We start from the raw sequence: 115,343 nt of genomic DNA on the forward strand, positions 1-115,343 counted from the left end.
GCGTTCGTCCTGAGCCAGGATCAAACTCTCCAAAAAGTGTTTGCTTGCACACGGATGTGCTGACATCAGCGTTGCAACAGGATGTTGCGAACGTAGCCGATGTTCCTTAGCTATAAATAAAACATGTTAAAAATTAACGTTGGCGTTTATTTTGTTCAGTTTTCAAAGATCAATTTCAATCATTGCCATCAACGACAGCTTCAACATCATACCTCTTATTCTGTATGAATGTCAACACATTTCAAAAAATAAATTATGAAAAGCTTAGCTATTTTCAACTATTTACTCATTTCGAGTTGGTAGTGCTTAATAGCAGATTCACAATATACCATATTCTAAAAATTAAAGTCAATAACATTATCAAAAAACATTTATCAGTTATTATCATACCCAAGTATGCTAGGCTTATTCTTTACATAGTTATAATGATTTACAACGAACGAAAAAATATAATATATATTAAAATCCAAATTCAGTTATGTACTGTTTTCATGATTAAACCTGAGTAAATAAAAAACGAGATGCCTTGTCAATTTCAGGACAGCTCGTTTCTCCATTAAATATTTTTCAGTTCTTCACCAATTGATTTCTCACCTGACACTAACCATATCAATCACAATTCATTTCATTTTGAACCATCTAGTATTTTTTGCAGGCCAGCTATTGCTTGCTTTTGTCCAAACAGCGTGTACGGACCAGCTGATGCCATAACACCGCCTGCTTCCGTGACGAGTAATTGTCCAGCCGCTACATCATAAAACGCTGGACTCATGTAAAGCGCTGCATCAAAACGGCCTGCTGCAATGTAGGCTAATGTGACGGCCGCAGTCCCAATAATCCGCACTCTGTACACATCATTCACAATTTTAGAAAGCAGTTCCAGACGCTGCGTGTTCGCTTCTTTATTCCCGTCTTTTGCAAAATCGCTATGGGAAATGATTGATTCTGCAAGACTGACTTCACGCACATGAATTTGCTCGCCATCTTTAAAGGCACCGCTGCCTTTTGACGCCCAGTAGACTTCATTCAACCCCGGGAATGAAAGGACCCCTACAACTGGATCATTTTTATATGTTAGTGCAATCGATACACCATATAAAGGAACACCCATGCTGTAATTAATCGTGCCGTCAATTGGGTCAATCACCCATTCAAAATCACTATCGCCGTCAATCACTCCTGCTTCTTCACTAAAGATGCGATGATCAGGATAGACTGCTTGAATGCGTTCAATGATCAGTGCTTCCACTTTCAAATCCATCTCTGTCACGAAATCTTTCGCAGCCTTCAATGTCTGCCCGCCTGCTTTACCTTGCTGGGGTAAAATAAACTGGCCCGCTTCTTTTCCAAGCTCAATCGCAAATGCTAAATAATCTTTATACATATAATCGCTCCCATATCTATGTATTCTCTTCTATCATACCTTCAATCTGCACAATGCGGCCACATACATCTAGTATTCGTCCATCATGCATTACCATCATTCCTGCTTTATACAGCCCGCAGAAAAGAATTTCTACAGGCTATTGTCTATTTCGATTAGTTAGCCGCCTATATAAGACATGCCAATCTTTTTTCGACTCTTCGCCGTCTGCTCTGTCCGTTCATCTGAGTAACGATCATGTCGGCTTTCCCATACATCCCTAATGGCGGAGTCGAGTTCGTCATTCGTAGCACCGGACCGGATAAGTGCCCGCAAGTCATGACCATCTGACGCAAACAAACACGTATAAAATTTGCCGTCTGATGAAAGCCGTGCACGCGTGCATGAGGAACAAAACGATTCAGATACTGATGTAATAAACCCTACTTCTGCCTGGCTGTCTTCATATTTATATCGGCCCGCAACCTCTCCAAAGTAGTCTGCTTCTACTGGCACGAGCCGTTCATTTTCCTGCAGCTGTTCTAATATTTCTCGTTTTGTGACAACTTGACGGAAGCTCCAGCCGTTATCATTGCCGACATCCATAAACTCAATAAACCGGAGCGTAATATTACGCCCTTTAAAATAAGCCGCCATTTGTCCAACTTCGTGATCATTCACGCCTTTTTGTACGACCATATTCACTTTTACCTGAAAGCCAAGTGCCTTCACATAGTCGATATTCTTAAGAATCGGCTCCGGCCCGATGCCACGTCCGTTCATTTCCCTGAACGTCTCTTCCGACAACGAATCAAGGCTTACATTCAATCGCTTTAAACCTGCTTCCAATAAGGCTTTGCCATGCTGTTTTAGCAGCAGTCCATTCGTCGTCAGCCCAATGTCTTCCAGTCCGTCAATCGCACACAACATCCGAATAAGCTCCGGCAAGTCTCTTCGCAGGAGCGGTTCGCCACCGGTTAGACGAATTTTCTTCACACCAAATGCTACGAATTGTTTCGCTAATCGCGTCATTTCTTCATACGATAACAGCTCACTTTTAGGCATAAAGACGTAATCATCGCCAAAGACTTCTTTTGGCATACAGTACGTGCACCGGAAATTACATCGATCGGTGACCGAAATACGCAAATCACGCAGCGGCCGCTTTAACTGATCCGTTACTCGGGTATTCGTCATAGCAATCCATCCCTTTTATTTGTCATTATCCGTTGCCAAAAACCTATAAAGTGAAACTTCATTCTATCTCTAGTCCACATTCACAGAGGTATTTACGATCAGACAACTTCAAGTCTTTTTTGATCGTTCCACACGTTGAACATGTTTTCGATCATGGCTAAAAGCGGTCCACCTGTATCAAGTCAATTCCATATTTTTCACATTGGTATTTCATTTGGCAGATGAACTCATACAATTTTTGATTTGGACATCGGATGATACAAAGATTTCAATGTCCAAGTTATTGGATGAGGCTATTGAAGATTTACTGGCTAAACGAAAATTTGCTAATTAATAGTAGATTTTTATAGATTATTTTTAACTGTTTTCATCCTCCGCTGACGGGTGGAATAAAAGCGACATGGTCACCCGGTTTCACGGATTCGGTTTCAAGTACATACTCTTCGTTCACAGCCACTTGTACAGCTGAAAAATCAAATGCCCGGTATGTATCCGCTGCCCACTTCACAATATCTTCTACTGTTCCGTCTGTCCATTGAATGTCTTCTGATGCTTTTCCAGCTACTTCTTTTAACCCTGCAAAATAATGAAGGTGAATCATCGTCATTCACTCCCTGGTTTATATGATTGGTCACCTATCCACTCTTCGCCATCTTCCCACATTTCTTTTTTCCAGATAGGGACGACTTTTTTGATTTGTTCTATCGCATATTCATTCGCTTCATAGGCCGCTTTCCGGTGTGGCGATGATACAGCAATCACGACAGCAATATCTGAAATGGAGAGCGCTCCGATACGATGGACAATTGCAACACGGGAGCCTGGCCACTTTTGTTTAATTTCCACGCCAATTTCCGCCAATTTCTTCTCCGCCATCGGTACATACGCTTCATATTCTAAATACATGGTCCGTTTGCCATTCGTCCATTCACGTACTGTACCTGCAAATAATGTGACGGCTCCCGCTTCTGAATGTGTCACATACTCCATATAACGCGCCGGTTCAAGCGGTTCGTTCGTGACTTCAAAAGGCTTCATTAATTGAGCATCCATGATTCCACCCCTTCTTCTTTTCCAATGAGCAAGACATCGACTTCATCGCCTTTTTGAAAGCCCCTCGTTCCACCTGGCAGCACAATAAAGGCATTGCCCCGAGCAATCGATGTCACGGAGTTTGATTTATTAAATCCCGCTGGTTCGATAAAAGAGCCTTTCGGTGTCGATTCATAGATCGCTCGGATAAAACGGTTAAACGGATTCGCTTTTGCAAAATCGGCTGTTAACACCGCTTTTGTATAAGGCAAATATGGCTTATCATTGCCCATCATCGATATTAGGGCCGGTCTTGTAAATAGTTCAAAACCAACAAAGCAAGCGGATGGGTTTCCAGATAAACCAAATAAGAAAGTATCATTCACATGCGCGACTGTTGTTACGCTTCCTGGGCGCATCATTACTTTGTTAAATAATACTTCTGCGCCAAGCCGCTTATATACGGATGGCAAATAATCAAAATCGCCGACCGATACACCGCCTGTCGTAATGACCGCGTCACATTCATGGATGGCTTCTTTCACCATATTAAAACAAGCATCCTCATCATCTGGCAGCGTGCCAAGCAATCGGCAGTCTATCCCCATTCGTTTCAACTGGGCTGCAATCATCGGCCCATTTGAATTGCGAATTTTACCTGGTTCTAGCGGTTCATTTACCTCAAGCAATTCTGTTCCGGTCGCTAAAAGCCCGACAATTGGCCGCGTTGCCACCTGCACGTTTGTATAGCCAAATGTCGCGAGCACGGCAATGACCCCAGGCTGAATAAATGCGCCTGCCTCTACGATGACTTCTCCTTCTTTTGCATCTTCGCCTTTTGGCGACACATTTTCCATTGGCGCAAACGGTTTACGAATGGTAAACGTTTGCCCATCAATCACAGTCTGTTCGAGCATGACGATCGCGTCCGCCCCTGCTGGCAGCGGCGCCCCCGTCATAATTCGGACTGCTTCTCGTTCGCCTAACGTATGTGATGATATCGTACCTGCACCTATGTGATCCATCACGGTAAATGTAATTCGTGATTCACCGGACGCACCTTTTGTATCCACCGAGCGCACTGCAAATCCGTCGTAAGGAGAACGATCAAACGGAGGAACGGGGTGGCTCGCTATAACCGGTTCGGCTAAAATGCGGCCATACGCTTCTTCAAGCGGCACCGACTCGCTTTTGACATGTGCCGCTCGTTTCATCACTCTGTCTACTGCTTCTTTTACTGGAATTGGCTTCCGTTTTTCGACCACGATAAACGCCTCTCTTTCTTTTTATCATGATATACTACTTTCATAACGCACTGAGAAAGGATGAAACTTATGTCTGAATTGACTCATTTTAACGAACAAGGACGGGCGAAAATGGTCGACGTATCCGATAAATCAGAAACCGTCCGAACAGCTATCGCGCACTCGTCTATCGAAGTAAATAAAATCATTTACGATCAGATCGCTTCTGGGCAAAATAAAAAAGGGGATGTATTTGCAGTCGCACAGGTTGCTGGTATTATGGCGGCCAAACAAACCTCATCCATTATCCCCATGTGCCATCCAATCCCTCTCACCGGCGTCAACATAACGTTTGAATGGGACATTAATGTCCAAAACAGCCATTATGTCGTACTTATTTATGCCGAAGCAAAAACAAAAGGCGTCACAGGCGTTGAAATGGAGGCGTTAACGGCTGCAACTGCCGCAGCCTTGACGATCTATGATATGTGCAAAGCAGCTGGAAAAGAAATGGTCATCGGTCCAACATTCTTACTTAGAAAAACCGGGGGGAAAAATGGTGATTATGAACGCGCACGCGATTAAACGCTGCGCTTTCTTTCATCTGCATACGTGACCACACATAAGAATACGGATGAAACAGAAACCGTTTTATTATTTTCTCACTTCATGAAGCAAATGTGCCGCTTCTGGCAAAATCAGCCGCTTCATTGCCAAATCTACAGCCCCCCGTGATCCTGGAAGCGCAAACAAAAGTTTATTTCCACCTGCTGTTCCGGCCGTTGCCCTCGATAGCATCGCCTTTGTCCCAATATCTTCGGTGAAGCTCAAATAGCGAAAGAATTCCCCAAATCCCGGCATTTCTTTTTCAAAAAACGATTGGACCGTTTCAATCGTCACATCACGCGTGGCAATGCCCGTTCCACCTGTCACAATAATAAGATCCGTTTCTTTGTCGTGAAGCCATTTTTGTATTATCTGCGCAATCGCTGTCTGCTCATCCGGCACGATGGCATAATCGATTATTGCATGTCCAGCCTTTTTAAGCAGTTCCTTTATATGAATACCGCTTTTATCTGTTTCTTCTGTTCTCGTATCGCTTACAGTTAACACTGCAGCATATACAAGTAAATCATTCGAAAAGTCTACTGACATGGCCTGATCCCCCATTTTTTCAACTGAATAATTGATTGTACAGCTTCATTGCCTTGTTTACATCCTGCATATCGTGAAAAAAGAGCCGGCCGTTTGCGAATAAGACAATCCGGCTGTCTTCGTACATCATTTGCAAAAAATAGGGTGTCCGTTTACGTGTTAAATCAAGTTGTTGAGCAATTCGTTCACCGTCATCAAGCGTCAATTGCCGGCCTGCAGCAGGCGTCAGTTGAATAGTATCACGACCGCATAAAACAGCTGCTTTCGTTTCTTGCGATTGATTCAATGATGGATATGTTCGCTCTTTGCCGCATGATGGGCAGTCTGGCCGCTTCATTTTACGGAGGCCAAATTGATTTTGCTCATTCATCCACGCATCAATCCGAAGCAGCTCTTTTCGCAACGCATCGCGGTTCCCCGTCAGCCATTTCATTACTTCAGCACATTGATAAGAAGCTGCAATCTGTACAGCAGGCGCAATCACCCCCACCGTATCACACGTTTCCCCAGATGACGGGAGAACCGGGAGAAGACAACGAAAGCAAGCCCCATCATCCGGAACAAATGGCATGATTACACTTGAACCACCGATACATGCCGCATACACCCAAGGAATGCCGTATTTCAAACTCGCATCATTGATGGCAAGTCTCGTTTCAAAATTGTCTGTTCCATCTACTAGAATATCACTTGTTGCCGCTAGTTTTTCAATGAGTGCGGCGTCCGCGTGATCCATCCACACTTCAACCTTCACATCGCTGTTTACTTCCGCAAGCCGCTTCTTCGCCGCAACGACTTTCGGAATCATATCACACGCATCTTTCTCAGTATAAAGCGACTGCCTATGCAAATTAGACATTTCCACATAATCCCGGTCAATAATGAGCAACGTTCCGACACCTGCACGTGCAAGCAAGTCAGCAGCAGCAGAACCGAGTGCACCACAACCAATAATTGCCACGGTTGAGCCGGCAATACTCGTTTGTCCTCTTGCACCAATCGGCCGAAATAATTGTTGCTTTTTATACCGGTTTTCCATCTCTATCCCTGCTTTCTTATCTTCACAGATCGTTGAATTGCCGCTGCAATATTCAATTTCTGGGCGCTTCTCTTTAGCAGCATCCTCCGCTCCCTCTTTTTAAAACAATCAGATGACTATTCCTCTAATTTTAACATGTTTATTTTTTTCAACAACTTCTTATTCTAACTAGCTAGCGAAGACAAATGGATGCCCTTTTATTGTTTTAATACGTTGTCTTTTTCGTTGAAGCAGCCCAGCTGTCAAATGGAGCTTTCCGATAATCAAGTGGCAGCTTTTTCATCTCGATAGATCTTTCATGAATGGGCAAGGTCAATTCTTCATAAATAAATTGGTCATCAAATCCTATTGCAGCAGCTTCTTCTTTCGTACAAGCATAATAAACTGCATCCGGCCGTGCCCAGTAAATGGCACCGATACACATCGGACACGGTTCGCAGCTTGTATAAATCTCACAACCTGTCAATTGAAAGGACTCTAGATGCTGGCATGCTTCACGAATGGCCTGTACCTCTGCATGGGCTGTTGGATCATTTGAAGCGGTTACCTCATTACAGCCTCTTCCAATGACTTCTCCGTCTTTGATGACGATGGCACCAAAAGGGCCGCCATGTCCAGTATCAACATTTTCTTTCGCCAGCTGAATCGCCTTTTCCATAAACATTTCCTGCCTATTCATTTATCCATCGCTCCCTTAAACATTTATTGAATGGTTATCTCTTGTGAATCGTCTGTTGAATGAATCCTTCGCCCTCCATTACATCATTCCCTTTGTATACTTATCTTAAATCTTTTTGACTTTCTTGTGATCTTTTTCAATTAAAAACTGCCTTAACAATTCTACTTGTAAGGCAGTTTCTTCATTTTTTATTATATCCGTTCTCTCCATACGGTTGTAACTTTTCCAGCCACTTCTCTTCTAGCTTCTCAAGTTCCCTCTTTTCATCAAAAAAGCCGGTTTCTTTCTTTTTTAACACTTCAAGCACGTCAAATTCAAATGAATCTTTTCCAAACTCATTCCATTCCATTTGCAGCTCTTTATGTGTACTTGAACCGGCTTCAAGTTCAAACTTACGCCCATTCACTGTTTTTAAATTCCGTGTGCTTGCAATGAATATCTTACCGTTCACTATATTTTTAATTTGATAAATCCCTGCTTCTATTTTTGCTGCTTTATATTGCTGCTTCAATTCTTTTTTGCGGTCCATTATTCTTTCCTCCATTACTCATTCATCCAGTAGGCGCTGCCGTCTGGTTTTCTTTTTAAAAATCCATATTCGATTAAATACCGTCTCACTTTCACGTAATCATCAAAAATCGCAGAGATGATTTCGTTCACTTCTTTTTCGTTATACGTCTGCCCTACAGAAAACTTTTTGGAAATTTTCCTCATGACAATGAGGCGCTGTTTTTCTTTTGGTGGAAACGCAAGCAGTACACCATCCGGCATAAATTTCGCAATCGTCTTTGCCTGCTCCTCTTCTGTTACATCATAGCGGTTGTCAATCATCTTCGCTTTTTGATGCGGCGGCACGAGTGACGGTGCGTGGGCATCTTTTTCTTTTAGCAGCTCCATCAATACCAAAAACATTTTAGCCTGACGTTCTTTTTCTTTCAGCACAAAACGGTGATTCCGGATCGTTGACGCACTACCAATTCCCATCTCTTCCTGCACTTCTTTATCATTTTTCCCTTCATAAAAAAGGCGCATCAGCTTATTTTGATGATCCGTTAAGCCAGTCAGCTTTTTATCCATGTCTATGATGTAATCAAATACCGATTCATGCGACTTCCCTATGTGAAGCTGCATATATCGCTCCGCTTCATATAAGGTTTCTTCCTCAGGATAAATAACACCCTTTTCAACTTTCGTTCCGCAAAGCAGGCAAAGAAAGTGCTGTTTTTCTTCTACATAGCCCCGCTTTAATTCATCTAACGGCACACTCCAAAAACGTTCTGAAATATCCATAATATAAACACAACCTTTAAAAGTTTCGATATTTATAGATACATTATATTTTCGTTTGTTTAATGTCAATATTTAATTAAAGATGCCCTACTTCATGTTGTTTGGGATTTACTCAGTTGTCTCAAAAAAAGTCTCCTGATTTCTCAGAAGACGGGGTCTGCAACTATAAAGTGAGAATTCATTCAGTGGGGGTTTTTCTTCATCCCCCACTGAATAAACAGGAACTCAGGTAAAGGGCGCCGCGTCCTGCAGCAATACGTGAGTGACCGGCTTCAGCCGGCCCGAACCAATCGGGCTTTTACGGGCAGTTGATCCCCCGCTTATCCTTCTTTTCTTTTCGATGTCTTGAAGCGAGGGTCTTACTGCCTGTTAATGCGGGATAAATGGGGGGAGCGGATCAGTGAATGTCGACCAGTCCATGTTCATTTCTTCATCCGTTAATAAACAGTGATCAAGTGAGGTTTCAACGATTTTGCGATCCATATCGAGGCCAATCATAACGATTTCAGTGATGCGGTCGCCATATGTGTCGTCCCACCGATCCAATAATTCCGGTTCTTCCTCCAACGTTTGCGCGCGCAGGCCTTCTGGTTGTGCCGCGATCCACTCACCTGCACCTTGAATCATTAATGATGGGCCTGCCTGCGAAATCATGCCAGTCATGTCATTGCGTGTCGACAGCCAGAAAAATCCTTTCGCACGAACCACTTCAACCGGCCACTCTTCCAGCCACGCCATCCATCTTTCCGCATGAAATGGGCGATTACGACGATATACAAAAGAAGTAATGCCGTATTCATCTGTTTCTGGAACATGTTCCTCGTTCAGTTCTTTTATCCAGCCAGCCCCCTCGCTTGCTTTATCAAAATCAAACATATGTGTATCTAGTACATGTTTAAGTGGCACGTTGCTAAATGAGCTTCTTATGATGTGTGCATCCGGATTTAACTTACGCAGTACTGCATGCAATTCAATGATATCCTCCTGCTCAAGCAAATCCGTTTTATTTAATAAAATGACGTTCGCAAATTCAATTTGATCAATCAACAAATCAACAACTTCACGTGTGTCTGTTTCATCGGTGGCCTCTAGCCGGTCCAGCAATGTTTCACCTGAAGCAAAATCTTGCCAGAAACGATTGCCATCGACGACTGTAACCATCGTATCGAGACGGCAATACTCAGACAAATTAATACCAAGTTCCTCATCGACATACGTAAATGTTTGTGCCACTGGGATCGGCTCGGCAATACCAGTTGATTCGATCACGATATAGTCAATATCTCCTTTTTTAGCAAGTTTTTCGACTTCTTTCATTAAATCATCCCGAAGCGTACAGCAAATACATCCATTTTGCATCTCGACCAGTTTTTCTTCGGTCCGTGAAAAGCCGCCTTTTTTCACAAGAGCTGCGTCAATATTAATTTCACTCATATCATTGACAATGACAGCGATTCGTCTACTTTCTTCATTCGATAAAATGTGATTTAATAGCGTAGTCTTCCCTGATCCTAAATATCCACTTAAAACGGTTACCGGTATTTGTTTCATTATTTACTCTCCTTTATATGAAAATCATTATCATTACGATTAAATACAACTGACCATTCATTCTGATACAAATAAAGTGAAACTTCATTCAGTGGGGGTTTTCTTCATCCCCCGCTTATCCTCCTTTTCTTTTCGACGGCTTGAAGCGGGGGTCTTACTGCCCGTTAATGCGGGATAAATGGCACTGTTCCACGTGAAAGCCGGCTCTCCATCCAAAATATGCAACTCTCCATTTTTCTAGAGACACATGAGTTTATAGAAAAGCTCTGTCGTAATCGAGCATTTATGACACGCCTCTTTTATAAGTTCACGCCGCTCTTTATAATCATTCATCCATCGGAAGCTCACTAAGTTTTGTAGCCCAAGCCAGCCAGGAGGATCGCTCTCAAACGGGGGAATGCGAAATGGATGGCGTTTAATCACTGTGTGTGCTGCTGTAATGCGGCCTTCAATAATGATCCATTCGTACACATTAACACCTTTACACTATAAAACGTAATGATTACGTTTTATAGTGTAAACTAGTTTCTTTACTTAATCAAGATTAAATATTCTGTATAATAAGAGTACTTGAATACAAATAGAAATTACTATTGGAGGATAACGGATGGGTACTTTATATTCGATTGGCGAAGTGTTAATTGATTTTATTCCGCTTCAAAAAGGACAGGCATTGAAAGATGTCGTGTCGTTTGAGCGTGCTCCCGGCGGTGCGCCAGCAAATGTAGCGGCTGCCATTGCTAAACTCGGCGGCCGCTCTAAGATGATCACGAAGCTCGGGGCGGATGCATTTGGCGATTTTTTATTAGAAAAACTAGAAGAAACCGGTGTGGATACAAGTCATATCATTCGAACGAACGAAGCAAATACGGGGCTCGCGTTCGTTTCGCTCCGTGAAGACGGCGAACGTGACTTTTCATTTTACCGGAAACCGTCTGCAGACTTGCTTTTAACAGCTGATGAAGTCGATAATTCGATCTTTGAAACAGGCGATATTTTGCATTTTTGCTCGGTTGATTTAGTTGACAGCCCGATGAAGCAGGCCCATGTAAAAGCGATTCAATCCGCAAAAGAAAGCGGAGCCTTAATCAGCTTCGATCCGAACGTGCGCCTTCCACTCTGGGACAGCTCAGATGCATGCCGCGAAACCATTCTTGAGTTTATTCCTAAAGCACATATCGTGAAAATTTCGGATGAAGAGCTTACTTTTATAACAGGAATAGAGAACGAAGATAAAGCAATTGCGTCCCTGTTTTTCGGTGATGTACAGACAGTTATTTATACGAAAGGGGCTGCCGGTGCAACGCTCTATGTACAGGATATAACGATTGATTCCAACGGTTATTCGGTTGATGTACAGGACACTACTGGGGCTGGTGATGCTTTTATTGGAGCTTTGCTGTATCGTTTAATGGAGGCCGACACGAGTCAGCAAACATTACAACATGTGCTTATATGTGATGGACAATCCATTCTATCATTCGCTAACGCGGCCGGAGCGATCACAACAACCGGTAAAGGGGCCATTTCTTCATTACCTTCTAAAAAACAAATTGATGACATAATCAAAATCCGTTAAGCTGCGTCGCTTAACGGATTTCTGCTCGTTCATTAACTTTTCTTCATACTTATGTACAAGGAGCTTTACATTGACTGTATAAACAATTAAAAATAGCTGGCTTTTTTGTTACAGCTGAATTGTATATTGCCACACACCTTCCACCTTTGTTTTCGAAACACGCCCCTGGTTTTCCAAATAATCAAGATGACCAATCACTTCCGACATTACAAGAGAAAAATGATCGTAATAAACGTTTTTATAATAACTTTCCGCGATTTCAGCTGCTGTAGCGAAACCTTTCCCAATAGCTGAAACAAACTTTTCCGCTTTTTTATCAATGCGTCTTAACCGATTTTGAATCAATGATTTCCCGTTTTCAATTAACATTCCGTGTCCTGGGAAAACGATATTCATGTTAAATTTCAGACATTTCTCCAGCGATTCCCTATGCTGAACAAGTGTCATTATCCGATTGCCTGAAGAATCAGGTTCAACGATTGCATTGCTCGATATGTGGCCAATCAGCAAATCGCCTCCGAACAGCCATCCCCTTTTCTCATCATAAAGCGCTATTTGATCCGGTGCATGACCAGGCATTTTGATGATACGTAATGAAAGGCTTGTCAAAAAGCCTTCCTCGATCGGCGTTAAACAGGTTTTCAACGCATTGTCTTTGTTTTTTTCAATGGCCTCTCTAACAAAGCGAGCCTGTTTTTCACCAGCTTCTCCGCATCCCATCTCCTTATAAAGTTTTTCAAAGAAATCTGCCCTCTTCTCCAAAAACACTGAATCCCGTTTTAAACGCAGAACAGCTTCTTCGTGAACAAAAACAGGTATTTGATTGTGTAAGACAATTCGATCGACAAGCCCTACATGATCAATGTGATGATGCGTCAATATAATACCCGTTAAATCACTAAGTGAAAGATCATTTACTTCGAGCGTATGTAGGAGTACATTCCAGCATGCTTCATCATTCATACCGGCATCAATCAAATAAAGCGTTTCTCTTTCCTTAAGCAAATAAAAATTCACGCTTTTCAAACTAGAAGAATTCGAGACGATCACAGGAAAAACAGTTCGTCCCTCTTGTTCTATTTTCATCATGATCCATCCTTTCATTTTTTCTTGACACGGACACACCATTTGATGCATATGATGCCACCAATATGATAAGTCTAATTATTATTCTCCATATAATTAACGAATGACGCCATATCCTTTATAATAAGAAGGATCAACTAAAAAGGATGGTGAGCAGCTATCGAGGCGCTGCAGATTGTAAATGAATTAAAAACGAAGATAGATGAAAAAACAATTGATTTATTCTTTCCTTTATGGAAGCACACCTATACCAAAACAGGCGGCACGGCAGATGTTTTTATTAAGCCAAAACATATACAAGACATTCAAGTTGTTATCGAATATGCACAGTCGAAGCACATTCCACTTACTGTTTTAGGAAACGGTTCAAATGTGCTCGTGCGGGATAAAGGGCTGCGCGGGATCGTGATTGCACTGGAACATTTTAATACAATTTCTATAGAAGGAAACCAAATAATTGCCGGCAGCGGTGCAAAAATTATTGATGTATCACGTATGGCATTAGAACATCATCTGACTGGCCTCGAGTTTGCCTGTGGAATTCCGGGGTCTGTTGGAGGAGCTCTTGTTATGAATGCCGGTGCATATGGCGGCGAGACATCGACGGTTTTAAAAAAAGCGACGGTTGTTTCTTATTCAGGTGAACTCATTAATCTAGAAGAAAAAGACTTTCAATTCGGATACCGTAAAAGTGTCTTTACCGAGAAAGACTACATTATTGTCGAAGCTGTGTTTGAACTGCAGCCTGGTGAGTATGCAAAAATTAAAGAAGAGATGGATACATTTACAGCACTTCGTGAAGCTAAGCAGCCGCTTGAATATCCTTCGTGCGGAAGTGTCTTTAAACGGCCACCCGGTTATTTTGCCGGCAAATTAATTCAAGACAGTGGCCTACAAGGGACGCGTATCGGCGGTGCCGAAATTTCAACGAAACATGCTGGATTCATTGTGAATGTGGACGGTGCTTCCTCAACCGATTATTTGAAATTAATTCAATATGCACAAGAAAAAGTACGAGAAAAATTTGGTGTAGAGCTTGAAACAGAAGTGAAAATTATCGGCGAAGATTAAAACGATTCCGTTTCAAAAGTATACACCTTTTGAAACGGTTTTTTCTATTTCCAAGTAAAGTGAAAGAGAGTCGTCTTTATTTTGATCCCCGTTAAACGATTCAATTTTTTTCTCACTGTATTAGACATTGATCACTAGCTTCTAATTGAAGAAGATATTCTTTTAAATCCATGCCCCCCCGGTAACCAGTTATCGATCCATTCTTTCCTATGACACGGTGACATGGCACAGTGATTAGCACCGGATTGGCACCAATTGCCGTTCCAACCGCTCGAACCGCTGTAGGTTTTTGAATAAGTTCAGCAATGTCGGAATACGAGTACGTTTTCCCATAAGGAATCTGCTGTAACGCTTCCCAAATTTCTTCTTGAAACGGCGTCCCTTTTACATCTAGCGGTAGAGAAAACGATTGCCGCATCCCTTTAAAATATTGGCGCAGCTCATCTATATATGGCTTTAAAGCTTCTTCATTTTCTACAAGTGACGCTTGCGGAAAATATTTTTGTATACAGACTTCAAGTTCTTCATACAACTGTCCTGGTGAGCCAACATAGCAAAGGCCCTTTTCCGTTTTGGCTACGTATAATTGCCACCGGCCGTATTCTACAATGGACCACTCGATTACTCTTTCTTTTTTATTCATCATGAGTTCTCCTTGTTCACGTTTTGGTCGTATGTTTTTCGATAGCCTGACGGCGTGTTTTCAAGTTTCTTTTTAAACAATATAATAAAAGTGATTGCCGTATGAAAATGAGGTGACGGTCACACAATGTTTTTAAAATCATCCCTTTTCTCCGTAGGCATGCCCGTATGATAACCAAAGCAAAAACCTCCGATGATTTCTCACCGGAGTTTCTATTTATGACTGCGTAACCACCCAGTTATCATTTGACCAGCTGCCTTCTGCCGGGCGGTCGGTGACGATGAAATCCACCTGCTGCAAAGGCGCGATGCAGTGCGTGGCCCGCGTGTTCATTTTTGAATAGTCTGCGAGTACATAACTTGTTTCCGCCTGCTCCATATACATCTGGCCAAGCACAGCTTTGTCGCTGTCGTAGCAGGAAAGACCAAATTCCGGATGAACCCCGTCAACCGCAATAAACGCTTTGTTGGCATGAAGTTCCCGTACTACTTTCGTCGTCAAGCTGCCGGCCGTCCGCCAGTGATCTTTTTGTACGAGCCCACCAAGGAAAATGATGTTACCTTGAAAATCTGTCTTCATTAGCTGATTAGTAAGCGGAAACGAGGTAGTCATCACAGTGATTTCTTTAAACCGATTCAACCCTTCTGCCATTTGCAAAGTCGTTGTTCCTTCGTCTATAAATACAACATCACCCTCTAAAATAAACGAGACAGCCTGTTCAGCGATAAGCCGCTTTTCCATCCGGTTTTTCGTTTCTCGGTTTAACATCGGCGGTTCCTCTTTCTCACTAAGCCGCACTGCACCGCCGTATACTTTTTTCAGCTTCTGTTCTTTTTCTAGCTCATCCAAATAGCGGCGGACCGTTTCCGTCGACACGACAAATTCTTTCGCAAGATCCGAAACTCGTACACTTCCATATTCCACGACATACTCCATAATCTTTACTTTCCGTTCTTCCGCCAGCATCGGCGCCCACCTGCCTTTATACATATGATTTTTCAGGCAAGACAGCTTTCTTTTCGATATGAACATGAATACCGCGTTTTTCAAGTAATGGGAAAAACAATTCTGGATGAGCGCCAAATGCCTCTTCCGGCGTCAGTACACCCGTTTTCTCCACATCTCCTACCGCTATACGTTCCGCCGCCACTGCAAACGGAATCGCCACATTACGCGTATACGCACGTAGCCCTTCCCATCCCTGTACAGAACCATCGCTTTTGGGGTGCGTATGCGTCAATTCATAACAAACTGCTTCGCCATCTTTTTCCCCAACCACTTCTACATGAAGCGCATAGCCATACAGTTCAGTTGACTTACCTTCTTCTGACTGAAGCAAATATGCACTGATAATATCCATTATACCCTCTTCCGCACCACCGACACTTACTTTTTCATTTCTCAAAATGCCATATTCATATAGCGCACGCACGAGACGCATGTTTTGCTCAGGCCATGTGCCGCGTGTTTCAATTAACTGGACGCCTTTGCCTTTCAATGCTTTAGCAAGCGTTACCGTTTCAGAATGCGGAATAATATACTGGACCGTATGACCATACGGCTCCGACAACTGAATATCACGCGGACGAGCAAACGGCTTCACCTGAACAAATTCACCGTTTTCAAACACGACACGCCCTGGCAGTTCCGGATCATATTCATACGTCGTCGTTTCCGCAATGGATTTGGAAAAGGCAATCGGCCGGAACGACCCGTGGCTCACCCTGACAGACTGCACCAAATCCAGACGGTTCGCTGCATACATCGCCATCATTTGTGTCAGACCCGGCGTCATTCCGAAGCCCGGCAGCATTGTTTTTCCATTTGCTTTAAACGTCTCTTCATAGGCAAACTCTTCCCCGAATCCATTCAAATTAATCCCATGGCAGCCCGCCGCTGCAATCAATTTCGTTGTTTGGCCGTTCAATTGAATTGTCGTCCCGTCCAGCACAATATCAAACCCGGTCATCTTGGCTATCGTATCTGCTTCATCAAACACATTTACTCTCACAAACGACACCCGCGGATCATTCAGCCACTCTACTACGCTTAAACCCTCTTCTTCATTATAATCGCCAATTACAATTTCTTCGAATACAGAATGCTCTACTAAATCAAGCACAGCTTCTCTGCTAATTCTGCCTGCTCCACCTAAACAAAATATTTTCATACAAGTAAGCCTCCTCTTTCTGTCATATACATTTTGATTGATTCAAGCAAACGATGAATATCTGAAACATGTATATCACCAATGATCCCGATCCGGAATGCTTGAAGGTCCGTTAATTTCCCTGGATAAATAACAAATCCATCCGCTTTTAACACCTTATAAAAATCGTCAAATGAAAACGTCTCGTCCGGATACAAAAACGATACAATAAATGGTGATTGAATCGATTTTGAGACGGCCGTTTTAAAACTAAGTGCTTCCATGCCAGAAATGAGTGTTTCTTGATTTTGACGGTAACGCGCTTCTCGTACTTGAATCCCACCTTCTTCTATAAGTTCATCAAGTGCCTGTGAAAAGGCATGAACCGCATGTGTGGGGGAAGTAAACCGCCATTTCCCGCCGTCATTTTCCATCGTTTCGAACTGATCATACACATCCAGTGAAAGTGACGGCGCACATCCTTTTCGCGATTTTAACAGCGCACGGTTTGCCAGTACAAAACCGAAACCAGGTACACCTTGCAGGCATTTATTTGAACTGGAAACGAGAACATCCATGTTCCAATCACCCATTGACATGTCCATGCCACCAAAGCTCGACATCGCATCGACCATCGTCGTTTTGCCAAATTGTTTCGCAATCCTGCAAATGTCTTGAGCGGGATTCAAAAGCCCCGAAGTCGTTTCCGAATGAACGAACATCACGTGTGTAATTGATGAATCAGCCCGCAGCTTTTCTTCAAATGAAGCAACTTCAAGCGCCTTTGTATCATCTACTGTCACCGTGCTGTACGGAATATGCAAACGTTCGGCAATTTCCACTATCCGCCGGCCATACGCCCCGTTTACGCCAATGAGTACATGATCTTCTTTCGATATAAACGTACCGATCGCCGCTTCTACTGAAAATGTACCGCTGCCCTGCATCAAAACAGCGGTATACTGATCCCCACCGCCAGCCAATTCCACAAGCCGGCTGCGTATGCCGCTCGTCAGCTTTTTGTATTCTTCTTCCCACGTACACCAGTCACCCATCATTGCTGTTTTAACAGTATCTGTTGTTGTCAGTGGACCTGGAGTTAAAAGGAGAGAACGGACCATGATGATTCCTCCTTTTCCGAAAGAATACGATCAAGTTCGCGAATAAACGCTGGTAGCTCGCTAATGGATAACAGCACCGTATGTGCACCTGCCGCCATTAGTTTTTCACGCACATCGGCTTCACGAATAGCGCGCTCGTCTTCTGTCAAATGTGATACTTCCTCTATTGATAAGCCAAGTTCACTTGAGCCGTATATCAGCCCAACTGTCCATGCACCTGCATTCCGGCCTTCTTCCATATCAACTGTCGTGTCGCCCACTTTCACAACTCGGTTCATCGGATACACACCAAGCTTCATCGCCGCATAATACATCATCCATGGATATGGACGACCTGCATCCACATCATCCGCTGTTACAGTCACATCCGGGACATAGCATTTTTCCGCCGCACCCGCACGTACAATGTCAATCATCTCCCGCGTATAGCCTGTTGTCGTCCCAATGACTAATCCCATTTCTCGCAATGTCTCGACCGCTTCTACCGCACCTGGCACTGGATCCGTATATTCGTCCAGACTTTCAAACAGACACGCTTCAAACCGTTCGTTCAGCTCACAAACATCCTTTTCTGTCAGCTCTCCTTGCCACTGTTTTCGAATTGACGGCATCTCAAGCATCGTCCGGATATGATCGATTTTCGCCATGCCCATCGGCTCGCGTGTTTCATCCATCGTGACCTGAATCCCTTTTTCTTCAAATATTTTCACAAAACTTTCAACCGGCGCCATGCATCCGTAATCTACTGTCGTTCCCGCCCAATCAAGAAATATACCTTGAATTTTTTTCATCACGCAATCTCTCCTTTTCGTTTTGTTCTTTTTGCCGCTATACGCAGCAGCTGTTCATATAGAAAACGCACGACAACATTCACAAGGACAATTAAAAGCCCCATCGCGGCTGCTGCCTCGATATTTCCTGCATCATCCAAGCTGACAATCGAAACCGCCGCTGTTTTCGTATCCGGCGTGTACAAGAAAATAACCGCCGAGATCGTGACCATCGAATTGACGAAAAAATACATCGCCATTTCCAAAAGCGCCGGGGCACACGATGGTAGTATGTAATGAAAAAACGTGTCAATCCGCGTCAGCCCCAGTGTTTTCGCGACCTGCTCACATTCCGCATCGAGCTTCTTCAAAGCCGTCCGCGCCGTCATATAAGTAACAGAGAAAAAATGAAGAACCGTCGATACAATCACGATCACCATCGTTCCATACAATCCGTGCAGCATATTTGGCACTACCAGTCCGAAGAATGACCATTCGGGGCGACTGAAAAATAGCACGTAGCTAATCCCGATCACAAGACCCGGCACCGCCATCGGAAGAAGGCTCATAAAATGGCCTATTTTCGCGAGTGCAGCCGGCAGTGCCCCATTTTGAAGCCAGTACGCAAACAAAAAGGCAAAAAGAGTACCGAACACCGCCGTACCAGTCGCTGCAATCAAACTATTTAAAAAGACTGTAAACCCGTCTCCTGTGTAACTATTAAATGTAAAATTCTCAAGTGAAAAACCGAATGTATAAGGCCAGACAGGGGTCACAGACGCCACAATCATCATCAAAAATAAAACCGCAACAACGAGTGCCACACCATATGCAAATGAACCGAACAACAGATCACGGCCCCGATGTACCCCAATCTCAAGCGCTTTTGCTTTTGCATTTAATGAAAACGACGGCTTTCGTGAAGCAGCTTGGTCAACCACAAATGCGATCAGTGCCGGTGTCATTAGTAAAATTCCCGCTACTGCGCCGAGCGCAAAATTTTGCTGTCCGACGACCTGCTTGTACACATCGGTCGCCAGCACATTATACTGTCCTCCAACAAGTTTCGGTGCACCGTAATCAGTGAAGCTAAGCGTGAATGCTACCATCCCGGCACTCACAAACGCGAGCCGAATACTGGGAACCGTAATGCCAAACAACCGGCCCGCTGAACTGATACCCATCGTTTTAGCGGCATCATACAATCCTTGATCCGATTGACGAAGCGCAACGTACATAAGCAAAACGACTTGTGGGAAAGTATAGATAATCTCGGCCATCACAATGCCAACCGGGCCATACAAATCAATGTCAACGCCCGGAAAGAGACCAAACAAACCTGTCGTCACAATCCCCTGCCGCCCAAATAAATAAATGAGCGCAATCCCGTGCATCATCGTCGGGGCAAAAAGAGGCAGCATTGCAAATCCAAGCAAAATGCGCTTCCCTTTCACATTCGTACGCGAAATAGCAAATGCATACATAAAACCAAGCGATAGTGCAAAAACCGTTGTCCAAAGAGCAATGTTCAGCGAATGCTGAAAACTTGTTAATAGAGTCGGATTGGACAAATAGCTAATTGCCTGACCAAACCCGGACCATCTGCCTTCTTCATCTTTGGCCACTTCGAGAAACAATGTCGAAATGGGCATAAAAAGCAGACAGCCAAATGATAAAAAAATAATCGTTAATTGAAGCGGACGCCATAATGAAACACTTTGCTCCAATATTTTCACACTAGAAAGTGGCGTCATGCCATCACCATTTCTTTTGAGAGCTGCGCTTCATGGTCATGCACAGATAAATAGACCCTTTGATCTGGACAAATGTTTCGGCTGTCCACCACATTTGCCGGCAAATCCACAATGAGCTTTTCATTAAAAAACGGCGATGTTCGATCTATGACACTCACTTTTAGGCGATAAAATGCGCCTTTAAACATCATGCTGTTCACATACGTCTCCATGCCAGATTGAGCGGAAGCAACAGAGAAATGCTCAGGACGAATCACCCATGTTTTCCCTAATTGTGCAATCTGATTCGACGTTCCGATAAAAGATGCGACGAACGAATCAGCAGGATGTCGATACACATTTTGTGGTGTATCGTACTGGGCAATGCGTCCATTGTTCATCACCGCAACCCGGTCCGCCATGGTGAGCGCTTCATCTTGATCATGCGTGACCATAATCGTTGTCATGCCAAATTCGTGATGAATACGGCGAATTTCCTGTTGCAGCTGATGGCGCACATTCGCATCAAGCGCCGACAGCGGTTCATCGAGAAGAAGAAAATCCGGTTCGATTACAAGTGCACGTGCCAGTGCTACCCGCTGCTGCTGGCCACCTGACAATTGCTGTGGTGCCCGGTCTGCAAGTGCTTCAAGTCCGACAATTTTCAGCATATGCATCGCTTTATCTGTACGCGTCTTTTTTGACAGCTTCTTAGGCTTGAGAGCAAACTCAATGTTTTTACGCACAGTCATGTTTGGAAACAGCGCATATGACTGAAACACCATGCCAATGTTTCGTGAAGAGGCAGACGAAGCTGTAATATCAAATCCATCAACGTTCATTCTTCCTGATGTCGGCTGATCAAGCCCCGCAATGATCCGGAGCAGCGTTGATTTCCCGCATCCGCTCGGTCCAAGCAAACTGACAAACTCTCCTTTTTCAATGTCGAGATGAATTTCTTCAAGCGCGGTCGTCTGGCCGAATGTTTTCATTACCGATTTAATTTGAAGTGATTTTGCCATCATGATCTCTCCTTTATTCTTTCGGTTCAGCTTTCGTTCCATATTTTGATTCCCATTCTGTTAAAATCGCGTCCCGGTTTTCTGCCGCCCAGTACAAGTCATTTTCCTTATACATCTTTTCTTCTATGTTTTTCGGGAATGATGCCGGCAGTTCAAATTCCTTGTCCATCGTCGTAAATCCATTTGCGCTAAAATACTTCTTCATCACATCTTCTTCGATAGCCCAGTCTAGAAAAGCTTTCGCCGCTTCTTCATTACCAGCATCCTTTTTATTGATTAACGCATTAGCTTCCACTTCCCAACCAAGTCCTTCTTCCGGCAAAATTACTTCAACCGGCGCGCCGTCTTCTTTCATTTGAGCCGCTGTGTAAACAAGTGAAATACCGATCGGATATTCACCTGCCGCCGCCATTTTTGCCGGTTTTGATCCAGAATGCGTGTACGCACCAATATTTCTATGAAGCTTGTCCATGTAAGACCAGCCTGCTTTTTCGCCCATCATCTGCAGCCATGCATTGACTGTTAAGTAGCCGGTTCCGCTTGACGCCGGGTGAGGCATTACAATGAGTCCTTTATATTCTGGTTTCAGTAAATCTTCATATGTTTTTGGCACCGGCACATTCAGCTTTTTTAATTCTTCTGTATTCACTGCAATCCCCGTCATAAACGCCGTGTTTCCTGTCCATTTAAGCGGTTCATTTTTATCTTTAAAAGCCGCTTTAATGTTTTCCGCACCTGCTGGCGTGTATTCTTTTAGCATGTCTTTCTGATCAAGTGCAAGCAAACTCGACGCCGCAAGACCCCATACAACATCTGCACTCGTATTTTCTCCTTCAGCGAGCATCTTGGCTGTCATAATCCCAGTTGAATCACGGACAATCTTTACATCCACCTCTGGATACTTCTCTTCAAAAGAAGCCATATAATCAGGGATCAGTTCTTCTTCCACCGCTGTATACACGGTTAAGTCACCCGATACCCCGCTTTGCGCATCCATCGGGACACTTTTTTCACCTGAACAAGCTGATACGAATAATAAACTAGAAAGCACGGAAAACCACATGCGTTTTTTCATTTTTCAAGCTCCTTTTATATTGTTTTGATTGTGATTTCATTGTATCTTGTGATTGTTAATGAAATATTAACAAATAGTTAAGTTATTGTTGTGGTTTTGTATTGTTTTATGTGTCTTTAAAACTATTTACTTATTTTTATAAAGTGAAACTTCATTCAGTAGGGGTTTTCTTCATCCCCCACTGAATAAACAGGAACCCAGGTAAAAGGCGCCGCGTCCTGCGGCAATACGTGAGTGACCGGCTTCAGCCGGCCCGAACCAATCGGGCTTTTACGGGCAGTTGATCCCCCGCTTATCCTTCTTTTCTTTTCAAAGTCTTGAAGTGGGGGCCTTACTGCCCGTTAATGCGGGATAAAACAAGTGGCGATTTTCCTTCTTTCTTTGTACGTAACAAATGAAAGGAGGGGCAGTCACAAAAGCAATGTTTTATGACTGCCCCTTCGTTTTTTGATTCAGTTCCATCAAAAATAGCGTATCCTATGAGTGACAAAACATGTTGCTCATAGGGTACGCTAACAAAGGTGTTGCGAAAAGACATCGCGTGCTTAACTGTAAGTGAAACTTCATTCAATAGGGTTTTACTGCCTTTAATGCATGCTAAAAAACCACCTCAATTAAAGAGATGGTTCATCACATCTTTTAGCGATTGATTCGCTAGCTCGCTTTCCACCGCCTGCTGCGCACAATCGAAAGACAAAGTTATATTAGCAACGCTGATTATACGCTTGCGACTCTTGATGAAGATGAACACTCTAAACATACAAATGATCGTTTTTCAGTAATTTCCAAATAATCAAAAAAGGACTCGCCACTTTTCTTGGCGAGTCCTTTTTTAATTCGTCACTTCAATCATAATTGCATCACCTTGTCCGCTACCGGAGCAAATTGCTGCAATCCCGACGCCTCCACCGCGGCGGCGTAGTTCGTATGCTAACGTTAAAACAATGCGCGCACCACTTGCCCCGATTGGATGGCCAAACGCAACGGCACCGCCATTCACATTCACCTTTTCGGGATCAATACCTGCAATTTTATTGCTGGCAAGCACGACAGCCGCGAATGCTTCGTTGATTTCAAACAAATCAATATCATCGACCGACTTACCTGTTTTCTTTAATAGCTCATTAATAACGAGTCCCGGGGTTTGGGGAAATTTTTCTGCTTCAACCGCCATTTCCGCATGACCGATAATGGTCGCAAGCACATTTTTCCCTTCTTTTTCAGCTCGCTCATCACTCATTAACACGAGTGCCGCTGCTCCGTCATTAATACCCGGGGCATTACCAGCTGTGATAGTGCCATCTTTGCCAAATGCCGGACGTAATTTTTCAAGCACGTCTTTCGTTGTCTCTTTGCGCGGTGATTCATCTGTATCAACCACAATGGGAGCGCCTTTTCGCTGTGGTACTTGTACTGCGACGATCTCTTCTGCCATTGTTCCGCTTTCAATTGCTGCAACCGCTCGCTCATGACTGCGTATCGCCCACTTATCCTGCTCTTCACGTGCTAACCCAAATTTATCTGCCGCATTATCTCCATATGTCCCCATATGAACGCCGGTGAAACTGCATGACAATCCGTCATGAATCATTAAATCGACCATTGGCGTGTCGCCCATTCGTGTGCCCCATCTTGCTTTAAATACCGCATATGGCACGTTCGACATAGATTCCATGCCACCTGCTAAAATTACTTCTTCATCCCCCGCACGAATGATTTGATCAGCTATCGTCACGCTGCGAAGTCCGGATGCACATACTTTATTTACCGTTTCTGTTTTAACACACCATGGAATGCCTGCTTCACGTGCTGCTTGCCGTGATGGAATTTGCCCCTGTCCTGCTTGAAGAACGTTTCCAAAAATGATTTCATCCAGTTCGTCCGGCTTCACTCCCGCACGCTTCATTGCTTCTTTCATAGCCATGCCACCAAGCTGTGAGGCGGTTAATGTGGCTAATGCACCGCCGAATTTACCAATCGGTGTCCGTGCGCCTTCTATAATAACTGTTTTAACCATTTCCTTCACCTCCACATGTTCTAATGAAATAGCAAAGTCCACTTCAATTATTACAATGGGTGCTGCATTTTATTTTCCATAATTTTTCATTGTATCTTGCAGCTGGGCAATCCGCTTCATGCCATCTTCTCGCGCTTTTTTATTTTCTTCTTCAATCGCTCTCGTTTCATCGAGCCCTTTTACAATTGTATTCCAGCTTTCTTCAATTGTTTCAATTTTGATGCTCGGTCCACCGGCAAGTCGGGCGATCTCCGTACTTTGGTTCGCAATGTTTTGCGAATTTCGCAGCAGCATTTCATTTGTACGTTTGTCTAATTCGCTCATAGAATCCGCTACAAGCTTTTGACGCTTCGCTGCGACTGCTTGAATGATCCCATTTTTAAAAATCGGAATCGTCGTAATGAAAGCAGAGTTGATTTTCCCAATCAATTTCGTATTCCCACGCTGCAATAGACGAATTTGCGGCGCTGTCTGCAGAGCGACCATTCTAGCCATTTCAAGGTCATACACTCGTTCTTCCAGCGATTGAACAGCGTTGTTCAGCGTATCAAGTTCCATTTGTGCCAGCTGATCACCGGCTGCCGACCGCTTTTCTAAACTAGGCAGATGACTTTTCAATTCCTCCACTTTCATTTGCCCGGCTACCACATATTTTTCAAGCGCCATGTAATACTGATAGTTTTGCTGATACATTTCATCCATATTGTTTGTCGAACGGACCATTTCATCTTTGTACTTAGAGATTTCAATATGAATTTTTTCAATATCGCGCCCGAGTGTCTGATATTTACCAAATATTTTTTCAATCATTTTTTCGCCGCGATTAAATAGTTTACCTAAAAATCCTTTCGGCTCTGCAAAATCATTTTTGTCGAATTGGTCCATTGTTTTTCCAAGTTGCTTTAATAAAGTCCCTGAATCTGTCACGCTTGTTGAACGCATCGATGCCAAAATTCGATCGGAGAATTGAGATATTTCTACAGCTGGTTCTTTTCCGAATTCAAGCAGTCCTGTTTGATTTCGTACATCAATAGAGCTTGCTAAGTCCAGTACTTCCGGTTCGTTACGAAGTTGAAGGCGCATGTCTTCTGCTTTATTTTCTGTTAATACTTCTAGTTCATTTTCTCTCATATCCTGCATCTCACTCATTTCCTCCCATTTAAAAATTTAGAAATGAAGCCGCTTAAAATGGAGCTTTCTTTTTTATAGTGATCAAAAGGCATATCAAATACCATATCTTCAAGCAAATGATGATCAAAGTATTTCTTGTTGATAAATAATTCCAGATCATTCAAGCCTGGCGGGTTATACAAAATAAGATCAAGACCGAATTCATTTAATAATAAGAGTATAGCAGCATCTGCTCTGGACAACTGACCGTTTTTTTCATTATTATATAAAATCAACTTCGGTACTTCCTGAGAGTAATCAAATGTCTGCAATAATTGAAGGATTTCTTCCGGCATCGACATCGAATGTGTAAATAAAAATAGCTGAACATCTTCGTCTGTTTCTCCTGGTAATTTCTCCATTTTTGGATCTTCACACACCCGAGAGATCGCCGATGCAATACTTTTTTGCAATCCATCATGCAGATGATCATACTGCCACCAGTTGCTTTTTACTATTTTTTCCGGATCAAGACGGTTTCTTTCACCAAGCGCGTGCTGATAATGAAATCGATTGTTCGCCTTTTTTTCTTTCATATAAGGAAATTGTTTGATCGTTAACGTACTTTTTTGGGTGCGCAGCCGCTGCATATTTTCCCAATATTCTTTTCGATTTTTGGAAACACCTGACACTTTAGCGAACAGTGCAGGAATTTTCACTTCTCCATCTCGTACAGAAAACCCCGGGCGAATAAATGAAGGCTCTTTTGCTAACAAAAAAATTTCATCGTAAGTCGTTTTTAATGTGACAGAAACCGGTAAGTGCTCTCGAAATTGCCACGGTTTATAAAATGAAGACCCTTCATGGTTTAACACTTGTTCAATTTCCTTCGATGCTCGATACGCAACGGTTCCTTGCTGCTTCGGCTCCTCTTTTGGAAAAGGCTGCATCTTCATCTTTGAAGGATACTGTATGACGACCGTATGTTTATTTTCTGGATCAATGTCTTTGAAATCGTCCTTTCCTTCTGGATGAATAAGTACAACGTCCATTCCTAAAAGAAGTAAATAATAAAGAAAATAGACTTGGCTTTTGCTCGCATCCCCGTACCAGACAACATGGGGGATATCTTGTTCCAGATCCAGATCCTTCATCCAGTGATCCAAATGGTTCCACGTCCATTTAATCAAATCAAGAAACACTCGTCTAAATTCAGGATGGCCAAATGCCCCTGAATGATTGGATTGAAACAGCTGCAATACGTCTATGAGCGCCGAACGAACAAGCCGGTTAAATTCAGGATCTTTCGCGTATTTAGGAAGCAGACGCTCTCCGTCTAAAAAAGCGACAAAACGGTTCACTGAAAGACTTGGTTCGTTTTGGATAATATGATAGATGCGCTGGACAGATTGAAACCGGTCGGGCGTCATCGATTTATCAAGTGTTTCAGACAATATATACACATGCGGCGGCTGGCTGATGGAATAAAGCGTACTCATATAAGCTGTTTCATCAAAGCCAGCACCGAGTATACGTGCAGCTATCTGACTGTATTGCATGTCATCTGTTTCTTTTTTATATCGGGGCCGATCTATAATCGAACGGCTGAGTTCATCGTTCCAATTGGTTTCTTCAATTGGCATGATGATCCATTTTCTCTTCAACTGCACTCTCCCCTTTAATCATCTTTATAAAAATAAGGAGTTTGAGCTGGTGTGATGAACGGGATTTAAGGTTAGATTACAGTCTTTTTGACAGCATCGTTTCAATAATTTCTTCTGCTGCGATCAAGCCTTCTGTTTGCGTCAATGGCAGATGAGCGTTCCTTACGGCTGCTTCACCGTGTTTTGGAATTAAACCAAATACCGCTTTTTCGACCAAACAGACATCCAGGTTAGAATCCCCTGCTGTAAATACCGTTTTCTTTCCCTCTTTTTCTGAAAGATAGTTTACTGCGTCCCATTTGTTCACAAAGCCTGGAATAAAATATACTTTTCTTCCTTGTAGGGAAAAGAACCAGCCCCGCTCCGCTGCCCACTCCGAATATTCATTCATCAGTTCTGCTGGAGCAAGTTCAGGTTTAATAAGTAAATAGATAAAAAAGTGGTCCACTACTCGAATGGAATCCAGCCAAACAGGATCTGCCGTTTTTTCTATTTTTCTCTTTACATCTTCTAAAGACGTATGGCTATCATTAATTTTTGTTTGAACGAACTCTTCCCAATAACGATCTACTTTCCCATCTTTCAACACGACACCGCCATTACATGTAATCGCATATGCGGGCCGAATCTCTTCTTGGAAAAGTGAAATTCGGCTATACTGTTCGACTGTTCTCGTCGTCACTGGAATAAACATCATTTGCTCTGACAGTTCTTTCAAAAGCTGAATCGCCTTTTCTGTCATATAAGAGATCTCTTTCCCATTATATACTTCAACATTCCGAACAGACAGTTCTGTTTGTTTCGGATCGAAAAACTTACTGGAATAAATGAGTGTGCGATCTAAGTCGCTTGCAAAAATCATCGGTCTTGCTCCAATGGCTTGATTAATCCGCAGCATGTATACGTCATTTCTGTAAATTCCTCCACCGGGACACCTCGTTCTTTTGTTAATTGAAAAATATGTTTCAAGCGTGAATCTTGCCGATCTTTCACAAGTATTTTCCATGGCATACGACGCAACAGAACTCGTGTCGTTTCTCCTACGCCCGGCTTAATCAAATTAATATCGTCTAGTCCATATTTAGTTTGAATCATGTTAATGGATTTGAGTCCTTCCCAAGTTGGAGAGCGATCGCTTGTTTTAAGCGTTTTTACTGCCTCTTGAACGAGAGGTGCAGCTGTTTCAAATTCATCTGTAATAACATCAATATAATGAACCGACACATCTTCATCTTGCAGTTCTTTATATACTTTTGCCCCGTGGAAATCTGTTTCGTTCATCCACTGGTCATTTAATACCGTCCGGCTGACAAGCCCCGAAACGGTTGAATTTAAACATGCATTTGGAATAAGAAAGTCTTCTCTCGTGCCATATAAAGAAGAGCAATAACCAGGATCAGCCAGTACAGCTAGTTCAGCATCCAATTTGATTCCGTGTGTTTTTTCAAATTTACAAGTGGATTGCGATAATTCTTTCGTAATAGCACCTTTACCTGTCCATCCATCAATAAACACAAGCCGTTTACCTGGATGACGATGAAGCATATAAAGCAATGCATTTTCATCTATACCACGTCCGCGAATAATCGATACACTGTAATGAGGTGGCGAAAAGCCAAACGTTTTTTTGATATATCGCTTCATCAAAATGCCAATCGGCGTCCCCGCTCTAGCAAGAGAAACGAGAACAATATCTCGCCCTTTTTTTTCGATAATAAGTTCAGAAACCGATCCAACCGCCACCGCCACTTTTTGTTTATATGTATGAAGTGAATCATGAAATAACGTCAAATAGTCTTTTGTCGGTTCGTATTCAACAGGAAGCATCTCCGAATAATGCACACCTTGTTGAATGGCCTGTTCCCGCTCATCTGTCTTTTTTTCAAGGCGTGCGTCTGATAAATCTTTTAATAAAAAGACAACATCTTCTGATGAATAACTTCCTGTGACCATTTGCATGTCTTGTTTAATCATCAAAAATCTCCCTTCAAATGAAATCAACCACGTGAATATGCGGCACATGATAAAACTGACGCAAGAGCGACTGCCTTCTTTCTTTACTTGCCGTCCGCTCAAAAAACAGAAAGACTTCATCATATTGCGAATCTAAAATGTTATACGCATATTGAACAATGCCTGGATCATCCGGACTTTCAAATACGAGCCTGTTTTTAATCGGATATCTATCGTTATTTAACGGAAAGATCGGGCTTCTTGTTGTCGAATGATACGATATGCCTTCTCCCATATAAACGGAAGCTTTCATCGGTAAGTGCATAAACTCCCCTGTTCCAAGACAGAGCGTTTTCTTTCCTGCTCTTTTCGTTTTTAAATACTGACCGACTTGATGGCAATAGTCTTCAATAGACTGTCTATGTTTTGAAGACAATCCAAACCTTCCTGTTAATGCTGAATACGGTGTATCATTTTTCTTGCCGTTTGAATCAACAGATGAATATGGATAATGCGCAATAGGTGACGGAATGTCGCGAAGATGAATCGAATGATCGTTTATTTTCCTAAGTGGTATTTGTTCATCAGCGTCAACCTGTTCTTCCAAATCAGGTGTGCCTTTTACTTCAACCGTACCGGATAATAAGGAATACGTTTTAATCTGAATTCCCCACATGTCCTCAAAATCCTTTAAGCGCTGCCGATTCTCTTTCGTCCGCCAATCGAGAAGAGATAGCACCGTGTATTCTTTGCGCGGATATTTTTTTTGAATCGAAGATATAATGTTCAAAGCCGTTTTCCCTGTTGTGATTTCATCATCCACCAGACAAATGGGCTTGTCATGATCGAACAATTCTTCAGGCGCATAACAAAGCTGGTCTGTTGCATGCGAATGCTCTTCTTCAAAATAGAGAGTCACTTCTTGATCTACAATCCGCTCTCGCGTGGAATGTATGTAAGTCGCATTCATAAAGCAATCAAATACACCGTGACCAAGCGCTGTCGCTGTTTCCGCAAATCCAATGAACACAACCGGTTCGTTCAGTGCAAAGCTTAGCTCTTTTACAACTGAATAAGCGGCTTCTACATGTTCCTTTGATCCATCTTTCAACGCTTCAATAAGCAGCTCTTTTTCAGGTAGGGTTTGACCCGTTTCTTCTTCATAATAAATCGATGCGAGCAGCGCGGAGGAAATAAACGGGATGCACGGATGAAGAGGAATATGCTTTCCCAGCACTTTGCTGACGAATAAAAAAGATCGCTTTTTATTCATTCTTGCCGCCATTTCATATAGTGATCCTACTGGGATATGATATGGATTTGCTTCTATTCGTATATCTACTTCCAAGGAGCCATTAATGTTATATGTATACTGGTTCGGATAATAAATCGATGAATGTGTGGTTTTCATGCAGCACCCCGTATATATCTGATTTTACTAACGTTTTTTGTGCCCATTTTAAATGCGGCTTGATTTCATTCATTTTATTTTGAAACTCACTTTTAAATACGCCCTTTTCACCATTTGCTTGCCCTACAATACTTAACGCGTCCACATATTCTTCTTTCGTTACGACATGCAATGCTTGTACAGGTAAAAGATGAGTTGGGTGAATAATGGTTTTCCCGACTAATCCATTTGCTTTATCAAGCAGTGTTTCTTGAATTAACCCGTCGAAGTTTTTACGAATTAATTCTTTTCTCAGTAGAATCCCTTCCGAACCGAGCTGTTTGAAAAATGGCGTCTGACGTAGCTGAGGCTTCAAAATTCGGCTATTTGCCGAAAAATGCTCCCATACAGGACCTGATATAACAAACCCATTTGGTTCCCGGCCGAATATATTCACGATATCAGTAATGAGTTCATTTACGAGCGAAATTTCATATACGGTCGTCTGACTATCTCTTCTAATCCCGTACAATCCACATAAATCCGTAGCACCAATTCGAATGTTTAATATAAGGTCTTTATAACGATCAGCCATTTCTTTTAACCGAAGCAATTCTTCGACACGCTTTTCCTTATAAAGGACTTCCGGTGACTCTAAAATAGGCATCCCATACAAAATAGTTCCTGACTCATCAATAATGGACTGCAGCGTAGAAAGAAAACCTTCTGCGTTTGCTGAAGAAAACTTCGGAAAGACGAAACCCGTCAACAATGATAATGATCGTTGCAGACGAATCGCCAATTGAGCCATTTGATGTGCACTTCTTACCCGAATAAAAATAAGCGGCATTTTTTCATCTGTTAGACGTCCTTCATCGAAAGCTTCAAATATGTTTTTTATATGTGAAATGAGCTGATCCTCTGCCCTTCCTACTTCCAAATCTCCAACAGCATCTTCCAGACAAATAACCACAGTCGAAAGCTCTTTAAATTTATTACTAATAATTAATTCGGCAATATCAGCTCTTGTTGCCGGCATATATAAAACAGGTCCAAGGCTATAAGCTAGCATATGTTTCGGTGAATGCTTATAAATCATTTTTGGTTTTTGATAAAAAAATCCTTCTAATTGAAAGGACGGTAAATGATGAAAATACTTCAAACCGGGCACCTTCTTACATCAACTTTGTTATTTTTTTAAAAAGAAAGCAGGTGACGTCCTCCTTCTTTCTTTTTATCGATGACTTCTTATTCAGTCCGTTTACGTTAGATCAATGAACAGAAGCGTATGTATCTATAATACTTGATTACAATCTATTTCTCCTCTTAGCAAAAAAACCAATAAAAGGTTTAAAACCTTTTATTGGCCCATTAAATTACACTTCTAAACCGTAATTTTGGCAAAGCGACATGAGTCCCCCGGAGAAACCGCTGCCTACTGCACTGAATTTCCAATCGTTCCCGTGCTTATACAATTCACAAAACACAACAGCTGTTTCAATTGAAAAATCTTCCCCTAAATCGAAGCGAAGTAATTCCTGTCCTGTTGCTTCATCCGCAAGTCGAACGAATGCATTCGACACTTGCCCAAAGTTTTGGCTGCGCAGTTCCGCATCATGAATGGTAACGGCAATACCAATTCGCTGTACATAAGAAGGAATTGTAGAAAAGTCGACAACGAGCTGCTCATCATCCCCATCACCTTCACCCGTCCGGTTATCCCCTGTATGCACAACAGCTCCACTCGGGTGCCCGAGGTTGTTATAAAAAATAAAATCATGATCATTTTGGCAACGGTTGGTTGCGTCAACAAGAAATGCCGACGCATCAAGGTCAAATGCCTGACCTCCTGAGTATTTATTCGTATCCCAGCCGAGACCAATGACGGCTTTAACGAGACCTGGGTTCGTTTTCGTTAAATCAATTTTTTGGCCTTTCGACAATATAATCGACACAGTGAAATCACTCCCAAATGTATGGTATTGCGTGATTAAGCTTGCAAGCCGTAATCGTTAACAAGTGATGCTAGTCCACCTTGATATCCGCTTCCAATAGCACTGAATTTCCATTCGCCATTATGTCTGTACAACTCACCTACAACGACTGCTGTTTCAATTGAGAAATCTTCTCCAAGATCATAACGGATCAGTTCTTCATTGCTATCGTCACTTACGATACGCACAAAGCTATTCGATACTTGTCCAAAGTTCTGGCTCCGCTCTTCCGCTTCATGAATCGTGATCGTGAACGCAATTTTTTCAATCGATTGCGGCACGTCAGAAAGATTGATTTTCACTTGCTCGTCATCTCCATCGCCTTCGCCTGTCAAGTTGTCACCTTTGTGAATAACAGAACCATTGCCGCCTTCAAGATTATTAAAGAAAACAAAGTCTTTTTCACTTTCACATTTACCGGCTGCATTTAAAAGAAAGACAGATGAATCAAGGTCAAACGATTTACCGCCATCATATTTATTCGTATCCCAGCCAAGACCGACTGTAATTTTTGATAAACCCGGATTACCTTTCGTTAAATCCACTTTTTGTCCTTTGCTCAATGAAATTGCCATGTAAAAAACCCTTCTTTCTGATTATTTATTTTGATTTAAGCAAATTTTTGAACGATTTCACTCAATCCCGCGTCTTGTGTCCCAGTGCCTACCGCTGCAAATTTCCAATCCGTACCGTTACGATAAATTTCAGCAACAAGCAAGCTTGTTGAACCTGAATAATCTTCTGATAAACTGAATTTAAGCAGTTCTTCTTTACTAGCAGAGTTCACAACACGAATAAAGGCGTTTTTAACCATGCCAAAATCCTGTTTACGTGCTTTGCAATCATAAATATTTACAACGAACACAAGTTTATTAACAGAAGCCGGGATTTTTTTTAAATCAATTAAGATTTGTTCATCATCCCCATCACCATCACCTGTTAAGTTATCACCTGTATGTACAATGCTTCCACAGCTACTTTTTAAATTACCAAAGTAAACGAGATTTTCTTTACCAGCAAATTTGTCATTTTGAAGCATAATAACTGAAGCGTCAATATCAAAGTTTGAACCGCCGCCGCCGCTAAACATACCTCGTAAACCGCCCGCTTTTTTCTGTACCGGATCCCAGCCAAGACCAACCATGATTTTTTCCAGTCCTGGATTTCCTTTTGTCAAATCAATTCTTTGCCCTTTCTGAAGGACAATAGCCAAATCAATCACTCCTTAACAATTAGTAAATGAAATATCTCCATTATTATTTGGATGACTCTTTCCATCTTCTACAAGCCTTATCATACTACATACATCTTATGAATTACAAAAAAAAAGCCATGCAATACATTAAAAATCATTGGTATTGCGGACTAGCCTCCATACAAAAAAACCACGACCTATTTTCGACTGTCGTAGTCTTATTATTCTATTACACAAAGAAGTGATTTATTCCACTGTATAAACATCTATTGCTAGTTACATCAATTGATTGCCTCTCCATCCATAATGATAGCAATAAAAAAGTCAGGCTTTCTCTTTTTTGAGAAGCCTGACTTTTGTTTAGTACAATCGATTTTTAATCCAAAATCCTTGTGTCGCTGAAGCAAGTTCATTTTCAAAATAGTGCATAATCTGTTCCATTGCCTCTTCTTCTGTATCGAATCGATTAAACTTCATGCGTTCTTGGGCAAATTGTTCACGATTTAAGTAATAAATATGATCCGTTTCAAATACATATTTTTGATCAACATCTTTTTTCAAGCGAAACTTAATCTTCTTTTTCCCAACCATTATTTCCCATTGTCCACATATTTCAAATACGTCTTTCACATAACTAATTTCATTCAATGCATTTATCATCATTTCAATCTCCCTTTGCTGTCCATTTGTTTAAAATATATTACTTTATTCATTCTATTCTGTAAATAAAAAGAAGAAAAAAATTACTTATATTAAACTTAAGTAAAGAGGATATTCCTTATGAAAAATGATAAATTGCTAGTCATATATTAAGTGGCGGGCGATTTATCATTTTGTTGACAATAATGAAGTGCTTCTGCAAATCGCGCTATTCCCTCATTTATAACGCTCGTTTCTTCTCTTCCAAATGTAAAACGAATATAGCCTTTTTGCGAACCAAAGACACTGCCTGGCACGAATGAAACACCACGTTTCATTGATTCTTCCAGAAGCTGATTTTCGTTGACTGATTTTTTAGGTCGACACCATATATGGATGCCGCCTTCTGGAATGAAATAATCTATTTCTTCTTTTAAATAGCGATCAAAACTTTTGACAATCTCATCTCGTCTTTCCTTTAATCCTTGACGAATCTTATAAACATGCTCATCAAATGACGATGATTTCAAAAATTCATTCGCAGCCCATTGCGGAAAAATACTGTGGCCAAAATCAACCTGTTGTTTTGCGTCAGCAAGACGCTCAATGACGCTTTTCGGCCCGATTATCCAGCCAATCCGCAGTCCCGAAGCAACAATTTTTGATAACGAACTAATATAAAGCACATTTTCATTTTCATCCATCTCTTTCAGCGTGTTACTCACTTTTCCATTAAAAGAGGTTAATGAATACGGATCATCTTCAATGATCGGAATACCAAGTTCGGTTGAGATTTCAAGAATTTTTTTCCGGCGTGCCATACTCATTTTTGCGCCCGTCGGATTTTGGTAGTCCGGATTTAAAAAGAGCATGCGGATTCGATGCTTTTTGTGGAATGCAATAACATCGTCCGGATTAATGCCATACTGGTCCATAGGCAACAATAACGTATTTAATCCAGCAGATTGAAAAACCGGCAATGAATAGCAATATGACGGATCTTCAATTGCAATCGTATCACCTGATTTAAGCAAGCATTGAATAATGAGGTGAAGTGCCTGCTGTGCCCCAGATGTAATTAAGATCGATGACTTTGACGTGTGAATGTTTTTATATGTTTTCACATGCTCTGCAATCGTTTCCCTTAGCGACATATTTCCTTGTTGATGGTCGTAGCCGAGGTGACCGAGAAACGGGATGTCCGCCATCATCGTTTTAAATTGCTCACTTGGCAACAGACTAGGGGATAATTCCCCACTCGATAAGTTAATCAGATGCCGATTCTGATTTTCAGTACGAATGCGTTGGACGAGCGGCAAATTCGGCAAAAAAGAGCCGTCTTCCATGTACCGGCCCCAGTTTGGAATACGCTTATGTGACACTCCCCAAATATCAGTACTAATGCGGGTACCGCTCCCTTTTTTTCGCTCAACAATGCCGAGCGACTGCAGTTCATCATACGCCGCAACGACTGTACTCCGGTTTACACCGATCTCTTTCGCCAGAAGACGTTCTGAAGGCAATACACTTTCCGGTGAAAACAGACCCGTGGAAATGCCTTGTTCAATATAATCGGCAATTTGCTTATACACTGCTTTTTTCGCAGTCCGATCCGGTCTCCATTCCATATGATCACCTTCTTTTATCAATTACCGACAGAAGACTCTCATCTCAAGGAATGTGCAGGGCTAAGCCCGCTGAATAGGTAGGAGATGAATGTCGGTAGGCGTAAATTTAAAATGTTAAATAACCCGAACAAACGTACTACAATAAACTTGTAAGTGGATACACTGGTGTTCGCAGGAATCCCCCACTTCAAACGTTAGCTAAGTGGTGGGTAGTTCAAGAAGTAGCCGTAACGATAAACCAAATTGTCCCAACTGTAAATACGACAAACATGATCAAATAAATAATCGATAAATTAACCGTATTACGCTTCGTTGATTCCTCATATTTCGCCTCTTCCCGTCTCGTTACCAAAAATGTACCGATTAGTGAGGCGGCTAAAATTATGATTATTATGGCAATGGCCATACTCATTTTTCATCTTCCTCTCCTTTATTATGATCCGTCCTGTTCATCTTTTTCGAACAAGCCGGTTACTGACAAAAGCAAGTACAGCCAGTGTAACAAGTGTACTGCCATCCACTTAACGGCCATACCCTCATCCTTTATCATAGAAAAGATCGTCAAAAAGGGACCATCCAGTTTCATGATATTTTCCTCATCCAATTTACAAATCCTTTTCCTTATCATAGCAGGAAAGGTTCCTCAATTTATTACAAATTTCCGAACGGTGCTCCATGAAGACAGTGATTATGGTCAGTTCCATCAGTTTGTATGTAATCTTTCTATTAATCTTCTGTAAATATCTAGTGAAGCGGTTGTATCGCATCAGAAACAAATGTTAAAATCAATGACGATATCAATCCTTGCTATAAAGTATTATCCTATTGTTGAAATGCTTAAAAAATGGAAACAAATAAATGAATATGAGGGCAATTATGAAAAAGATAGATTTCAAGTCATTAATAGAAATTTTGATTATATCGATAAAACTTGGTTTGACTTCATTCGGGGGACCTATCGCACATCTAGGTTATTTTCATGCAGAGTATGTACGAAAACGCAAATGGATGGATGAAAAAAGCTATGCTGATTTAGTGGCCCTTTGTCAGTTTTTACCTGGACCTGCTAGCAGTCAAGTTGGGATTGGAATTGGGATTATACGCGGGGGCATCATTGGTGGAATAATAGCATTTATCGGTTTTACCATGCCGTCGGTCATCGCACTTATTATCTTTGCTCTCGTCTTGCAAAGGCTTGACATTGGAGATGCCGGATGGATTCACGGGTTAAAAATTGTCGCGGTTGCGATCGTCGCTCACGCCATTCTTGGCATGGCGCAAAAATTAACACCTGACCTTCAACGAAAAGCGATTGCGCTCGCTGCACTCACGATTACATTGCTTTGGCAGACGGTATTTACACAGGTTCTTGTCATTATTTTAGCCGGTTTCTTCGGGTTTCTTCTATATAAGAAGTACGTGCCAGACAAACCTGCCTCCTTCTCATTTCCGGTATCACGCCGATTTGGCACCTTTTGTCTCGCTCTCTTTTTCGGACTGCTTGTTGCACTGCCGGTTTTGCGTGAATTAACATCAGTGAGCTGGATCGCGATGTTTGATAGCTTTTACCGTGCCGGTGCACTCGTCTTTGGCGGAGGCCACGTCGTTTTGCCGCTTCTCGAGCGCGAATTTGTGCCAACAGGCTGGTTGCATGCAGATGAATTTTTAGCCGGTTACGGAGCAGCGCAGGCTGTGCCAGGTCCATTGTTTACATTTGCAGCTTACATCGGTGCAGTTATAAATGGCTGGCAAGGCGGCTTGCTGGCAACATTTGCAATTTTTTTGCCGGCATTTTTACTCATCGTCGGAACTCTTCCCTTCTGGGACTCGCTTCGTCACAATCCGAAAATCCAAGGAGCTCTTATAGGTGTCAATGCAGCTGTTGTCGGTATTTTAATTTCAGCATTTTACACACCTATATGGACAAGCTCCATTTTGGAACCGGTTGACTTCGTTTTTGCTGCGATCTTGTTCAGTATGCTCGCTTACTGGAAACGGCCGCCATGGATGGTCGTTGTAACAGGAGCTGTTGGTGGCATGCTTATTTTCTCCGTATATTAAATAGTAAACAGCTCAGGGAACAGATCAAATCTGTTCCCTCTTTTCATTTGTTTCCCTTTCTTTTATGGTAAAAATCAAGAAAAGGGCGTACGAACATCATCATTATCAATATATAAAAAATCACCAGTTCTCCTATATGCATGACATAAAAAGGATTCGTTGCCGTTCGGAGTGACGCTCTCATATTAAGACCCAGCACCTTATCTATACCTAGTATACAAAGAAGTAAACAAATCAATATGAACATGGAAATAGAAATATTTTTCATTTATATCACGCTCCATACCCTATAGTATTTTCTTTCCCTTCCATTAATATGTATAGGTTCGGAAGCACTCGGACAGAATGTCTTAAAAAAGAAAGAAAGAAAGGTAATGCCATACTATGCTTTCATTCTTCAAGCGAAAGAAAAACAGAGTGAACCAGCAGCAGCCAAAAGAATATGTATTTGCCAGTCAGTCTTCTGTTTTGATGGACCATTCTCTCTCCAAAAATTTGGAGGATATCAAACGAATAACAGGAAACAGCCCGGATATTGTGATTCGAAAAGTCAAAATTGGCCATCACGCAACACATGAAGCAGCTGTTCTTTTTGTGAAAGGACTCGTGGACAGCCAAACCGTGAACGATTTATTAATTGAGTCGATTATGAAAAACAGCCACTTGCATAAAAAACTCCATCTTCAAGACATTGTAGATGTGATTACAAATGAAGTCATTCCTCTCGGTCAAGTTCAATCGATGCGTAACCAGGAGGAAGTCGTCAATTCCTTGATGGCGGGCAATACAATCATTTTGATCGAAGGAATAAACGAAGCGCTGACAGCCGGTACACAAGGAGGAGAAAAACGCTCCATTCAAGAGCCGACTACGCATGTTTCCATCACTGGTTCAAAAGAAGGATTTACTGAATCCAACGAAACAAACATCGCTATGGTTCGCCGGCTGATTAAAAGCCCTGATTTATGGATGGAATCAATGACCATCGGGAAAAGGACGAAAACGGACGTTTCGATTATGTACTTAAAAGGCATAGCGAAAGATGATATTGTCCATGAAGTACGGACACGATTAAAAAAAATTAACGTGGACGGCATTCTTGATTCGGGCTATATCGAACAATTAATTGAAGATGAGACAATAACAATCTTTCCGACGACCGAACATACGGAAAGGCCCGATATGATCGCAGGCAATCTTCTTGAAGGAAGAATAGCCATTTTTGTTAATGGCACACCGTTTGTGATTATTGTTCCCGCTATTTTCGTTGGATTTTTCCAGACAGTTGAGGATTACAGTATCCGTTTTGATATAGCCAATGCTTTCCGGTTTTTACGCGTCATTGCTTTCCTTATTTCTCTTATCGGACCCGCCCTTTATGTAGCAGCAACGACTTTTCATCAAGAAATGATCCCATCCACACTAGTCTTTATTGTTGCGGCACAAAGGGAATCAGTGCCTTTCCCTGCCGTCGTTGAAGCCCTTATTATGGAAATAACCTTTGAAATTTTACGTGAAGCAGGGGTTCGCATGCCAAAAGCGATCGGTTCAACGGTTTCGATCGTTGGGGCTCTCGTCATCGGACAAGCAGCCGTGCAAGCAGGAATTGTATCGCCGGCCATGGTCATTATTGTCTCCATTACCGCCATAGCAAGTTTTGCCACGCCGGCTTATTCCATGGCCATTTCAGCACGTTTAATACGATTTGTCTTTATCATCTGTGCAGCAACATTTGGATTTTATGGCTTACTTCTTGCTTTACTTATGATGATTGTTCATCTATGCAGCTTGCGTTCATTTGGGGTTCCCTATATGACCCCGTTTGCTCCATTCTTTCCATCTCATTTTAAAGAGACGTTTTTTCGAAGACCGTTATGGGCGATGAAAGAAAGACCGCAGCTCATCGCTGGTGAAAATGTCATTCGTCAAGGCGAAAACCAGAAACCAGAGCCTCCCGCAGCTCGTGAAATGATCATGAAAGACAAGGAAAAAGGAGACGAACATGAATCGTAAATGGTTTTTTCTTTTGTTACTGACGATAAACGCTTTTTTACTTTCCGGATGCTGGAGTAAAAGAGAATTAACCGATCTTTCCATTGTTTCCGCTTATGCTCTTGATCTAAATGAAGAGGGGCAATATGTAGCAACTGTACAAATCGTGAATCCAGGAAGCGTAGCCGGCGGACTTCAGGGCGGAGGCGGACAATCCCTTGCACCCATTATTGTGTACTCGGTCACAGGGGACAACTTGAGTGATATGGACGCCCGTATCACGAAAACACTCTCCCGAACGCCTTATTACGCACATACAAACTTAATCATCATCAGCGATGAGCTGGCTAAAGAAAAAGGGCTCCTGCCCATCTTAGATGAGCTTGAACGCGACAGTGAATTTCGGACTTCAACGACGACTATCATCATCGCAAAGGATACAAAAGCGCAAAATTTAATCCGAACATTAACGGACATGGAGAAATTACCTTCTTTACAACTGAATAAAACGTTGGAGACGGCAGAAAAAAACCTAGGCGAAAACGTAACTCGCCATGTTCATGATGTCGTGAACGACATCCTCTCCACTGGGAAAGAACCAGTCATTACCGGTTTCACGCTGAATGGAGATCCCGAACAGGGAAAAAAGATGGAAAGTCTCCAATTAGCCGAACTTGAAGTATTTCCTCAAGCGGATGGATTAGCCGTTTTTAAAAATGGAAAGCTGATCAACTGGATACATGGGGAAACCGCACGAGGAACACTGTGGGTACGAAATGAAATCAAAATGACAATTACAAGCATTAATTGGAAAAAAGAAAAAAAAGCCATTGCCTATAAAGTCATGCGTCAAAAAACGAAGGTTTCGGCGACGATCACAAACGGGATACCTAAAATATCGATCTCAACGCGGGCAGAAGGAGACATTGCGGAAGTAAAAGTTCCGATCAACCTTACAGACGTGCACGTCATTGAAAACATCGAAAAAGAACTGGAAAAAGACATCAAGAACGAAATCGAAAAAGCCGTTCGACACGCGCAAAAAGATAAATCGGACATTTTTGGGTTTGGTGAAGTGGTGCACCGTACGGATCCAAAAGTGTGGAAGAAGATAGAAAAAGAGTGGGATAACAGCACGTTTGCTGAATTAGAAGTCGACGTAAAAGTGGATGCTCTTATACGCCGGACAGGATTAAGAAACAACTCTCTTCATACAACTTTAAAAAAGGAAGGAGAGTGATCACTCTATGGAAAAAGCGAAAATTAGTGCGTATCAGCTATTCACACTCCTCCTTTTATTTGAACTTGGCAGTGCCTTAGTATATACGCTTGCCAATGGAGCAAAACAAGACGCTTGGATGGCCGTTCTCATGGCAATGGTCGGCGGTTTTTGTTTATTTTTTATTCATTACCGCCTTTACTGCTACTATCCGAATCTTCCGCCGATGGAATATATGCAAATGTTACTAGGACCCGTTTTAGGTAAAATAATCGCTTTCTTGTTTATCCTCTATTTTATGTATGTAGCCGCAACCATATTGCGCGGTTTTGGGGAAATGCTTGTCATCAGCGCTTACCCGGCAACACCTATATTTTTCATCAATGCTCTGTTCATTTTGGTGATTATTTATACGGTTTATAAAGGGATTGAAGTCCTCTCCCGAACGAGTGAAGTGTTATTTTTTGTCGTATCCCTGCTAGCTGTTAGCATCTTTCTGTTAATTATCCTTTCAGGGAATATAAATATGGATAACTTAAAACCGGTATTCGAAGAAGGGGTTTCGCCGATTATCAAAACCGTTTTCACAGACACATTGTATTTCCCATTTGGACAAATGATTATATTTACGATGATTTTGCCTTATGTCAATGAACGTAAAAAAGTAAAACGTACCGGATTATTAGCAATCGGAATGAGCGGCTTCGTACTGGCTCTTATTACAGCCATGAACATAAGTGTTCTTGGAATTGATCGTACTACCCGTTCACCATTTCCTTTTCTAACGACGATCCAAATGATTGAATTAGCCGGGTTTTTAGAGCGTTTAGATGTTTACTTTATCCTTTTGGTTACCCTCACCGCTTTTGTTAAACTAAGTGTATTTTTCTATGTGACGGTGTTGTCAGTGTCTCATTTATTTCATGTAAAACATCCTTCCCATCTTGCTTATCCACTGGGAATGGTCGTTTTATTTCTGTCCATGGCTGTCGCAAGCAATTGGACAGAATATAATCAAGAATGGTTTAAAGTTGAATATGTGTATATCGACCCCTTATTCCAAGTCATCCTTCCGATTTTTCTTCTCATCGTTGCTTTTTTTAAAAACAGAAAGAAAGCAGTATAGAAAGAAGAGACCATTTCTTTAGCATGGCTATAAATCATCCCACTTTATAATCATTATAAACAGATATTGACTTTCATATATGAAGTGTTATTATGATATTATCAACTAAACGATAAAAAAGAGATATCCAGGCGAAGATGGGATATCTCTTTTATCTCAAAAGGAGAAGATGAGCATGAGCATGAAAAAAATCTGTCCGCATTGCCATACACAATTGAAAAAATTAAAGCACAGTACCATTTGTGGATGCGGAGTTAAACTGACGACTGTTGCACAAGCAAAAAAATAGCTGTTATTCCTTACTCATGAAAATCGTTCTGGAAAATCAGTAATGATCGCTTCCACAGGAACACCACTTTTCTTTACACGATTCCACTCTTTCATATCGTTAATCGTATAAAGCCGAAGCAGCATCCCACTGTCTATTGCCTCTCTTCCATATTCACTAAGCGCAAACGATACTTGCGTATGCAGCGCGGTCAAACCTAGCTTTTTCGCAGCCCTTACGGTTTCACGCGGAACGCGCCAAACAAGACCTGCCACTGCAATGTACGGATCAAGTTCAATCACACGGCCAACACTGTCCTGATTAAAGGATGAAATAATCACTCTTCCTCTCATATTATATAAGTCAATCAACTCAAGAACTTTTTGCTCGATACCGTAATATGGCACTTTATTCGTTTTTAATTCAATATTAATTTGCAGAGTATTTCCCGTTGCCCATGTCAAAAATTCATCCAGCGTTAGGATTTTTTCGCCTGCAAATTTGGGATGGAACCAGCTTCCTGCATCAAGTTCCGCCACCTGTGCATATGTCATTCGCTCAATGGCCCCTTTTCCATTCGTCGTTCGGTTGACCGTTTCATCATGAATGACCACAATTTCACCGTCTTTCGTCATTTGCACATCAAGCTCAATGCCATCTGCACCTAAACGAACCGCCGCTTCAAACGCCGCCATCGTATTTTCCGGATGCGTGCCGCTTGCACCCCGGTGAGCGAAAATAGCAGGTTTTTTGTTCATTTATTCTCATCCCTTTCACATAATGTGAAACTTCCATCAGTGGAGGGGTTTTGTTTGTCCTCTATTGATGGTTAGTTAAAGCAATCGGGCCTTTACGCGCAGTTAGCCACCCCCTTCTTCGATTCTTCAAAGTCTTAATGTCGGTGGTTTTACTGCCTGTTAATCCGCGATAAATGTCTATACGGTTATCTTACGTGAAAAAAGAAAAGAAGTCACAATTGTGGCAATTGATAAGAATGACCGTACCATTCTTATAAAAAACAGAAATGGACAAATTATAGACGAGTATACGATGACAATATAAAAAGAGATCTTGCCGTATATGTCTGCAAGATCGTTTTCACTATATATTCTACATTCACACTCAAAACTTATTTTTTTATCTTAATAAAAAGCACTTTTAAATACTGGCCTTCTGGAAACTCATCAATCGTCCGAAAATCATCTGGTAGCGTATACTGCTCTAGAATAGAATAAGCGACTCCTTTTTCTTTGCAGGCATCTTTAATAAAACCTTTAAACCTTTTCAAATCAACGGCGCTGCTATTGGTCGATGCCACAATTACACCGTTATTTTTCGTTAAATCAATCGTTTCTTTCAACAGTTTTATATAATCTTTTGCTGCGCTGAACGTACGCTTTTTCGTTTTCGCAAAACTCGGCGGATCGACAACGACCAGGTCAAATGTCCGCTTTTTCCGTGCTGCATACTTAAAATATTGAAACACATCGTCAACGACAATTTCATGTTCGCCAGCACGTAGATCATTTACCTCAAACTGCTCGATTGTTTTGGCACGGCTTCGGTTTGCTACATCAACACTTGTTGTCTTTTTTGCCCCCCCAAGAGCCGAGCAAACGGAAAATGCGCCTGTGTATGAAAACATATTGAGCATTTCCGCATCTTTTGAATAGCGTTCGCGAATCGCTTTTCTTACATCGCGCTGATCGAGAAAAATCCCTGTCATAGCACCATCATTTAAATCGACTGCAAAATTCACACCATTCTCCTTAACAATAATCGGGAATTCGCCTCGTTCACCCGCAACAAAATCATCATCTTCTATATACTTCCCTTTTTGATCAAACCGCTTTTTCTCATAGATTCCTATATAATCAACCTTCTCTTTCATCGCAGCGAGAATATCCTCTCGGAATGAATAAATCCCGAGACTGTACCAGTGAATGACGTAAAAACCGGCATAATAATCAATAATGAGCCCGCCAACACCATCCCCTTCTCCATTGAAGACGCGAAATGCCGTCGTGCCGGGATCATTGAACAAATGCTGGCGCTGCTTCAGTGCTATTTCGATTTTTTTCACAAAAAAAGTGGCATCAATGTACTCCTCTGGTTCACGAGTAATCACCCATCCCACACCTTTATTTTGCACACCATAATAACCTGTGCCAATGTAGTTTTTCTTCTCATCAAGAATACGGATAATCATTCCTTCTTCTTTGAGTACTTTACTGTTTTCTACTGCGTCTTTTTCAATAAGCGGGTACCCTTTTCGGAGCTGCACCGCCGCTATTTTATTCACTTTCACATTTACGATTGTTTTCATTAGGGCCCCCACAAGCTTTTTCTTTATCTTATCAAAGTTCACATAAAAACGGCATCTATTCTTCTTATGTTACAATGAAAAAAACGGTATTGAAGGGATTTGGTGAGCTTTAATGAAAATGATAGCGGGTTCCTTGCAATGGGCTGTATTTTTAATTGCTTCATCTATCGCTGCACCGGTCGCCATTGCAGCGCTTTTTCACTTGAATGATGTGGATACAGCCTTCTTTATTCAACGAACGATACTTGTTCTTGGCATCGCCGGTATTTTGCAAAGCTTGTTTGGCCATAAACTTCCCATTAATGAAGGACCCGCCGGATTATGGTGGGGCGTGTTTACCATTTACGCGGGATTCATTGGTGTATTATACACGACCGCAGATGCTACACTGCAAGTATTGCAAAGCGGCATGCTTTATAGCGGTGTGCTCTTTATTTTATTCGCTGTTACTGGCCTCATGAACCGGATGAAAAGGCTGTTTACACCCACCATCACATTCGTGTATTTACTGCTGCTTGTCTTGCAGCTAAGCGGCACGTTTGTCAAAGGAATGATGGGCCTGCCAAATGAATCTGGCAAAGTCGATGGTCTCGTTATTTTAGGAAGCTTGATTACAATAATCGTCACGTTCTGGATAAGCGGTCACCGTAATGCTCTGTTGCAAAGATACTCTGTTTTGATCGCCATTTTTGCAGGCTGGCTCGTGTTTCTTCTTCTTCAAGAAGCAGATGTGCCCGTTTTCAATGGGCAGGCGGTTTTATCCATTCCAGATGTTTTCGTTTTTGGCCCACCCATTTTCGAACCTGGTATGATGATCACATCATTTTTCATTACACTGTTATTAATCGCCAATATGATGGCATCCATCCGTGTCATGGAAGGGACATTAAAAAGGGAATTTCATGAAGAAGTGTCAAATCGGGTGAAACAAGCCGGTATTTTCGCCGGAATCAATCATTTTATCGCCGGCGCTTTTTCAGCTGTCGGACCAGTACCTATTTCTGGAGCAGCCGGATTCGTGTCTGCAACGAAAACGCGCGCGTTGCTGCCGTTTATTTTTGGTTGTCTGCTCGTCATCATCGTCACCTTTTTCCCGACAGCTATGCTATTACTATCGTCACTGCCTGCTCCTGTTGCGTATGCCGTTACATTTGTTATTTTCACTGGCATGGTTCGCATGGCTTTTCATGAACTTGCCAGTGAAAATAACACAGAACAGTGGCTTAAAGTCACGGCAATTGGGTTAATGACTGGAGTCGGCTTCATGTTTCTGCCGCCCGACAGCGTCGCTGAACTACCTGCCGCAATCGCCGCTTCACTTTCAAATGGACTTATTACTGGAACCGTCGTGGCGCTCACATATGAACAGTGGCTGATCTGGCGAAATGCGAGACTGAATGGGCAGAAAAACGGTTGAGCAGGCAGAAAAAGCGACCTTTGCATTCTATGGAAGGTCGCTTTTTCTACGTTTTGCTTCAATTTGATATATTATTCTAGAATCAGAGGACAAGCTCTATTTATTGAATTCCATTCTCCAACTGTAATACTCATTATCATCATTTTTTTCGTATCGCATATTCGCGTCGAATTTATTTCCTTTTTTGCTTGTTAATCCCTTTACTGTCACCACTCCATTTTTCAGCAGTGATTTCACCATCGTTTTCGTCGGTTTTTTCTTCATCGCGGCTAAATACTTGTCACTTTTCCAAATAACAAACTTACAGCCACTTTTCCAATTGCTGCATCCAAACCCTTTTTGTCCCTCAATGACGGCATGTCCACAAACAGGGCATTTCCCTAGTACTTCATTTGTTTTGTGCTGCGTCACAATCTCATTAATTGTTATATCTTGTTCGTTCTTGATCTTCTGTACAGACTTCGCAGTAAATTCAAAGATGACCTGTAAAAACTCTTCTTTGCTGAATCTTCTTTTTTCGATATCAAACAATGATTTTTCTAATCGTCCTGTAAATTCTAGATCAAACAAATCTTTAATTGGAAACGTCTCAACCAACTTTCTGCCTAATTGTGTGCAAAACAGATTTTTATTTTCAGCCGTGATATATCCAACATCTTTTAATTTTTTAATCGTTTCAGCTCTCGTCGCTGGTGTTCCTATGCTAAAGCCACTTAAAATCGCATTTATAGTTTCTTCACTTTCTTCATTGCTGTCGTAATTTTTACCACATGTCTCCATTACTCGCAGTAATGTTCTTTCCGTGTGCTGTTTTGGTGGTTTTGTCACATGTGATGTCATTTCATGATGGATCAAATCAACATGATCATTGATCTGAACGAGCGGTAAAATCGTATCTTTCGATTGAACTTTCTCTACCTTTTTCCAGCCTTCTACAAGCTGTACCTTTCCCTTCGATACAAATAAACCTTTTAAATCTATGTTTTTCATTTTCGTTTCAATTCTTGTTTCTTCATACTCTGCGACAGGCATAAACTGCATAATCAATCTATTTTTTATCGCTGTATATACTTGTTCTTCATCGATAGTCAGCTTTTTAGGTTTCAAATAAGTAGGAACAATGGCGCTATGACTTTCTACTTTTGAATTATCAAATATCCTTTTAGACTTCACAAATTTGATTTCATTTTTATATGGTAAGTCTTCCGTTAACGTTTCTAACACCTTTGCTGTTTTACTAACGAGACTTTCTTCTAAAGCCACACTGGAAGTCCTTGGATACGTAATAAACTTTTTTTCATACAAAGATTGGGCTACTTTTAATACTTTATCTGATGTCCATCCTTTATATTTGTTCGTAATATACCCTTGCAAATTAGATAGATTAAATAAATACGGTGGATACTCTTTTTTCTTCTGTACTTGCTTATTATGAATAATGGCTGATTGATCTATTAACGCCTGTTGAATCGCTTCTAACGTTTCTTTCCTTTTAAACTTCTCTTCTTTTCCCTCAACGTATGTTCCTTCATATTCGTGTTCATCTTTTGTTTTAAACGTAGCTTGAAGTTTAAAATAATTTTCCGGAACAAAGTTCTCAATTTCTTTATCCCGATCATAGATAACCTTTAATGTTGGCAATAATACTCGCCCTATATTTAAGGCCTTTCCCTTCCCTTTTTGATATTTAAGAGTCGCTACTGATGTTAAGTTTATTCCAATTGTCCAATCTGCCCATTGACGGCTAACTCCCGCATCTTGTAAAGGCCTGAGTTCTGAATTTAACTTCATATTTTCTAGCCCTTTCATAACCTCAGCCGGCGTCCATTCATTTAATAATAACCGGTAAACATCTTTATCTGTTCCGAGATTATAAATGATACTGTCCCCTATTATTTGGCCTTCTCGATCATAATCACACGCAGAAATAATAGTGTCTACATCTCGACGTTTCATTAAGCTTTGAATAATCTTTAATTGCTTCCCTGCGCCTCTATCTGGCTTTTCTCTATTTTTCGGATCACTTTTTACTTTATATTTAAACATTGGAGGAATAAACGGAAAGTTCTCCATTTTCCATGTAGACATGTTGTCATCATAATCTTTTGCATCGTATAGTTGAAGCAAGTGACCAAACGCCCATGTAACAATATAGCCGTTTCCTTCGAAATAACCGTCTTGTCGATTTTTTATTTTCAGTGCATCTGCAATATTCTTAGATACAGATGGCTTTTCTGCTAAAATTAATACAAGTCCCATTTACGAGGTTCATCCCCCTTTATTGTATATTTTTAAAGATATAATCCTTATTCGACTTTTTTATAAAGTGAAACTTCATTCAATGGAGAGTTTAGAGATATTTATTGACTAAGTCATGAAATATGGTTCACCTTACTCATATTGTTTTGTCGTCCAATATTAAAAAAGTAAGAAGTAATTATACAGACGAAAGTTAAAACCATACAAAGTTACAATCTACGATAGGAGATAATCCATCTCTCAATATTCCAAAGTACCACTTTTAATTTTCTCATCCTTTATTATATTCGACTATTTATTTTAATAAGTCGAACGTAAATTTTGTAAATTATTTTTTGATTGGAAGTCCTTTCAAAAACGTTTTAATCATCATGTGAAAACTTTCATCAAGATTGAGCGGCAGACCGAATCCTCCTGTCTGCTCAATGGACGTGAAACCGTGAAGCATGCTGCGCAGTCCTCGCACCATATGGAGAGTTGTTTCTTCATCCAGTTCATATACAGCCAGCACTTGAACAACAATCTGCACGACTTTTTCCTGCGCTTCCTTTAAATCAGGTGCGTGAAGATACGGTGCGCGAAACGTCGCTTCGTACAAACCCCGGTGTTGACGCGCAAAGTAAACATACGCCAGGCTGAGCGCATACACTGCGTCATCGCCCGAGAGTCCGACGGCGGCTCTAATCATTTGTTCATATAATTTTCCACAGCCTAATACAGCCAGCCTCTGTTTCAACTCTGATAGACCGCCTATATGGTTATATAAAGAGGGAGGACGAATTGATAATGCTTTGGCCAGTTTTCCAATTGATAAGTCTTCATAACCATCCCGATCAATTATTTCAACTGCTTTTTGCAAAACGGTATCTACATCTATGCCTGCTCTTGGTGCCATTCCAATGTCCTCATTTCATCTTTTTTTCTGCGTCCATTATTGCCTGTTCTATTACTTTCATAGGCTGCTCCAGCATCTCTCCATGACCAACTGCCAGAATGGAAGGCTGAAACGAATATAAATTCTTTGCGCTGTCAATCGCAGTTTGCTTATCCCATGTCGCAAGTGCCGGGAATGGGAAGAACGGTTTTACTGTACCACTCACCGCCATGCCGCCTCTCGTCTGAAAAGCATCGCCAGCAATTAAACCGCGGTTCCGACTGTCGATAAACGACATCGAACCTGGCGTATGTCCCGGAGAATAAATCGCTTCAAGTGATCCTATCCGGTCTCCTTCTTTCAACAGAATATCCGGCCGTGTCTTCATTTTTTTCGGCACGCCGCCCTTCACCGGCTTCTGTGCTTCTTCCCGATCTATCGATACGTCACCACCAAGCAGCCGTGCATCCCGCTCAGATATATAAACGGGCACATCCGGTAAAAATCCTTTTAACACGTCAACTGCTCCAATATGATCTTCATGCGCATGTGTCAACACGATATGTTTGATCGGCTTTTCAAGTTTTTTCATTATTTTCATAATGCCTTTCGCGCTGTAGGGTAGCGCCGCATCGACAAGCGTCAGCGATGTTTCTTCTTCAACAATATAACAGTTAACTGGAAAAAAATGCGGCATGAATGACAGCTGATAGAACGACCCAATTTTCGTAAGACGCATATTTCTTCCCCTTTCCTTCAATTAACTAATTTAATTAATATAATAACTAATGATATTAGTTATTACAACAAAAAACAACCTCCATTGACTATAAAATCATTGGAGGTTCGTTTATGTATGATTTACTCAGCTACTTTATAAAGTGAGTCTACGTTATAGCCTTTTTCCTTATAGTAGTCGAGAATACCGTAGTAAATCGCGTTTGACATGACCTTCATCGAATAATCCGATTTCATTTTGGCAGCATCTCCTGCATTGGATATGAACCCAAGCTCGGCTAGTGCTGCCGGCATATTGTTTTCACGAAGTACAGAGAGGTCGCCTGGCTTTACTCCACGATCTTTTAAATCCCATGCGGCCAACATACGTGCCTGAATTTTCGCTGCGAGTAATTGGCTGTCTGCCACATACGGATTTCCTGCTGCGTAATAATACGTTTCCGTCCCGCTTGCACTGGCTGATGCAGCATTCACATGAATGCTGACGAAAATATCACCGCCATTGTTTTTCGCAAAAGTAGACCGGGTTTTCAACGGAATAAACGTGTCGGTAGAACGGGTCATTTTCACATTAAACGGCGTTTGCTTCAATAAGTCATTCACTTGAAGCCCCATTTTCAGCACTACATCTTTTTCTTTCAGTCCGTTTCCAACCGCGCCTGAATCTGTGCCTCCATGTCCTGGATCAAGAATAATGGTTTGACCTGAAAGCTGTGCATCATTGTTTTCTGTCACAGGAGGTGTTGTAACATCTGTTCCCTCACTGCGCAAATAAGAGGCACTGATAAACCCGACTTTATTTCCTGTTTTTACATACGTCCATCCGCCAATAGAATGCGCACCAGCCACTTCTGTATTGGCGGCAATTTTCCCTAATGAGGCAAACGAAGTAGATGGTCCTGAACGAACGTTTAAATTCCCTGTTGTTGACCGAAGTTTACTTGTAAACCCACCTAATGATTTCAATCGAAACTCAGGATGAATGGACCGTGCTAGAAAGACAGCAAAATCTGCCCGAGTGATCGTTTGATTCGAACCAAACGTTCCATCTGGAAGCCCGCTTGCGATCCCTAAATCCATCAATGCTTTTTCAGCGTTTGATGAATAGCCAAATGCCTTTGCCAATATACCCGCCATTTCACCGCGTGTAACAGCTTTATATGGAAGAAATTTTTTACCATCATAGCCTGACATAATTCCTTTTTCCACAACTGCTTGTACATAGCCTGACGTAAAGCTGCCAGAGCCCAAATCAGTAAAGCCTGTTGACCGAGGTGTTCCGTCCAATTGAAGTGTTCGCCCAATGAAAACGGCCGCTTCCGAACGAGTAATTGTTTTATACGGCGTGAAAGATGTCGCCGATGTCCCATTTACAATTTTACCTTCCGCCAAGTAATTAACTTCCTTCAATGCACGAGAAGGAACATCGGTAAAACCAGCAGCTTGAACCGGCTTTATTCCAACAAGAGGAACAATCATAAGAAATGACAATGCAATAACTAAAAATTTTTTCACCTTTTTACCTCCAGTCGATAAATATCCCACCTCACCCACTATTTAGTATATAGGAACTTACAAAAAGTTTTTATCATTTTTTAAAATATTTTGACACATTATGAAGATAATAAAGCTCATCTTCCTTTTGAACGTCTATCAAATGATACCGAGTACACATCACGTCGGAAATGCAGTACCGGGTCGTCTGTACACGCAATCCCATTCGTCATAACGGTCGGATCAAATACGACATCATCTGCCTGATGTTCTAGTTTGTTCGTGATCGATAAATGTCCAAGCGTGATTTTTTTCCGTTCATCTGGCCACATAACCGTTGAATCATTAACAGAATCCCCCTTTTCACCTAACCAGACGTTTAAACGAAAGCCAATTGGCCCTTCTGCCATCCTGTTTTCTAGCTCTTCATCTAAGTAATCACCTGGATGCATAACTGCTTCTTTTTTCGTCTTTATATTGACATTGTCGTCCGGTTCCCATTCATATTTGACGGCCTGCTGCTCCCCTTTTTCATTTATGAAATAAAACGCATGAATCGGAAAATAGTGGCTCGTTGAATAACTAATAAACGGCCGCATTTTTTTCATAATGTGAAAAGCCGCTCTGCTTTCAGGGTAGTTGACAAACATTTTTACGACATCGCGAAGGCTCGACTTATTTCCAAACGTACGTAGCATCTCAACAAATGCTTCCGGTGTTTTCGTAATAAATACGGGTACTGTCACACTGACAAGATTCGTCACGTCCCCATCCGGCAACTGAAACTGAACAGACATCCCTTTTACTGGCGAAAGGATATCCACCATGTTCGGATTCGGTGAGCTGTCAGAAAAACGAACGAGCGCCTTCACTTCTTTGTCCTGCAAATGAGCAGCGGTTGTGTACGGTACCGCATTTCCATTTGGTGTAAAGACGGCCCGACAATATACACCTTTTGCATGTGCCCGCCGATACCCTTGGAACGTTCCTGCCACATTTTCAATTGAATCAACAGCCTGTTTCGCTAATTCAGGTTTATTTACTTTCATCTTTTCGCCTCCATTTTTATTCTTTCTTTACAGAAAAAAGCCATCATTGATCCAGTTATGATCAATGATAGCTTTTTTCATTCAAATCTCTTCCATAATAAGTTTATTTTATTTCCCATAAATATTAGCGGTTTTCGGTTCCATTTCCTATTCATCTTGTATAATAATAAAGGCTTGATACAAAGAAAAAGGTGATAAAATGATAAGAACGGCTGCCATGACGATCGATCAGATGATTTTGCGCGATGTACCGCTTGAGGAGCTGCATGGGGAACATATTCAGTGGTACTGGGTGGACTTCAATATGCCGACAGACGAAGAAACAAATGTATTAAACGACTTTTTTAATTTTCACCCGCTCGCCATTGAAGACTGCCTTCACTTTATTCAGCGTCCGAAGCTTGATTATTACGACGACCATAATTTTATGATCATTCAATCCGTTAATCAAAAAACACTGTCCCCGGAAGAACTTGATATATTTTGGTGTTCAAATTATATTGTAACATTTCACCGGAAACCGTCTGTTGAAGTCGATACCATTTGGGAACGGCTGCTTGAGACGAAAAAAATCAAACAGCCGGTTAATATTTTATACCATCTCATTGACAAAGTCGTCGATCATTTTTTCCCGAGTGTATACCAAATCGAAGACAGTCTTATTCAATTAGAAGCGGAAAATGCCGATAATTACAAAACAGATGATTTATTTGACATTCGAAAAGAATTATTAAAGCTGCGCCGTATTATTTTTCCGATGCGCGAGCTGCTGTATCGCGTCTTAAACTCGGAACGCATTCAAATCCCTAAGAAAAACAAAGTGTATTTTAAAGACATTTACGATCACTTAATCATGCTGACAGAGATTGTTGAATCAAACCGGGAACTAACAAAAGATATGCGTGACAGCTATTTGTCCATCAATTCAAATCGGATGAACAGTATAATGATGACGCTCACTGTCATTACAACAATTTTCATGCCGCTCACATTTATCGCTGGCATATACGGGATGAATTTCGCTCATATGCCTGAATTAACATGGCATTACGGTTACTTTATCGCACTCGGTTTGATGGGTGGCATCGCGCTTTCAATGTTTGCATTTTTCTGGCGGAAAGGTTGGTTTAAACAGGATGATTAAGTGCTGATGACGGAACTATGTAAAAAAGCAGCCTCAAGTTGAATGAGGCTGCCTTTTACTATATTTTAAATCGGTTTTTCCTATAAAGTGAAACTTCATTCAGTGGGGATTTAGGTTCACACGATGTGAATCATGCAGACGTTGTCACAGGACGTGACGATCTTAGTCTGCGTTCCAGCTATCCCCACTGAATGAACAGGAACTCAGGTAAAGGGCGCCGCGTCCTGCGGCAATACGTGAGTGACCGGCTCTGCCTGGCCCGAACCAATCAGGCTTTTACGGGCAGTTGATCCCCCGCTTATCCTTCTTTTCTTTTCAAAATCTTGAAGCGGGGGTCTTACTGCCCGTTAATGCGGGATATATATGCCCAGATCAACCGTTATATCGGTTAATTATTTTTGCATTCATTTTTTAATTTATTTACTTCACTTTAAATAATTCAACTTCAGTATTCAAAGCTACTGCGATTTTCTCTAGATTACTAATTGTCAATGCTATTTCCTCAATAATAGACGTCAACTCACCTGTAGATATGGAAACCCCTTCAGATGAGGCAGACGTTTCTTCAATAATCGCTGAAATATTTTTGATCATTTTTTGAACGTTAAGCGTATTTAAATTGATGTTACCGAATACGTCTTTTAATTGTTGAACGTTATCTTCTGTTTCTTTTACTTGATCCACGATATGTTGCAAAGTTAAACTGCTTGTTTGAATAACAATCACCTGTTGTTCAAACTGTTCAAGATTATTTCCCATCAATGTAATCGATGTTTCAGTATCTTTTTGTGTTTCTTCGATAATATTTGAAACTCGAGTCGTCGCTTGTTTCGTTTCTTCTGCTAATTTTCGAACTTCCTCTGCAACGATCCCAAAGCCCCTCCCATGTTCTCCTGCTCGTGCCGCTTCAATTGCTGCGTTCAATGCTAATAAGTTCGTTTGTTCCGATATATCTTGAATAAGTTTAATGATGCCACCAATTTGCTCTGAATGCTTTCCAAGTGCCTGCACATTTTTAGTAGCTTCCTCTACACCCAAAACTGTTTGTTGTAAAGCGACAATACTTTTCTCAATATTATCTTTTCCTTCTGTAGCCATAACAGTTGAATTAGTAGCTGCCTGAAGTGTATTATCTACAAATATATTTCCATCCCTAACCCCATCTGCTGTATCGGTGACTGCTTCAAGTATTTGATTTGATTGAACTGCCTGTTGTTTAATTCCGCTCGCTATCTCATTCATCGCTGAATTGATTTGATGAGCAGTGTCCTCTGTTCGCTTCGCTCGATTATTCAAGTTTCCACTATTCACCGTTATTTCATTGGAATGTTTACTAATTGACATGACCAAAGAATTCAGTTGGGCACGCATAACTTCAAAAGAATTCGCTAAGTCTCCAATTTCATCTTTTGGCATACTTGTAATAGGTATTGTTAAGTCTCCGCCCGTAATGAATTCCGCACTCATTTTAATGTCTCTTAAACTTCTTACGATTACCTTCGTAAGAAAATAACTTATAAGAATCGTTATAATAAGACCTGTCAACATAATAATCAATGTGTATTTTATATTCGCTTTTGTTCCTTCATACATTTCGTTAATATCTTGATTAAGTTTTTCAGTCGTCTGATTTAAATAGACATCTACTTCTTTATTTATATCTTCAGAATACACATCGAATTTATCCATCAAAACATTTCCTTGTTTAGGACCATACGCTACATATGCTTTCGCCATTTCTGTTCCGACTCTATAATACTCATCGAATAATGGCTTAAAATGATCCAAATCTTGATTGCCTGTTTTTGATTCCAATTCTTTTAATTCACTTAACGTTTTATTAAAATCAATAGCATATGTATCCGCAACATTGAATCCATCATCAAACCCTTCTGCTCCTCTTGTTGCACTTACGTCCGTAAGCCATTGTTGAACTTGAACGACGTCCAACTTTAAACGTTCCGCTTTAAGTACTTTCTCAATCGATTCATCTTTAATGTTCTCCATCGTATTACTGTAATGATTCATTTCAACAATCAGGTATACTTGAATTCCGGCCAAAACAATAAAAATAAATAAAAAGCTCAAGAATAATCTTCTTTTAATTGTCATGTTTACTCCTTATATGTTTTATTGTACATAGGTAGATTTTCATTTGCTAATGTTCAATGTACAATTCTATTAGCGATAAAACATCGTAAGACCTATTTATATTGCAATACCTCACAAAAAACATTCCTCATTTTAACATAAATAAGTTCCATTATACCTAAATGTATTCTTTTTGACCATTTGGATACTCTACTTCTCTCCATTTTAATTAATAATTGTGTGAGACCCAAACCAGATGAAGTATACTGCTGATCACTTTGAAAAATTTGAATTGCGCCGTTTATAATTGCTTTTTTTGTTCATACTGTTGATAAACGATGTTAAAGGAGATCGCTATGAAGAAATTCTATTCTGTTTCAGCTTCATTTGCTTTGATGGTTTTGATTGCAGCTGGCTGTGGTACGGATGAAAGCGAGCAGCCCGTCAGAGATAATCAAACAGATACTATTGAAGAACATGCCCGAACGATGTCGAACAAACTAGACAACGTTATAGGGACCTTAAAACAACTGAAAGCGAATGCGGAAGCCCCTGATAGTGCGGGGGAAATTCAAGAAACCGGAAAAGTTCTCGAGGAACATTGGGATCTTGTTGAGAAAGAAATAGAGGAGCAATATCCTGACGATTATAAAAAGATCGAGGATAGCCTATATCCACTCATCACTGAGGCGAAAAAGGATAAGCCTGATATAGAAAAAATGAAGACTTTCATTGATGAAGCAAATGGCAAAATAACAGACCTTCTGAAAAAAGCCGAAAAACCGAAAAAAGCGCCGCAAAAATCATATTGATCCGATTTAATTCCATAGAGAGAACAGACTAAATCTATTTAATGAGTTTAGTCTGTTTTATTATTCCTCTGGACATAGAAAGATCAATTGAAAGGACTGTACAATTTGTATAAAGAACTTAGGGAAGTGGAACAGCGCCCGTACCCATTGCCTTCTTCACAATGGATGATGAAACAAACATGGAGCAATATGCTGTTTGCTCACTGGCCGGTTTCTGCTGATCTTTTAAGAGTGCATATACCTGTGCAGCTTAAGATTGACCTATGTGATGGTACAGCATGGATGAGTCTTATCCCCTTTCAAACCCATCATACAAGACTGCATTTTATGCCAAAGTTTCCGTTTTATCATTCTTATCTGGAATTAAATGTCCGTACATACGTCACTTATGAAGGGGTTCCCGGCATTTATTTTTTCAGTTTAGATGCCAATAAGTGGCCGATTGTTACAAGTGCAAAAATAGGAGCCGCTCTTCCCTATAAACATGCACGCATGAAGATGACGATAAAAGATCCGGTTGTGCACTACACAAGCCAGCGACAGCATCCAGGAAGCTCGAGGGAATGCTTTCAGGCAAGTTACCAACAATCGTCGAGTATTTATGTACCTGACAAGGAAAGCCTTGAATACTGGCTCCTTGAGCGTTATTGCTTTTGGACTCTAAAAGGAAATACTCTTTATCGGGGTGATATTCATCATGACCGCTGGAGAATTACAAAAGCACAGGCAGACCTTCACCACAACACAATGGCTTCTTTCCTGCCACGCCATTCCTTTCAAAACGAACCGCTTCTACACTTTTCAAGCAACAAAAGTGTGTTTACCTGGCCTTTAAAAAAGGTGAGATAAAGTGAATCTTCCATCCGTGAGGGATCTCTCACCCTCACGGACGGTTAGATGAACCAATCGGGCCTTTACGGGCAGTTTATCCTCTACTTATCCTTTTGCATTCCTCTAAGCCTTGAAGTGGAGGTCTTACTGCCCGTTAATCTGCGATAAACACATTTTTTTATTTCTCTACATCAAAAACAATACCACTCTGTTTACGTGCTTCTTCCGTAATTTGCATCACAATTTCACTTACGTTACGGAAATACTGATATTTTTCTTGATCGTTTGATTCAATGATCTCAGCTATCACTTTTGCTTCATAGATCATGTCATTTTCTTCTTCTCGTACAGCATACTGTTCTTTTTCACCTGTCCGGCGATTTTTGAACTCAATACTCGTAATCGGTGCGATGTGATCAATAAGGATCGTGCCCTCTTCTCCGCCAATTTCACCAGGCAAATGCGAATCTGTAATTTTCGAATACATCGCTGTACACGTATGATCTCCGTAATCGAGAACGACTGATCCGCTTCCATCTACACCTGTTGGCAACATCATCACGTGACAGGATATACTTTTAGGTTTTCCGAACAATGATACAGCAACACTGATCGGATAAACACCCAGGTCCACGAGTGCACCACCAGAAAATGCCGGTGAGAAAACATTTGGCTCTTCCCCTGCGAGAACGTTGTCATAACGTGATGAATACTTTATAAACTGAAAGAATGAATGACGCACAGGTCCTACTTTTTCAATCGCTTCTTTCAATCGCGCATGGTTTGGTGTGTATAGATTGCGGAAAGCCTCAAATAAAAAGACACCATTTTCATCAGCGACTTTAAATGCCTCTTCAAGCTCTTTTGTCGTTGAAAACATCGGTTTTTCACAAATAATATGCTTCTTATTTTTCATGAACAAAAGGGCTTGCTCAAAATGAAGAGCGTTCGGTGACGCAATATATACAACGTCAATCTCTTTATTAGCCGCTAACTCATTCAAGTCCGTAAACACGCGCGGCCCTCCAAGTTTGTCTGCTTTTTCTGCAGAGCGGGAATACGCACCGGCAAACGTCCATTTCCCACTTTCCCTTACTGCATCCACGAATTGTTCTGTAATCCAACCTGTTCCGATTGTTGCTACATTCATGTTATACCCCTTCTTTCCTAATCATCTTTCATTAATCTACCATGTTTTGTCGATTGATTAAAGGATTTCCATTTGAATATGAATGGAAAATCAGCTTGTCCATTGCTCTGTGACAGCAAATGTATTTCAATTTTTGGGGAAAAGGTTGATTATATAAAATCATAAATTCTTCATTGGAGTGTTTTTTGAAGAGGCTAGTCCGAAACAAATAATATCGATAGCCATATGCGATTAGACTTCTACCTGTACGCACAACTCGGTTTCTTGAAATACGTCTGACAATTTAAACAGCTTCCTTTACAAGAAAAAAGACTGCTCCCTCTACTGTCGGAAACAGTTTTGTTCACTTTCACTATTTCATTTGTTAATACATCAATCGCTACCTGTACACGATTGCTTTGATATGGTCTACATTTACATGAATACCTTGTTCTTTTACAGTTAGCAAATTAAGAAATTGCGTTTCTTTATGCATAAGTTTTCCACTCACGCTTTCTTTATCTCCAATATTGCATGTAATAAATGTGCCTTGCATACTTTCAATTTGTTTATCCAACGTTCGGGCGAATAGCTTAACTGGAGCATTAGATTCTGGACGGATCGATTGACTAAATCCATAAGGATGTGAGGACGCAGGATAAGGAATAATCCATTTTATATGTTGTAATGGAATAATCATTGTTTGATAAACAGGAGAGAAAAAGGCAATGTAATCATCCATCACATGTGTGATATGTCCGTGGACTGGCTGATGGGCTATAACATTTAATTCAACAAAAATCCCCTTCTCTGCTGCACGTAATACCTTTATTAAAGATAACTTATTAGCGAGTGGCGGTGCTGTAATAGCATCAAATTTTGTGATTGAATCTGTTTCTTCTTTTGATAACAGCCGTATCTCTCGAATATGAAATAATGGGATATAATAAAAGTCATCTTGTTTACGCAGAACAAGGACATCGCTGCCCAAATCAACTAATTCACCTGATACTTCTTTTTTCCCTATGAGTTCCAGGCGAATGAACTCTCCCACATACGTTCTGATTAACTTCATTCGCTAATCTCCCCTTATTCTTTTCATAAAGCCGTGTAATCCAAAATAAAGAAAGAGAAAAATATAGCCATCTATTGCTTTATTCGTTCTCCCTGCATCCGTTTTTCTTTTAACTTCATGTAATCCTTTTGTGCCTGCTTCATCAGGGAGTAATTTTGAGACTTTTCCGCCTGCTTCATCAGGGAATAATATTGTGTTTCGAGCATTCGTTCTTTTTCTTCTTGTGTCCAAACAGGCTGTATGAAATCTTGTTTTTCTTCTGCCACCTGTACAGTTGTTTGCATAACACTTTGTTTTCCTTCTGCTTGCAGTCTTCTGTTCTTTTTGCTGTATTTTAATTTTTTGTTCTTTCGACATGTTTGAGATGGGACATCTTTTAAACGAGAGATATTATCTGAATCATAACGAATATTTGTCTTACTTTTAGCAGATGGATTACTTTCTTCTTCACCTCGAGGCATTGGTGTCTTTTTTTTACGGGTAACTAGGTTTGAGCGAAGTTTTCGATCGAACAGGGTGTAGTCGATCTCCTCCATTTCCTTTTCTCTAAATGAATATTTGTCTACACGATTTTTTCGCACAGAAGAATCATCAGTCAATGAATTCATTTCTCTTGCTGTTCCCTCACTTGTTTCGAAGGATGAATTCACCAGCTCTACTTGATCATCTTCCAACTCCTCTTTTTGTTCGACTGCCTTCTCATTATGCCGCAGGGCGTCTAAGCGATCTGATGCCTCTGTCTCGTTAGATGCAGATGTTTCATTTGAATGACTCATTGCATCCAAATGGCTATTTGCAGGCACTCCATTTTCAATTGAATGATCTGTCGCTTCTGTTTCGTTATTGGTGGACGTCCCATTTTCATTTGAATTGTTCGTTGCGCTGGAATCAACTTTTTCATAATATCCTGAAAAAATAGTGGATATATATGAATTTTGCATAATCACCTTTTCTTCACCGCTAATTAAAATAAAATGGTCATCAAAGACCTTGCTAAGAAAACCGGACAGCACTTGATCATTGTGATAGTTAATTGTGACCCATCTTCGTTTGCATTGTTCTAAAATTTCCTGTAACTTCTCTGCCTGCAAATATGCACGATTTATTTTGTTTGTGTGACTATCTTTTGTATTTTTGGAAATAGATTTAATTTGGTTAAGATGATGATAAAAATGCTCTCCTTTCTCGTTCTGTAAAATAAGATAATCCTCTTTAACGTCAACTAGACTTCCTTTAATTAAGATCCCATCGTTTGAAAAAATACTGATTGAATACCCAATAAGCGCTTTAAGCGTCTCTGAAAAATAAGGGCTCGACATGACTAACCCCCTCACAGGTTTTATCCCTTTTTTAAAATTGAGAAAAGCCACTTTAAATGAATTGGAAACAATTCCTTGTTTCTCACCCTAATTCAAAAGTGGCTATGCTGGTCACACTGTCTGTCTCTGGCAATAATTACTCGCTTTTATTTTCTCTTCGTTTTATTTTTCATCTTTTTCTTCTTCACAACCTTCAACTTTCATATCATAACTAATATTGCGAATATGGAACATGGAGATACGAATGACTTCTTCGTTCGCAACCACTGTAATATACTCATCATGCACATGATCCAGCACACCTTCATATTTCTCGTGACCGCCACGATTAACTGTAACCCAGTGATATTTTAAATCGCACAGTACGTCTTTAAAACAATTGCCCTTGATATACTCAAAACCTTCAGGTACAGCCAGGTTAAAATCAAGACCCTTTCTCAAGTTATTCGTTAAACTTTTAACGTGGTGTCCTTTATAATAAAGAACACCATCTTCTTTAGTGAGCAGCACAAAGTAATCTTCCTCTACTTTCAGCAATTGTCCGACTCTGGAATCATGACCACCACGGTTTACCTTTACAGCTTTGCCAACTAAAGAACATAGTATTTTTTTATCCATTCGATCTTCTCCTCCTGTTTAGAAAGTCTCTGTAATTATATGCGGGAAGCAAGATGTTGTACTGCTTCATTCGCCCAGTTGGAGGTATTGTCCAATTTTTAAAACCTACGAACTCGTAAAACAAGGCCCTGATTGTACGTCAATTGTGGCAGCTAATATACCTTACTGAAGTCGAAATAACGACTGATTTTCTGGAGATTACTTCCTCAAATGATTTAATTCATCGGGAAGATCATTTTCCTTCCACTTCCATGTGCGTCGGCATACCACCTTATGTACAAAACTTTGGGGCTGGACTGCCAATCACCATAATTTCAATCATTTCCCTCAACCTTTCTCATCATCTCCCTTTCGATCTTGTCTCACGTATCTTAGTATTTATTGCCGTTGTCTGCGCTTCTTTGCATTTAGTTCATCATTTTTCAATTATCTCGAAACTTTTTCCAGTTTCGTGCGTACTAACATTTGAATATAAAGGAGGCTGACAAAATGAACAATCACGAAATTGATTATGAACTTTTTGGCGATGATATGCAGTTTGTTCAAGTAGAGCTCGATCCAAAAGAAACAGTTATCGCTGAAGCTGGCAGTTTAATGATGATGGATGATGGTATTAAAATGGAGACGGTCTTTGGAGACGGGTCATCCAAGGGTGGCGGCGGATTAATGGGTAAGCTTTTAGGTGCAGGTAAACGGGTACTGACGGGTGAAAGTTTATTCATGACGACATTTACGAATGAAGGTCACGGGAAAAAACATGTTTCATTCGCTTCTCCTTACCCTGGAAAAATTATCCCAATGGATTTAAGTGAAATGAACGGGAAAATCATCTGTCAAAAAGATGCATTTTTAGCCGCAGCAAAAGGCGTTTCTGTTGGCATTGAATTGCAGCGTAAACTCGGTACCGGCTTTTTTGGCGGTGAAGGTTTCATCATGCAAAAATTAGAAGGTGATGGTATGGCATTCGTCCATGCCGGTGGAACAATCTATAAAAAGACGCTTGCGCCGGGCGAATTGATCCGCATCGATACAGGCTGTCTTGTCGCAATGACGGGCGACGTTGATTACAATATTGAAGTAGTCGGCGGAGTCAAAACAGCATTATTTGGGGGAGAAGGCCTGTTTTTAGCAACATTACGCGGACCTGGAACCGTGTGGGTGCAGTCCCTTCCATTTAGCCGACTCGCCAGCCGTGTCTTTGCTGCGATGCCACAAAATGGCGGCTCGAAAGGAGAAGGCGGACTTGGAGGTATGTTTGACTTTCTCGGCGGTGACAGAGACTAAATTTTCTTTTTGAAATGAGCATTACTCCTCTTTCAGCTGCTTTATTCCGTTTTTAGGCACTTTAATCGGTTTGAAACATTGTTATCTATTTTTAATTAGAAGGCTATTAAAATCTAACAATCGACGTCCTATAATACATTTTAAATTGATTCACACATATGCACCAACTTACTTTTTTAAAAATAGAGGAGAGTTTTGAATGATCGATATCAAAGGCAATAAAGTCGTCCTTATCGGTACAGGTGCAGTTGGTTCAAGCTATGCCTTCTCCATGCTTAACCAAGGTGTGTGCGATGAACTTGTACTAATTGATTTAAATGAAAAAAAATCAATGGGCGATGTAATGGACTTAAATCACGGCGTTCTTTATGCTCCAGCTACAACGAAAGTAAGATTTGGTCATTATACAGATTGCACGGATGCCACACTTGTCGTTATTTGTGCCGGTGAGAATCAAAAGCCAGGTGAAACACGCCTTCAGCTTGTTGAAAAAAATGTGCTCATTTCCAAAAAAATTGTTAGGCAAGTAATGGATTCCGGCTTTGATGGCATCTTTCTCATCGCAACCAATCCAGTTGACATCTTGACATACGCAACATGGAAATTTTCTGGTCTACCGAAAGAGCGTGTTATCGGTTCAGGTACTATTCTCGACACTGCCCGCTTCCGTTATTTGCTTGGCGATTACTTCGGTGTTTCTCCAACAAGTGTCCATGCATCTATTATCGGTGAACACGGTGATACAGAAGTAGCGGTCTGGAGCAGCGCAAATATTTCTGGGATTCCATTGAAAGACTATGCAGCTCGTGACCACACTGAAAATCTAGAAGACAAAATGATTGAAATCGCGGTTCAAGTTCGTGATGCAGCATACAAAATCATTGAAGCAAAAGGCTCTACGTACTACGGGATTGCAATGGGCTTAACACGTATTTCCCGGGCAATTTTACAAAATCAAGATGTGATCCTAACCGTTTCTGCTCTGTTAGATGGCGAATTCGGTCATAAAGATGTCTACATCGGTGTTCCAGCTGTTGTAAACCGTCAAGGTGTACGCGAAGTCGTTGAAATCCCGTTAAGTGTACGTGAAAAACAATTGTTTGATATTAGTGTGAATGCATTGAAAAAAGTACAAGAATCATTCTCAATTTAAGCAAAAAAAGAAACAATCTCACAGCTTTGTGAGATTGTTTCTTTTTTAGAAAATGTCACATACACGTCCAACTTGTCCATCCTGCAATCGCACTTTAATTCCGTGCGGATGAAAACTTGAATTTGTTAAAATGTCTTTCACAATGCCACGTGTTTTCGTGCCGGTGCGCTGATCCTTTTTCAATACAATATTTACTTCAATGCCCGGTTTAATGTCACTTCTATTTTGTCCATTCATGTTCATTCCTCTTTTCTATGTTGGAACGCTTACTTCCGACTAGTACTATGTTATATCAACTTCGCTTCTCTTATTTTAGAATAAAAAAAACATAATAGAAAGAAAGCAAAACGATTACTTGATTCTGAATTATATATTAGTACTATCTTGACGCCTATTTTTCCCATTGATATGATAGATCTATTCCAATAAATATGTATTTTATATACTTGTTTTATAGGATTACGTAAATTCACCTGCAAAAAGGAGGTTGTGTTGTTGCACCGGGCCATATTCACGCTTTTGTTCTTTTTCGTCCAGCTCATTATAAAGTCACCGATGTTTCGCGGCAGCCGTATTGATGCGTCATATGGCGCGATGGTTATGGCAATTGGTATTTTCCTTATCGGTGTCGCACCTCAATTTGACATCCCATTTGTTATTACAGCTTATGTTGTTGATTTTTCACTTTTTGCTACATGGCTGTTCCTTATCGCGTCATTTATGGGAGCCGCGTTTAAGGGCGTATTTAGAAAACGTTATTTAATGCACCCGGTTCAAAGCTTCGCAGTCGGGACATGGGTTGCCGCTACGTCTATTTTATGTCTCGTTCTGTATCATCAATATCCTTTCTCCCAAAAAATCCTTTTCACAGTAGCCTTATTAAATACTGGATTATGGGCTTTTTACTTATTTTTATGCATCAAAAGCTATAAAGTTATTTTTTCAGCAAAATACTATGAGCGTATACATGGTATCGTTTTTCTATCGACTGTCAGCACTCAGTCACTCATTATCGTGTTTAATACCTTATTTGATCATCCTCTTTTACCGTACATAAGCCTAGTTGCGATTTTTATTGGCCTCACACTGTATTTTATCAATTTTGCTTTAATGATGATTCGCTTGAGATCCTTTCAACAGCATCAGCTATCAGATGGATGGAAAAATACAAATTGCATTGTTCACGGTGCAATGTCGATTACGGGTCTGGCATCGATTACATCTGGTGCAATCCCACCCAGTGTCATCTTTCTTATGTGGATCTGGGCCGCTGCTCTCTTTGTTATCATCGAAGGCATTGAGCTTTGGCGATTGGCTGCACGTTTAAATAAATACACGCTTAATGAGGCAATTGGACGTTACCACGTTTCCCAATGGGCCCGCAACTTCACATTCGGAACTTTTTATATCTTCACATTGACTATCGACTTATCTCGATATCACTCGGCTCTTTTGCACATTCAACATATCGTTGTTGAATCGGGTGTGCACGTGCTGATCAGCCTTCTCTTGATTGAAACATTTCTCTTTTTCAAAGATGTGATGCCTTGGCAGGAAAGCCTGGAGCATGTTGTTCAAAAAAGACGTGCTTCATAATGATTGTTGCGTTTATTGTCTTTATCATTGTAAAAATATTAGTTTATAACTCTACTATTAATCTGTGATAAAGTGAAACTTCATTCAGTGGGGGTTAGGTTCACACGATGTGAATCATGCAGACGTTGTCACAGGACGTGACGTTCTTAGTCTGCCTTCCTCTTAGCCCCCACTGAATAAAAAAAGAACTCAGGTAAAGAGCACCGCATCCTGCGGCAATACCTGAGTGACCGGCTTCAGCCGGCCCGAACCAATCGGAATCGGGCTTTTACGGGCAGTTGATCCCCCGCTTATCCTCCTTTTCTTTTCGACGGCTTGAAGCGGGGGTCTTACTGCCCGTTAATGCGGGATAAAACAATAATGGATCATTTTACATGTTCATTTTTGCACTCATTTATTACCAATTCACGTGAAATTCCGAATCGTTTTCGGTACAATGAAAGCAGAATGGAGAGTGAATAATTGAAAAGATTAATCCAACTTATATTGCTGCTAGTCATTGTTTATAATACACGGCCTCTTTGGGATGAATTCGTAGAGCCTTATGTTGATTTATCATTTATGGATGTGATCGGGGAGCAAGTAGAAACCGTTCGGGAAAGCCCCATTGTAATTGAAGGGGTCAACACAGTGATGGGCAAAGTCGAAAGCTGGGTTGGGGCTGGAGCCAAATCTGTTGTTCAAGTTGACAAACCAGCGCTTACGACACCGGATTCACAGACATTTTCTATCTACAATGTACAGATTGGAGATGCACGAGCAGACGTCGAGCAAGAAATCGGCATGCCAAAACGCCATTCGCAAAATGAATATGGCACAGACTGGTATGCCTATCATGAAAATTACCAACACTTTATGATGGTGTCCTACGATGAAAATGATCAGGTAAATGGTCTATACACGAGCCATGATTTAATCTCATCTACTGTTGGTATTGCGCTGAATACGCCAAAGGAAACCGTTCGAGCGAAATTAGGTGAGCCAATGGATAAACTGCGTAAAGAATTAACGTATTATATTTTGAATGAAACGGGCGAGCATGATTACTTCCAGCTTGATGATAATTACGTGACCGTTTTTTATGATATTCATGAAAACAACACGGTGACCGCCATTCAAATTATTGATAAAGATTTGGAAACAGCGAAAGGTTCAATGTATGCAGATGAAAGTGATTCTTTAAAAGAAGGTTTTGAATATCAGCTGTTTGATCTGACGAATGCTGGGCGCGTTACGCACGGATTATCAGTCTTAACATGGGATGATCACGTAAGAGAGACAGCTCGTGATCACAGTCTTGATATGGCGAAGAATAACTATTTTGACCATACAAATTTAAAGGGCAAATCGCCTTTTGACAGGATGGAAGACGATGGGATTCACTTTATGGCCGCTGGAGAAAATTTGGCTTACGGACAGTACAGCAGTGTTTTTGCCCATGAAGGATTAATGAATTCAGCCGGTCATCGGAAAAATATTTTAAGTGATGATTTTGGCTATTTAGGTGTCGGTGTGGCATTCAATGAAGAGTCACAACCGTACTATACAGAGAATTTTTTCGATAATTGAACTCTCACTGCTTTATGCAGTGGGAGATTTATATGTATGATTGACGGCTATTGTGTGCAAATCCGGCCCGTTGTGTACGCTCTTATCGGTTAGTGGCCTTTCCCATACACACCAAAAAGGCAATCTCAGAAGAGATTGCCTTTTTACGAAGTCTATATGATTATGCTTTTTGTACGTTAGTTGCTTGTGGTCCACGTTGGCCTTGTTCAACTTCAAACGTAACTTCTTGACCTTCGTCTAAAGATTTGTAGCCTTCGCCTTGAATAGCTGAGAAGTGAACGAATACATCGTCTCCAGCTTCGCGCTCGATGAAACCGAAACCTTTTTCTGCGTTAAACCATTTTACTTTACCTTGTTCCATGTTATGTTGCCTCCCGATGTGCGATGTGCACAATATAATACTATTCCTGCTCAAAGCAATATCAAGACAATAAGCTTTACAGCACTTGTACTTTTCGAACAAAAATAATTCCTATTTAGAATAACATCTTTAAATATAATAAGCAAGTTATTATAAGTAATTTTTTCACTCTACAAATGACATATAGAAAAGCCCCCTCAACGACTGAGACAGCTCATCTATTAAAAGCTTAACATACTGCTCTTTTACTGTTTTAATGCTAGCATCAATACTTTTTTATTGACGCGTTAATGTATCAAAATAAGACGGTTATTTAAACTTATTGTTGCACACCAACGGTAGCATTCATTTTGTTATAAAATTCGATAAAGTTTTTAACTACTGAATCTAAGAATTCAACTGTACCATTATCAGTTAGTTCGCCAATCTCATTTACTTTTTCATGAACAGAACCAATATATACTTCATTACCTGGTAGTAAAACAGGAGCTAAGGCTGGGTTTGATAAGATTTCTCTTAAGTGGATTTGAGCACGAACACTTCCTAATACACCCATAGAAGAACCTATGATAAATGCAGGTTTGTCTTTAATTTTGAAATCGCCGCCACGAGATAACCAGTCGATTGCATTTTTCATTGTGCCTGGAATGGAGAAGTTATACTCAGGGACCGCAAATAACACAGCATCTGAATCTTTCACATCAGCTTTAAATTTTTTTACGTTTGCTGGTGGATTGTTTTCTATATCAACTGAAAAATTTTCAACGTCGTTAATAAATACAGGAGTAATGTCTAATTGATCTGCATAACGTTTTTTCATATGTTCAACTATTTTCAAATTGAATGAAGTTGAACTTGTACTACCGATAATTGCTTTCACTTTAATTGTCATAACGGTAAAACCCCTTTTACATATAATGAATATCTTATTGTGTAACTTATTTTGTCCTGACTTTTTCTAAGCAATTCATATGATAATTCACACATTTACCACAACTAATCCTTATTCTAAATTATTCTTCTAATTTGCAAGTTTTCTCTTTGTAACTGCTTTCCTACAATGGTGCTGGCTTCTTTGGATTTGTTCAATTAGAAAAGCCCCCAATCTTTCGAAAAGATAGAGAGCTTTCAGTCATCTGATCAGCTACTTATATTTTTTCTAATTAAGAATAACCACTCGGTATTGGGTACTCCCCAGTTAATACCCAATGTCCAATATTTTTCCTTTTGTATTCAATTGGGTTGTGGAGAGAATGAGTCCGAACGTTCCGCCAAAATCGATCAAAATTATTTTTTCTTGTCGCGGACCGGGCCCCCATGACCTCAAACATACTGCTTGTAAGATCAAGAGCAACCTTTGTTCCAAACGCGTTGGCTGCGCCCGTAAAAATAATCGTTTCCCCGCGTTCTTCTTCCGTTAAGTTCCGGTCCTTTGCCCAAGCTTCATCCACCTTTTTCCCGGCATGTTCCACTAATTGAACCGCTGCCTGCATATCGATCCAAAAGTCACCATATCGGCGTTGAATAAACGGATCATCAATGGCTTTTTCATAATCAGACATAAACCAAGGTCGTGATTTTTTGAGTGTGTATTCGCGTGCTTCTGCTAATGCTCCCTCAGCACTTCCGACAAATACATTCGCTAAAACAATTTGTGAGATGATGGCATCAAATGTAGTGAAAGGTACCTCGTTCGATGCCGAATCATCAAAAATTTCGTCTGCTTCTACTACTACATTTTCAAAGGTGACAGATCCACTGTCTGTTTGCCTTTGACCCATTCCATCCCAATCATCATTTACTGTTATACCTGCTCTATTCGTTGGAATAACGCCTACATACGCGTTTTTATCTCCTGGATTTTCCACCCATGAAATTAACAAACGATCGGAATCCTGGGCACCCGTGCTAAACGTATTGTAGCCATTGATAATAAATTGATTGCCCTTCTTTCTCCCAACTAAAGTAGGTTCAATTGGATTATACGAATTTCCCCAAAACCAATTATTTTTGGCGGATTGTGTATAATAATATTTTTTCTGTTTTTCAGAGCCTTCGACATGCGGATTTGTTAAATGTAAGAAATGATAGCCATATAAATGAGCAAGAGCTGCATCCGCTTTCGCCAACTCACGAACAATTCGAAGAACGACTGACCAAGGTTGGCCTTCACCGCCATACTCAGTAGGAATTAAAATTGTCAGCAATCCGCTTTCCCTTATAGCATCCCGTTGTTTTTTAGCTGTACCACCGATCTTATCTCGTTCTGCTGCGTCCTTTGCGAAGTCTTTAGCTAATAAAACGGCCGTTTGCAAAAAAGCGCTTGGATCATTTCCAATCTCTTTTTTCATAATTTCCCCTCTTTCATGTAATTTTGGTGGTTAACCCCCTTGGATTTCAGCCGTTGCCATTTCACCAAAAGGACTAAGAAAGGGCACTTCATCAGTATGAATATGCTTTCCTTAAAGTATGATTATTTATTTGAAAGTGTCCTTACATCTTTCAAAATTGTGTTCTATCCAAACTAATTTGCAGACATGGAAACTACTCAAATCGTATGTGGAAAATTATATATGTTAGATATATCATCAAAAAAGGAGAAGGAGAGGAAGTGGAATAGTTTGGATAATGTTTTAATTATTATATTCTTTTCTTTACGTTTGTTTTTTTACAATCATTTCGCCAAACGGGCTCATATATGTTCGCTCATTTGGATCCTTCTTTTTATTCAAGGACAGTTTCGGAAAAAGAAGCTCTGCTGTCCGGTAGGCTTCTTCGAGATGAGGGTAGCCTGATAAAATAAACGTGTCAATACCAAGATCTGCATACTCTTTCATTCGCACTGCCACTGTATCCGGATCGCCGACAATAGCTGTACCTGCCCCTCCCCGAACAAGTCCAACACCTGCCCATAAATTCGGACTGATTTCTAATTTAGACCGATCTCCGTTATGAAGCTGACTCATTCGCTTTTGTCCTTCAGAGTCCATTCGAGCAAATACTCTTCTGGCAGAGGCAATGGCCTCATCATCAACATGTTTGATTAACTCTTCCGCTGCTTCCCAGGCAGCTTCTTCTGTCTCTCTCACGATAACGTGAAGTCGAATGCCAAATTTTATTTTTTTACCCGTTTGTTTTGCAAGTTTCCTTACTTTTATTATTTTTTCTTTCACCTGAACGGGAGGCTCTCCCCATGTTAAATAAACATCAATATGATCCGCCGCTACTTTCATTGCTGCGGGAGATGAACCGCCAAAATAAAGCGGCGGATATGGATTTTGGACAGATGGATAAAGCACGGTGCCATTTTTAATTTGAATGTGTTCTCCCCGAAGAGTGACCACTTCCTCTTGCAGCAGTTTTCGCCACACATTTAAAAATTCATCCGTTAGTTCATATCGTTCATCATGGTTTAAAAATAAGCCTTCCCCGGCTAATTCAACCGGATCTCCGCCTGCTACAACATTCACAAGCAGTCTTCCTTGCGAAAAGCGGTCAAGCGTTGACGCCATACGGGCAGCCACAACGGGTGACATAAGGCCCGGTCTGACCGCCACAAGAAATTTTACATTTTTCGTAACAGGAACAAGCGTTGAAGCAACAATCCAAGCATCTTCACATGATTTCCCCGTTGGAATCAATACGCCGTCATATCCTAAATCATCAACCGCCTGCGCAATTTGCTTGCAATACGCATAGCTCGCAGCCCTTGCACCCTCTCCGCTGCCTAAATAACGGCCATCTCCATTGGTAGGAATAAACCAAAACACTTCCATAATCCATAACACCCTTCCAAGCGTTCACTATTTTTATTACAGATTAACGGGCAGTAAAACCCCACTTCAAGACTCAGGAGAATCTATGGAGGATAAGTCGGGGATCAACTGTCCGTAAAAGCCCGATTGGTTCGGGCCGGCTGAAGCCGGTCACTCAGGTAATGCCGCAGGACGCGGCGTTCTTTACCTGAGTTCTTTTTTATTTCATGGGGGATAACCCCCCCCCCATGGATGGAAGTTTCACTTTATGAATATGGCGTAATTTCAGGCAACTGATCGTTTAAAACAAAGTCCCCGATATCACGTAGTTTGTATTCAATCGGATCATGCAATGTAAGTGTTCGAATATTTCTCCAGTATCGGTCAAATCGATATTTTGCCGATACAGACTTTGCGCCCATTACATCAAAGATCCGATTCGTTACTTCTAAAGCTGTCCTCGCTGTCATGACTTTTGCCGTTGCGATCGCAATACTGCATTCTCCGCGTTCTTGTTCCGTCAAAGACCATTCTTTCTCCCACGCAGCCTGCAAGGCATCAACTGCTTTTTCAGCAAGGGCAGCCGATGCGTTCAGCTGTACATATAAATCACCATATTGGCGCACTGTATATGGATCGTGGGCAGCTTCAGCGGCATCCGATGTAGGCCATGCACGACTGCTATGTTTCGTATAATGTTTCGCTTCTTCCAATGCTCCTTCTGCCATTCCAAGAAGAACATGAACAAGAATCATTTGAGCGATATGTGTACGTATTGTGGGAAATACACTGTCTGGATACTGAAGATGATGTTTTAGAATCTCTGTCTCTTTTAATTGAACATCTTGAAAGCGGACTGTCCCGCTATCTGTTTGACGTTGACCGAAACCGTCCCAATCACCTTTTGCAGCAACGCCTTTCCTACCCGTTGGAATGACGGCCAAAACAGTTTGATTACTTTCGACATTCTTGGCAGAAATAAGGAGTCGATCGGAATCGGTTGCACCTGAACAAAAACTTTTCTCTCCTTGAAGCAGCCATGCCTCATCTGCCTGTTTGATCATTAAACGACCATCATGAGGGTTGTATGCATTTCCCCAGAACAAGTTTTTTTCTGCCGTTTCTTTATAAAGGAATTCTTTCTGCCGCTGGGAGCCAAATAATTGCGTAGAAACAAGGCATAAAAAATGATAGCCAAATATATGTGCGATTGATCCGTCAACCCGGGCAAATTCACGGGTAATCCGAAAAATGGTTTTCCAATTTTCACCGTAACCACCGAACTCTGTTGGGATAATAAGAGCCAAAAGCCCGCTTTCACGAATAAGATCTCGCTCTTTTTTTGCCGTCCCGCCCCGTTTATCACGTTCGACAGCTGTTTGATCAAACGCTGCTATGAGTATTTTTGTTTTTTCTATATACGTGCTATTGATTTTTTTCGCTATATTCATCATCCTCCATCCGTGAGGTTTATATAATATACGCTTCATTTTCTTTTTCTTGTATAAATTTATAAAGTTTGTTGAACGGTACTATCTATTAAAATCGCACGTTCAAAAAATGAAGATCTTCACCTCGTTTTTGAATTCCTGTAAAATGAAAGGCTTCGTCTGAATAATGAATGTTCTAGTTCATTTTCAACAGAAAAAAACCTCCTATTCACTACAGGAACATTTCCCGATGAGTAAGAAGTCTATTGTTGTCCAAATTTTCATAAAATTATTTCTAAAAAAATGAAAAACAAGAATGCTTTACCGCTTTCCGAAACAGGCATTATATATCGGCAGTCCTTTTCTGCTCTGAGATCTGTTTAACCTTTTCACTATGATTATTTTTCCATAACACGATTCCACTCACAACGTACAGAAGAGAAGCTATATAAAAAATAGCACCAATTGTTAGAAAGTCAACAAGATAGCCAGTTACGATAATGGCGATTGCAGCACCGAATGATGTCCAAAAATGATAGCGGCCAATCGTACCACCCGCTTTCACTTTCTCCACTTTGCGAGCAAGCGTCGTTTTTTCCGTATTTTTTTGTACAGCGCCGAGCACGCCCATCGTCATTTGCAAAATATACACTTGCCATACTTCTGTGACGATCGGGAATAACAGAAGTATAACTGCCATTGCCAGCGAATAAAACAGCAGCAAGTTTTGATCACCTATGCGATCCGAAAGCTTGCCAATGAGAGGGTAAGAGAGCGCCGATGTAAGCGCAAAAAGACCGTACGCCCAGCCAAATTGAGAATAGCTGTCCCCTACGTTTCGCAGCAGCAAAATATAAAAGGGAAAGATCATGCTGCTTGCCATAAAAATAATACTTTGTGACAGAATAAACCGCTGATATGTCATTATTTGTACACCTCGTAAAAAAAGTTCGTGAACCGTTCGTCCGGGTCATACTCTTTTTTCTTTTCAAAAAATTCGCCGATGCGTGGATATGCTTCTGTTAACTGTTCTTTTGATGGATAAGAATAATAAGGCAAGTAATAGCTTCCATCATGATCTAGCGTCACATCGATCATTTTTTGAATGACCGCTTCTGAGCGCTTTATCCCTTTTCCCGATTTCTCTTGATTAATGAGAAGAACGAGGGCAAACATGTCTTCTTTTGCATAAGAAAGGACAGCTTGATCACTTTTTTCTACATACCGAATCGTAATATTAAGTAAATTAAACTCTTCTTCTTTTTCCAAAGCGCTCCTTAAGTCATCAATATAATCCGGGAAATCATCAACTGGTACAAAATATTCCTGCAATACTTCTGTTCGTATACTACTCTCATAAGCCATAAAATTCGTATCTGACCGCATCACGTTATTTCTCGTTTCATACGTGCCGCTGTCGTTGCCCATGTACTTTTTTTGAGTGTCCCAAAAAAGATTTTTCCCCCAATCACTGTAGCGGGATAAACCGAGCAAAAACTTCGGTAGCGCCACAATGCGTTCTTCTTTCAAATCATTATATTTTGAGAGCTCATTTTGATTATCTGCATATATGTAATCCATCACGTACATCTCGCGCAAAAACGTTTCAGGCGCCACCGAGATGCGGGCAAGATGCATCTTAACAGCTGGGTTTCCTTTTACTTCTTTTTCAAAATAAGAGCTGTATTCACTGTAATTCATCGTGATTGTCTTTTTTTCGTACAATTCATCGTCTGTCAAATGAAGCGTCACATCTAGAACAACGCCAAAAAGGCCGTATCCCCCGACTATGTATGGAAAAAGATCCGCATGTTCCTGGCGGCTTACATTCAAAATCTCTCCCCTAGGTGTCAATAGCCGGAACGATTCGATCGTATCAATCAATGAATCGTTTCGAATATCACGCCCGTGCACATTCACACTTAACGAACCGCCGATTGTGAAAATATTTTGTGACTGCATCACTTTCACAGCCAGACCATACGGGTTAATGTGCCTTTGTATGTCATCCCATGTCGCTCCACTCTGCACAGTAATTGTTTTTTCAACTGGATCAAACTTAATGATTTTATTATACGATTTCATATCAATCATCACAGCCTCCGGATAGTATGTCTGCCCGCCTTGACTATGCTGCATGCCCGCAATCGTCAATTTATCACCTGTTTCATTTGCTTTTTCAACAATTCTCTTCAGTGTCTCTTCACCGTCTGCTTTTTCAATGCTTTTCACTGCAACCGGCAGTAACCGGCCTGCATCTGCCACAACCGGCTGGGAGCGAGTTTGCTCATACACATAAAACGAACTGCCGAATAGCCCACAATAAATAAACAGAAACAGGAGTACTTTCCACATCGCCATACACCCTCTATTCAAAGATCTCTTTCTCAAAACACGTCAAATCCACGCGGCCATCCTTCCTGAATGATACACCTTCCGCTTCAAGTAGCAGTCGTTGAACCTCACGTGAATCGTTGTTCGGAACAGCTATTTCACCTTTGGCATTGACGACTCGGTGCCATGGCAAACCGTATTTCTCACTCATTGAATGCAAAATACGGACAACTTGACGGGCAGCACGGGGACTGCCCGCCATTCGTGCAACTTGCCCATATGTGACGACATATCCTGGTGGAATTTCTTTTAATATTCGTACGACTTCTATGGTGAATGGGGTTAAACGATTTTCTGTTTCTTTACTTTCTCTATCCACTAGCCTTCGTACTCCACATCAATATGCTGAAACGAGTCCACATCAAACAACCCTTTATCTGTTAGCTTTACATGCGGAATGACGGGCAAGCATAAAAACGATAAAATCATAAAAATATTTTGTGACCCTTCTGCCACAACGGAAAGCTGTTCATTTAAATGATGCAATTCCTTAACGACTTCTTCATAAGGCTTGTCTGACATAATACCGCCAACACAGAGCGGAACGGAAGCCAATATTTTTCCTTGATCAACGACAATGAGACCTCCCTGCATCTGTTCAATTTCTTCAATGGCTATGAGCATATCTTCGTCATTTGTGCCTGCAACGACAAGGTTATGAGAATCATGTGCAACCGTTGAAGCAATTGCACCGTTTTTCAAATTCAATCCTTTCACTATTCCCACTCCGATACTGCCCGTCGCATGGTGTCGTTCGCATACTGCGATTTTCAGCTGATCCCGCTTCGCTTCAGCTTCAAAAAAACCATTGTTTATCTTTACCTTTTCAACTACCTTATTCGTGATTAATTTCCCAGGCAATGCTTCAATCAACATCGCTTTTTGTCCATCTTGCAGCGGAATTCGCAGTGACTCTTTATACACCTTTTTCATGTTGATTGATTGTTTAACCGAAGCTGGAATCGCTGCCCGCTTCGTCTGCAGCGTATTTGCATCAACGACTTTTCCATCTTTTATAATGACCGTTGGATGTAACTTTTGTAGATCTTCAACAATTAACAAATCTGCCGCATAGCCCGGTGCCACCGCCCCTTTATCATTCAGCTGATGACAAACCGCATTATTGATCGTCGCCATTTGAATCGCAATAAGCGGGTCCAGCCCATGCTTTATAGCGAGCTGTGCCGCAAAGTTGACCGTTCCTTCTTCCACCAGCTCATCCAAGTGTTTATCATCTGTACAAAATGAAAACCGTGTACTGTTTCTCTCAGTAATACTCGGTAAAATGGCTATCAAGTCTTTCGCTGCAGATCCTTCCCTCACAAGGACATGGATACCTCGTCTAGCACGGGATTTCGCTTCAATGGCTGTCACTGCTTCGTGATCATTGCGGATCGATGCTATACTGTATACATTCAATGCCTCGTCTGACAAACCAGCCGCATGTCCGTCCACCTTCATATTGCGATCGGTCGCCATCATGATTTTATCTAACATTCCATCGTCTGCTTTTAATACAGCCGGATAGTCCATTACTTCTGCCAGTCCGATCACGTTATGATGTTTGAGAAACGGACGTAAATCATCAGCTGTTAATGTGGATCCATTTTGCTCAAATGGTGTCGCGGGTACGCAAGACGGCAGTTTTACCATGATGTCAATCTCCGCATTTTCTCCATCATCCAGCATATATTGAATGCCTTTTGTTCCTGCTACATTGGCAATTTCATGCGGGTCTGTTACGACTGTTGTCACACCGTGTCTTAATAGTGCCCGTGAAAATTCTGACGGTGTCACCATCGTCGATTCAATATGAATGTGCCCGTCAATAAAGCCCGGCATAACGTACTTGCCTGCTGCATCAATGATCTTTTTTCCTTCTTTATATGCACCAATGCCGACAATGTATCCGTCTTTAATGGCGACATCTGCATCAAATACTTCCAGGGAAAATACATCGACAACTTTCCCATTTTGAATAATAATATCTGCTTCTTCCAGGTGCTGCGCTGTATGGATAAGCGCTTTAAGTAATTGCTTCATATTCATCCCTCTTTTCTTTTCATCATCTGGTTATTTTTCACATAGTTTACTTGAAGCTCGTTGATAATCAAACTAAATTCACTGAATTCTATGAAATTAGTTGACACCTGCTCATTATGTAACAGATGATAGTTTTATATCATTTTATATAAAGGCGGCTATGTTTATGCGCAAATTCGTCTATCTTATTATCTTTTTTTCATTTTTTGATTTATTCACCCAGCTGCCGATTATGAGTCCTTTTGCTGAGTCGCTCGGTGCGACTCCTTTTTTAACCGGGCTTGTCGTCGGGATGTACTCCTTCTCCAACACAATCGGCAACTTATTTTCCGGTTTTTTAACGGATAAAAAAGGACCGTTTCTTGTTTTAGTAACCGGCCTTTTAGCAACGGGTGCGGCACTTTTGTTTTATCAGACAGCGACGGACGCCTGGTCTCTTCTCTCGATTCGCTTTATGCATGGTTTGCTGGCAGGGCTTATTACACCCGCAGCGTTTACCTATTTGGCTAACGTAACGGCAAAAGAGAAGAAAGGAAAAGGCGCTGCGATTTCAGGTGCTTTTGTCGGTCTTGCCGCTATTATCGGTCCGGCATTCAGCGGCATTGTAGCCAGCAGAACGAGTGAGACAACGGTGCTGAATGTCACAGCTAGTGCAATGCTTCTTTTAGGTATACTCGCTATTTTCCTTTTACGTACATCTATTAAGCCTGATCCAGCAATCAAACAAAAGAGAGATAAAACAGCGCCATCTCTTTTCCACAATAGGGATGCCTTAAAATCGTTTACTGGCGCATTTCTGCTTATGTTTTCGCAAGGAGTGCTTGCTTATATGCTGCCGCTCAAAGTCATCCAGCTCGGTTATGACACACAAACAAGCGGCCTTCTTTTAAGTACATTCGGTATTGTTGCGATTCTTGTTTTTCTCTTGCCAATCAACTTACTCTTTGACCGGTTACGACCGGAATTAACGTTTTCATTTGGGATCGCGACGATGGGGGCAAGTATGCTGCTTATCAGTCAAAGTGAGAATGCTGCTTTTCTTTATGCGTTAATGGGCTTATACGGCATTGGTTTTGCCTTTTTATTTCCTTCGATTAATTCATTATTAATTGGCGCAGTTGAACCAGCGCACAGGGGAAAAGCATATGGCTACTTTTACGCATTTTTCTCTTTAGGTGTCGTTGCGGGCTCGACTGTAATAGGCGTTATGTCACTATCTCCAGCGGGAGGATTTCTTTTCACTGGTCTTTTATTAACATCAGCGGGCACTTTTGTCTTTTTAAGAAGAAATAAATAACGTGATCAGCCTTGATAGGACAATAAAATTAAAAAAGATCCTGAGAAAACATATATACGTTTTCTCAGGATCTTTATCATTTAATATTAAGAGTAAACTCCCTTACTAATGGATGATTCATTTGATAAGAATCATTCTTCCATCCAATTAAAATGCTGTCGTTTTCTTACTCATTCCGCTAAACAGATACCCAAGTATACCGCCAACGACAGCAGGAAGGATCCAACCTAATCCTACTGAATACAAGGGAAGGATCGCTGTAAACAACTCATTGATTGCTTGTATCTTTATTCCTGCTGCATTTAATCCATCAAACAAACTAACAATAAAGGTGAATAAGAAGGCTCCCTGATAGACCTCTGGTTTCCCTTTAAAAAACGCATGGATAAATGTTAAGAACATTAAACAAATCGCTAACGGATAAATGGCCACTAATACTGGAACAGAAATACTAATTAATTTCATCAAGCCTATGTTAGCAAAGATCATGCTAAAAAGTGACAAAACGATCGCAAATGTATTGTAAGTAACTTTTGGAAATAATTTATGAAAGTAAGAAGCATTAGCCGTGATCAGACCAACACTCGTTGTTAAACAGGCCGCAATAACAATTAAACCTAACAAGATTCTGCCGTAAGGGCCAAAGTAATAATTGGATACACCCGCTAAAATAGTTCCGCCGTTTTCTAAATAGCCAAGCTTCCCCACACTTCCGGCACCTATATAGGTAAGAGATGTGTAAATAATAGCCAAAAGTGCTGCAGCAATTAACCCTGCTTTAAAACAAGTGATCATGACTCGTTTCTTGTCGGTAATCCCTTTTTCTTTAATTGCATTAATTACAATGATTCCAAAAACAAAAGAAGCAAGAGCATCCATTGTTAAGTAGCCCTCTTGAAAACCTGTAAAAAATGAATGTTCCATATAATTTTCAGTAGGCGCACTAAAATTCCCAATTGGATTAATGATTGCTGTCACAATAAGTATTCCGATAAAAAGTAATAAAAGCGGAGTTAAAATTTTCCCTACAATATCTACAATTTTTGAAGAGTTCATCGAAAAGTAACATGTAATTCCGAAAAATAAAATAGTGAATATTAATAAAGGAAGAAAACCAGTATCTTCACCTAAAAAAGGTTTAACACCTATTTCATAAGAAACGCTTCCTGTTCTCGGTATAGCAAATAGGGGCCCAATCGCTAAATAAAGGACTGTCGTAAAAATTAAGCCAAACCAAGGATGAGCTCGACTAGCCAGCGACTGTAAATCACTTTTACCTGAAAAACCAAATGCCAATACACCGAGTAACGGCAGACCAACTCCAGTGACGATAAACCCAGCATTAGCCGCCCAGGCGTTATCACCAGCCAATTGACCAAGCATTACCGGAAATATTAAGTTGCCTGCTCCAAAAAATAAAGCAAATAGCATGAAACCAATAGCAATTACAAACGAAAATGAACCTTTTTTTGACACTATATCACCCTTCCAAAGATTGAATACAATTACTTATTATTCAATCAATTCTCTCGCTCTTAGTAACAAGCCTAAATACAAATAATAGTACTATGACGGTATTTTTGTCCATAGAAATATGTAAAATAATTATCGGTTATTAATAACTTAAATTACATTTAAATACTTATAAACATCTTTTCATTTTACATAAAAGACAATTGCTTAGCTCTCTTACTAAATATGTACAGACGATATTATAACGATTAAAAAAGAGGGACTATCCCCGGTCAGTGAGTAATTGAACAGGAATAGCCCTTACCGAGCTGCTGTAAAGATCTATCGCCGGGACCGAAAGCGCAGGTGACCCGCTTCCCGGGAGGTCATTGCCCCGACACCGCGTGCAACATCCGAAGCAATTTCTTGTTGAACTTCAGCAGGATCTGTACCGGCATATCCGGGTTCCATAATAGACGCGAGATCCGGAATATTGCCAAATTCTTGATCAAATGGCTGCTGAGTGATTGATTGTTGGCGCTTCAGTACTTGCTGTGCAGGTCGATATATTTGTTTTCGCATAGTTTCTTCTCCTTTCTTGAACAATTGGCGCCATCTATTATCTTTATTATTATTCCCTGTTTCTATACAGTTAAATACGTTATTTATATCCAAGTAAGTAGATGAGTTACACTGATCATCTTCTGACAATCTCGTGAACAGTAGCTGAAAAGAGTGAATTTCTTTATCGATTCAGTTATCTTTAAAGAACAGTAAATATCCTTAGGAGGAAATGATGCTTAAAACAACCATTGGCAAACTGCGATTTATGGGCTATTTTGAAGGAGTTTCTTTGCTTGTCCTGCTTTTCATCGCGATGCCGTTAAAATACGGCTTTGACATTCCCGAAGCGGTCCGCATCGTCGGTTCGATTCACGGAGCACTGTTCGTTACATATTGCATCGTTATTGCCTATGTAACATTGAAAACGAGATGGAACATCATTTGGCCTATTTTGTCCATTGTCGTGGCCTTCATTCCATTCGGCAACTTTATTTTAGATAAAAAATTGCACAAACTTGAAAAAACGTACGGATAAAAAAGCAGCCTGGATTATAACACAATGTCCAAACTGCTTTTTTTCATTATTAGGGTCGATAAATTGCACAAACATCGAAACTGAATGATTAATAAAGTGAAACTTCATTCAGTGGAGGTTAGGTTCACAGGACGTGACGACCTTAGTCTGCATTCCATTCTCCTAACAAAATAGTGAAGTTATTCCTTTTGATTCGACAATACCTCTGTTACACTTAAGAAAATGATTTCAGGAGGAGATTGAATGCGTTTAACTGATAAAAAAGTCATTGCTCTTGTAGAAGATGAATTTGAAGATTTGGAACTATGGTATCCGATTTTACGTCTGCAGGAAGAAGGGGCAACCGTTCATTTAGTCGGCAATGAAGCCGGAAAAAAATATATTGGAAAATACGGTGTTCCAGCTGTATCCGAGTATGCATTTACCGATATTCAAGTGGACGAATACGACGCAATTCTCGTTCCCGGCGGCTGGGCACCGGATAAATTGCGACGTTATCCTGAAGTGATCGATTTCGTCCGCAGCATGAACGATGCGAAAAAGCCGATCGGGCAAATTTGCCACGCTGGATGGGTATTGATTTCAGCGAATATTTTAGATGGTGTCAACGTGACAAGTACACCAGGTATTAAAGATGACATGACGAATGCTGGTTCAACGTGGCACGATGAAGCAGTCGTTACGGACGGACACATTATCTCAAGTCGCCGTCCGCCCGACCTGCCGCCTTATGTCAAAGCGTTTGCTGATAAACTAGCTGAATAGAATAATAGCAAGAAATCCCGCCGATAAGTGGCGGGTTTTTTTTCAATCATTGCATTCATTTCACTTAATACATCCATCCGGCGATCATATGATTTTCAGACTTCTTTCAATCCTACTTAAATATGGAAAATAAACCATTCTTCATATAACAATGAGATTCTTTTCATGATATGATCATAGGAGCTTCTATTAAAGTGGAAAATGAATATATTTAAAATAAACGAAGGAGGAATGACGATGCAACGGTACAGAAAAAGAAATACCCCCGCTTTCACCGTATTGGCCTACTTCACATTTTTTGCAGGCATATTTTTGTTTTCAATCGGTCTTTACAATGCAGATAGCTTGCAACTGAATGAAAAAGGCTACTACATTGCTGTCATGATTTTAGTAGCGGTTGGCGCGATCTTAACCCAAAAAGTAACGCGCGACAACGCGGAAGATAACGAAATTATTGCTCAGGAAGAAGAAGAAAGAAGACGGAATCTGCCGACTAACAAAGCAGAATGATCTTGGAAGAAGGCACCCATACAGTGCCTTCTTTTTTATAACTTTCTTTTCAGCACATCTTTGCTTTGTTACTTTCTACTCATTTTTCAGCTATTTTGTTCATTTTCCATACGATTTACTCCATTACTCTCGTTCATTTACCTGAAAAGCTAATTCTGAAACACACTTCTTGCTTCTCATAAAGTGAAACTTCATTCAGTGGGGGTTTTCTTCATCCCCCACTGAATGTTAGTTGAACCAATCGGGCTTTTACGGGCAGTTGATCCCTCGCTTATCCTTCTTTTCTTTTCGAAGTCTTGAAGCGGGGGTCTTACTGCCCGTTGATGCGGGATAAATATCATTGCTTCAATCGGTTCCTCATCCCATGCAACTTCCTTCATTTTCCGACGAATGTATGGAATCTTCCGATGTATATAGAAAACCAGAAGTAGTTCCACTACCACACATAACCCCTCGACTACAATTCCTGCATACATAATCCCTTTCTCAGTATTTATCAAAAGCATATTACATTGTTCAATTATTTATCTGGTAACGCTTTACTAATGACGCCGCACGCGATACGATCTCCGGCATCACCTGCTGGCTGTGATATATTGTCGTCCGCTTTCGCATGAATGATAAGCGCGGTTCCAGCTTCACTAAGCAATGAATTTTGTTCACCTTGTTTTAACGTCACTTGATCAGCTGTCACTTCTGTTTGAGCCGCTCCATCTTCTCCTACTTCAATATTAGGAAGATCGCCCGCATGTGGCCCTTTTTCATGATCAACACCGTGGCTAGCGTCTACCGGATTAAAGTGTCCGCCGGCTGATTCAAATTTCGGTGCTTCACATTTTCCAGTCTCGTGAATATGGAATCCATGCGTTCCCGGTTCCAGCCCTGAAGCTTCCAGACGGATTAGAACGCCTGCATCCGTTTGTTCCAATTCAGCAGTTCCTACTTTTTGTCCTTCTCCATTCGTTATTTCCACCATTGCCGTTTCTTCTTCATTTACTGTCACGTCTCCAGCTGCTTCTTCACTGTTGCCTGTTGTCTCTATCCCATCATCATTGCCGCTTCCACAAGCAGCAAATAAAAAAACCACCAGTAGAACAAAAGATAAAAATAAACAGCGCTTCATCTTCTCTCCCCTTCCTTTTATATATACCACTAACATACTGTACACGAAATATAAGGTAGTTAAACCCAAAAATGTTTATTCAGCGCCAATATCCGCAAATCATAAAAAGGGAATTTCAACATAATTCCTTATAATAAACCGCTCGTTATAATAATTTAACATGAACGATCCATTTTCAAGCATGTTATAATTTCTTTGTACCATTTAATAGAGAGAGAAAGGGGATCCTATGCGAAAAGTTGGAGGAAGTTTAGCCGCTTTTCTTTTTGTGTTTACGTTCGTTTTGCACGTTTCTGCCCAGTCTTTTGGCGATGTGGATCGCCACTGGGCAAAAAAAGAAATCGAAGCTCTCACAAATGAAGACGTTATTTCAGGCTATGAAGACGGGACATTTCGTCCTTATACAGAAGTGACGAGAGGCCAGTTTTTAGCTTACCTCGTTCGGGCACTTGATTTACCAGCAGGAACATCTACGTTTCCCGATGTTCCACCGACAAGTCGTCTTTATGAAGATATTGCTGCAGCGAAAAAGGCAGGGCTCATTTTAGGGAATGCCAATGGACAAGCGCTTGCTAATCAGCCGGTGACAAGATCTGATGTCGCAGTCATGCTGGACCGGGCAATGCAGCTGAAAGGTGATTATACAAACCGTGCTCCTCTTACATACAAAGATGCGGCCAAAATCGGCAAATATGCGTATGGCGCTGTCGAGCGTATGACACATTACGGCTTAATTAGAGGGACAGCTGACGATACGTTTGAGCCAACCAAAATTGCCACACGTGGAGAGTCTGCTGTTTTTGTATATAGAATGATGGCAGCACTTGACTTGATTGGCGGCAGTATTAAACCCGTTCCACCCACACCTGCCGATAATCAAGAAGTCGTTGTTCCAGTCCATGAGGATCAGTACATAAAAGTACGGATGAATACAAAAGGGGTACCGCTCACGTACACCAAACAAACAACAATAGTACATGTTTTATCAACGGATGAACATTATTATTATCATATGGGCAGCACATCAAAACCGCTAGGCTCACTGCAGGTGACGCTACGCAAGCTTGATAATGGAGATACATTTGTTTTCACAAAATTCCTTCACAACGGCGACAACACGTATTCGGCCTCTGTGATTTTGCCATTTCAGCAGTCAAATGATTATTCGATTGCCAAGTATTCCGCACATGGAACGGTTGACCAATCACATAATAATACGTTTGGCGTTGACAAGACGTCTCATCCAACGGGGATTTTGTCAGTAAAGAACGGAGTCAAAGTCACAAACGAAGTGATGATGGGCAAAAACTATATCTCCGTTCAGCGCCAGACGAATTACGCGAACGGACAGCGTTCTGTTATTCGGGAATTACTGAATGAACGTGAAAGCTATCAAGTACTGACGAACCCATCACAAAATCTTGTGACGGCACAAATGAATATGTCAGTTCAAGGGAAAGCCATTTCTGAATCGTGGGCGCTTCTGTCCGAACAGCCGCTGTTCGCAAGTGAAACGAACCGGAATGACTGGTTCAAGAGAACAATTCTCGAATACGGATCGATTAATAACTGGTTTACAGCGGATGGCGCTTACACGAAATTACCATGGTCGATTGAGCCCACTTATCAAATGGGATATGGCCGCAATATTAACCGGCTGCAGGGCGGCATTTATTTAACGGCTTATAATGCGAATCAAGAGCGCTACCTCCGTGACTTAGTTGTGAATGCCGTGGCAGATCTTGATGTATTTGCAGGCGGCGCTATCACTGCAGGGGATACACCTGTTTTCGAAACAGAATATACGAGTACATGGCTGAAAAAAGCTTACGGTACAACCGCTCCGTATGTGGATACACGTCTGAATGAAAATGCAGCGCTTTTCTTGAAAAATACGGGAGAAACACTTCATGTTCCACAGATTGCAAAAGCCAATTTGCGCTATGCAGACTTTCTGATCAACCAGCGAAATCTCGGCAATACGATATCTGTGACACCGTCCGGCTACTTAATCGCCGACTATTATAAAATTGGTGCAGATAGTAAGAAAACGCATGCGTCTCTGAATCATGCACTCGGTGAAATGCGCTTTTTGCTGGAAACATATAAACAAACCGGCAACACAGTATACTTGACGACCGCACGTGAGATGAAAGAAGGTATTGAAAACCTTCATCCGAAATGGATTCGCCCGAGCGGTGATCTTTGGTATCAGGTGAACAGCGATCTTACCTTTTCTGGGGGAGATTACCCTGATTTAACATTGATGGACTTATTATTAAGTCAAAATGTCTTTGCGGAAACGGGCATTGCACGCAGCGAAATTTTTGATCAATTGATCCGCACAAAAACGGCCTACCTTGTCGATAATAACATTTCAATTATCAAACCAGTCGTTCAGCTTCTTCACGATCAAGGCTTCAGCGATCTTATCAACGGAACATATCGTGCAAGCTCTAGCAGAGTAGATCTTAATGAACGTCCAAAAGACACACTTGATTTGCTAGCAGAGTAAAATTAAAATGACGTGCTAAATTCCAATACTTTAGCACGTCATTTTACCTTTTTCATTTAATCTAAAATCAATGTTTCCTTCAGATTAAATGATCTAATGCTTTTCTATTCAACCTTTCATGCCCGTATAAATATGAATAGCATCTCTTAGAAACTCCGCTCCACCTGGCTGTTTTTCATCGTAATATGCTTTAAACCTTTCATCATCTACATACATTTGGGCTAGACCTGCATGTGCTTCTTTACTGTATTCACTCCAATAGTACATGAGCCATTTCTTATGCAACTCAGCTACCTTTTGGCCCAGCTCGCCCGCTGGATCGCCATTTTCAAAAGCCTGTGCTAATGTTTCTAATACTTGTTTCTCTAAATTTGTCACCGCCTCATAATCTTCTTCGGTCATATTCATGACTTTTGCATTTGATTGATCAATCGTTTTATTGCTATATTTTTGCCGAATTTCTTCTCCATATTTTTTTTCATTCTCATCGATCATTTTTTGCTTAAACCCTGTAAATTTTTCTTTATCCGTCATATTCGTTCTCCCTTCTGTTAAAGCAATGGTTTTCTCCACATTCGCCAATAACAAATCTAATTGTTCCTTTTTTGCAAGGAGCTTTTCGCGATGTTCCCTCAGTGCGGCCGCACCGTCAAAGGAAGATGCCGTTATGATCTCCTTTATGCTCTCTAAACTTATACCTAATTCTTTATAAAAAAGGATTTGCTGTAACTTATCAACTTCCGATTGTCCATAGATTCGATAACCCGATGAATTAATCCTTGTCGGCTTCAGAATATCGATTTCATCATAATACCTGAGTGTTCTGGCGCTGATACCTGCTAGATTGGCCAGCTTTTGCACTGTATACTCCATCTGCTCGCCTCCTTACAAATGTAACGATACACCTTTACGCAACGTCAAAGTCAATTTCTTTTTTGTATACTTTTCATTTTAAAAATAGCCTAAGTTTTTACTTTCATATATGATTTATTTACCGGAATGAAAGCATCGCAACCATCACATCAATAAAGGCTATCGAGAACTCGTCACTTCCTCACTGTCTAAAGACAAATTACATTGATAGGAGCTGTAAACATTGGAAAAACAACAAAGTGGCTTAATGCCATTTATTTCTCTTATTTTATCAACTAATATTCCTAAAGCTGCACTCATGATCGGGTTAACGGCCAGTTTACTTACAACTCTTACAGGCCTTGTTGTCCCACTGCTCACAAAGAATTTAGTAGATGGTTTCTCAGTGGCATCATTAAGCACTCCACTCACGATCAGTATTGGAGCAGCCTTTATCATCCAAGCAGCGATTAGTGGAGTCTCTATCTATTTGCTAAGCTTGGTCGGCCAAAAAATAGTGGCAAGATTACGTGATCGCATGTGGATAAAGCTGATTCGATTACCTGTCAGCTATTTTGATAAACAATCAAGCGGTGAAACCGTAAGTCGGGTCGTTAATGATACAAGTGTTGTGCAAGATTTAATTTCGAGCCACTTTCCACAATTCATTACAGGTATTATTTCTGTTATTGGAGCCATCATTATCTTACTAGTAATGGATTGGAAAATGACACTGCTCATGTTAATTTCTGTTCCAATTACATTGGCCGTTATGATTCCTCTCGGACGTAAAATGGCAAAAATCTCACGCGGGTTACAAGATGAAACCGCCACTTTTACAGGACACATTCAACAAACACTTAGTGAAATCCGCTTAATGAAATCCTCAACAGCTGAACAAAACGAAGAAGCAAAAGGGCTAATTGGGATCGAAAAGCTGCTAGGTTTCGGATTAAAAGAAGCACGTATTTTTGCCTTAATCGGACCAACCATGTACCTTGTCGTTATGATCGTTATTGTCATGATTATTGGTTATGGCGGCATACGTGTGGCAAATGGAACGATGTCAACGGGGGCACTTGTTGCTTTTTTGCTCTATCTTTTTCAAATTATTATGCCGATTACATCCTTTGCCATGTTCTTTACTCAATTACAAAAAGCAAAAGGAGCAACAGAGCGGATTATCGAAATTTTAGAATTACCGTTAGAAGAGGGCCAAGGCGGTTTAGATATCGATATTACAAACGAATCCATTCATGTCATAAACGTATCATTTGCTTATAGTGAAGATGAACCTGTACTCGAAAATATTTCATTTGACGCACAGCCGGGTGAAATGATTGCTTTCGCCGGACCGAGCGGCGGTGGGAAAACGACGATGTTCGGATTGCTGGAACGATTTTATGAACCAACAGCAGGTGAGATACGAATAGGAGACACGCCCATAACCGAGTTATCGCTTGCCTCATGGCGCAGTCAAATCGGTTATGTATCACAAGAAAGTGCCATGATGGCTGGAACGATCCGGCAAAATTTATGTTACGGTTTAAAAAATGGGGAAAATATATCGGATGAACGTCTATGGGGAGTTGCAAAAATGGCATACGCAGATCAATTTATCGAAACATTCCCAAAAGGACTGGACACCGAAGTTGGTGAGCGTGGTGTGAAACTATCTGGTGGGCAAAGACAGCGTATCGCCATTGCACGTGCTTTTTTACGAGATCCTAAAATTCTCATGATGGATGAAGCAACGGCAAGCTTGGACAGCCAATCAGAAAGTATCGTGCAAGAAGCTCTCACACGATTAATGGAAGGTCGCACGACATTCGTCATCGCCCATCGATTATCCACGATTGTCGATGCGAATAAAATTATTTTCATCGAAAAAGGACAAGTAACCGGCATCGGAACACATCAAGAATTAATACAATCACATGAATTATATCGTGAATTCGCTGAACAACAGTTAGCTTAGAAGAAAAGCCCCCACTAGATGAAAATGACTCGTATCGCTTCAAAATCCTCTGCACATGATCATGGACATTGCGTATGCTCAATCGTTCCAGTCAGTACAGTGTTTAGCGGTTGATACGCAATCATCTTTTTTACTATTATAAAAGCCGCTCAAAAAAGAACACCATGAAAACGGATCTCTTGATGTAAAAGAAATCCGTTTTTATTACCTTTATCACTGATTAAAACAGCAACATTGGCTTCTTTATTTTTCATTTCATATCTGTATCAAATTCTGGGGCAATTGCTTTTTTAATAGATAGAGCGATAATGAAAGCAACAATACATAAGCCTAATGCAAACCAATAGGCATGGTGTACACCGACAGTCATTGCTTCATTCATTAACTGCTCTGTTACCCGGGCTGTTTGTTCTTCAACATGACTTTTACTGCCTTGAGTCATGATACTGACAAAGATCGAAACGCCAAGTGCCCCTGCGATAGGCTGCAATGTGTTCGAAATGGCTGTGCCATGTGGATATAAATGCTTTGGCAATTCATTTAACGCATTCGTTTGTGCTGGCATCATGATCGCCGAAATAGACAGCATCAATAGGATATAGACTATAATGAAAGACCATATCGGTATAGAAGGATTGATATTACTAAAGAAGATCATGACTCCGATTAACACGATTGTACCGGGTATAATTAATTTTCTAGGGCCATATTTATCAAATAAAGTGCCCATTACTGGTGACATGAGGCCATTTAATAAGGCACCTGGTAACAGCAATAACCCCGCTACCTTCGCAGTATATCCGAGAGGTCCTTGCAAGTACATTGGCATCACAATTTCAGAAGCAAACATCGCCATAATAACAATGACAAAAACGCTGACTCCTTGTGCATAACTTTTATATTTAAATACCCGAACATCTAACAAAGGTTCGTCTAACTTTAATTGACGCAGTGTAAATAAAAGCAGGCTGACCAAACTGATTAAGATAATAGAAATAATCGTTGCTGATAGAAACCCTTTTGGATTTTCTCCAGCGCTGCTAAAGCCATAAACAATTCCCCCTATTCCAATTGAAGAAAGGATAATAGATATTACATCTACTTTAGGGCGAGTAACCTCACCAACATTTTGCAAATACTTTAACGCAAATAAAATTGAAAATAGTGTAAACGGAATAACGGATATAAATAACCAGCGCCAACCTAATAAGTCAACAATGACTCCTGACAAGGTAGGGCCCAATGCTGGAGCAAACATAATGACCAAACCAAAAGTACCCATAATTTTCCCGCGAACTTCCGGGGGATAAAGTAAGAGCAAGGCATTCATTATAACGGGTATTAACAATCCAGTACCGACAGCTTGTATCATACGGCCAGTTAACAGCATGGGAAAATTCACTGCACAAGCAGCAATAATGGTCCCGATTAAAAAAACAGTCATGACACCAAGAAACATTTGTCTCGTAGTAAACCATTGAATTAATATGGCCGACATAGGCATTAAAACGCCCATAACAAGCATAAATCCAGTCGCTAACCACTGGACAGTCGGAGCATCGACATTAAATACAACCATTAGCTTTGTTAAAGCAATATTAAGCAATGTTTCATTTAATATGGCAAAAAACGCACCAATCATGAAAGTAATTAATATGGCTTTCGTATTTATTTTAGGTTTCATATAATTCCTCCGCTTAATAGATTGATTCTTAATAAATGGGATAAAAGTTCATTATTGATTTTTTATAAAAACAAAAAACCTCCTATTCATATTCGTGAATAGGAGGCAATGAGTACAGAACAAAAAGAAATGTAAAAAACCATCATCAAAATTTCTGATTGTCTATATAAGTACATTACTAATCCTATTCAAAAAAGCATCGTTAAAAAATGACAGTTTTCTGAACAGAAAAAGATCGTACTACACTCATCCATTTTTAAGGCTTAGCATTAGGAAAAAGCACAGATATATCCCGTTCAGAAAATGGTTTCGCAAATGATAACGAATATTTTTTTCATAACAGGATTATAAAATCATGTACTTTTCCACCTTCCATTTTTGGTTATCTTTATTTAAACAAGTATTTTTGTACAAGTCAAACACTAAATGATGCATGACCCTAAAAGCGTGTATTTCAGTATAGTTAGCAGGTTATCAGTCAAGCAAAGGCGCTTTTAATAACCGTAATCGATAGGCATTCATCGCTGTTTCCCCTAGGCGATCGAGAAGATTATAGTTTGCATACGCTCCTATAACTGCTCCAACCCCCGGAATTAACTGAAGTATTTTCACTAAATCGATATAGTCCCGATATTCCTGTTGAAACGCCAACCAGTCCATATCAGCAAGGATCTTCCGCTGTTCTTCCCAATTTTCAATAATATGCAGCGTTTCCTTTCGTTTTTCATCACTTGAAAAAGCAAGCTGAAACACGTGAAGAATAAATAGACGTTCCTCATATTCATTCGTATCAAATCCATAAACAGCAGCTGCCTCAAACAAAAACTTCATTTTAATGGATAAAAGCAGCGGAAAATCAGCAAGACCAAGCAAAAGACCACCTGCACCTGTTCCAGCTCCTTCAATAACAGCTGTTCTCCGAAATAATGATAACTTTTTCTTAAAAAGCTCATCCCTTTCATAAAGGCTCAACCCAGTTGCCTGGTGTTTATTAGTCATGATATTTGAGCCAACAAGTGTCGTCTTTACCATGCTTTTAATACTCTCTGTCAATATTTTATGGACTTTTTCTGGAATTAGCTCGTTTACTTTCCCTTGCGTTTTCTTCGATACTCGGGTTATGAAGCCTGACTGCTTGATCATTGTTCTCTTCCAGGCTTGCAGCTCATCACGTACCTTCACACTATAGTCAATCATTTCCTCACCTCTCTTTCACATCGATCCGGATAACTTTATAACGCCCTTTTATCGAAACTAGCTTCTGTAAATCAAAATAGATATAGTGAAACTTCATTCAGCGGAGGTTAGGTTCACAGGACGTGACGTTCTTAGTCTGCCTTCCTCTTAGCCCCACTGAATAAAAAAGAACTCAGGTAAAGAGCACCGCGTCCTGCGGCAATACCTGAGTGACCGGCTTCAGCAGGCCCGAACCAATCGGGCTTTTACAGACAGTTGATCCCCCCGCTTATCCTTCTTTTCTTTTCGACGTCTTGAAGCGGGGGTCTTACTGCCCGTTAATGGGGATAAAAAAAGATGAATCATTTCCTTGTTAATGCCCATACTCATTTAGGCTTATGTGATCCGATTTATAGAACCCCAGAATTTCACCTCTATTTTTCAGGCGATAATCCGTTCATTAAAAATTGGATCGTTCTTTCAATCTCCGCATTGTCATCCCATTTTTCTTCGGGCGAGAGCAAATAACGGGCAATTATATAGCCAAAAATAGTCGATGCAGCCACTCGTATAACAGTGTCTGGCGGCATTTCAATGATTTGTCCTTTTGCTTGATAGTGTTCAACAATTTGTCTAAGCCGCTCGAGTACTTTTTGAGCAATGTGCTCTTTGAATTGTTCCCTCAGTTCTGGTTGAAAAGGAATTTCTTGAATGAAGATCCGAAAAAGCGGCATGTTGCTTTTAAGGAACTGTATTCGATTCTCGATAAACGCTTTTAAAAAGTCTTCTAATCTTTCAAAATCTTGATTCAACACTTTATTTAAATCTTTGATCACAAACGGTGCGATCAGTTTTGCCATCGTTGGGGCAACAATAGCCATAAGCAACTCTTTTTTCGTTTTGTAATGTCTAAATATTGTTCCTTCCGCCACACCAGCTTTTTTCGCGATTTCACTTGTAGATGTTGCTGCATATCCTTTTTCCGCAAACGAATCAATGGCAGCTGCTACGATTTTTTTCTGTTTTTCTGTTAACTCATCCGCATTATGGAATAATTCTTCTATCATTTTATCCTGTTGAGACATTTCGAGCTCCTTCACTTCTTATATTTTTCGGTATTTTCTAAGTGCCAAGATGTTTACGACCATAAACAAAATGGAGAAGCCTAACAAGGCAAGGACATCCCTGTAAATTTCATCCCATCCGTAGCCCCTGACCATGATATCTCTTAATGCGTCAGCAGCATAATACAAAGGGGTAAGCGGTCCAATCCACTTCAACCATTCAGATATCGTTTCCAGGTTGAACAATCCTGAAAAGAAAATTTGCGGTACGACGACGATGGGGATAAACTGAATCATTTGCAGCTCATTATTAGCGAATGATGATAATAATATTCCAAGTGTGAGAGCTGTTAAAGAGAGAAGCAAGATGATAAATAGCACATTCAAAAATGCGCCCTCCATCAGCATACCTAACACATAGATCGCATACGCGGCAATAATCGTTGCTTGAATCATTGTGAAGATTCCAAAGCCTAGTACATACCCTATGACAATTTCCCATTTGCGCAATGGCGTGGAAAGAAGCCGTTCAAGCGTTCCAGTTGTTCGTTCTCTTAAGAATGACACTCCTGCAATCAAAAACACAAAGAAAAAGACAAAAAATCCAAGTAATACGGGTCCAAAATAATCAAACTGTCCCATCTCTTCAGAACCATGCAGAAAGTCCACTTTAGGCTCTAAAGTCTGTTCGCTTCCCTGCAAGGATTTGAGTGCCGTTTGAATCCACTTTACAGCAGCTCCATTGACAGCAGGATCACTGCCTTCCAAAAAGATAGCAGGTAATTGATTGTTAAATACTAAATAACCGTCTATCTCTTGGAAAGATAAATCCTCTTTCGCTTCTTTTTCATTCTTATATACAGTGATTTTCGCATCAGACATATCGATTTGATTCATAATGGATTCAGGAACATGAACGAATCCAATTTTCGGCGTATACTCATCGCCATTAAAGACTAAATGCAACATAGTCAATACAAGGATCGGAGCAAAAATAAGCAGCCCCATCGTTCTCTTATCCCGTACGATCTGCCGTAAGATCCTAATCACTAACGCCGTAATTCTCATATTAAGCACCTCCATACACAAGAAAAGCTTCTTCAATCGTCGCTGAATTTGTTTTTCCTTTTAACTCTTCAGGAGTACCGACAGCGATAAGACGACCATCTCGAATCAATCCTAACCGGTCACACTTTTCCGCTTCATCCATGACGTGTGTTGTAACAATAAGAGTCGTCCCTTTATTCTTTAATTCATTAAAAGCTTCCCAAATACTTTTCCGTAGCACTGGATCAATGCCTACAGTCGGTTCATCGAGAATCAAAATTTTAGGCTCGTGAAGGAGTGCGATAGCTAACGACAGCCTTCTCTTCATTCCTCCAGAGTAATTAGAAACTGGCTTGTGAAGATGATTTGAAAGTTGAACAAGCTTCATCACTTCTTCTATTCTTTGTTGCTGATTTTTCCCTTTTAATCCATACAAAGCTGAAAAAAATTGAAGATTTTCCTTCGCTGACAGTTCTTCATAAAGGGCATCGGATTGAGCCATGTACCCTATTTTTTCAATTAGCTTCAAGGACGGCATTTTTTCTTCAAACAGAAAGTTTTCTCCTGATGTCGGAATATCTAATCCGGCTAGCTGCTTTACTAACGTCGTCTTACCAGCACCCGATGGACCTAATAAACCAAATATTTCACCCTCCATAATCTCCAGACTAATTTCTTTCAGTACTTGCTGTTTTCCAAACTTTTTCGAGACATGACGAATTGAAATACACGCTTTTGTCGCCTCCATTATTCCACCCCTTTTTAAAATGAGTGATTACTCACTTTTATTTTATGCCATAACTGATTCCTTATCAACTTATATTACAGCTTTGTATGTAACTAACTTTCGGTTTCACTTTGAAATGAAAATGATTCATACTAACTATAGGAGATTTTCATAAAGAATATTCCTTAATTAAAGTAAATGAATCGATTATAAAGTGATACTTCATTCAATGGGGGTTAGGTTCAAAGGATGTGAACCATGCAGACGTTGTCACAGGACGTGACGTTCTTAGTCTGCCTTCCTCTTAATAAAAAAGAACTCAGGTAAAGAGCACCGCGTCCTGCGGCAATACCTGAGTGACCGGCTTCAGCAGGCCCAAACCAATCAGGCTTTTACGAGCAGTTGATCCCCCACTTATCCTTCTTTTCTTTTCGAAGTCTTGAAATAGGGATCATACTGCCCGTTAACGCGGGATAAATGGAGGAACCAAATGAATCATTCAATTATTGATGCTCATATTCATTTCGATTTATATTGTGAGGAAGAACGGGCTATTATTTTAAGGGACATGGAAAAATATAAGATAAAAGCATTCATTTCTGTGTCACAGCATCTTTCTTCTGCAAAGGCCAATTTAAAATTATCTCAAGAAGATCACCGAATTAGACCAGCTTTCGGTTTTCATCCAGAACAAGCGCTGCCGACGGAAATAGATTTGGCGGAATTGCAGCTTTTTCTTGATAAATATCACTCGCATATGGCTGCCGTTGGGGAAGTCGGGCTGCCCTATTATTTGAGAAAAAAAGAGCCCAGCATTCCGATAGAGCCTTATATCGAGCTGTTGGAGCAGTTCATCCAACAGGCAGCGGCACTGAATAAACCGATCGTCCTTCACGCTATCAATGAAGACGCGCCAATCGTCTGTACACTTTTGGAAAAGTATTCAATCACCAAAGCACATTTCCACTGGTTTAAAGGTGATCAGAAAACGATGGAACAAATGACGAGCAATGGCTATTTTGTTTCCATCACACCTGATGTCTTATACGAACAGAAAACTCAACAGCTCGTCAAACAGTATCCGTTGTCGCATATGATGGTTGAAACAGATGGGCCTTGGCCATTTGAAGGACCCTTTAAGAAAAAAATGACCCATCCCCAAATGATTCATCACGCAATAGAAAAAATCGCTTTCATCAAAAAGATGAAAGCGCAGGAAGTATACGATAGATTATATGAAAATACGAAACAATTTTATTTTAACTAACAAGAGAGGGGCTTTTTGGACTATTTTTTGAATTTTATGCACGCCGCCTAAGCTTTTAAGAAAGCCCCTCCCTATTTATCCTGCTTTTTCAGAAAACTGACTGTTATAAAGATCGGCGTAGAAACCATTTTCCTCTAACAGTTCTGAATGTGTTCCCTGCTCAATCACTTTTCCTTGATCCATCACAAGAATCAAATCAGCATCTTTAATGGTTGAGAGTCGATGGGCAATGACAAAGCTAGTCCGCCCTTCCATCAACCGCTTCATCGCCTCTTGGATAAAGACTTCTGTCCGCGTATCCACACTCGATGTTGCCTCGTCTAATATCATGATTGGCGGATCTGCGAGGACTGCACGCGCTATGGTCAGAAGCTGCTTTTGTCCCTCAGAGATGTTCGATGCTTCTTCGTTTAAAATGGTTTCATATCCTTCTGGCAGCGTGCGAATGAAATGATCAGCATGAGCTGTCCGGGCTGCTGCAAAAATTTCTTCGTCTGTTACACCGCTTTTTCCATAAGCAATATTATCTTTAATCGTTCCATTAAAGAGCCATGTGTCTTGAAGTACCATTCCAAAGCTCTCCCTTAGATCATGTCGAGACACCTCTCGTGTATCTAGACCGTCAAGCTTAATCTTACCGCCATTCAATTCATAAAAACGCATCAAAAGATTAATCATCGTCGTTTTACCGGCTCCAGTCGGTCCAACGATCGCAACCGTCTGTCCAGGCAAGACCTCAATGTTCATATCTTGAATTAACAAGTCTTCTCCATATCCGAAATCCACATGTTCAAAAGTAACAGCGCCTTGCGCTCTTGTTAAGCTAGCTGTCGTTATTTCTTTCGTTTCTTCTTCTTCGTCAAGCAGTTCAAAGACGCGCTCAGCTGCTGCGACTGTTGACTGAATGATGTTTGCAATGTTGGCCGTTTGTGTAATGGGCTGTGTGAATTGCTTTGAATAGGTGATAAATGCTTGAATATCACCGATTGAAATGGCACGTTGTGTCACTAAAATTCCACCGACCACACTAATTAAGACATAGCTTAAATTTCCGATAAAGAACATCATTGGCATAATAATACCGGAGATGAACTGGGCTTTTCGTCCCGCTTCATACAATTCTTCATTGACCTTATCAAACTGATCGCCAGCCTGTTTCTCATGTCCGAATGCCTTCACAACTTGATGGCCCGTATACATTTCTTCAATGTGCCCATTTAATTGACCTAGTGTACGCTGTTGATCAGCAAAATGTTTTTGAGATCTTTTTAAAATAGGCCGAATCACAAAAATTGAAATCGGCAAGCTGACGATTGAAATTAACGTCAGTATCGGACTGATCGAAAGCATCATAATGACAATCCCAATAATCGTAACGATCGATGTGATAAACTGCGTCAAACTTTGTTGGAGTGTGCTGCCGATTGTATCAATATCATTTGTCATGCGGCTCAGTGTTTCTCCGTTCGAACGTCCGTCAAAATAGTGAAGCGGAAGTTTCTCAAGCTTTTTATTAACGTCTTCTCGAAGGTCATACACCGTATTTTGCGCAACACCGGCCATCATATACTGCTGCACGTAGTTGAACAAACTGCTGAAGACATATAGTCCAGCAAGAACGAGAAGAATCTGGCCAATTTTATCAAAGTTAATAGCGGCTCCTGGTATTCCTTGAAACTTCCCATAGGCACCTTCAAATAATTCCGTAATCGCTGTCCCCATGATTTTTGGACCAACAATCATAAAGACTGTACTTAAGATTGCAGCTAAGATAACAGCGATCAATTGATTCCTGCGCGGTTTTAAGTAAGTTAAAAGACGTCTCAGCGTTCCTTTAAAATTTTTTGCTTTTTGTCCCATCATCATCATGTTCCCGCCACCTGGACCATGTCCATGTCCCATCGGACCTACACTTTGAGGTCTTTTCTGACTGCTCATGCGATTTCCTCCTCTGTGAGCTGGGACAGGACGATTTCACGGTAAACGTCATTTGTCTGAAGCAACTCTTCGTGTGTACCCATGCCTGCCATGCGTCCTTTGTCTAAAACGATGATGCGGTCAGCGTCGACGACCGTACTAACACGCTGTGCAACGAGTAACACCGTCGCATGTTTTGTTTCCTCTTTCAACGCCACACGAAGTTTGGCATCTGTCTTGAAATCAAGGGCGGAAAAGCTATCATCGAATATATATAGATCTGGTTTTCGAATGAGCGCCCGTGCAATCGACAATCGCTGTTTTTGTCCTCCCGATAAATTCGATCCGCCTTGTTCGATGTCTGCCTGATAGCCGTCTTTCATTTTACGAATAAAATCGTCTGCCTGTGCCGTACGAGCCGCATGTTCGATTTCATCCTGTGTAGCATTTTGTTTTCCAAAACGGATGTTATCAGCAATCGTACCTGTAAAGAGCATGGCCTTTTGTGGCACGAAACCTATTTTCGAACGGATTTCCTCTTGTGATGCATCGCGAATATCAACACCATTGACTCGGATGGTTCCACCTGATATGTCATAAAAACGAGGAATCAAATTAACGAGCGTTGATTTCCCTGAACCCGTTCCGCCGATGATGGCAGTGATTTCACCAGGATTTGCGGTAAAACTAATATCTGATAAGGCTGGTTCTTCCGCTCCCGGGTAACTGAACGTTACATGGTCAAATTCAAGCGTGCCGCGCTCACGATCCGCCTTTGCGGTCCCTTCATCTCGAAATGCCGGTTCCATATCAAGAACTTCGTTAATCCGTTTTGCTGATACGGCAGCGCGCGGCACCATCATAAACATCATAGAAGCCATGACAAGTGCGAACATGATTTGCATTACATATTGAATAAATGCCATTAAGTCTCCGATCTGCATGCCCCCGTTATCGATACGAATGCCGCCGAACCAGATAACACCAACAACCGTTAAATTCATGACGAGCATCATCACAGGCATCATGAACGCCATGACTTTATTTACTTTAATGGAGGCGTCTGTCAATTCTTTATTTGCTCGCTGAAGACGTACTTTCTCTTCAGATTCACGATTAAAAGCACGAATGACACGAATTCCCGTTAGATTTTCTCGTAACACAAGGTTCAATCGATCCAACCGTTTTTGCACCGTTTGAAACATAGGCACCCCTTTATACAAAATAAGCAAGATTGAAGCAATCAAGACCGGCATTGTGATCACGATAACGAGTGATAATTTAGCATCTTTTGACACAGCCATAATGACGCCGCCGACTAACATAATCGGTGCACTAATCACCATACGAAGCATCATAATCACTACTTGCTGAACTTGCGTAATGTCATTGGTCGTTCGTGTAATAAGTGACGCCGTTCCTACTTCGTCAAACTCTTGAAGCGAAAACTTTTCAACGTGATTAAACACTTTCCGGCGAATATCGCGTCCAAGCCCCATCGCCGCTTTAGATGAATAATAGCTTGCGATAACAGAAGAAGAAGCGCCTAGTGCTGAAACTAGCAGCATCCATCCACCGATTCTCCAAATGTAAGGAGTATTTCCTGTTACGACTCCTTTGTCGATAATGTCCGCCATTAATGTAGGCAAAAAGAGGTCTGACATAGATTGAACGAACACAAGAACGAAAACCGCTGCTACAATCCATTTATAAACAGATAAGTTTTTCAGTAATTTAATCACTTCTTACCCTCTCCCTGTTCTGTTGCTTGCGCTTCTAAATAAGTAGCAATGTGCAGATGCGCTTTAAGCAGCTCTTCACACTGCTTTTCAGTGAACGATTCAACTGCAGATTGGAATGTTTGATGAACGCCGTCTTCCTGCAAATGAATCGTTTTAATAAACCTTTCTCCTTTTTCACTGAGCGACAATTGCATTTCCCGCCGGTTGCCTTCCACTTGCTGACGATTAAGCCAACCTGCTTGAACGAGTCCGTCGACTGCTTGGCTCAGTGTGCTTTTTGGAAGAAATGTTTTCTCTCCAAGGCTCTTTTGTATCATTTCCTTATGGGGTGCTATCGTCATCAAAACGGAATATTGAGGAACTGACAAACCATTTTCTACTGCGGTCTTTTGAACGAAACGCATCAAATTCTTCTGCACGTCCCAAAATGAACGCAATAGTTGTGTTGAACGCATAATTCTTTGATTTTCACTCTCCATTCCAACATCACCATCCTTCCTTTTTAGAATAGTTCTAAATAGAACAGTTCTTTTTTGATCATTTTTGAGTTTATCGACTTTTTCTCTCACGGTCAAGCTGGATATGTAAAAAAGCGCCTATCCTACGGCACTTTCACACACCGAGGGACAGACACTAACATTCAGCTTTCTCCATTAACAATTATCCTAAAAATAACCATAATCCTTCTGCTTTTTTAAATATACTAACTCAAACAAAAGACAAAGGATAATTCGTTTCTTCTTTACAAAAATCAATCGTTTCAATAAACTTTTCAACTGTGGAAGTCAAGTATGTGTCCGCTCGTCTAATAAAAATCGTGTTGATTTTACTATATTTTTCAGGGATAGAATGACATTGAATGACTCCTCTTTCTTCCAAATAAGAAACAGACGATTTAGGAACGAATGTGATACCGAGACCTGCGACAACACTGCCTAAAATCGTTTCTAGCGTTCCGAACTCCATGATTTTGCTTGGCGTTATTTTTTCATCTTTGAACCATTCTTCGAGTTTTGCCCGATACCCGCACCCTTTACTAAAGCATAAAAATGGTGTGCTTTTTAATTGTTCGAATGATGTTGGTGTCAGATCGGATATTAAAACCAGTTCCTCTTGAAAAACGCTATGATGAATCAAATCTGGGTGACGACCTGCTTCCGTCACAAAAGCCCCATCTAGTCGATAATTCAGCACTTCTTCTTGCAATTGCTCAGTAACGCCTGTGACGAGTGATAGATCAACATGTGTATATTTTTTATTGTAGGCAGATAAAATAATCGGTAATTTAATGACCGTTTCAACGGACCCAATCTCTAATTTACCAGAAGGCTCCTCTGAATTCCGAATGATTTTTTTCGCTTCATTTGCTAAAGACAGTATTTTTTCACTATATATTAATAGTTTTTTCCCTTCAGGTGTTAAAATCATTCCACGATTATGGCGGTTAAACAAGGGCGTATTCAGTTCAGCTTCAAGTTTTTGAATTCTGGATGTGACGTTGGATTGTACGTAATTGAGCTCTTTCGCTGCTCCTGTCATTGTCCCCTTTTTGGCGACCATTTGGAATACTTGCAAATCTTTAAATTCCATTTTCCCCATTTCCCTTCCGGTTCCATTGTCGCTTCTATGATATCACTAAAATTGATTCTAAACATCATTATTAATCGTTATACATGATGTCGATTTATGTAGTTTAATAAATATTGTCGGTTTATGTAGTTTAATCAATGTTGATCATGAATGAAGGTGGAGATTTTTTGAAAAACAATGTATTAATAGGGGCTTTATTATGCTTAATAGCCAGCATTTCATGGGGGGCGATGTTTCCAGTAGCCAACCATGCATTCCAATATATTGACCCGTTCTATTTTACGATTATTCGTTATGTATCTGTAACTGTCCTCTTAATCATTATTCTTTTGTGGAAAGAAGGAATACAAGCATTTCGATTAGAAGGAAAAGGGTTATCCTTATGGTTCTTTGGATCAATGGCCTTTGTTGTTTATAATTTACTTATTTTTTGGGGTGAAGATTTATTAGGTGAATCAGGCATAATGCTTGCATCCATTATGGAGTCATTAATGCCAATGTTATCTATTATCTTACTTTGGATTTTCAAGAGAAATCGTCCTCATCTATTTACACTATCATGCGTTTTTATAGCTTTTATCGGTGTCTCTCTCGTCATCACAAAAGGAGACTTTCAATCGTTCATAACCGCAACGAGTGATTTTATCCCTGCATTGTTCATATTCATTGCCGTCGTTGGCTGGGTGATCTATACGATGGGGAGAAATCAATTCGGTGATTGGTCGGCGCTCCGCTATTCAACATTAAGCTGTTTACTAGGGACAGCAACAGCTTTAGCTATCGTTTTAATGGCTACTTTTTTAGGCCATATTTCTGTCCCGACTGCTGAAACAATAAAAATAGTAAGTCCAAATTTATTATTTATGATTATTTTTCCAGGTCTCATCGCTTTACTCGGATGGAACATTGGAGTCGGTATCCTTTCACCTTTGAACGGAATCCTTTTTATTAACTTTGTTCCAGTCACTACGCTCATTATTTCGATCGTTCAAGGTTATAAAATAACTTCCTTTGATATGATTGGGACCATTTTAATTATCGTTTCTTTAATCTCTAATAATTTATTTTTAAGATTGCATCAAAGGAATAGAAGAGCTTTCCCTTTTGGGAAGCAATCACAGATAAAAGCCTCTTAATAGACCATATCCCACATTTTTCAATCATTAATCGTTTTGTATCGTAAAAAACCCTTTGTAATAAAGTTAGACAGGCACTTCCTGTCTCTCCATTACAAAGGATTTTTTCGATTTATGATGACAGCTGTTAACGAACAGTTAAGCAGACAAGCTGTTCAAAAACGCTTCGATTTCTTCTTTTGTTTTCCGGTCTTTGCTAACAAAGCGGCCTGTTTCTTCCCCTTCATGAAATGCCACAAAACTTGGAATGCCGAAAATACTCAGTTCGCCGCACAAATCGATGAACTCATCACGATCTACATAGATAAATTGATATTCCGGATAGTCTGCTTCAATGCTAGGTAAAATTGGCTCAATAACACGGCAGTCCGGGCACCAGTCCGCAGAAAACATAAAGACGACACGCTCGTTCTTTTTCAATTTTTCAAATTGCTCCAATGACTGTAACTTTTCCACTTTATTCTCCTCCAACTCATTATTTTCTCGATTTGATTATACTACAATGCATTGAAAGAAGGGACAATGCAGCAGAGAATCCAAATATTTAGTCCTTCCGCTCATCAAAAAGACGCCTCCCTTTGAGATAACTCTCTCATCATAAATCCCCTGTATTAAATGTATTTCCATTTTGAAGATTGCCCGATTGGAATCCTCTGTGAAACCAGTGTCTCCGCTGTTCAGATGTTCCATGGGTAAAGCTTTCCGGCACGACATATCCTTGCGCCCGCTTTTGAATCGTATCATCTCCAACAGCACTTGCTGCCGTCAACGCTTCTTCAAGATCCCCTTCTTCAAGCACATTCATTCCTTCCGCATGGTGTGCCCATACGCCCGCATAATAATCGGCCTGCAGTTCCAATTTCACAGAATTCTGGTTGTATTCTTCCTGACTTACTTTCCCGCGAAGAGCGTTCACCTTCTGAGACGTTCCTAACAGCGTCTGTACGTGATGGCCCACTTCATGGGCAATAACATATGCCATTGCAAAATCGCCAGGTGCGTTAAAATTATTTTGTAATTCTTGATAAAAACTTAAATCGATATATAGCTTCTGATCACCTGGACAATAAAAAGGACCCGCCGATGAACCAGCGGCGCCGCATGCCGACTGGACACTACCAGAATAAAGCACTAATATCGGCTCTTTATACTGCATTCCTTCTTCATGAAAAATCTCTGTCCACACATCTTCTGTATCTGCCAAGACAACCGACACAAACTGGGCGAGTTCCCGCTCCTGATCGGTTTCTTCATAAGGTGCATCACTATCCGTACCGGAAAGACCGCCCAGCAATTCGCCCGGATTGCCGCCCAACAGCGTAAAAATAATCACAAAAATTAGTCCTACTCCCCCAATCCCGCCACCGAGAGCCACTTTTCCACTCATCCCCCGGCGGTCTTCAATGTTTGAGCTTCCTCTTCTTCCTTGCCATTTCATCGTATTTCCCTCCATGAAGCACTTATCGTTATAGTGTTATACCCATTGTGATGGGAAACTAGACGGATATAATGATTAAATATTGATTTTCACTCCACCTCTTTAACTTATTTTCAGCTTGAAAAAGAAAATAAGCAGAAGACGCTCAATATGAACATCTTCTGCTTTCATCCATCGTTTTTTGAAAAAGATTTAATCTTGAAGAAGTGGATAAACACCATTCTCATCGTGTGTTTCTGTTCCGACAATTGGTGGATTAAATACACAGATCAACCGCATATCCGTCTTACCGCGAAGATAATGTTCATCATTTTCATTTAAAGCATACATCGTTCCATCTTGAATCGGATAGACTTTCCCATCAGATACCGTTTCAATTTCTCCTTCTCCCCCTACGCAGTAAACCGCTTCTAAATGGTTTTGATAGTGGATATGCGTTTCTGTTCCCGCATAAATAATCGTTTCATGGAATGAAAAACCCATATTATCTTTTTTCAAAAGAAACCGGCGGCTTGACCATGTTTCAGCCTTCGTTTCATTTTCTGTACCTATAATTTCATTAAGTGTACGAACGATCATATGTCCATTTCTCCTTTGATAATAGCAATTGCTTTTAATTATTTCTAACAACTTCTTTAAACGCTTCTTCTAAAATATCAAGCCCTTTGTTTAACTCTTCTTTATCAATCGTAAGAGCTCCTAGAAATTTAATGACTTGATCATCTGGTCCTGCAGTCTCCATAATCAAGCCTTTCTCAAAAGCTTTTGAACAAATCTTCACTGCGTAGTCTTCCTTGCCTTTTCCACAAGCGATTCCCCGCATAAGACCACGACCTCTTGCCGTTGCTTTAAGCTCCGGATAATCACTGACGATTTTTTCAAAGCGTTCTTGAAGAATGTTAGCTTTCTCTTGAATCGATTCCGCAAACTCATCTGTTTCCCAATATGATAATGCTTCTGCTCCTGCTATGAAAGCCATATTGTTCCCCCGGAATGTTCCGTTATGCTCACCTGGTCCCCAAATATCATATTCTGGCTTAATGAGTGTAAGAGCCATCGGTAGCCCATAACCACTAATTGACTTTGATAAACAAATAATATCTGGTTTAATACGTGCAGGTTCAAAGCTAAAAAATGTTCCCGTTCGGCCGCATCCCGCTTGAACATCATCTATAATAAACAGAATGTCATAACGGCGGCACAGCTTTTCGATCTCTTGCAGCCATTCAAAACTCGCCGCGTTAATTCCACCTTCTCCTTGTACCGTTTCCAATATAACGGCCGCAGGAAGACCGACTCCGCTCCCTGAATCTTCAAGGAAACGTTTTAAGTATTCAATCGAACTATTATTGCCAAAGTAGTTATCATAAGGCATCGCAACTGTATTATTAAGAGATATACCTGCTCCTTTTCGCTTAAAAGAGTCTCCTGTTACAGAAAGCGCACCGAGCGTCATCCCATGAAAAGCGTTTGTAAAGCTGATAATCGTGTCTCTTCCTGTTACTTTTCTTGCAATTTTCAATGCACTTTCAACCGTATTTGCTCCAGTTGGTCCAGGAAACATGACTTTATAGTCTAAATTCCGCGGTTTCAAAATAACATCATTGAACCTTTCAAGAAAGTTAGCGCGTGCTACCGTTCCCATATCTAAACTATGAGAAATTCCGTCTTCTTGTATGTAGTCCATAATTTTCTGTTTCATACTTTCGTTATTATGACCATAATTCAATGCCCCAGCACCTGCGAAAAAGTCGATGTATTCCTTTCCTTCTATATCCCACATTTTTGAACCTTTTGCTTTATTAAATACCGTCGGAAAACTGCGGCTATAGCTTCGTACTTGCGACTCATAATTTTCGAATGTTTTCATAGAATTTTGATCAATTGTCATTAACATTTACTCTTCACTCCTCCATATTTTTTATTTATCTATACTAGTAATAAAGTGAAACTTCATTCAGTGGGGGTTTTCTTCATCCCCCGCTTATCCTTCTTTTCTTTTCAATGTCTTGAAGCAGGGGTCTTACTGCCCGTTAATGCGGGATTAATTGGACCAATTCTGAAGAGCAATTCCTCTTCGTGCCCTTCTTCTGGAAATTGCTCTTCAATAAAACATGGTGTGACGTTACAATCAGTCGATAAATCTCTTGCTAACTTGTAAAATAAGGCCTGTGAAGCACGATTTGAAGGTCCTATTGTCGCTTCTAAATACCGAACATTTCGAATATTTCGTCTATTAAAAAGTGTTTTTAACAGTTTAGAAGCAAGACCTTCTCCACGGTATGAAGCATCTATTGCGACTTGCCATATAAAAATGGTATTAGGTGATTTAGGCTGAATAAAAGCAGATACGAATCCTACTATTTGATTACCTGCTTCAGCAACAATACTCGTTTCACTAAAAAACGTGCACCACATTAAATAGCTGTAGGAAGAGTTTAAATCAAGCACACCCGTATGTTTAATTAACTTCCATACCTCTCCCCCGTCTTCTACTGTTGGTGCTCTCAATATGACGTCTTTTTTTTCTAAAACGGTAATCCCACTTTTGGCTTCTTCTGACAATAGCATTCTCCTCCTATTTTTCAAATTCATTCTTGCTAATGATCTGTCATTCTTGAAAATACGACTAGTGCATAGTAAAGTGAAACTTCATTCAGCCCGGGCTTTCTTCATCCCCCACTGAATGTTAGTTGAACCAATCGGGCTTTTATGGATAGTTGATCCCCCGTCTAAACCTTAAATTTCTTTTTCGTAAATGTACTATATTAAGGTTAATGCAGTAACACATATGTGTCAAAGTCACTCAGCATACCTGTAACAATCCTAAAATGTCTCAACTCGGCTTAGAGCAACTTAATACTTCTATTACTGCCAATAACTTCATTTTTCACTCATTTACCCACTAATGCTGTAAATTACATGAAAAACATTCTATAGATTGTACTAAGCTGGATCCTTTATATCAAAAAAAACAGAACGTCCATTACATTATAAAACTAACGTAATGGACGTTCCTTTCATGAATTATTGAGATGATATTATACCTTTTTAACAAATTCAGATTTTAATTTCATCGCTCCAAAACCATCAATTTTGCAATCAATATCATGATCTCCATCAACCAAACGTATACTCTTTACTTTTGTCCCTATTTTTATAACTGATGAACTTCCTTTTACTTTAAGGTCTTTGATGATCGTTACAGAATCGCCGTCGTTTAAGACATTGCCATTTGCATCTTTGACAATCTTTTTATCATTGCTACTTTCAGTTTCTATTTCTAAAGTCCACTCATGAGCACATTCTGGGCACACAAAAAGACTCCCATCCTCGTACGTGTATTCTGAATGACATTTTGGACAATTTGGCAAATCAGACATAATTTTATTTCCTCCATTCGTTATTGTTCATTCTAATCATATCAATAAAGCCTAAATAAGGATAAATAATATTTTATTTTAATGGAACAAGGTCCCTTATCTCTAATCTAATAAAGTACATAAATCACTCCGAAAATCCTACACATCCTTTGAAGCCCCAAAATGTCTCCTGTTAAATCTAGTGTTAGCCCTTGTTACGGGACCAGATTATGACTGGGATAAGCAACAATGATAGGATGCCCCCAACAAGTGAGAGTGTTGCATAACTTGAGTGTACTACGACCATGCCGGATAGTGCTCCACCCGATGCCCCAGCCAAAGCAATCAAAACATCAACAGATCCTTGCGTCTTTGCGCGAGTGGACGGGTTCGTTGCATCCACGATAAGTGCTGTGCCGCTAATCAAACCAAAATTCCAACCAAGTCCAAGCAGAGCGAGAGCGATGGTGAGTACCACCATCGAGTCGACAGGTGCAACAGCAGCCACAACACCAGCAGCAAGTAGAGTGGCACCAGAAGCGATGGCCATTGCAGTGCGACCAACCTTGTCAACAAGGATACCTGTGACGAGGGATGGAAGGTACATGGCACAGACATGGATGCTAATGACCAGTCCCACCTCACTCAACCCGTGTCCATGGTGTCCCATATGTACTGGCGTCATTGTCATAATTGCTACCATGACAATTTGTGTTAAGACCATTACCGCGGCTCCAACAACGATTCCTCGTTTGTTGATTGCTAGTATATTGGAATTCATATGTGAATGGCTGCTCTCATCCATTTTCTGCACATTTGCAATTGCTTTTGCAACAACGAGAGGGTCTGGGCGAAGTAAAGCTAAAAGCACCAAACCGGCAATAATATAAGCTGCCGCCGCTAAAATGAATGGACCAGCTAAAGCAGGGACTCCGATGGCCGTGGCGAATCGGCCCATTACATCAACTAAGTTCGGACCCGCAACAGCACCGAATGTAGTTGCTACCATTGCGATACTGATCGCTGTTGCTCGCTGTGTAGAATTGGCTAAGTCGGTACCTGCATAGCGTGCTTGTAAGTTTGTAGCAGTACCGGCACCATAGATTAGTAGTGAAGCAAAAAGAAGCAGTATATTATTAGTTACTGCTGAAATCACTACGCCCATCGCTCCAATACCGCCAGCCAAGAATCCTGCCGCAAGTCCTGAACGGCGCCCAGACCGTTGAGTGAGTCGCCCTACAAGTAGTGCTGCGCCAGCAGAACCTAGAGTGAATAACGCAGCCGGAACCCCTGCAAAACTATCTGTACCTAGCATATCCTGAGCAAGAAGTGCTCCGACGGTTACGCCTGCTGCTAGCCCTGCACCGCCGAAAATTTGTGAGATAACAACGGTGATCAACGTCCGTCGATATAGTCGTCGCTGCTTTTCTGGGGAATCAATATAACTCTGCAACCAAGCTGGTTGACTTGCTAAAGCATCTGAATCATCTGGTTTATTCAGCATCACGCAGACCCCGTTTCCAAGGAACTGACTTTGCATATTGTATAATTTCTTTATTCATCGTATCCTCCTGCATAATTAATCCTGAAACTTTGTAAATAATAGATGTAGATCTAGCTTAGTAATGTTGCTCTCTGCGTACTTATATTTCCTTGAAAAGTGACCGTCTTGTCTGCCTACTCTGCTAAACCAGTACAATCATCCATCTACCCTTTTCTTGAAATAACCATTATATTTACGCTTATTTTAATTGTATGTTGAGCATCTCCTCTCTTGTTTTAATCATAGAGAGTTAACTAAATGCTGTCCATGAAATTATACTTATGTTGATACAAATCAAGCTGCTAATGTATGAGGACAATTTGGTATCCATCATAACCCCATATCACCAATTGCAAAAATGCCAGGCGTCGCAGCTTTGACGGAGCAATCCCCTGAATAGTATTAAGCAAAACTGTCTACTTAAGATATTGAAAATCACAAGTCTGTGTGGAGTAACAGCGTTCTTTGACAACCTTAATGAACAAACATAAAGAAAAAGCGTGTTTTGAAAGAAGATTGATCAAAACACGCCCTTAATATATTTAATTGAATCATTCTTTTAAAAAAGGGTTGATCATGTTCTGCCTGTGGCCCTTCAAAATCTCGTCCGATTGCTTACTATCATACTGTCCTAATCTTCGCGGATCATTAACATATCATTAACATCAAATTCCCAATTGTCTCCATACTCAACTTCCCAATAAAATCCGTTTGGATCTTGAAAATAGCCACTATATCCACCTCAAAACACTGTTTCTGGCTTCTTAATGACTTTTGCTCCAGCTTTTTCAGCTAACGAAAACACTTCATTAACCTCTTCTTTCGACTTTTCGTTATAAGCAAGCGTGACTCCTCCAAATCCCCTGCCGACTGCGGGTGGATTTGTTTCATCTCCATACACTACTGCTTCAAATCCGAGTCCATCACGATAAAATTTAAGCGATTCCACCATGTCCTTTACACCCAAAGTAATTAAATTTAAACGATTCATCCCTTAATCTCCTTTTAGAGTAAATAAAAAGAGGCCATTTTGTAAAAAGATTGATCAAAATGAATTCCTCTTTTGTGGATTTGAATTTAGTTTTTATAAAAAAGTTTAATCACTTTCTACATGTTTTGCTCAACAATCGCGCCCAATAGCTGAAAATTGTTCTACGATAACCATGCTGTACAGATTTTCCAGAAAATCCTTCATTGTATAAAATATTATAAAGTACTTCTTTCTATTCTTTTTTGAAGTATAGTAAAAAGTATTAGATTAAAAATGTAAAAACAAACAGCATTTATTCAAATCTACAAACACTTGTAGGTTTGGATTAACTGAACTTTTTAGCCCGCATTAACAGGCAGTAAGATCCCCGCTTCAAGACGTCGAAAAGAAAAGATGGATAAGCGCAGGGGATAGCGGGAAACGCAGACTAAGATCGTCACGTCCTGTGACAACGTCTGCATGATTCACATCCTGTGAACCTAACCTCCACTGAATGAAGTTTCACTTTATTTCAGAAAGCAAAATTAAGTTGAAGAAAAAAGGGAAATTGGCAAATGAATATACAAAATAAACAATGGGCAATGGTAATTGATTCCGAATCTTCTATTGGCTTAATTGCCAATGCATCAGCTGTAGTTCTTATTATAATTATCAGTAGAAAATCTGTATTAATATCGAAAATAACAATGCAATGCCTATCGTTAATGAATATAATCTTAGAACGATTTATAAGTAATGTTATTAAGCTTGAAGCGTGGTATGGAGAAACAGATATTCCAATAGAATACGAACTTGCCAAAACAGGATTGAAACGTAAATTTTAATGATAGATCAAAATCTTTGGATTAAAAAACACCCCTTTAGATAATCATATCTAAAGGGGCCAGTGCTTCGTAACTTTTTAAAACATCTTGACTTTATTCTTAAATTACAATACTTACAACCAACCGCTTTTTTATTATTCAACCGTTACTGATTTTGCCAAGTTACGCGGCTTATCTACATCGCAGTTGCGGTGCAATGCTGCATAGTAGGCGATAAGCTGGAATGGGATAACAGCTACGAGTGGTGCAAGCAGTTCATGTACGGCCGGCAATACGAAGCGGTCTCCTTCTTGATCAAGGCCTTTCATTGAGATCACGCATGTATTGGCGCCGCGGGCTGCGACTTCTTTCACGTTACTGCGGATGTTCAAGTTCACCGCTTTCTGTGTGGCGAGGGCAATAACCGGTATGCCGTCTTCAATCAGCGCAATTGTCCCGTGCTTCAATTCCCCACCGGCAAACCCTTCTGCTTGAATGTATGAAATTTCTTTTAGCTTCAGTGCACCTTCAAGAACAGCATAATAATCTATTGAACGGCCAATGAAGAAACAGTTACGCGTTGCTGACAAATAGTCGCGCGCAATTTTTTCAAATTCTTCTTTACTGTCGCAAAGAACCTCTATTGCATTTGCGGCAATACCAAGTTCGTGTACAAGGTCAAAGCCTATATCAATACCTGCCGACTTAGCCACATTGGCTGCCAGAATAGACAGTACAGCAATTTGAGCTGTGTAAGCTTTCGTTGATGCAACCGCAATTTCCGGACCCGCATGAAGAAGCAATGTGTAATCCGCTTCACGTGACATTGTAGAACCGGCTACATTTGTAATTGTTAATGCTTTATGGCCCAGTTCTTTAACTTTCACTAAAACAGCACGGCTGTCCGCTGTTTCACCACTTTGTGAAATAAAGATAAAGAGCGGTTTTTTTGACAGTAACGGCATGTTGTAAACAAATTCGCTTGCGACATGTACCTCTACTGGAATGTTTGCCATTTTTTCTACATATTGCTTTCCAACGAGACCAGCATGGTAGCTTGTGCCGCACGCAACGATATACAGGCGGTCTGCTTCGTTTAATGCGTTCAAAATGTCCGCTTCAATTGTCAGCTCGCCTTTTTCATTTTGATACGATTGCAGAATTTTACGAATGACGAACGGCTGCTCATCAACTTCTTTTAGCATGTAATGCGGATAAGTACCTTTTTCAATATCGCCGGCATCCAGTTCCGCTTTATAAGAGGCACGTTCAATGATTTCGCCGTTTGTATTTTTAATTGTGACACTTTCACGTGTTACTAGCACCATTTCTTTATCCATCAATTCAACAAATTGATCAGTTACTTGAAGCATCGCCATTGCATCAGAAGCGACAACATTATAGTTTTCGCCAAGACCGACAAGAAGCGGGCTTTTGTTTTTCGCCACATAAATCGTGCTCTTATCTTCTTTATCAAGAAGTGCAAGCGCATATGAGCCTTTTAAAAGAGACAATGTTTTGCGGAATGCGTCTTCTGTCGTCATTCCTTCTTTTGAAAGTAAACCGATCAACTGCACAATCACTTCTGTATCCGTATCGCTTTGAAGCGGGACTTCGAGCAAGTATTCTTGTTTCAGCTGTTCATCGTTTTCAATTACACCGTTATGAACAAGTGTAAAACGGCTGTCTTCATTTTGATGTGGATGTGCGTTGTAAAAGCTTGGTGCACCGTGTGTTGCCCAACGAGTATGTCCAATTCCTACACTTGATTGAACATCTTCATTAACAACGGCACGCAAATCAGCGATACGACCCTTTTCTTTGAAAATGTGCACACCCTCTTCGTTGTGCACAGCAATACCAGCGGAATCATACCCACGATATTCGAGCTTTTCAAGCCCTTTCAATAAAATTTCTTTCGTATCTTTGCTTCCGATATATCCAACGATTCCGCACATATATTTTCCTCCTGATTGGAGGCGTCGGCAAAAAAGCACTGGTCAAGCACATTGCCTGCCGCGCCCCTATTGTTTTATATGGTACAAGTCCAATCCCTTTGTACATCCGAGTTACCCCGCTGTTTTAAAGATTGAACATAACAGTTGTGTACCGCAACCGGGAGGCATCCGCCGAATCATCGATAAACCTCCCCCTCGTCAACTAAGCGTATTGTCGTCCCGCTTAGTTCAGGCGCTTTTAAGTCAAACTAGTAAACCCTACTCTGCTCCTTTCTTAGTGTAAGTAAAACACAGTAATCATACCTTTTTTTATTCCTCTCGTCAATTAAAAACCTAGTCCCCCTCTTTTAAAAACAGTGCAATACGACAAGCCAGGGCCAGTGCTCCATGATGAACATATCATTTAATTCGCTTCTTTCTACAATCATACCTGCATGCAATAGAAAAAAACATTGCTGACCAACTGAGCTTCACAAATTTAAAAAGATAAACCAAAGTGCCTATGGCATCGTACATACTATTAATAGATGCGGATGAAGAGAAAAATGGAACCGCCATTATCAAATGATGAAACTTCATTTTTCAAAAAAGACAGGCTGAACATCCAGTTGTCACTGACTGCCTAGCCTGCCCCTTTTGTTTATTTCATTTAAAGACCCAATTCTTCTTCTACAATGGTTGCAATGCGTTCTGTATAAGAATGGCATTGCTCTTCTGTTGCAGCTTCGACCATGACGCGCACAAGCGGTTCTGTACCAGATGGACGTACAAGTACGCGGCCATTTCCAGCCATTTCCGCTTCTACTTTTTCAATCTCGGCTTTTACTTTTTCATTATCTGTGACATGATGTTTATCCGTCACACGGATGTTTACGAGTGTCTGCGGAAACTTTTTCATGTCTGCAGCCAGTTCTGACAATGACTTTTTTGTCGTTTTCATAATATTCACAAGCTGAAGACCACTAAGTAAACCATCACCTGTTGTATTGTAATCTAGGAAAATAATATGGCCGGATTGTTCACCGCCAAGATTATAATTATATTTTTTCATCGCTTCAACAACGTAACGATCACCAACAGCTGTCTGCTCGCTCTTAATGCCTATTTCTTCAAGCCCTTTATAGAACCCAAGATTACTCATCACTGTTGATACAATCGTATCATTTGTTAACTTACCCTGCTCTTTGAAATAACGCGCGCAAATAAACATAATTTGATCGCCATCAACAATATTCCCTTTTTCGTCAACAGCAATTAAACGATCGCCATCACCATCAAATGCAAGACCTAAATGAGCTTCTTTTTCTTTCACAAACTGTACTAGTTTCTCCGGATGTGTAGAACCGACACCATCGTTAATATTTAAGCCATTCGGCGAGGCACCCATTGTCGAAATATCGGCTTCAAGATCGGCAAACAAATGCGTAGCAAGCGCAGATGCGGCGCCATGTGCACAGTCAAGCGCTACATGAATTCCGTGGAAATCTTCATCAACAGCTTGCTTTAAATATTGAATATACTTTTGGCCGCCTTCAAGATAATCATTCAAAGACCCTAACTCACTGCCTGAAGGACGCGGCAATGTATCGTCTTCCTGATCAAGAAGCGCTTCAATTTCCAATTCCTGTTCGTCAGATAATTTAAAGCCATCTGAGCCAAAAAACTTAATTCCATTATCTTGAACGGGGTTGTGAGAAGCTGAAATCATGACCCCAGCCTGGGCATCCATCGCTTTCGTCAAATACGCCACACCCGGTGTCGTGATAACACCGAGACGCATGACTTCAGCACCGATTGACAGAAGACCTGCGACAAGCGCACCTTCAAGCATTGGTCCAGAAATACGTGTATCACGTCCAATTAATACTTTCGGACGCCGATCCGTATTTTTCGTTAACACGTACCCACCAAAACGGCCCAGTTTAAATGCAAGTTCCGGTGTCAATTCTGTATTTGCTACACCTCTGACACCATCTGTACCAAAATACTTACCCATCTATTGTTTTCTCTCCTTTAATGAAACTGCTCAATCATTATTTTGCAGTTGTTTTTTCCACTGTTACTTTCACTTTTACTACTTGTGGTGACGTAAAATTAATTCCATTTCCAAGCTCAATAGGCACCGTCATCGTTGTATCTTTTGTTACGCTGCTTACATCAACAGGGATTGTGAGCTCTACTAGTTCTTCCAGCACCATTTCTTTTCCGTAAACCGTCACTTCCTCAATATCTGGTTCAAGTGATACAATTTTTATTCCAGTCGGCGGTTCTCCTTTTGGAACGGCTTTGATCTCTACTTTTTTACTAGGGTTTTTAACGGAGATAGACATTTGAACGGTCTCCGGTTCGATTTTCACATCAAGTTTATTTAAATCGCCATCTAGCACCTGCACATTGGCAGTCGCCGTTGTTTCTTCATCAATCTGCTGTCCGCTTGTCAACGCCGCTTTTACAAAAGCAATTTTCTCAATATCCGACTGTGAACCGGTTA

At 40.7% G+C, this 115,343-nt stretch carries 106 protein-coding genes and 1 pseudogene (1 of these 107 running past the window's edge); 25 read left to right on the forward strand and 82 right to left on the reverse strand.

The genetic code is table 11. The features are described 5' to 3' along the window. Positions 1-625: 625 nt before the first annotated feature. On the reverse strand, positions 626-1,384 hold the full coding sequence (locus BLL40_RS13725) for an inositol monophosphatase family protein (protein WP_073712444.1): 759 nt from the start codon (positions 1,382-1,384) through the stop codon (positions 626-628). A gap of 159 nt (positions 1,385-1,543) precedes the next feature. Continuing rightward, on the reverse strand, positions 1,544-2,560 hold the full coding sequence (moaA, locus tag BLL40_RS13730; protein ID WP_073712445.1) for a GTP 3',8-cyclase MoaA: 1,017 nt from the start codon (positions 2,558-2,560) through the stop codon (positions 1,544-1,546). 238 nt (positions 2,561-2,798) lie between these two features. On the opposite strand from moaA, the gene BLL40_RS17840 reads away from it, so the two are divergent. Further along, the gene (locus BLL40_RS17840) at positions 2,799-2,894 is read left to right on the forward strand and encodes a ribbon-helix-helix domain-containing protein (RefSeq protein WP_245797960.1); all 96 of its coding nucleotides are present in this window, start codon (positions 2,799-2,801) and stop codon (positions 2,892-2,894) included. Positions 2,895-2,927: 33 nt separating this feature from the next. Here the strand turns inward: BLL40_RS17840 and moaD are convergent, their stop codons facing one another. The 3 genes from moaD to BLL40_RS13755 are packed head-to-tail and all read right to left on the reverse strand — an operon-like array spanning position 2,928 to position 4,857. Then, positions 2,928-3,161 carry a molybdopterin converting factor subunit 1 gene (gene moaD, locus BLL40_RS13745; protein ID WP_073712446.1) on the reverse strand — a complete coding sequence of 78 codons (234 nt, stop codon included), beginning with the start codon at positions 3,159-3,161 and terminating at the stop codon, positions 2,928-2,930. Positions 3,162-3,163: 2 nt separating this feature from the next. Further along, entirely contained in the window at positions 3,164-3,598 is a 435-nt protein-coding gene (locus BLL40_RS13750; RefSeq protein ID WP_073712542.1) for a molybdenum cofactor biosynthesis protein MoaE, read from the reverse strand. After that, positions 3,598-4,857 carry a molybdopterin molybdotransferase MoeA gene (locus BLL40_RS13755; RefSeq protein ID WP_073712447.1) on the reverse strand — a complete coding sequence of 420 codons (1,260 nt, stop codon included), beginning with the start codon at positions 4,855-4,857 and terminating at the stop codon, positions 3,598-3,600. Before BLL40_RS13755 ends, BLL40_RS13750 begins: the two co-directional genes overlap by 1 nt. A 69-nt stretch (positions 4,858-4,926) precedes the next feature. Between BLL40_RS13755 and moaC the strand changes: the two genes are divergently transcribed. Next, a complete protein-coding gene (gene moaC / locus BLL40_RS13760) occupies positions 4,927-5,421 on the forward strand; it encodes a cyclic pyranopterin monophosphate synthase MoaC (RefSeq protein ID WP_073712448.1) in 495 nt (164 codons plus the stop codon). A gap of 69 nt (positions 5,422-5,490) precedes the next feature. Here the strand turns inward: moaC and BLL40_RS13765 are convergent, their stop codons facing one another. The 7 genes from BLL40_RS13765 to BLL40_RS13795 form a co-directional block, all read right to left on the reverse strand. Then, positions 5,491-5,991 carry a MogA/MoaB family molybdenum cofactor biosynthesis protein gene (locus tag BLL40_RS13765; protein ID WP_073712449.1) on the reverse strand — a complete coding sequence of 167 codons (501 nt, stop codon included), beginning with the start codon at positions 5,989-5,991 and terminating at the stop codon, positions 5,491-5,493. A 19-nt stretch (positions 5,992-6,010) separates the two neighbouring features. Continuing rightward, positions 6,011-7,030: a ThiF family adenylyltransferase gene (locus BLL40_RS13770; RefSeq protein WP_073712450.1), complete on the reverse strand. Its 1,020-nt coding sequence runs from the start codon at positions 7,028-7,030 to the stop codon at positions 6,011-6,013. Positions 7,031-7,235: 205 nt separating this feature from the next. Further along, complete coding sequence (locus BLL40_RS13775) at positions 7,236-7,709, reverse strand: nucleoside deaminase (RefSeq protein WP_073712451.1); 474 nt, start codon at positions 7,707-7,709, stop codon at positions 7,236-7,238. A gap of 181 nt (positions 7,710-7,890) precedes the next feature. Beyond that, positions 7,891-8,238 (reverse strand): GIY-YIG nuclease family protein, encoded by a 348-nt coding sequence (locus BLL40_RS13780; RefSeq protein WP_073712452.1) that lies wholly within the window; start codon positions 8,236-8,238, stop codon positions 7,891-7,893. A 14-nt stretch (positions 8,239-8,252) separates the two neighbouring features. Next, a complete protein-coding gene (locus tag BLL40_RS13785) occupies positions 8,253-8,999 on the reverse strand; it encodes a DUF2087 domain-containing protein (RefSeq protein WP_073712453.1) in 747 nt (248 codons plus the stop codon). Between the two features lie 369 nt (positions 9,000-9,368). After that, positions 9,369-10,550 (reverse strand): GTP-binding protein, encoded by a 1,182-nt coding sequence (locus BLL40_RS13790; protein ID WP_073712454.1) that lies wholly within the window; start codon positions 10,548-10,550, stop codon positions 9,369-9,371. 237 nt (positions 10,551-10,787) lie between these two features. Continuing rightward, entirely contained in the window at positions 10,788-11,021 is a 234-nt protein-coding gene (locus BLL40_RS13795; RefSeq protein WP_073712455.1) for a hypothetical protein, read from the reverse strand. 136 nt (positions 11,022-11,157) lie between these two features. On the opposite strand from BLL40_RS13795, the gene BLL40_RS13800 reads away from it, so the two are divergent. Continuing rightward, positions 11,158-12,129, forward strand: coding sequence for a carbohydrate kinase family protein (locus BLL40_RS13800; protein ID WP_073712456.1), 972 nt, complete (start codon positions 11,158-11,160; stop codon positions 12,127-12,129). A gap of 108 nt (positions 12,130-12,237) precedes the next feature. Here BLL40_RS13800 and BLL40_RS13805 read toward each other — a convergent pair whose 3' ends face one another. Continuing rightward, positions 12,238-13,266 (reverse strand): MBL fold metallo-hydrolase, encoded by a 1,029-nt coding sequence (locus BLL40_RS13805; protein ID WP_245797955.1) that lies wholly within the window; start codon positions 13,264-13,266, stop codon positions 12,238-12,240. Between the two features lie 108 nt (positions 13,267-13,374). Between BLL40_RS13805 and murB the strand changes: the two genes are divergently transcribed. Continuing rightward, positions 13,375-14,286 carry a UDP-N-acetylmuramate dehydrogenase gene (gene murB, locus BLL40_RS13810; RefSeq protein ID WP_073712457.1) on the forward strand — a complete coding sequence of 304 codons (912 nt, stop codon included), beginning with the start codon at positions 13,375-13,377 and terminating at the stop codon, positions 14,284-14,286. A 112-nt stretch (positions 14,287-14,398) separates the two neighbouring features. Here murB and BLL40_RS13815 read toward each other — a convergent pair whose 3' ends face one another. From BLL40_RS13815 to BLL40_RS17435, 22 genes are all read right to left on the reverse strand, one after another. Continuing rightward, entirely contained in the window at positions 14,399-14,932 is a 534-nt protein-coding gene (locus BLL40_RS13815; protein WP_073712458.1) for a methylated-DNA--[protein]-cysteine S-methyltransferase, read from the reverse strand. 213 nt (positions 14,933-15,145) lie between these two features. Then, on the reverse strand, positions 15,146-15,895 hold the full coding sequence (locus tag BLL40_RS13820) for a DeoR/GlpR family DNA-binding transcription regulator (protein ID WP_073712459.1): 750 nt from the start codon (positions 15,893-15,895) through the stop codon (positions 15,146-15,148). A 16-nt stretch (positions 15,896-15,911) separates the two neighbouring features. Next, complete coding sequence (locus tag BLL40_RS13825) at positions 15,912-17,099, reverse strand: saccharopine dehydrogenase family protein (protein ID WP_073712460.1); 1,188 nt, start codon at positions 17,097-17,099, stop codon at positions 15,912-15,914. After that, complete coding sequence (locus BLL40_RS13830) at positions 17,096-18,199, reverse strand: 2-aminoethylphosphonate--pyruvate transaminase (protein WP_073712461.1); 1,104 nt, start codon at positions 18,197-18,199, stop codon at positions 17,096-17,098. Before BLL40_RS13830 ends, BLL40_RS13825 begins: the two co-directional genes overlap by 4 nt. Continuing rightward, positions 18,178-18,990, reverse strand: a complete 813-nt coding sequence (gene phnX / locus BLL40_RS13835) for a phosphonoacetaldehyde hydrolase (protein WP_073712462.1) — start codon at positions 18,988-18,990, stop codon at positions 18,178-18,180. The genes BLL40_RS13830 and phnX overlap by 22 nt, the downstream gene beginning before the upstream one ends. After that, the gene (locus tag BLL40_RS13840; RefSeq protein ID WP_083566536.1) at positions 18,990-20,723 is read right to left on the reverse strand and encodes an ABC transporter permease subunit; all 1,734 of its coding nucleotides are present in this window, start codon (positions 20,721-20,723) and stop codon (positions 18,990-18,992) included. The genes phnX and BLL40_RS13840 overlap by 1 nt, the downstream gene beginning before the upstream one ends. Next, positions 20,720-21,766: an ABC transporter ATP-binding protein gene (locus BLL40_RS13845; RefSeq protein WP_245797956.1), complete on the reverse strand. Its 1,047-nt coding sequence runs from the start codon at positions 21,764-21,766 to the stop codon at positions 20,720-20,722. The genes BLL40_RS13840 and BLL40_RS13845 overlap by 4 nt, the downstream gene beginning before the upstream one ends. Beyond that, complete coding sequence (locus tag BLL40_RS13850) at positions 21,738-22,799, reverse strand: putative 2-aminoethylphosphonate ABC transporter substrate-binding protein (RefSeq protein WP_073712464.1); 1,062 nt, start codon at positions 22,797-22,799, stop codon at positions 21,738-21,740. The genes BLL40_RS13845 and BLL40_RS13850 overlap by 29 nt, the downstream gene beginning before the upstream one ends. A gap of 832 nt (positions 22,800-23,631) precedes the next feature. Further along, positions 23,632-24,816 carry an acetyl-CoA C-acetyltransferase gene (locus tag BLL40_RS13855; RefSeq protein ID WP_073712465.1) on the reverse strand — a complete coding sequence of 395 codons (1,185 nt, stop codon included), beginning with the start codon at positions 24,814-24,816 and terminating at the stop codon, positions 23,632-23,634. A 69-nt stretch (positions 24,817-24,885) separates the two neighbouring features. Further along, complete coding sequence (locus tag BLL40_RS13860) at positions 24,886-25,956, reverse strand: toxic anion resistance protein (RefSeq protein WP_073712466.1); 1,071 nt, start codon at positions 25,954-25,956, stop codon at positions 24,886-24,888. A 5-nt stretch (positions 25,957-25,961) separates the two neighbouring features. Then, complete coding sequence (locus BLL40_RS13865) at positions 25,962-27,590, reverse strand: YceG family protein (protein WP_083566538.1); 1,629 nt, start codon at positions 27,588-27,590, stop codon at positions 25,962-25,964. A 76-nt stretch (positions 27,591-27,666) separates the two neighbouring features. Further along, entirely contained in the window at positions 27,667-28,452 is a 786-nt protein-coding gene (locus tag BLL40_RS13870) for an HAD family hydrolase (RefSeq protein WP_073712467.1), read from the reverse strand. Continuing rightward, on the reverse strand, positions 28,449-29,564 hold the full coding sequence (locus BLL40_RS13875) for a cysteine protease StiP family protein (RefSeq protein WP_083566539.1): 1,116 nt from the start codon (positions 29,562-29,564) through the stop codon (positions 28,449-28,451). Before BLL40_RS13875 ends, BLL40_RS13870 begins: the two co-directional genes overlap by 4 nt. A 13-nt stretch (positions 29,565-29,577) precedes the next feature. Then, positions 29,578-30,954, reverse strand: coding sequence for a phosphoribosyltransferase family protein (locus BLL40_RS13880; protein ID WP_083566541.1), 1,377 nt, complete (start codon positions 30,952-30,954; stop codon positions 29,578-29,580). Continuing rightward, the gene (locus BLL40_RS13885; RefSeq protein ID WP_073712468.1) at positions 30,905-32,095 is read right to left on the reverse strand and encodes an HpcH/HpaI aldolase/citrate lyase family protein; all 1,191 of its coding nucleotides are present in this window, start codon (positions 32,093-32,095) and stop codon (positions 30,905-30,907) included. The genes BLL40_RS13880 and BLL40_RS13885 overlap by 50 nt, the downstream gene beginning before the upstream one ends. Positions 32,096-32,309: 214 nt before the next feature. Continuing rightward, positions 32,310-32,888 (reverse strand): TerD family protein, encoded by a 579-nt coding sequence (locus tag BLL40_RS13890; protein ID WP_073712469.1) that lies wholly within the window; start codon positions 32,886-32,888, stop codon positions 32,310-32,312. Positions 32,889-32,923: 35 nt separating this feature from the next. After that, positions 32,924-33,502, reverse strand: a complete 579-nt coding sequence (locus tag BLL40_RS13895; RefSeq protein WP_073712470.1) for a TerD family protein — start codon at positions 33,500-33,502, stop codon at positions 32,924-32,926. A 35-nt stretch (positions 33,503-33,537) separates the two neighbouring features. Beyond that, complete coding sequence (locus tag BLL40_RS13900; protein WP_073712471.1) at positions 33,538-34,140, reverse strand: TerD family protein; 603 nt, start codon at positions 34,138-34,140, stop codon at positions 33,538-33,540. Positions 34,141-34,482: 342 nt separating this feature from the next. Further along, positions 34,483-34,785 carry a hypothetical protein gene (locus BLL40_RS13905; RefSeq protein ID WP_143180124.1) on the reverse strand — a complete coding sequence of 101 codons (303 nt, stop codon included), beginning with the start codon at positions 34,783-34,785 and terminating at the stop codon, positions 34,483-34,485. A gap of 146 nt (positions 34,786-34,931) precedes the next feature. After that, the gene (pdxR, locus tag BLL40_RS13910) at positions 34,932-36,389 is read right to left on the reverse strand and encodes a MocR-like pyridoxine biosynthesis transcription factor PdxR (protein ID WP_073712473.1); all 1,458 of its coding nucleotides are present in this window, start codon (positions 36,387-36,389) and stop codon (positions 34,932-34,934) included. 214 nt (positions 36,390-36,603) lie between these two features. Continuing rightward, positions 36,604-36,801: a hypothetical protein gene (locus BLL40_RS13915; protein WP_073712474.1), complete on the reverse strand. Its 198-nt coding sequence runs from the start codon at positions 36,799-36,801 to the stop codon at positions 36,604-36,606. 21 nt (positions 36,802-36,822) lie between these two features. Continuing rightward, the gene (locus BLL40_RS17435; protein WP_159434227.1) at positions 36,823-36,975 is read right to left on the reverse strand and encodes a hypothetical protein; all 153 of its coding nucleotides are present in this window, start codon (positions 36,973-36,975) and stop codon (positions 36,823-36,825) included. A 290-nt stretch (positions 36,976-37,265) separates the two neighbouring features. On the opposite strand from BLL40_RS17435, the gene BLL40_RS13925 reads away from it, so the two are divergent. Then, positions 37,266-38,450, forward strand: coding sequence for a chromate transporter (locus tag BLL40_RS13925; protein WP_143180125.1), 1,185 nt, complete (start codon positions 37,266-37,268; stop codon positions 38,448-38,450). A gap of 43 nt (positions 38,451-38,493) precedes the next feature. On the opposite strand, the gene BLL40_RS18310 is transcribed toward BLL40_RS13925, so the two are convergent. Continuing rightward, positions 38,494-38,718: a YczF family membrane protein gene (locus BLL40_RS18310; protein ID WP_073712476.1), complete on the reverse strand. Its 225-nt coding sequence runs from the start codon at positions 38,716-38,718 to the stop codon at positions 38,494-38,496. A 116-nt stretch (positions 38,719-38,834) separates the two neighbouring features. Between BLL40_RS18310 and BLL40_RS13935 the strand changes: the two genes are divergently transcribed. Genes BLL40_RS13935 through BLL40_RS13945 form a run of 3 tightly spaced genes read left to right on the forward strand, consistent with a single transcriptional unit; the run spans position 38,835 to position 42,787 of the window. Beyond that, positions 38,835-40,463, forward strand: a complete 1,629-nt coding sequence (locus BLL40_RS13935) for a spore germination protein (RefSeq protein ID WP_073712477.1) — start codon at positions 38,835-38,837, stop codon at positions 40,461-40,463. Then, on the forward strand, positions 40,453-41,682 hold the full coding sequence (locus tag BLL40_RS13940) for a Ger(x)C family spore germination protein (RefSeq protein WP_073712478.1): 1,230 nt from the start codon (positions 40,453-40,455) through the stop codon (positions 41,680-41,682). Before BLL40_RS13935 ends, BLL40_RS13940 begins: the two co-directional genes overlap by 11 nt. A 7-nt stretch (positions 41,683-41,689) precedes the next feature. After that, positions 41,690-42,787, forward strand: a complete 1,098-nt coding sequence (locus BLL40_RS13945) for a GerAB/ArcD/ProY family transporter (RefSeq protein WP_073712479.1) — start codon at positions 41,690-41,692, stop codon at positions 42,785-42,787. A 303-nt stretch (positions 42,788-43,090) separates the two neighbouring features. Here BLL40_RS13945 and BLL40_RS13950 read toward each other — a convergent pair whose 3' ends face one another. Both BLL40_RS13950 and BLL40_RS13955 read right to left on the reverse strand, forming a co-directional pair. Continuing rightward, positions 43,091-43,813 (reverse strand): glycerophosphodiester phosphodiesterase, encoded by a 723-nt coding sequence (locus BLL40_RS13950; protein WP_073712480.1) that lies wholly within the window; start codon positions 43,811-43,813, stop codon positions 43,091-43,093. Positions 43,814-44,184: 371 nt separating this feature from the next. Further along, complete coding sequence (locus BLL40_RS13955) at positions 44,185-45,381, reverse strand: class I SAM-dependent rRNA methyltransferase (RefSeq protein ID WP_073712481.1); 1,197 nt, start codon at positions 45,379-45,381, stop codon at positions 44,185-44,187. Between the two features lie 112 nt (positions 45,382-45,493). Between BLL40_RS13955 and BLL40_RS13960 the strand changes: the two genes are divergently transcribed. Next, positions 45,494-46,798 carry a purine/pyrimidine permease gene (locus BLL40_RS13960; protein ID WP_073712482.1) on the forward strand — a complete coding sequence of 435 codons (1,305 nt, stop codon included), beginning with the start codon at positions 45,494-45,496 and terminating at the stop codon, positions 46,796-46,798. A 96-nt stretch (positions 46,799-46,894) separates the two neighbouring features. Here the strand turns inward: BLL40_RS13960 and BLL40_RS13965 are convergent, their stop codons facing one another. The 5 genes from BLL40_RS13965 to BLL40_RS13985 form a co-directional block, all read right to left on the reverse strand. Further along, complete coding sequence (locus BLL40_RS13965) at positions 46,895-49,057, reverse strand: type IA DNA topoisomerase (RefSeq protein ID WP_073712483.1); 2,163 nt, start codon at positions 49,055-49,057, stop codon at positions 46,895-46,897. A gap of 328 nt (positions 49,058-49,385) precedes the next feature. Further along, on the reverse strand, positions 49,386-49,952 hold the full coding sequence (locus BLL40_RS13970; RefSeq protein ID WP_073712484.1) for a TetR/AcrR family transcriptional regulator: 567 nt from the start codon (positions 49,950-49,952) through the stop codon (positions 49,386-49,388). A 10-nt stretch (positions 49,953-49,962) separates the two neighbouring features. Beyond that, positions 49,963-50,670 carry an MBL fold metallo-hydrolase gene (locus BLL40_RS13975; protein ID WP_073712485.1) on the reverse strand — a complete coding sequence of 236 codons (708 nt, stop codon included), beginning with the start codon at positions 50,668-50,670 and terminating at the stop codon, positions 49,963-49,965. A 122-nt stretch (positions 50,671-50,792) separates the two neighbouring features. Next, positions 50,793-52,184 carry an N-acetylmuramoyl-L-alanine amidase gene (locus BLL40_RS13980; RefSeq protein WP_245797957.1) on the reverse strand — a complete coding sequence of 464 codons (1,392 nt, stop codon included), beginning with the start codon at positions 52,182-52,184 and terminating at the stop codon, positions 50,793-50,795. A gap of 116 nt (positions 52,185-52,300) precedes the next feature. Then, positions 52,301-53,212 carry a catalase family peroxidase gene (locus BLL40_RS13985; protein WP_073712486.1) on the reverse strand — a complete coding sequence of 304 codons (912 nt, stop codon included), beginning with the start codon at positions 53,210-53,212 and terminating at the stop codon, positions 52,301-52,303. A gap of 199 nt (positions 53,213-53,411) precedes the next feature. Here BLL40_RS13985 and corA point away from each other — a divergent pair, with 199 nt between their 5' ends. Then, positions 53,412-54,356, forward strand: a complete 945-nt coding sequence (gene corA, locus BLL40_RS13990; RefSeq protein ID WP_073712487.1) for a magnesium/cobalt transporter CorA — start codon at positions 53,412-53,414, stop codon at positions 54,354-54,356. Positions 54,357-54,776: 420 nt separating this feature from the next. On the opposite strand, the gene BLL40_RS13995 is transcribed toward corA, so the two are convergent. Continuing rightward, on the reverse strand, positions 54,777-56,468 hold the full coding sequence (locus BLL40_RS13995; protein ID WP_073712488.1) for a methyl-accepting chemotaxis protein: 1,692 nt from the start codon (positions 56,466-56,468) through the stop codon (positions 54,777-54,779). A gap of 335 nt (positions 56,469-56,803) precedes the next feature. Between BLL40_RS13995 and BLL40_RS14000 the strand changes: the two genes are divergently transcribed. Together BLL40_RS14000 and BLL40_RS14005 are read left to right on the forward strand one after the other, a co-directional pair. Next, positions 56,804-57,259 carry a hypothetical protein gene (locus tag BLL40_RS14000; RefSeq protein ID WP_073712489.1) on the forward strand — a complete coding sequence of 152 codons (456 nt, stop codon included), beginning with the start codon at positions 56,804-56,806 and terminating at the stop codon, positions 57,257-57,259. Positions 57,260-57,364: 105 nt separating this feature from the next. Then, positions 57,365-58,108, forward strand: coding sequence for a YqjF family protein (locus BLL40_RS14005; protein WP_073712490.1), 744 nt, complete (start codon positions 57,365-57,367; stop codon positions 58,106-58,108). A gap of 160 nt (positions 58,109-58,268) precedes the next feature. On the opposite strand, the gene BLL40_RS14010 is transcribed toward BLL40_RS14005, so the two are convergent. The 4 genes from BLL40_RS14010 to BLL40_RS14025 form a co-directional block, all read right to left on the reverse strand. Then, the gene (locus BLL40_RS14010; protein ID WP_073712491.1) at positions 58,269-59,240 is read right to left on the reverse strand and encodes a Gfo/Idh/MocA family protein; all 972 of its coding nucleotides are present in this window, start codon (positions 59,238-59,240) and stop codon (positions 58,269-58,271) included. A 379-nt stretch (positions 59,241-59,619) separates the two neighbouring features. Continuing rightward, positions 59,620-60,294 (reverse strand): hypothetical protein, encoded by a 675-nt coding sequence (locus tag BLL40_RS14015; protein ID WP_073712492.1) that lies wholly within the window; start codon positions 60,292-60,294, stop codon positions 59,620-59,622. Positions 60,295-60,365: 71 nt separating this feature from the next. Then, the gene (locus BLL40_RS14020) at positions 60,366-61,613 is read right to left on the reverse strand and encodes a DUF2642 domain-containing protein (RefSeq protein WP_073712493.1); all 1,248 of its coding nucleotides are present in this window, start codon (positions 61,611-61,613) and stop codon (positions 60,366-60,368) included. A gap of 162 nt (positions 61,614-61,775) precedes the next feature. Next, positions 61,776-62,231 carry a hypothetical protein gene (locus tag BLL40_RS14025; RefSeq protein WP_073712494.1) on the reverse strand — a complete coding sequence of 152 codons (456 nt, stop codon included), beginning with the start codon at positions 62,229-62,231 and terminating at the stop codon, positions 61,776-61,778. A gap of 489 nt (positions 62,232-62,720) precedes the next feature. Here BLL40_RS14025 and BLL40_RS14030 point away from each other — a divergent pair, with 489 nt between their 5' ends. Together BLL40_RS14030 and BLL40_RS14035 are read left to right on the forward strand one after the other, a co-directional pair. Next, a complete protein-coding gene (locus tag BLL40_RS14030; protein ID WP_073712495.1) occupies positions 62,721-63,515 on the forward strand; it encodes a TIGR00266 family protein in 795 nt (264 codons plus the stop codon). Between the two features lie 199 nt (positions 63,516-63,714). Beyond that, positions 63,715-64,668 (forward strand): L-lactate dehydrogenase, encoded by a 954-nt coding sequence (locus tag BLL40_RS14035; protein WP_073712496.1) that lies wholly within the window; start codon positions 63,715-63,717, stop codon positions 64,666-64,668. A 45-nt stretch (positions 64,669-64,713) separates the two neighbouring features. Here BLL40_RS14035 and BLL40_RS14040 read toward each other — a convergent pair whose 3' ends face one another. Further along, positions 64,714-64,905 (reverse strand): YwbE family protein, encoded by a 192-nt coding sequence (locus BLL40_RS14040; protein ID WP_073712497.1) that lies wholly within the window; start codon positions 64,903-64,905, stop codon positions 64,714-64,716. 258 nt (positions 64,906-65,163) lie between these two features. Between BLL40_RS14040 and BLL40_RS14045 the strand changes: the two genes are divergently transcribed. Both BLL40_RS14045 and BLL40_RS14050 read left to right on the forward strand, forming a co-directional pair. Further along, the gene (locus BLL40_RS14045) at positions 65,164-66,264 is read left to right on the forward strand and encodes an SLAC1 family transporter (protein WP_073712498.1); all 1,101 of its coding nucleotides are present in this window, start codon (positions 65,164-65,166) and stop codon (positions 66,262-66,264) included. A 462-nt stretch (positions 66,265-66,726) separates the two neighbouring features. Continuing rightward, positions 66,727-67,833, forward strand: coding sequence for a CAP domain-containing protein (locus tag BLL40_RS14050; protein ID WP_073712499.1), 1,107 nt, complete (start codon positions 66,727-66,729; stop codon positions 67,831-67,833). Between the two features lie 160 nt (positions 67,834-67,993). On the opposite strand, the gene BLL40_RS14055 is transcribed toward BLL40_RS14050, so the two are convergent. The 9 genes from BLL40_RS14055 to ade form a co-directional block, all read right to left on the reverse strand. Further along, positions 67,994-68,194: a cold-shock protein gene (locus tag BLL40_RS14055; protein WP_018395257.1), complete on the reverse strand. Its 201-nt coding sequence runs from the start codon at positions 68,192-68,194 to the stop codon at positions 67,994-67,996. A 319-nt stretch (positions 68,195-68,513) separates the two neighbouring features. Then, complete coding sequence (locus BLL40_RS14060) at positions 68,514-69,086, reverse strand: NADPH-dependent FMN reductase (protein ID WP_083566543.1); 573 nt, start codon at positions 69,084-69,086, stop codon at positions 68,514-68,516. Positions 69,087-69,357: 271 nt separating this feature from the next. Beyond that, positions 69,358-70,545, reverse strand: coding sequence for an acyl-CoA dehydrogenase family protein (locus tag BLL40_RS14065; protein WP_073712500.1), 1,188 nt, complete (start codon positions 70,543-70,545; stop codon positions 69,358-69,360). 303 nt (positions 70,546-70,848) lie between these two features. Further along, positions 70,849-71,970, reverse strand: a complete 1,122-nt coding sequence (gene ssuD / locus BLL40_RS14070) for an FMNH2-dependent alkanesulfonate monooxygenase (protein WP_073712501.1) — start codon at positions 71,968-71,970, stop codon at positions 70,849-70,851. Positions 71,971-72,215: 245 nt separating this feature from the next. Continuing rightward, complete coding sequence (locus BLL40_RS14075; RefSeq protein ID WP_245797958.1) at positions 72,216-73,403, reverse strand: acyl-CoA dehydrogenase family protein; 1,188 nt, start codon at positions 73,401-73,403, stop codon at positions 72,216-72,218. A 319-nt stretch (positions 73,404-73,722) separates the two neighbouring features. Then, entirely contained in the window at positions 73,723-74,304 is a 582-nt protein-coding gene (locus BLL40_RS14080; protein WP_073712502.1) for an MFS transporter, read from the reverse strand. After that, the gene (locus tag BLL40_RS14085; RefSeq protein ID WP_073712503.1) at positions 74,304-75,740 is read right to left on the reverse strand and encodes an FAD-binding oxidoreductase; all 1,437 of its coding nucleotides are present in this window, start codon (positions 75,738-75,740) and stop codon (positions 74,304-74,306) included. The genes BLL40_RS14080 and BLL40_RS14085 overlap by 1 nt, the downstream gene beginning before the upstream one ends. A gap of 7 nt (positions 75,741-75,747) precedes the next feature. After that, positions 75,748-76,092 (reverse strand): MGMT family protein, encoded by a 345-nt coding sequence (locus BLL40_RS14090; protein WP_073712504.1) that lies wholly within the window; start codon positions 76,090-76,092, stop codon positions 75,748-75,750. After that, on the reverse strand, positions 76,092-77,816 hold the full coding sequence (gene ade, locus BLL40_RS14095) for an adenine deaminase (protein ID WP_083566545.1): 1,725 nt from the start codon (positions 77,814-77,816) through the stop codon (positions 76,092-76,094). Before ade ends, BLL40_RS14090 begins: the two co-directional genes overlap by 1 nt. Before the next feature lie 160 nt (positions 77,817-77,976). On the opposite strand from ade, the gene BLL40_RS14100 reads away from it, so the two are divergent. Further along, the gene (locus BLL40_RS14100) at positions 77,977-79,113 is read left to right on the forward strand and encodes an MFS transporter (protein ID WP_281247270.1); all 1,137 of its coding nucleotides are present in this window, start codon (positions 77,977-77,979) and stop codon (positions 79,111-79,113) included. 147 nt (positions 79,114-79,260) lie between these two features. On the opposite strand, the gene brnQ is transcribed toward BLL40_RS14100, so the two are convergent. Both brnQ and BLL40_RS14110 read right to left on the reverse strand, forming a co-directional pair. Further along, positions 79,261-80,589: a branched-chain amino acid transport system II carrier protein gene (brnQ, locus tag BLL40_RS14105; protein ID WP_073712507.1), complete on the reverse strand. Its 1,329-nt coding sequence runs from the start codon at positions 80,587-80,589 to the stop codon at positions 79,261-79,263. Between the two features lie 318 nt (positions 80,590-80,907). Then, on the reverse strand, positions 80,908-81,147 hold the full coding sequence (locus BLL40_RS14110) for a hypothetical protein (RefSeq protein ID WP_073712508.1): 240 nt from the start codon (positions 81,145-81,147) through the stop codon (positions 80,908-80,910). 214 nt (positions 81,148-81,361) lie between these two features. Here BLL40_RS14110 and BLL40_RS14115 point away from each other — a divergent pair, with 214 nt between their 5' ends. From BLL40_RS14115 to BLL40_RS14125, 3 genes are all read left to right on the forward strand, one after another. Continuing rightward, positions 81,362-81,664: a DUF3817 domain-containing protein gene (locus BLL40_RS14115; protein WP_073712509.1), complete on the forward strand. Its 303-nt coding sequence runs from the start codon at positions 81,362-81,364 to the stop codon at positions 81,662-81,664. A gap of 243 nt (positions 81,665-81,907) precedes the next feature. Further along, entirely contained in the window at positions 81,908-82,429 is a 522-nt protein-coding gene (locus BLL40_RS14120; protein WP_073712510.1) for a type 1 glutamine amidotransferase domain-containing protein, read from the forward strand. Positions 82,430-82,666: 237 nt separating this feature from the next. Next, positions 82,667-82,939 carry a YiaA/YiaB family inner membrane protein gene (locus BLL40_RS14125; RefSeq protein WP_073712511.1) on the forward strand — a complete coding sequence of 91 codons (273 nt, stop codon included), beginning with the start codon at positions 82,667-82,669 and terminating at the stop codon, positions 82,937-82,939. 520 nt (positions 82,940-83,459) lie between these two features. Here BLL40_RS14125 and BLL40_RS14135 read toward each other — a convergent pair. Then, a complete protein-coding gene (locus BLL40_RS14135; RefSeq protein ID WP_073712513.1) occupies positions 83,460-84,062 on the reverse strand; it encodes a superoxide dismutase family protein in 603 nt (200 codons plus the stop codon). A 229-nt stretch (positions 84,063-84,291) separates the two neighbouring features. Between BLL40_RS14135 and BLL40_RS14140 the strand changes: the two genes are divergently transcribed. Beyond that, a complete protein-coding gene (locus tag BLL40_RS14140; RefSeq protein ID WP_073712514.1) occupies positions 84,292-86,577 on the forward strand; it encodes an S-layer homology domain-containing protein in 2,286 nt (761 codons plus the stop codon). A gap of 108 nt (positions 86,578-86,685) precedes the next feature. Here the strand turns inward: BLL40_RS14140 and BLL40_RS14145 are convergent, their stop codons facing one another. Beyond that, entirely contained in the window at positions 86,686-87,450 is a 765-nt protein-coding gene (locus BLL40_RS14145) for a MerR family transcriptional regulator (protein ID WP_073712515.1), read from the reverse strand. 247 nt (positions 87,451-87,697) lie between these two features. Between BLL40_RS14145 and BLL40_RS14150 the strand changes: the two genes are divergently transcribed. Beyond that, a complete protein-coding gene (locus BLL40_RS14150) occupies positions 87,698-89,407 on the forward strand; it encodes an ABC transporter ATP-binding protein (RefSeq protein WP_173799929.1) in 1,710 nt (569 codons plus the stop codon). A 250-nt stretch (positions 89,408-89,657) separates the two neighbouring features. Here BLL40_RS14150 and BLL40_RS14155 read toward each other — a convergent pair whose 3' ends face one another. From BLL40_RS14155 to BLL40_RS14175, 5 genes are all read right to left on the reverse strand, one after another. Then, positions 89,658-91,091: an MDR family MFS transporter gene (locus BLL40_RS14155; protein ID WP_073712517.1), complete on the reverse strand. Its 1,434-nt coding sequence runs from the start codon at positions 91,089-91,091 to the stop codon at positions 89,658-89,660. A gap of 474 nt (positions 91,092-91,565) precedes the next feature. Beyond that, positions 91,566-92,288: an EcsC family protein gene (locus BLL40_RS14160; RefSeq protein WP_073712518.1), complete on the reverse strand. Its 723-nt coding sequence runs from the start codon at positions 92,286-92,288 to the stop codon at positions 91,566-91,568. Between the two features lie 413 nt (positions 92,289-92,701). Then, positions 92,702-93,352: a TetR/AcrR family transcriptional regulator gene (locus BLL40_RS14165; protein WP_073712519.1), complete on the reverse strand. Its 651-nt coding sequence runs from the start codon at positions 93,350-93,352 to the stop codon at positions 92,702-92,704. Between the two features lie 18 nt (positions 93,353-93,370). Further along, positions 93,371-94,399 (reverse strand): ABC transporter permease, encoded by a 1,029-nt coding sequence (locus tag BLL40_RS14170; protein WP_073712520.1) that lies wholly within the window; start codon positions 94,397-94,399, stop codon positions 93,371-93,373. Between the two features lies 1 nt (position 94,400). Continuing rightward, positions 94,401-95,126, reverse strand: a complete 726-nt coding sequence (locus tag BLL40_RS14175; protein ID WP_073712521.1) for an ABC transporter ATP-binding protein — start codon at positions 95,124-95,126, stop codon at positions 94,401-94,403. A gap of 469 nt (positions 95,127-95,595) precedes the next feature. On the opposite strand from BLL40_RS14175, the gene BLL40_RS14180 reads away from it, so the two are divergent. Continuing rightward, a complete protein-coding gene (locus tag BLL40_RS14180; RefSeq protein ID WP_073712522.1) occupies positions 95,596-96,372 on the forward strand; it encodes a TatD family hydrolase in 777 nt (258 codons plus the stop codon). Between the two features lie 75 nt (positions 96,373-96,447). On the opposite strand, the gene BLL40_RS14185 is transcribed toward BLL40_RS14180, so the two are convergent. From BLL40_RS14185 to BLL40_RS14200, 4 genes are all read right to left on the reverse strand, one after another. Further along, positions 96,448-98,310 carry an ABC transporter ATP-binding protein gene (locus BLL40_RS14185; RefSeq protein WP_073712523.1) on the reverse strand — a complete coding sequence of 621 codons (1,863 nt, stop codon included), beginning with the start codon at positions 98,308-98,310 and terminating at the stop codon, positions 96,448-96,450. After that, the gene (locus BLL40_RS14190) at positions 98,307-100,031 is read right to left on the reverse strand and encodes an ABC transporter ATP-binding protein (protein WP_073712524.1); all 1,725 of its coding nucleotides are present in this window, start codon (positions 100,029-100,031) and stop codon (positions 98,307-98,309) included. Before BLL40_RS14190 ends, BLL40_RS14185 begins: the two co-directional genes overlap by 4 nt. Further along, positions 100,028-100,510, reverse strand: coding sequence for a MarR family winged helix-turn-helix transcriptional regulator (locus BLL40_RS14195; RefSeq protein WP_073712525.1), 483 nt, complete (start codon positions 100,508-100,510; stop codon positions 100,028-100,030). Before BLL40_RS14195 ends, BLL40_RS14190 begins: the two co-directional genes overlap by 4 nt. 229 nt (positions 100,511-100,739) lie before the next feature. Then, positions 100,740-101,621 carry a LysR family transcriptional regulator gene (locus tag BLL40_RS14200; RefSeq protein WP_073712526.1) on the reverse strand — a complete coding sequence of 294 codons (882 nt, stop codon included), beginning with the start codon at positions 101,619-101,621 and terminating at the stop codon, positions 100,740-100,742. Between the two features lie 137 nt (positions 101,622-101,758). Between BLL40_RS14200 and BLL40_RS14205 the strand changes: the two genes are divergently transcribed. Beyond that, positions 101,759-102,757, forward strand: a complete 999-nt coding sequence (locus BLL40_RS14205) for a DMT family transporter (protein WP_425429428.1) — start codon at positions 101,759-101,761, stop codon at positions 102,755-102,757. Between the two features lie 138 nt (positions 102,758-102,895). Here the strand turns inward: BLL40_RS14205 and BLL40_RS14210 are convergent, their stop codons facing one another. The 8 genes and pseudogenes from BLL40_RS14210 to BLL40_RS14245 form a co-directional block, all read right to left on the reverse strand. Beyond that, positions 102,896-103,213, reverse strand: coding sequence for a thioredoxin family protein (locus BLL40_RS14210; RefSeq protein WP_073712528.1), 318 nt, complete (start codon positions 103,211-103,213; stop codon positions 102,896-102,898). 139 nt (positions 103,214-103,352) lie between these two features. Further along, positions 103,353-104,195 (reverse strand): KPN_02809 family neutral zinc metallopeptidase, encoded by an 843-nt coding sequence (gene ypfJ / locus BLL40_RS14215; RefSeq protein WP_073712529.1) that lies wholly within the window; start codon positions 104,193-104,195, stop codon positions 103,353-103,355. Positions 104,196-104,387: 192 nt separating this feature from the next. Next, a complete protein-coding gene (locus tag BLL40_RS14220; RefSeq protein WP_073712530.1) occupies positions 104,388-104,774 on the reverse strand; it encodes an ectoine synthase in 387 nt (128 codons plus the stop codon). A gap of 34 nt (positions 104,775-104,808) precedes the next feature. Continuing rightward, complete coding sequence (gene ectB, locus BLL40_RS14225; RefSeq protein WP_073712531.1) at positions 104,809-106,092, reverse strand: diaminobutyrate--2-oxoglutarate transaminase; 1,284 nt, start codon at positions 106,090-106,092, stop codon at positions 104,809-104,811. Between the two features lie 104 nt (positions 106,093-106,196). Continuing rightward, positions 106,197-106,766, reverse strand: a complete 570-nt coding sequence (gene ectA, locus BLL40_RS14230; protein WP_073712532.1) for a diaminobutyrate acetyltransferase — start codon at positions 106,764-106,766, stop codon at positions 106,197-106,199. Between the two features lie 470 nt (positions 106,767-107,236). Continuing rightward, positions 107,237-107,578: a zinc ribbon domain-containing protein YjdM gene (locus BLL40_RS14235; protein WP_073712533.1), complete on the reverse strand. Its 342-nt coding sequence runs from the start codon at positions 107,576-107,578 to the stop codon at positions 107,237-107,239. A gap of 184 nt (positions 107,579-107,762) precedes the next feature. Beyond that, entirely contained in the window at positions 107,763-109,061 is a 1,299-nt protein-coding gene (locus tag BLL40_RS14240; protein ID WP_073712552.1) for an MFS transporter, read from the reverse strand. Between the two features lie 670 nt (positions 109,062-109,731). Continuing rightward, positions 109,732-110,091 (reverse strand): annotated as a pseudogene (locus BLL40_RS14245) (VOC family protein). 554 nt (positions 110,092-110,645) lie between these two features. Here BLL40_RS14245 and BLL40_RS14250 point away from each other — a divergent pair. Then, positions 110,646-110,915 (forward strand): hypothetical protein, encoded by a 270-nt coding sequence (locus BLL40_RS14250; RefSeq protein WP_073712534.1) that lies wholly within the window; start codon positions 110,646-110,648, stop codon positions 110,913-110,915. A gap of 134 nt (positions 110,916-111,049) precedes the next feature. Here BLL40_RS14250 and glmS read toward each other — a convergent pair whose 3' ends face one another. The 3 genes from glmS to BLL40_RS14265 all read right to left on the reverse strand — a co-directional run. Continuing rightward, on the reverse strand, positions 111,050-112,852 hold the full coding sequence (glmS, locus tag BLL40_RS14255; protein WP_073712535.1) for a glutamine--fructose-6-phosphate transaminase (isomerizing): 1,803 nt from the start codon (positions 112,850-112,852) through the stop codon (positions 111,050-111,052). A 649-nt stretch (positions 112,853-113,501) separates the two neighbouring features. Continuing rightward, positions 113,502-114,848, reverse strand: a complete 1,347-nt coding sequence (glmM, locus tag BLL40_RS14260; protein ID WP_073712536.1) for a phosphoglucosamine mutase — start codon at positions 114,846-114,848, stop codon at positions 113,502-113,504. A 37-nt stretch (positions 114,849-114,885) separates the two neighbouring features. Then, positions 114,886-115,343: the end of a CdaR family protein gene (locus BLL40_RS14265; protein ID WP_073712537.1), read on the reverse strand. The gene runs 502 nt beyond the window's last position; the window shows 458 of its 960 coding nt (coding positions 503-960); the start codon falls outside the window, past its right edge; it ends in the stop codon at positions 114,886-114,888.

It is taken from the genome of Domibacillus mangrovi, from assembly GCF_001906925.1.
Classification (GTDB): Bacteria; Bacillota; Bacilli; order Bacillales; family Domibacillaceae; genus Domibacillus; species Domibacillus mangrovi.

Excerpts from the sequence above, each read along its gene's own strand:
- BLL40_RS13725 (WP_073712444.1), bottom strand. The coding sequence starts at position 1,384 with ATGTATAAAGATTATTTAGCATTTGCGATTGAGCTTGGAAAAGAAGCG.
- moaA (WP_073712445.1), bottom strand. The coding sequence starts at position 2,560 with ATGACGAATACCCGAGTAACGGATCAGTTAAAGCGGCCGCTGCGTGAT.
- moaD (WP_073712446.1), bottom strand. The coding sequence starts at position 3,161 with ATGATTCACCTTCATTATTTTGCAGGGTTAAAAGAAGTAGCTGGAAAA.
- BLL40_RS13750 (WP_073712542.1), bottom strand. The coding sequence starts at position 3,598 with ATGAAGCCTTTTGAAGTCACGAACGAACCGCTTGAACCGGCGCGTTAT.
- moaC (WP_073712448.1), top strand. The coding sequence starts at position 4,927 with ATGTCTGAATTGACTCATTTTAACGAACAAGGACGGGCGAAAATGGTC.
- BLL40_RS13765 (WP_073712449.1), bottom strand. The coding sequence starts at position 5,991 with ATGTCAGTAGACTTTTCGAATGATTTACTTGTATATGCTGCAGTGTTA.
- BLL40_RS13770 (WP_073712450.1), bottom strand. The coding sequence starts at position 7,030 with ATGGAAAACCGGTATAAAAAGCAACAATTATTTCGGCCGATTGGTGCA.
- BLL40_RS13775 (WP_073712451.1), bottom strand. The coding sequence starts at position 7,709 with ATGAATAGGCAGGAAATGTTTATGGAAAAGGCGATTCAGCTGGCGAAA.
- BLL40_RS13780 (WP_073712452.1), bottom strand. The coding sequence starts at position 8,238 with ATGGACCGCAAAAAAGAATTGAAGCAGCAATATAAAGCAGCAAAAATA.
- BLL40_RS13785 (WP_073712453.1), bottom strand. The coding sequence starts at position 8,999 with ATGGATATTTCAGAACGTTTTTGGAGTGTGCCGTTAGATGAATTAAAG.
- BLL40_RS13790 (WP_073712454.1), bottom strand. The coding sequence starts at position 10,550 with ATGAAACAAATACCGGTAACCGTTTTAAGTGGATATTTAGGATCAGGG.
- BLL40_RS13800 (WP_073712456.1), top strand. The coding sequence starts at position 11,158 with ATGGGTACTTTATATTCGATTGGCGAAGTGTTAATTGATTTTATTCCG.
- BLL40_RS13805 (WP_245797955.1), bottom strand. The coding sequence starts at position 13,266 with ATGCATCAAATGGTGTGTCCGTGTCAAGAAAAAATGAAAGGATGGATC.
- BLL40_RS13815 (WP_073712458.1), bottom strand. The coding sequence starts at position 14,932 with ATGATGAATAAAAAAGAAAGAGTAATCGAGTGGTCCATTGTAGAATAC.
- BLL40_RS13820 (WP_073712459.1), bottom strand. The coding sequence starts at position 15,895 with ATGCTGGCGGAAGAACGGAAAGTAAAGATTATGGAGTATGTCGTGGAA.
- BLL40_RS13825 (WP_073712460.1), bottom strand. The coding sequence starts at position 17,099 with ATGAAAATATTTTGTTTAGGTGGAGCAGGCAGAATTAGCAGAGAAGCT.
- BLL40_RS13830 (WP_073712461.1), bottom strand. The coding sequence starts at position 18,199 with ATGGTCCGTTCTCTCCTTTTAACTCCAGGTCCACTGACAACAACAGAT.
- phnX (WP_073712462.1), bottom strand. The coding sequence starts at position 18,990 with ATGAAAAAAATTCAAGGTATATTTCTTGATTGGGCGGGAACGACAGTA.
- BLL40_RS13840 (WP_083566536.1), bottom strand. The coding sequence starts at position 20,723 with ATGACGCCACTTTCTAGTGTGAAAATATTGGAGCAAAGTGTTTCATTA.
- BLL40_RS13845 (WP_245797956.1), bottom strand. The coding sequence starts at position 21,766 with ATGGAACGAAAGCTGAACCGAAAGAATAAAGGAGAGATCATGATGGCA.
- BLL40_RS13850 (WP_073712464.1), bottom strand. The coding sequence starts at position 22,799 with ATGAAAAAACGCATGTGGTTTTCCGTGCTTTCTAGTTTATTATTCGTA.
- BLL40_RS13855 (WP_073712465.1), bottom strand. The coding sequence starts at position 24,816 with ATGGTTAAAACAGTTATTATAGAAGGCGCACGGACACCGATTGGTAAA.
- BLL40_RS13860 (WP_073712466.1), bottom strand. The coding sequence starts at position 25,956 with ATGCAGGATATGAGAGAAAATGAACTAGAAGTATTAACAGAAAATAAA.
- BLL40_RS13870 (WP_073712467.1), bottom strand. The coding sequence starts at position 28,452 with ATGATTTTTGCAAGCGACTTAGATCGCACACTCATTTATTCCAGTAAG.
- BLL40_RS13875 (WP_083566539.1), bottom strand. The coding sequence starts at position 29,564 with ATGATTAAACAAGACATGCAAATGGTCACAGGAAGTTATTCATCAGAA.
- BLL40_RS13880 (WP_083566541.1), bottom strand. The coding sequence starts at position 30,954 with ATGAAAACCACACATTCATCGATTTATTATCCGAACCAGTATACATAT.
- BLL40_RS13895 (WP_073712470.1), bottom strand. The coding sequence starts at position 33,502 with ATGGCAATTTCATTGAGCAAAGGACAAAAAGTGGATTTAACGAAAGGT.
- BLL40_RS13905 (WP_143180124.1), bottom strand. The coding sequence starts at position 34,785 with ATGATGATAAATGCATTGAATGAAATTAGTTATGTGAAAGACGTATTT.
- pdxR (WP_073712473.1), bottom strand. The coding sequence starts at position 36,389 with ATGGAATGGAGACCGGATCGGACTGCGAAAAAAGCAGTGTATAAGCAA.
- BLL40_RS13915 (WP_073712474.1), bottom strand. The coding sequence starts at position 36,801 with ATGAGTATGGCCATTGCCATAATAATCATAATTTTAGCCGCCTCACTA.
- BLL40_RS17435 (WP_159434227.1), bottom strand. The coding sequence starts at position 36,975 with ATGAAACTGGATGGTCCCTTTTTGACGATCTTTTCTATGATAAAGGAT.
- BLL40_RS13925 (WP_143180125.1), top strand. The coding sequence starts at position 37,266 with ATGAAAAAGATAGATTTCAAGTCATTAATAGAAATTTTGATTATATCG.
- BLL40_RS18310 (WP_073712476.1), bottom strand. The coding sequence starts at position 38,718 with ATGAAAAATATTTCTATTTCCATGTTCATATTGATTTGTTTACTTCTT.
- BLL40_RS13935 (WP_073712477.1), top strand. The coding sequence starts at position 38,835 with ATGCTTTCATTCTTCAAGCGAAAGAAAAACAGAGTGAACCAGCAGCAG.
- BLL40_RS13940 (WP_073712478.1), top strand. The coding sequence starts at position 40,453 with ATGAATCGTAAATGGTTTTTTCTTTTGTTACTGACGATAAACGCTTTT.
- BLL40_RS13945 (WP_073712479.1), top strand. The coding sequence starts at position 41,690 with ATGGAAAAAGCGAAAATTAGTGCGTATCAGCTATTCACACTCCTCCTT.
- BLL40_RS13950 (WP_073712480.1), bottom strand. The coding sequence starts at position 43,813 with ATGAACAAAAAACCTGCTATTTTCGCTCACCGGGGTGCAAGCGGCACG.
- BLL40_RS13955 (WP_073712481.1), bottom strand. The coding sequence starts at position 45,381 with ATGAAAACAATCGTAAATGTGAAAGTGAATAAAATAGCGGCGGTGCAG.
- BLL40_RS13960 (WP_073712482.1), top strand. The coding sequence starts at position 45,494 with ATGAAAATGATAGCGGGTTCCTTGCAATGGGCTGTATTTTTAATTGCT.
- BLL40_RS13965 (WP_073712483.1), bottom strand. The coding sequence starts at position 49,057 with ATGGGACTTGTATTAATTTTAGCAGAAAAGCCATCTGTATCTAAGAAT.
- BLL40_RS13970 (WP_073712484.1), bottom strand. The coding sequence starts at position 49,952 with ATGGCACCAAGAGCAGGCATAGATGTAGATACCGTTTTGCAAAAAGCA.
- BLL40_RS13975 (WP_073712485.1), bottom strand. The coding sequence starts at position 50,670 with ATGCGTCTTACGAAAATTGGGTCGTTCTATCAGCTGTCATTCATGCCG.
- BLL40_RS13985 (WP_073712486.1), bottom strand. The coding sequence starts at position 53,212 with ATGAAAGTAAATAAACCTGAATTAGCGAAACAGGCTGTTGATTCAATT.
- corA (WP_073712487.1), top strand. The coding sequence starts at position 53,412 with ATGATAAGAACGGCTGCCATGACGATCGATCAGATGATTTTGCGCGAT.
- BLL40_RS13995 (WP_073712488.1), bottom strand. The coding sequence starts at position 56,468 with ATGACAATTAAAAGAAGATTATTCTTGAGCTTTTTATTTATTTTTATT.
- BLL40_RS14000 (WP_073712489.1), top strand. The coding sequence starts at position 56,804 with ATGAAGAAATTCTATTCTGTTTCAGCTTCATTTGCTTTGATGGTTTTG.
- BLL40_RS14010 (WP_073712491.1), bottom strand. The coding sequence starts at position 59,240 with ATGAATGTAGCAACAATCGGAACAGGTTGGATTACAGAACAATTCGTG.
- BLL40_RS14015 (WP_073712492.1), bottom strand. The coding sequence starts at position 60,294 with ATGAAGTTAATCAGAACGTATGTGGGAGAGTTCATTCGCCTGGAACTC.
- BLL40_RS14020 (WP_073712493.1), bottom strand. The coding sequence starts at position 61,613 with ATGTCGAGCCCTTATTTTTCAGAGACGCTTAAAGCGCTTATTGGGTAT.
- BLL40_RS14025 (WP_073712494.1), bottom strand. The coding sequence starts at position 62,231 with ATGGATAAAAAAATACTATGTTCTTTAGTTGGCAAAGCTGTAAAGGTA.
- BLL40_RS14030 (WP_073712495.1), top strand. The coding sequence starts at position 62,721 with ATGAACAATCACGAAATTGATTATGAACTTTTTGGCGATGATATGCAG.
- BLL40_RS14035 (WP_073712496.1), top strand. The coding sequence starts at position 63,715 with ATGATCGATATCAAAGGCAATAAAGTCGTCCTTATCGGTACAGGTGCA.
- BLL40_RS14040 (WP_073712497.1), bottom strand. The coding sequence starts at position 64,905 with ATGAATGGACAAAATAGAAGTGACATTAAACCGGGCATTGAAGTAAAT.
- BLL40_RS14055 (WP_018395257.1), bottom strand. The coding sequence starts at position 68,194 with ATGGAACAAGGTAAAGTAAAATGGTTTAACGCAGAAAAAGGTTTCGGT.
- BLL40_RS14060 (WP_083566543.1), bottom strand. The coding sequence starts at position 69,086 with ATGACAATTAAAGTGAAAGCAATTATCGGTAGTACAAGTTCAACTTCA.
- BLL40_RS14065 (WP_073712500.1), bottom strand. The coding sequence starts at position 70,545 with ATGAAAAAAGAGATTGGAAATGATCCAAGCGCTTTTTTGCAAACGGCC.
- ssuD (WP_073712501.1), bottom strand. The coding sequence starts at position 71,970 with ATGGAAGTGTTTTGGTTTATTCCTACCAATGGAGATGGCCGTTATTTA.
- BLL40_RS14075 (WP_245797958.1), bottom strand. The coding sequence starts at position 73,403 with ATGATGAATATAGCGAAAAAAATCAATAGCACGTATATAGAAAAAACA.
- BLL40_RS14080 (WP_073712502.1), bottom strand. The coding sequence starts at position 74,304 with ATGACATATCAGCGGTTTATTCTGTCACAAAGTATTATTTTTATGGCA.
- BLL40_RS14085 (WP_073712503.1), bottom strand. The coding sequence starts at position 75,740 with ATGGCGATGTGGAAAGTACTCCTGTTTCTGTTTATTTATTGTGGGCTA.
- ade (WP_083566545.1), bottom strand. The coding sequence starts at position 77,816 with ATGAAGCAATTACTTAAAGCGCTTATCCATACAGCGCAGCACCTGGAA.
- BLL40_RS14100 (WP_281247270.1), top strand. The coding sequence starts at position 77,977 with ATGTTTATGCGCAAATTCGTCTATCTTATTATCTTTTTTTCATTTTTT.
- BLL40_RS14110 (WP_073712508.1), bottom strand. The coding sequence starts at position 81,147 with ATGCGAAAACAAATATATCGACCTGCACAGCAAGTACTGAAGCGCCAA.
- BLL40_RS14115 (WP_073712509.1), top strand. The coding sequence starts at position 81,362 with ATGCTTAAAACAACCATTGGCAAACTGCGATTTATGGGCTATTTTGAA.
- BLL40_RS14120 (WP_073712510.1), top strand. The coding sequence starts at position 81,908 with ATGCGTTTAACTGATAAAAAAGTCATTGCTCTTGTAGAAGATGAATTT.
- BLL40_RS14125 (WP_073712511.1), top strand. The coding sequence starts at position 82,667 with ATGCAACGGTACAGAAAAAGAAATACCCCCGCTTTCACCGTATTGGCC.
- BLL40_RS14135 (WP_073712513.1), bottom strand. The coding sequence starts at position 84,062 with ATGAAGCGCTGTTTATTTTTATCTTTTGTTCTACTGGTGGTTTTTTTA.
- BLL40_RS14140 (WP_073712514.1), top strand. The coding sequence starts at position 84,292 with ATGCGAAAAGTTGGAGGAAGTTTAGCCGCTTTTCTTTTTGTGTTTACG.
- BLL40_RS14145 (WP_073712515.1), bottom strand. The coding sequence starts at position 87,450 with ATGGAGTATACAGTGCAAAAGCTGGCCAATCTAGCAGGTATCAGCGCC.
- BLL40_RS14150 (WP_173799929.1), top strand. The coding sequence starts at position 87,698 with ATGCCATTTATTTCTCTTATTTTATCAACTAATATTCCTAAAGCTGCA.
- BLL40_RS14155 (WP_073712517.1), bottom strand. The coding sequence starts at position 91,091 with ATGAAACCTAAAATAAATACGAAAGCCATATTAATTACTTTCATGATT.
- BLL40_RS14160 (WP_073712518.1), bottom strand. The coding sequence starts at position 92,288 with ATGATTGACTATAGTGTGAAGGTACGTGATGAGCTGCAAGCCTGGAAG.
- BLL40_RS14165 (WP_073712519.1), bottom strand. The coding sequence starts at position 93,352 with ATGTCTCAACAGGATAAAATGATAGAAGAATTATTCCATAATGCGGAT.
- BLL40_RS14170 (WP_073712520.1), bottom strand. The coding sequence starts at position 94,399 with ATGAGAATTACGGCGTTAGTGATTAGGATCTTACGGCAGATCGTACGG.
- BLL40_RS14175 (WP_073712521.1), bottom strand. The coding sequence starts at position 95,126 with ATGGAGGCGACAAAAGCGTGTATTTCAATTCGTCATGTCTCGAAAAAG.
- BLL40_RS14180 (WP_073712522.1), top strand. The coding sequence starts at position 95,596 with ATGAATCATTCAATTATTGATGCTCATATTCATTTCGATTTATATTGT.
- BLL40_RS14185 (WP_073712523.1), bottom strand. The coding sequence starts at position 98,310 with ATGAGCAGTCAGAAAAGACCTCAAAGTGTAGGTCCGATGGGACATGGA.
- BLL40_RS14195 (WP_073712525.1), bottom strand. The coding sequence starts at position 100,510 with ATGGAGAGTGAAAATCAAAGAATTATGCGTTCAACACAACTATTGCGT.
- BLL40_RS14200 (WP_073712526.1), bottom strand. The coding sequence starts at position 101,621 with ATGGAATTTAAAGATTTGCAAGTATTCCAAATGGTCGCCAAAAAGGGG.
- BLL40_RS14205 (WP_425429428.1), top strand. The coding sequence starts at position 101,759 with ATGTTGATCATGAATGAAGGTGGAGATTTTTTGAAAAACAATGTATTA.
- ypfJ (WP_073712529.1), bottom strand. The coding sequence starts at position 104,195 with ATGAAATGGCAAGGAAGAAGAGGAAGCTCAAACATTGAAGACCGCCGG.
- BLL40_RS14220 (WP_073712530.1), bottom strand. The coding sequence starts at position 104,774 with ATGATCGTTCGTACACTTAATGAAATTATAGGTACAGAAAATGAAACG.
- ectB (WP_073712531.1), bottom strand. The coding sequence starts at position 106,092 with ATGTTAATGACAATTGATCAAAATTCTATGAAAACATTCGAAAATTAT.
- ectA (WP_073712532.1), bottom strand. The coding sequence starts at position 106,766 with ATGCTATTGTCAGAAGAAGCCAAAAGTGGGATTACCGTTTTAGAAAAA.
- BLL40_RS14235 (WP_073712533.1), bottom strand. The coding sequence starts at position 107,578 with ATGTCTGATTTGCCAAATTGTCCAAAATGTCATTCAGAATACACGTAC.
- BLL40_RS14240 (WP_073712552.1), bottom strand. The coding sequence starts at position 109,061 with ATGCTGAATAAACCAGATGATTCAGATGCTTTAGCAAGTCAACCAGCT.
- BLL40_RS14250 (WP_073712534.1), top strand. The coding sequence starts at position 110,646 with ATGAATATACAAAATAAACAATGGGCAATGGTAATTGATTCCGAATCT.
- glmS (WP_073712535.1), bottom strand. The coding sequence starts at position 112,852 with ATGTGCGGAATCGTTGGATATATCGGAAGCAAAGATACGAAAGAAATT.
- glmM (WP_073712536.1), bottom strand. The coding sequence starts at position 114,848 with ATGGGTAAGTATTTTGGTACAGATGGTGTCAGAGGTGTAGCAAATACA.